General features: G+C 64.6%; 99 protein-coding genes, 7 tRNA genes and 1 pseudogene (1 of these 107 running past the window's edge). 32 read left to right on the plus strand and 75 right to left on the minus strand.

The features are described 5' to 3' along the window. Positions 1–736: 736 nt before the first annotated feature. From M3A49_RS02335 to M3A49_RS02370, 8 genes are all read right to left on the minus strand, one after another. The gene (locus M3A49_RS02335; RefSeq protein WP_266227346.1) at positions 737–1,045 is read right to left on the minus strand and encodes an HNH endonuclease; all 309 of its coding nucleotides are present in this window, start codon (positions 1,043–1,045) and stop codon (positions 737–739) included. 739 nt (positions 1,046–1,784) lie between these two features. Continuing rightward, positions 1,785–2,462 (minus strand): hypothetical protein, encoded by a 678-nt coding sequence (locus M3A49_RS02340; RefSeq protein ID WP_266227347.1) that lies wholly within the window; start codon positions 2,460–2,462, stop codon positions 1,785–1,787. Positions 2,463–3,013: 551 nt separating this feature from the next. Continuing rightward, on the minus strand, positions 3,014–3,196 hold the full coding sequence (locus M3A49_RS02345) for a hypothetical protein (RefSeq protein WP_266227348.1): 183 nt from the start codon (positions 3,194–3,196) through the stop codon (positions 3,014–3,016). 2 nt (positions 3,197–3,198) lie between these two features. Further along, a complete protein-coding gene (locus tag M3A49_RS02350; RefSeq protein WP_266227349.1) occupies positions 3,199–3,669 on the minus strand; it encodes a hypothetical protein in 471 nt (156 codons plus the stop codon). Between the two features lie 56 nt (positions 3,670–3,725). Continuing rightward, entirely contained in the window at positions 3,726–5,069 is a 1,344-nt protein-coding gene (locus M3A49_RS02355) for an HK97 family phage prohead protease (protein ID WP_266227350.1), read from the minus strand. A 1,532-nt stretch (positions 5,070–6,601) separates the two neighbouring features. Next, entirely contained in the window at positions 6,602–7,069 is a 468-nt protein-coding gene (locus tag M3A49_RS02360) for a hypothetical protein (protein WP_266227351.1), read from the minus strand. A 195-nt stretch (positions 7,070–7,264) separates the two neighbouring features. Further along, positions 7,265–8,857: an ABC-F family ATPase gene (locus tag M3A49_RS02365; protein WP_266227352.1), complete on the minus strand. Its 1,593-nt coding sequence runs from the start codon at positions 8,855–8,857 to the stop codon at positions 7,265–7,267. Positions 8,858–9,055: 198 nt separating this feature from the next. After that, complete coding sequence (locus M3A49_RS02370) at positions 9,056–9,955, minus strand: NAD(P)-dependent oxidoreductase (RefSeq protein WP_266227353.1); 900 nt, start codon at positions 9,953–9,955, stop codon at positions 9,056–9,058. A gap of 188 nt (positions 9,956–10,143) precedes the next feature. Between M3A49_RS02370 and M3A49_RS02375 the strand changes: the two genes are divergently transcribed. Next, complete coding sequence (locus tag M3A49_RS02375; protein WP_254352722.1) at positions 10,144–10,353, plus strand: dodecin; 210 nt, start codon at positions 10,144–10,146, stop codon at positions 10,351–10,353. A gap of 153 nt (positions 10,354–10,506) precedes the next feature. Here the strand turns inward: M3A49_RS02375 and M3A49_RS02380 are convergent, their stop codons facing one another. The 4 genes from M3A49_RS02380 to M3A49_RS02395 form a co-directional block, all read right to left on the minus strand. Next, the gene (locus M3A49_RS02380) at positions 10,507–11,592 is read right to left on the minus strand and encodes a BMP family ABC transporter substrate-binding protein (protein ID WP_266227354.1); all 1,086 of its coding nucleotides are present in this window, start codon (positions 11,590–11,592) and stop codon (positions 10,507–10,509) included. Between the two features lie 106 nt (positions 11,593–11,698). Beyond that, positions 11,699–12,628 (minus strand): ABC transporter permease, encoded by a 930-nt coding sequence (locus tag M3A49_RS02385; RefSeq protein ID WP_254352724.1) that lies wholly within the window; start codon positions 12,626–12,628, stop codon positions 11,699–11,701. Between the two features lie 37 nt (positions 12,629–12,665). Next, positions 12,666–13,772: an ABC transporter permease gene (locus M3A49_RS02390; protein ID WP_254352725.1), complete on the minus strand. Its 1,107-nt coding sequence runs from the start codon at positions 13,770–13,772 to the stop codon at positions 12,666–12,668. Between the two features lie 66 nt (positions 13,773–13,838). Beyond that, complete coding sequence (locus M3A49_RS02395) at positions 13,839–15,467, minus strand: ABC transporter ATP-binding protein (protein ID WP_266227355.1); 1,629 nt, start codon at positions 15,465–15,467, stop codon at positions 13,839–13,841. Between the two features lie 254 nt (positions 15,468–15,721). Between M3A49_RS02395 and M3A49_RS02400 the strand changes: the two genes are divergently transcribed. Further along, positions 15,722–16,654 (plus strand): LysR substrate-binding domain-containing protein, encoded by a 933-nt coding sequence (locus M3A49_RS02400; protein ID WP_254352727.1) that lies wholly within the window; start codon positions 15,722–15,724, stop codon positions 16,652–16,654. Positions 16,655–16,725: 71 nt separating this feature from the next. Here M3A49_RS02400 and M3A49_RS02405 read toward each other — a convergent pair whose 3' ends face one another. Beyond that, complete coding sequence (locus tag M3A49_RS02405; protein WP_266227356.1) at positions 16,726–18,135, minus strand: 8-oxoguanine deaminase; 1,410 nt, start codon at positions 18,133–18,135, stop codon at positions 16,726–16,728. Between the two features lie 579 nt (positions 18,136–18,714). Here M3A49_RS02405 and uraH point away from each other — a divergent pair. Both uraH and M3A49_RS02415 read left to right on the plus strand, forming a co-directional pair. After that, positions 18,715–19,068 carry a hydroxyisourate hydrolase gene (gene uraH, locus M3A49_RS02410; RefSeq protein ID WP_133186714.1) on the plus strand — a complete coding sequence of 118 codons (354 nt, stop codon included), beginning with the start codon at positions 18,715–18,717 and terminating at the stop codon, positions 19,066–19,068. Between the two features lie 214 nt (positions 19,069–19,282). Further along, positions 19,283–20,476: a urate hydroxylase PuuD gene (locus M3A49_RS02415; RefSeq protein ID WP_254352729.1), complete on the plus strand. Its 1,194-nt coding sequence runs from the start codon at positions 19,283–19,285 to the stop codon at positions 20,474–20,476. A gap of 394 nt (positions 20,477–20,870) precedes the next feature. Here M3A49_RS02415 and M3A49_RS02420 read toward each other — a convergent pair whose 3' ends face one another. The 12 genes and pseudogenes from M3A49_RS02420 to M3A49_RS02475 form a co-directional block, all read right to left on the minus strand. Further along, positions 20,871–21,395 carry an ureidoglycolate lyase gene (locus tag M3A49_RS02420; RefSeq protein WP_266227357.1) on the minus strand — a complete coding sequence of 175 codons (525 nt, stop codon included), beginning with the start codon at positions 21,393–21,395 and terminating at the stop codon, positions 20,871–20,873. Between the two features lie 18 nt (positions 21,396–21,413). Further along, positions 21,414–22,424, minus strand: coding sequence for an allantoicase (gene alc / locus M3A49_RS02425; protein WP_266227358.1), 1,011 nt, complete (start codon positions 22,422–22,424; stop codon positions 21,414–21,416). Between the two features lie 81 nt (positions 22,425–22,505). Then, positions 22,506–23,027, minus strand: coding sequence for a 2-oxo-4-hydroxy-4-carboxy-5-ureidoimidazoline decarboxylase (uraD, locus tag M3A49_RS02430; protein ID WP_266227359.1), 522 nt, complete (start codon positions 23,025–23,027; stop codon positions 22,506–22,508). Continuing rightward, complete coding sequence (gene puuE, locus M3A49_RS02435) at positions 23,024–23,983, minus strand: allantoinase PuuE (RefSeq protein WP_266227360.1); 960 nt, start codon at positions 23,981–23,983, stop codon at positions 23,024–23,026. The genes uraD and puuE overlap by 4 nt, the downstream gene beginning before the upstream one ends. A gap of 145 nt (positions 23,984–24,128) precedes the next feature. Continuing rightward, positions 24,129–25,030 (minus strand): annotated as a pseudogene (locus M3A49_RS02440) (aspartate/glutamate racemase family protein). Between the two features lie 37 nt (positions 25,031–25,067). Then, the gene (locus M3A49_RS02445) at positions 25,068–26,582 is read right to left on the minus strand and encodes an NCS1 family nucleobase:cation symporter-1 (protein WP_254337581.1); all 1,515 of its coding nucleotides are present in this window, start codon (positions 26,580–26,582) and stop codon (positions 25,068–25,070) included. Between the two features lie 299 nt (positions 26,583–26,881). Next, positions 26,882–27,604, minus strand: a complete 723-nt coding sequence (locus M3A49_RS02450; protein ID WP_266227362.1) for a GntR family transcriptional regulator — start codon at positions 27,602–27,604, stop codon at positions 26,882–26,884. 309 nt (positions 27,605–27,913) lie between these two features. Further along, a complete protein-coding gene (ldcA, locus tag M3A49_RS02455; RefSeq protein WP_266227363.1) occupies positions 27,914–28,840 on the minus strand; it encodes a muramoyltetrapeptide carboxypeptidase in 927 nt (308 codons plus the stop codon). 25 nt (positions 28,841–28,865) lie between these two features. Further along, positions 28,866–29,459, minus strand: a complete 594-nt coding sequence (tadA, locus tag M3A49_RS02460; protein ID WP_266227520.1) for a tRNA adenosine(34) deaminase TadA — start codon at positions 29,457–29,459, stop codon at positions 28,866–28,868. Positions 29,460–29,557: 98 nt separating this feature from the next. After that, positions 29,558–29,968: a DnaJ family domain-containing protein gene (locus M3A49_RS02465; protein ID WP_266227364.1), complete on the minus strand. Its 411-nt coding sequence runs from the start codon at positions 29,966–29,968 to the stop codon at positions 29,558–29,560. Positions 29,969–30,265: 297 nt separating this feature from the next. Further along, complete coding sequence (locus M3A49_RS02470) at positions 30,266–31,462, minus strand: amino acid aminotransferase (protein ID WP_266227365.1); 1,197 nt, start codon at positions 31,460–31,462, stop codon at positions 30,266–30,268. Positions 31,463–31,505: 43 nt separating this feature from the next. Continuing rightward, positions 31,506–32,900 carry an amino acid permease gene (locus tag M3A49_RS02475; RefSeq protein WP_266227366.1) on the minus strand — a complete coding sequence of 465 codons (1,395 nt, stop codon included), beginning with the start codon at positions 32,898–32,900 and terminating at the stop codon, positions 31,506–31,508. A gap of 254 nt (positions 32,901–33,154) precedes the next feature. On the opposite strand from M3A49_RS02475, the gene M3A49_RS02480 reads away from it, so the two are divergent. From M3A49_RS02480 to M3A49_RS02495, 4 genes are all read left to right on the plus strand, one after another. Beyond that, the gene (locus M3A49_RS02480) at positions 33,155–33,628 is read left to right on the plus strand and encodes an Lrp/AsnC family transcriptional regulator (RefSeq protein ID WP_028204035.1); all 474 of its coding nucleotides are present in this window, start codon (positions 33,155–33,157) and stop codon (positions 33,626–33,628) included. 209 nt (positions 33,629–33,837) lie between these two features. Then, positions 33,838–34,578 (plus strand): ATP-binding cassette domain-containing protein, encoded by a 741-nt coding sequence (locus M3A49_RS02485; RefSeq protein WP_254352740.1) that lies wholly within the window; start codon positions 33,838–33,840, stop codon positions 34,576–34,578. Between the two features lie 158 nt (positions 34,579–34,736). Further along, positions 34,737–35,732 carry an ABC transporter permease gene (locus tag M3A49_RS02490; protein ID WP_254352741.1) on the plus strand — a complete coding sequence of 332 codons (996 nt, stop codon included), beginning with the start codon at positions 34,737–34,739 and terminating at the stop codon, positions 35,730–35,732. Positions 35,733–35,917: 185 nt separating this feature from the next. Further along, positions 35,918–36,910: a sugar-binding protein gene (locus M3A49_RS02495; RefSeq protein ID WP_266227367.1), complete on the plus strand. Its 993-nt coding sequence runs from the start codon at positions 35,918–35,920 to the stop codon at positions 36,908–36,910. A gap of 64 nt (positions 36,911–36,974) precedes the next feature. Here M3A49_RS02495 and M3A49_RS02500 read toward each other — a convergent pair whose 3' ends face one another. The 4 genes from M3A49_RS02500 to guaB all read right to left on the minus strand — a co-directional run bounded on the left by M3A49_RS02500 (position 36,975) and on the right by guaB (position 41,352). After that, a complete protein-coding gene (locus tag M3A49_RS02500; protein WP_266227368.1) occupies positions 36,975–37,304 on the minus strand; it encodes a type II toxin-antitoxin system VapC family toxin in 330 nt (109 codons plus the stop codon). 89 nt (positions 37,305–37,393) lie between these two features. Next, the gene (guaA, locus tag M3A49_RS02505) at positions 37,394–38,977 is read right to left on the minus strand and encodes a glutamine-hydrolyzing GMP synthase (RefSeq protein WP_133181242.1); all 1,584 of its coding nucleotides are present in this window, start codon (positions 38,975–38,977) and stop codon (positions 37,394–37,396) included. Between the two features lie 179 nt (positions 38,978–39,156). Further along, positions 39,157–39,885 carry a hypothetical protein gene (locus M3A49_RS02510; RefSeq protein WP_266227369.1) on the minus strand — a complete coding sequence of 243 codons (729 nt, stop codon included), beginning with the start codon at positions 39,883–39,885 and terminating at the stop codon, positions 39,157–39,159. Positions 39,886–39,891: 6 nt separating this feature from the next. Continuing rightward, positions 39,892–41,352, minus strand: coding sequence for an IMP dehydrogenase (gene guaB / locus M3A49_RS02515; protein WP_069265633.1), 1,461 nt, complete (start codon positions 41,350–41,352; stop codon positions 39,892–39,894). Positions 41,353–41,621: 269 nt separating this feature from the next. Here guaB and M3A49_RS02520 point away from each other — a divergent pair, with 269 nt between their 5' ends. Continuing rightward, positions 41,622–42,674 carry a DMT family transporter gene (locus M3A49_RS02520; RefSeq protein ID WP_266227370.1) on the plus strand — a complete coding sequence of 351 codons (1,053 nt, stop codon included), beginning with the start codon at positions 41,622–41,624 and terminating at the stop codon, positions 42,672–42,674. Positions 42,675–42,770: 96 nt separating this feature from the next. Here the strand turns inward: M3A49_RS02520 and M3A49_RS02525 are convergent, their stop codons facing one another. Both M3A49_RS02525 and M3A49_RS02530 read right to left on the minus strand, forming a co-directional pair. Beyond that, positions 42,771–43,103 (minus strand): RnfH family protein, encoded by a 333-nt coding sequence (locus tag M3A49_RS02525; protein ID WP_266227371.1) that lies wholly within the window; start codon positions 43,101–43,103, stop codon positions 42,771–42,773. Beyond that, positions 43,100–43,537 (minus strand): type II toxin-antitoxin system RatA family toxin, encoded by a 438-nt coding sequence (locus tag M3A49_RS02530; protein WP_254352748.1) that lies wholly within the window; start codon positions 43,535–43,537, stop codon positions 43,100–43,102. Before M3A49_RS02530 ends, M3A49_RS02525 begins: the two co-directional genes overlap by 4 nt. A gap of 102 nt (positions 43,538–43,639) precedes the next feature. Here M3A49_RS02530 and smpB point away from each other — a divergent pair, with 102 nt between their 5' ends. After that, positions 43,640–44,086, plus strand: coding sequence for an SsrA-binding protein SmpB (smpB, locus tag M3A49_RS02535; protein WP_028204044.1), 447 nt, complete (start codon positions 43,640–43,642; stop codon positions 44,084–44,086). Positions 44,087–44,158: 72 nt separating this feature from the next. On the opposite strand, the gene M3A49_RS02540 is transcribed toward smpB, so the two are convergent. The 3 genes from M3A49_RS02540 to ppsA form a co-directional block, all read right to left on the minus strand. Continuing rightward, a complete protein-coding gene (locus M3A49_RS02540; RefSeq protein ID WP_254352749.1) occupies positions 44,159–45,118 on the minus strand; it encodes an SPFH domain-containing protein in 960 nt (319 codons plus the stop codon). 56 nt (positions 45,119–45,174) lie between these two features. Further along, entirely contained in the window at positions 45,175–45,660 is a 486-nt protein-coding gene (locus M3A49_RS02545; protein ID WP_266227372.1) for an NfeD family protein, read from the minus strand. 143 nt (positions 45,661–45,803) lie between these two features. Further along, the gene (gene ppsA, locus M3A49_RS02550) at positions 45,804–48,203 is read right to left on the minus strand and encodes a phosphoenolpyruvate synthase (RefSeq protein ID WP_266227373.1); all 2,400 of its coding nucleotides are present in this window, start codon (positions 48,201–48,203) and stop codon (positions 45,804–45,806) included. A gap of 400 nt (positions 48,204–48,603) precedes the next feature. On the opposite strand from ppsA, the gene M3A49_RS02555 reads away from it, so the two are divergent. Beyond that, positions 48,604–49,419 (plus strand): pyruvate, water dikinase regulatory protein, encoded by an 816-nt coding sequence (locus tag M3A49_RS02555; RefSeq protein WP_028204047.1) that lies wholly within the window; start codon positions 48,604–48,606, stop codon positions 49,417–49,419. Positions 49,420–49,482: 63 nt separating this feature from the next. Here M3A49_RS02555 and M3A49_RS02560 read toward each other — a convergent pair whose 3' ends face one another. The 16 genes from M3A49_RS02560 to rpsB form a co-directional block, all read right to left on the minus strand. Then, complete coding sequence (locus tag M3A49_RS02560; RefSeq protein ID WP_266227374.1) at positions 49,483–50,268, minus strand: TrmH family RNA methyltransferase; 786 nt, start codon at positions 50,266–50,268, stop codon at positions 49,483–49,485. A gap of 103 nt (positions 50,269–50,371) precedes the next feature. Then, positions 50,372–51,160 (minus strand): ribonuclease HII, encoded by a 789-nt coding sequence (gene rnhB, locus M3A49_RS02565; protein ID WP_254352753.1) that lies wholly within the window; start codon positions 51,158–51,160, stop codon positions 50,372–50,374. Further along, positions 51,157–52,326 (minus strand): lipid-A-disaccharide synthase, encoded by a 1,170-nt coding sequence (lpxB, locus tag M3A49_RS02570; RefSeq protein ID WP_266227375.1) that lies wholly within the window; start codon positions 52,324–52,326, stop codon positions 51,157–51,159. The genes rnhB and lpxB overlap by 4 nt, the downstream gene beginning before the upstream one ends. A 3-nt stretch (positions 52,327–52,329) precedes the next feature. Beyond that, entirely contained in the window at positions 52,330–53,118 is a 789-nt protein-coding gene (gene lpxA / locus M3A49_RS02575; protein ID WP_266227376.1) for an acyl-ACP--UDP-N-acetylglucosamine O-acyltransferase, read from the minus strand. Positions 53,119–53,196: 78 nt separating this feature from the next. Then, on the minus strand, positions 53,197–53,661 hold the full coding sequence (fabZ, locus tag M3A49_RS02580; RefSeq protein ID WP_028204052.1) for a 3-hydroxyacyl-ACP dehydratase FabZ: 465 nt from the start codon (positions 53,659–53,661) through the stop codon (positions 53,197–53,199). A 238-nt stretch (positions 53,662–53,899) separates the two neighbouring features. Continuing rightward, the gene (lpxD, locus tag M3A49_RS02585; protein WP_266227377.1) at positions 53,900–54,973 is read right to left on the minus strand and encodes a UDP-3-O-(3-hydroxymyristoyl)glucosamine N-acyltransferase; all 1,074 of its coding nucleotides are present in this window, start codon (positions 54,971–54,973) and stop codon (positions 53,900–53,902) included. 37 nt (positions 54,974–55,010) lie between these two features. Then, complete coding sequence (locus M3A49_RS02590) at positions 55,011–55,559, minus strand: OmpH family outer membrane protein (RefSeq protein ID WP_266227521.1); 549 nt, start codon at positions 55,557–55,559, stop codon at positions 55,011–55,013. A gap of 71 nt (positions 55,560–55,630) precedes the next feature. Beyond that, entirely contained in the window at positions 55,631–57,937 is a 2,307-nt protein-coding gene (bamA, locus tag M3A49_RS02595; protein WP_028204055.1) for an outer membrane protein assembly factor BamA, read from the minus strand. Between the two features lie 68 nt (positions 57,938–58,005). Beyond that, a complete protein-coding gene (rseP, locus tag M3A49_RS02600; RefSeq protein ID WP_266227378.1) occupies positions 58,006–59,394 on the minus strand; it encodes an RIP metalloprotease RseP in 1,389 nt (462 codons plus the stop codon). A 109-nt stretch (positions 59,395–59,503) separates the two neighbouring features. Beyond that, positions 59,504–60,685 carry a 1-deoxy-D-xylulose-5-phosphate reductoisomerase gene (locus M3A49_RS02605; RefSeq protein WP_266227379.1) on the minus strand — a complete coding sequence of 394 codons (1,182 nt, stop codon included), beginning with the start codon at positions 60,683–60,685 and terminating at the stop codon, positions 59,504–59,506. 37 nt (positions 60,686–60,722) lie between these two features. Then, complete coding sequence (locus M3A49_RS02610) at positions 60,723–61,532, minus strand: phosphatidate cytidylyltransferase (protein ID WP_028204058.1); 810 nt, start codon at positions 61,530–61,532, stop codon at positions 60,723–60,725. After that, positions 61,526–62,302 carry an isoprenyl transferase gene (locus M3A49_RS02615; protein WP_028204059.1) on the minus strand — a complete coding sequence of 259 codons (777 nt, stop codon included), beginning with the start codon at positions 62,300–62,302 and terminating at the stop codon, positions 61,526–61,528. The genes M3A49_RS02610 and M3A49_RS02615 overlap by 7 nt, the downstream gene beginning before the upstream one ends. A 73-nt stretch (positions 62,303–62,375) precedes the next feature. Next, positions 62,376–62,936 carry a ribosome recycling factor gene (gene frr, locus M3A49_RS02620; RefSeq protein ID WP_028204060.1) on the minus strand — a complete coding sequence of 187 codons (561 nt, stop codon included), beginning with the start codon at positions 62,934–62,936 and terminating at the stop codon, positions 62,376–62,378. Positions 62,937–63,028: 92 nt separating this feature from the next. Continuing rightward, positions 63,029–63,745: a UMP kinase gene (gene pyrH / locus M3A49_RS02625; protein WP_028204061.1), complete on the minus strand. Its 717-nt coding sequence runs from the start codon at positions 63,743–63,745 to the stop codon at positions 63,029–63,031. A gap of 267 nt (positions 63,746–64,012) precedes the next feature. Beyond that, complete coding sequence (gene tsf / locus M3A49_RS02630; protein WP_266227380.1) at positions 64,013–64,894, minus strand: translation elongation factor Ts; 882 nt, start codon at positions 64,892–64,894, stop codon at positions 64,013–64,015. A 210-nt stretch (positions 64,895–65,104) separates the two neighbouring features. Beyond that, positions 65,105–65,860, minus strand: a complete 756-nt coding sequence (gene rpsB / locus M3A49_RS02635) for a 30S ribosomal protein S2 (protein ID WP_254315250.1) — start codon at positions 65,858–65,860, stop codon at positions 65,105–65,107. 453 nt (positions 65,861–66,313) lie between these two features. Between rpsB and map the strand changes: the two genes are divergently transcribed. The 4 genes from map (at position 66,314) to M3A49_RS42490 (ending at position 72,125) form a co-directional block, all read left to right on the plus strand. Next, a complete protein-coding gene (gene map / locus M3A49_RS02640; RefSeq protein ID WP_254352759.1) occupies positions 66,314–67,135 on the plus strand; it encodes a type I methionyl aminopeptidase in 822 nt (273 codons plus the stop codon). Positions 67,136–67,404: 269 nt separating this feature from the next. Beyond that, positions 67,405–69,984, plus strand: a complete 2,580-nt coding sequence (locus M3A49_RS02645; protein ID WP_266227381.1) for a [protein-PII] uridylyltransferase — start codon at positions 67,405–67,407, stop codon at positions 69,982–69,984. A 351-nt stretch (positions 69,985–70,335) separates the two neighbouring features. Next, the gene (locus tag M3A49_RS42485; RefSeq protein WP_323182934.1) at positions 70,336–71,190 is read left to right on the plus strand and encodes a hypothetical protein; all 855 of its coding nucleotides are present in this window, start codon (positions 70,336–70,338) and stop codon (positions 71,188–71,190) included. Next, complete coding sequence (locus M3A49_RS42490; RefSeq protein ID WP_323182936.1) at positions 71,187–72,125, plus strand: pseudouridine synthase; 939 nt, start codon at positions 71,187–71,189, stop codon at positions 72,123–72,125. The genes M3A49_RS42485 and M3A49_RS42490 overlap by 4 nt, the downstream gene beginning before the upstream one ends. 87 nt (positions 72,126–72,212) lie before the next feature. On the opposite strand, the gene def is transcribed toward M3A49_RS42490, so the two are convergent. From def to M3A49_RS02675, 5 genes are all read right to left on the minus strand, one after another. Then, complete coding sequence (gene def, locus M3A49_RS02655) at positions 72,213–72,746, minus strand: peptide deformylase (protein ID WP_266227383.1); 534 nt, start codon at positions 72,744–72,746, stop codon at positions 72,213–72,215. Then, positions 72,743–74,812 carry an NAD-dependent DNA ligase LigA gene (ligA, locus tag M3A49_RS02660; protein ID WP_266227384.1) on the minus strand — a complete coding sequence of 690 codons (2,070 nt, stop codon included), beginning with the start codon at positions 74,810–74,812 and terminating at the stop codon, positions 72,743–72,745. The genes def and ligA overlap by 4 nt, the downstream gene beginning before the upstream one ends. 298 nt (positions 74,813–75,110) lie before the next feature. Next, the gene (locus tag M3A49_RS02665; RefSeq protein ID WP_266227385.1) at positions 75,111–76,394 is read right to left on the minus strand and encodes a cell division protein ZipA C-terminal FtsZ-binding domain-containing protein; all 1,284 of its coding nucleotides are present in this window, start codon (positions 76,392–76,394) and stop codon (positions 75,111–75,113) included. 144 nt (positions 76,395–76,538) lie between these two features. Then, positions 76,539–80,057, minus strand: a complete 3,519-nt coding sequence (gene smc, locus M3A49_RS02670; protein ID WP_266227386.1) for a chromosome segregation protein SMC — start codon at positions 80,055–80,057, stop codon at positions 76,539–76,541. 169 nt (positions 80,058–80,226) lie between these two features. Beyond that, positions 80,227–81,330, minus strand: coding sequence for a DMT family transporter (locus M3A49_RS02675; protein ID WP_266227387.1), 1,104 nt, complete (start codon positions 81,328–81,330; stop codon positions 80,227–80,229). A 312-nt stretch (positions 81,331–81,642) separates the two neighbouring features. Between M3A49_RS02675 and dapC the strand changes: the two genes are divergently transcribed. The 6 genes from dapC (at position 81,643) to cls (ending at position 87,954) form a co-directional block, all read left to right on the plus strand. Further along, positions 81,643–82,866 carry a succinyldiaminopimelate transaminase gene (dapC, locus tag M3A49_RS02680; RefSeq protein ID WP_266227388.1) on the plus strand — a complete coding sequence of 408 codons (1,224 nt, stop codon included), beginning with the start codon at positions 81,643–81,645 and terminating at the stop codon, positions 82,864–82,866. Between the two features lie 81 nt (positions 82,867–82,947). Continuing rightward, positions 82,948–83,775 (plus strand): 2,3,4,5-tetrahydropyridine-2,6-dicarboxylate N-succinyltransferase, encoded by an 828-nt coding sequence (gene dapD, locus M3A49_RS02685; protein ID WP_028204072.1) that lies wholly within the window; start codon positions 82,948–82,950, stop codon positions 83,773–83,775. Further along, a complete protein-coding gene (locus tag M3A49_RS02690) occupies positions 83,775–84,140 on the plus strand; it encodes an ArsC family reductase (RefSeq protein WP_254352768.1) in 366 nt (121 codons plus the stop codon). The genes dapD and M3A49_RS02690 overlap by 1 nt, the downstream gene beginning before the upstream one ends. 125 nt (positions 84,141–84,265) lie before the next feature. Next, positions 84,266–85,405 (plus strand): succinyl-diaminopimelate desuccinylase, encoded by a 1,140-nt coding sequence (gene dapE / locus M3A49_RS02695; RefSeq protein ID WP_266227389.1) that lies wholly within the window; start codon positions 84,266–84,268, stop codon positions 85,403–85,405. Positions 85,406–85,438: 33 nt separating this feature from the next. Continuing rightward, positions 85,439–86,335, plus strand: coding sequence for a 50S ribosomal protein L3 N(5)-glutamine methyltransferase (gene prmB / locus M3A49_RS02700; protein WP_254352770.1), 897 nt, complete (start codon positions 85,439–85,441; stop codon positions 86,333–86,335). 176 nt (positions 86,336–86,511) lie between these two features. Continuing rightward, positions 86,512–87,954 carry a cardiolipin synthase gene (gene cls / locus M3A49_RS02705; protein ID WP_266227390.1) on the plus strand — a complete coding sequence of 481 codons (1,443 nt, stop codon included), beginning with the start codon at positions 86,512–86,514 and terminating at the stop codon, positions 87,952–87,954. 24 nt (positions 87,955–87,978) lie between these two features. Here the strand turns inward: cls and M3A49_RS02710 are convergent, their stop codons facing one another. After that, positions 87,979–88,461 carry a glutathione peroxidase gene (locus M3A49_RS02710; RefSeq protein ID WP_266227391.1) on the minus strand — a complete coding sequence of 161 codons (483 nt, stop codon included), beginning with the start codon at positions 88,459–88,461 and terminating at the stop codon, positions 87,979–87,981. 190 nt (positions 88,462–88,651) lie between these two features. Here M3A49_RS02710 and M3A49_RS02715 point away from each other — a divergent pair, with 190 nt between their 5' ends. Both M3A49_RS02715 and M3A49_RS02720 read left to right on the plus strand, forming a co-directional pair. Then, positions 88,652–90,601 carry an ATP-binding cassette domain-containing protein gene (locus tag M3A49_RS02715; RefSeq protein ID WP_266227392.1) on the plus strand — a complete coding sequence of 650 codons (1,950 nt, stop codon included), beginning with the start codon at positions 88,652–88,654 and terminating at the stop codon, positions 90,599–90,601. Positions 90,602–90,667: 66 nt separating this feature from the next. Then, positions 90,668–91,915, plus strand: a complete 1,248-nt coding sequence (locus M3A49_RS02720; RefSeq protein ID WP_266227393.1) for a CaiB/BaiF CoA transferase family protein — start codon at positions 90,668–90,670, stop codon at positions 91,913–91,915. 68 nt (positions 91,916–91,983) lie between these two features. On the opposite strand, the gene M3A49_RS02725 is transcribed toward M3A49_RS02720, so the two are convergent. The 3 genes from M3A49_RS02725 to alr all read right to left on the minus strand — a co-directional run bounded on the left by M3A49_RS02725 (position 91,984) and on the right by alr (position 94,852). Next, entirely contained in the window at positions 91,984–92,247 is a 264-nt protein-coding gene (locus M3A49_RS02725; protein WP_254352775.1) for a DUF2866 domain-containing protein, read from the minus strand. Positions 92,248–92,388: 141 nt separating this feature from the next. Continuing rightward, positions 92,389–93,765 carry a DNA repair protein RadA gene (radA, locus tag M3A49_RS02730; RefSeq protein ID WP_266227522.1) on the minus strand — a complete coding sequence of 459 codons (1,377 nt, stop codon included), beginning with the start codon at positions 93,763–93,765 and terminating at the stop codon, positions 92,389–92,391. Between the two features lie 16 nt (positions 93,766–93,781). After that, the gene (gene alr / locus M3A49_RS02735; protein ID WP_266227394.1) at positions 93,782–94,852 is read right to left on the minus strand and encodes an alanine racemase; all 1,071 of its coding nucleotides are present in this window, start codon (positions 94,850–94,852) and stop codon (positions 93,782–93,784) included. A 220-nt stretch (positions 94,853–95,072) separates the two neighbouring features. Here alr and lplT point away from each other — a divergent pair, with 220 nt between their 5' ends. Further along, positions 95,073–96,383, plus strand: a complete 1,311-nt coding sequence (gene lplT / locus M3A49_RS02740; RefSeq protein ID WP_254352777.1) for a lysophospholipid transporter LplT — start codon at positions 95,073–95,075, stop codon at positions 96,381–96,383. Positions 96,384–96,500: 117 nt separating this feature from the next. Beyond that, entirely contained in the window at positions 96,501–97,307 is an 807-nt protein-coding gene (thiD, locus tag M3A49_RS02745; RefSeq protein WP_266227395.1) for a bifunctional hydroxymethylpyrimidine kinase/phosphomethylpyrimidine kinase, read from the plus strand. A 16-nt stretch (positions 97,308–97,323) separates the two neighbouring features. On the opposite strand, the gene M3A49_RS02750 is transcribed toward thiD, so the two are convergent. The 4 genes from M3A49_RS02750 to tsaB form a co-directional block, all read right to left on the minus strand. Then, the gene (locus tag M3A49_RS02750) at positions 97,324–98,283 is read right to left on the minus strand and encodes a DUF1853 family protein (protein ID WP_266227396.1); all 960 of its coding nucleotides are present in this window, start codon (positions 98,281–98,283) and stop codon (positions 97,324–97,326) included. Positions 98,284–98,366: 83 nt separating this feature from the next. Continuing rightward, complete coding sequence (locus M3A49_RS02755; protein ID WP_266227397.1) at positions 98,367–99,347, minus strand: uracil-DNA glycosylase; 981 nt, start codon at positions 99,345–99,347, stop codon at positions 98,367–98,369. Continuing rightward, a complete protein-coding gene (gene rimI / locus M3A49_RS02760) occupies positions 99,334–99,828 on the minus strand; it encodes a ribosomal protein S18-alanine N-acetyltransferase (protein ID WP_266227398.1) in 495 nt (164 codons plus the stop codon). The genes M3A49_RS02755 and rimI overlap by 14 nt, the downstream gene beginning before the upstream one ends. Beyond that, the gene (gene tsaB / locus M3A49_RS02765; protein WP_266227399.1) at positions 99,825–100,649 is read right to left on the minus strand and encodes a tRNA (adenosine(37)-N6)-threonylcarbamoyltransferase complex dimerization subunit type 1 TsaB; all 825 of its coding nucleotides are present in this window, start codon (positions 100,647–100,649) and stop codon (positions 99,825–99,827) included. The genes rimI and tsaB overlap by 4 nt, the downstream gene beginning before the upstream one ends. A 189-nt stretch (positions 100,650–100,838) precedes the next feature. Between tsaB and M3A49_RS02770 the strand changes: the two genes are divergently transcribed. The 3 genes from M3A49_RS02770 (at position 100,839) to aceA (ending at position 104,970) form a co-directional block, all read left to right on the plus strand. Then, positions 100,839–101,108, plus strand: coding sequence for an acyl-CoA-binding protein (locus M3A49_RS02770; RefSeq protein ID WP_028204087.1), 270 nt, complete (start codon positions 100,839–100,841; stop codon positions 101,106–101,108). 408 nt (positions 101,109–101,516) lie between these two features. Further along, positions 101,517–103,241, plus strand: coding sequence for a DEAD/DEAH box helicase (locus M3A49_RS02775; protein ID WP_266227400.1), 1,725 nt, complete (start codon positions 101,517–101,519; stop codon positions 103,239–103,241). Between the two features lie 421 nt (positions 103,242–103,662). After that, a complete protein-coding gene (gene aceA / locus M3A49_RS02780; protein WP_266227401.1) occupies positions 103,663–104,970 on the plus strand; it encodes an isocitrate lyase in 1,308 nt (435 codons plus the stop codon). A 245-nt stretch (positions 104,971–105,215) separates the two neighbouring features. On the opposite strand, the gene M3A49_RS02785 is transcribed toward aceA, so the two are convergent. Together M3A49_RS02785 and M3A49_RS02790 are read right to left on the minus strand one after the other, a co-directional pair. Beyond that, entirely contained in the window at positions 105,216–105,650 is a 435-nt protein-coding gene (locus M3A49_RS02785) for a universal stress protein (protein WP_028204090.1), read from the minus strand. A 189-nt stretch (positions 105,651–105,839) separates the two neighbouring features. Beyond that, positions 105,840–106,742 (minus strand): LysR family transcriptional regulator, encoded by a 903-nt coding sequence (locus tag M3A49_RS02790; RefSeq protein ID WP_254352784.1) that lies wholly within the window; start codon positions 106,740–106,742, stop codon positions 105,840–105,842. A 165-nt stretch (positions 106,743–106,907) separates the two neighbouring features. Here M3A49_RS02790 and M3A49_RS02795 point away from each other — a divergent pair, with 165 nt between their 5' ends. Continuing rightward, the gene (locus M3A49_RS02795; protein ID WP_266227402.1) at positions 106,908–107,681 is read left to right on the plus strand and encodes a haloacid dehalogenase type II; all 774 of its coding nucleotides are present in this window, start codon (positions 106,908–106,910) and stop codon (positions 107,679–107,681) included. Between the two features lie 67 nt (positions 107,682–107,748). Continuing rightward, positions 107,749–109,341: a malate synthase A gene (gene aceB, locus M3A49_RS02800; protein ID WP_266227403.1), complete on the plus strand. Its 1,593-nt coding sequence runs from the start codon at positions 107,749–107,751 to the stop codon at positions 109,339–109,341. A 94-nt stretch (positions 109,342–109,435) separates the two neighbouring features. On the opposite strand, the gene M3A49_RS02805 is transcribed toward aceB, so the two are convergent. Beyond that, entirely contained in the window at positions 109,436–109,843 is a 408-nt protein-coding gene (locus M3A49_RS02805) for a gamma-glutamylcyclotransferase family protein (protein ID WP_266227404.1), read from the minus strand. A gap of 186 nt (positions 109,844–110,029) precedes the next feature. On the opposite strand from M3A49_RS02805, the gene M3A49_RS02810 reads away from it, so the two are divergent. Beyond that, a complete protein-coding gene (locus M3A49_RS02810) occupies positions 110,030–110,935 on the plus strand; it encodes an AraC family transcriptional regulator (protein ID WP_416338910.1) in 906 nt (301 codons plus the stop codon). An 18-nt stretch (positions 110,936–110,953) separates the two neighbouring features. On the opposite strand, the gene M3A49_RS02815 is transcribed toward M3A49_RS02810, so the two are convergent. The 9 genes from M3A49_RS02815 to gltX all read right to left on the minus strand — a co-directional run bounded on the left by M3A49_RS02815 (position 110,954) and on the right by gltX (position 114,220). Then, complete coding sequence (locus M3A49_RS02815) at positions 110,954–111,418, minus strand: GNAT family N-acetyltransferase (RefSeq protein ID WP_028204095.1); 465 nt, start codon at positions 111,416–111,418, stop codon at positions 110,954–110,956. A 168-nt stretch (positions 111,419–111,586) separates the two neighbouring features. Then, positions 111,587–111,663: transfer RNA gene (locus M3A49_RS02820), tRNA-Asp, on the minus strand. Positions 111,664–111,743: 80 nt separating this feature from the next. Continuing rightward, positions 111,744–111,819: transfer RNA gene (locus tag M3A49_RS02825), tRNA-Glu, on the minus strand. Between the two features lie 82 nt (positions 111,820–111,901). Then, positions 111,902–111,978, minus strand: a tRNA-Asp gene (locus tag M3A49_RS02830). Between the two features lie 82 nt (positions 111,979–112,060). Further along, positions 112,061–112,136, minus strand: a tRNA-Glu gene (locus tag M3A49_RS02835). Between the two features lie 71 nt (positions 112,137–112,207). After that, a tRNA-Asp gene (locus M3A49_RS02840) sits at positions 112,208–112,284 on the minus strand. Positions 112,285–112,356: 72 nt separating this feature from the next. Beyond that, positions 112,357–112,432, minus strand: a tRNA-Glu gene (locus M3A49_RS02845). Positions 112,433–112,487: 55 nt separating this feature from the next. Next, positions 112,488–112,563, minus strand: a tRNA-Ala gene (locus tag M3A49_RS02850). A gap of 235 nt (positions 112,564–112,798) precedes the next feature. Beyond that, positions 112,799–114,220 carry a glutamate--tRNA ligase gene (gene gltX / locus M3A49_RS02855; RefSeq protein WP_266227406.1) on the minus strand — a complete coding sequence of 474 codons (1,422 nt, stop codon included), beginning with the start codon at positions 114,218–114,220 and terminating at the stop codon, positions 112,799–112,801. A 485-nt stretch (positions 114,221–114,705) separates the two neighbouring features. Between gltX and M3A49_RS02860 the strand changes: the two genes are divergently transcribed. Next, on the plus strand, positions 114,706–115,343 hold the 5' portion of the coding sequence (locus M3A49_RS02860) for a patatin-like phospholipase family protein (protein ID WP_266227407.1). Its footprint extends 307 nt past the window's final position; only the first 638 of its 945 coding nucleotides appear in the window; the start codon lies at positions 114,706–114,708; its stop codon lies beyond the right edge, outside the window.

Consider the following 115,343-nt stretch of genomic DNA (forward strand, 5'->3'; position numbering starts at 1 on the left):
GCACCTCGGGTGAGCGCCGGAAGTGCCGGGCGAAACTGGAGACTTGCAGCAGATAGGTCTTCTGGGTGTTGTCTGCAAGGTTGCGGATCTGCATGTCGTGCAGCATGCGTTGGCGCAGCGGAGTCATGACGAACCTCCTAGAAACAGTAGGTGGAATGCCCAACCGGGCGTCCACATACTGCTCCTGGCGACACCGCTCACCACCTCGCTGGGGCTCAGCGCCAGACAACCCTCCTCATGAAGCGTCAGCCATAGACCTGTGCCCACCTCCCCCTACCGCTTCAGCGGTTTAGTACAGGTACGCCTATGCTCAGCAATCTCCTCGTCTGTGAATTTCCTCTTGATAAACAGGTGAGGCCACATCTTGTAGTCCGGGTCCGCCACGAGCATACCCCGGCTTGCTGCATCCTTGATGAACGCCAGAGCGTCAAAATCCAACGTACCTCCTATGGTCGAAAAGTGGTGTTAAACACCAAAACTGACAGGCTGAAATCCTTGTCTGACGGGGCTTTCAGCGATTTTGCTATATTGATAGATACCATTCGATCGAACCGAGCAGATCAGACCTCAATGGACCACGTCTTGGTCAACCTATACGGACGCTCTTTCATGGTCGTATATGGATTGCATCTATAGAACCAATCAGCAGTATCCTTAGCTGCTCTACGACTATGGAACACAAGTGAGTTGAGCATAGGACTGTCACAACGTATCTTCCATCTAGTTACCTTGGTCATTACCAAGCACCGTCTACTGGCATACCATCAGGACCGAATGCACGTCTTACCTTATGACCTAAGTCTTGAGCGGTCTTAACCTTATGGCAATCAACGCATAGATACTGGAGGTTATCCATATCGTCTGTACCTCCATTCTCCAGTGCTTTAATGTGGTCTACTTCACCTGAAACAGTAGCAATACCGCACTTGCGACAACAGTAACCGTCACGCTCCTTAACACTAAGGTTGCGACGCTGTAGCGCCCTACCTTTAAGACGTTGGTGAGCGTTACCGCTAGCTCTATGGTTGGTGTATCGAGTGGTCAATGTGTAGTACTCCGATGTTTATAAGATGCGGGTCTATGGGGTTGACAGATGGACCGAGGGGCGGGTATGTCAAATTGCGGAGACCATTTGGCCGGTATCCGACAGGTTCCTCGTGTTTTATTGCTAAGTCCATAAAAACGTCAGAAACGCGCCTTAGCTCCTAAATCCGGCCGATATGGGCCATTCCTCAGCGTTGTGAGCGCGCGCGTGAGGCTAGGAGCCTCCGCAAGCCTAGTTAGCCACCTTCCCCTTGCCTAGGGTGCGCCATCGGCTCCTTGGTACAAACCGAGAGGCAAAATGAATGCTTTGGTAACCCATAGGCCCCGCCCATTCCTCACCATACCGACCCGTGCCATCTCAGCCGGGGTCTTGCAACGCCTGTTGGCCGGTTGATACGTACCATCCTGCTTACGCTCCCCAAAGCTCCCCGTGCGGTGTGCATCGAAGCCCCGCGAGGAGCGGAATCGCTCCCCACAGGACGGACACACGTTGTTATCGTTGGACTGGCGCACTGCTAAAGCCCTCGATACGCTTAAGCAGACCAGAGATAACCTCTTGCTCATATCGGTCCGCCTCCTCCGGGTTATCCTTAGCGAGCTTTTGGATAGACCGGTTAATGTCATACGCCGCAATGCTGGCCTTACGCATAGCCTCACCCAACTCGAACAGCTTACTTTTAATTCCTTTCATTCGTTATCCTATACGTTTATGATAGTGAGTGAAACGCCCGCCGTAGCGCTTAGCCCCGATTTGTTAGAGGCCCCACTAGCTCAGCAAGAGCGACCTCCCGGTTTGCTCTCTCCGAAGGGCTAAGCTCGTTCGGATTTTGCTTCATTAGAGCTAGGGATGCGGTCCGCTCAGCTACGAATCGTGTACGGCTCACAAGCCAGTCCTCAACGGGTAGCGACACCCTGTACTCGATCTTGGGGTTAGTGGAGATAGGAACAATAGTAATCTCGCTAAGTAGCTTCCCCTCTGTGTACATGAGGATATGCTCCCTAGGAATCTCCGCCTCTATCACTACCGGCTCAACGGCCCCGCCGCGACCATCAGGAAACGCGTGGTAACACGCAATGTCTCTATTCAGACTCCAGCACATACCCGTAGCCGCGCTCTGCCCTGCGGGTATCCCACGCGTTCCCCGGTACGCCTTAACGGTAAGTCCAATGCTGGCCGACACAGGAAACGCCGCATATCGGAACATCTCGCAAACAGTAGGGATACCGCCCGCCACTGCTATCACCAGGTCATGCCGCCTAATCCAGAAGTCCCGCAGCAAATACCGGAACGCTACTTGCGAAGCTTTTACGCGGTACATCTCAAGGAGAAGACTAGCAACCTCCTCATTCGATAGCCGGTTTGTAAGCGCGTAGAGGCTTGCGAAGTCGCCCGCCAGGGATCGGCCTAGGTATGCCATCGCCTCAGGGTTGATATTAGCTTGGCCCCACTCAATGATCCGCTTAGTGCGGGTACGCTTTCTGTTACTTATAGTAGTTCTCCTTATTTAATTTGCCAAATCAGTACACCCCGTAAATGAGAGTCCCCGTAATAGGATTTGGATAGCTAAGACCGGAGGTACTGGAGTACGACCAATACACTCCGTTAGCGTCAATCGTGATAATTGGTGGAGGGGTCTGGTTGGAGATATGCTTAAACATGAAATCCGGTTGGAATGACCAAAACGGCGTACCGTCCGCCATGCTAGCGAGCGCTTGGCCAGGCCCTTTACCATCAATACGCGCGACGCCCTTAATCCGCCCGCAACGCGTAGTCCCGTCTAACATGAGTTGGCCCACTGCATTCCAAACCTGCAACCCGGCGGCCATTAGCGAGCACGCCCCATCATTTCCCGCACCCGCTTAGACAGGTCGCGCCGGGAATGCTCCCGGTCGCGCCGCTGCTGGTATTTCCCGATCTCTCCCCGTGGCGTAAATAGTTGGGAGCGGCGGGTAGCCACCTTAGGGATACTCACTCAACCTCCGCGCCCTGCAACTGCATCCCGATTAGGCGGAGTTGGGCCATTGCCTTGATTTGGTCGTTGCGAGCAATAACGAGGCGCGCCAGTGCGTTATCCCGGTCCGCCTCCGCGATCAACTCCGTAAGGCTATGTTCGTCCTTACCGGCGAGGATGCCCTCGAAATCAAATTCCATTCTCACAGCTTGTACTCCGCTTTGAGCCGGTTAATCTCCGCCCGTGCTACCTCTGCGGCCTTGACTGTGGAAAGCTCGGCATTGAGGGGGCGGGCTGCCTCGGCGGCTACGTTGAATGCATGCTGAGCTTGTTCAACCTCGTGCATTTCAGCCATGCCCCCGAAGTAGCGCCGCTGCATCAATTCCCAATGTTTCGCCGCTGCCCCGCCCTTGGCCATAGCCTCCGAAACGAGCGGCTCAAGCTCCGCCACCGTGCGCAATCCCTCCGCCTTAGCTACGATTCCCTCATGACTCGCAATTTTCATGCGTGCGTTTTTAATGTGCAGTTCCCTCACCTCCTCAGGCGGCAACACACGCCCATTTGCATCCGTTACTGGAACATGGAAAACGAGCCGACCACCCGCCGCCATTAGTTCTTCAATGGTCTTAGGGGATGCGGGCTTGGTAAGCTTCTTTGCAATGTAGTTAAACATATTAGTATTCCTGATTAGTTTAGGCCGCGCTCCGGCGGCCCTAGGTTTAGTTGGAGTTAGATAGAAACCGCTACGGGGTTGGTCATGACCGCGTAGTCAAAGTATTTCGTTACCTTGAGGCCCACGCCGTTTTGCTGGAACAAGTGGTATACCTGCGCCTCCTCCGTACCCGGTGCGCTGCTCATCGTGATATCCGCCTCAGTGCTACGGTCGATGGCGCGCGGGCCGTCATATACAGCAACACGCTTTGCGTCAACCAACAGGAGCGTGCCGAATGGCATAGCCAGCGCGGGCAAGACCGGCAATTGGTAGTAGCGCCCGCCGTTAGGCCCAACCTCATTCTCTTGAGCGCTGCGCAGCGTAGCAAGGTACTCCGGATTTCCGATCCAACACGCCGTACGGCTATCGCCCGTAAACGCCTGGAACGCCGCATTAACGGTCGTCTTGGGTGTACCGGCCAGTGTGAGCAACTCGCCCGTAACAATCTCGTCCATGCCGTTGTTAGCGGCGTTCTCAAGGTTCGTATCCAGATAGCCCATAACCTCGTCAGTACCAAGCGCAACAAGCTCAGAATTGACTATCGTAATGAGGCCCACTTTGCGGAACGCCTCAAGCTTTACCTCCGTACTCGGAGCTTGCGCCGGGACGGGCGCGCCTTCCGCGACTTCCGGTGCAACAAGATTAGCCGGTTGCGTCAATGCTCGGACATTGGGAGGCAACTGCGGTGCGCCAAGATCGATAAGCTGAGCGATCACGCTACGCGTAACAACCGGTTGCAGCATCGTAACGCCCGACTGTTGCGACGGATAGAAAAGGTCCGGAGTGTTACCCGTAGTGGCCGGAGCAACGGCGGACTTAATCGCAGCCTCCATAGGCGACATAGCGAGGGCTTTACGGACTTGGTTGAGGCCAGCTTGATTCATATTGTTTCCTTGCGAGAAATTGAGAGATTTGTACGAGGTGATACGTGCGTCAGGATTGGCCGGTACGGCAACGAGGCTAAGCTCGTGTACGTCCGCCTTGCTAAACCGTGTACCGCCGTTAGGTAGCTTTTCCGACTTGCTAGGGCGGAAACCGATAGAGACGCCCTTGATAACGCCGCTCTTGACGCTATGCCAGGCCTCATCGGTCCTCTTCTTAACCGCGCCCTCCTCGTCTACCTTAGCGATACGCGCACGAAACGGGAGGCCCCTAGCAGTAGGCGTACCAAAGGCCACGGTACCGACAGGTTGAGCGTGGTCATGACCAAGTAACAACGGCACTTCTTTTTGAAACGTAAGTCCCATCGGGTCCACAATGTCATTTACACGGTCAACCGTGGGAGTGCTTGCGATACCCTCAATCTCTCGCTTCTCCTCTGAGATCGTCTTGACTACGATCTTTGAAAACAATTTTTCCATCTATTTCCTTATGATTAGAATTACTAATATAACTACACATAGGTTGCGGCTTTAGTGTCTACCGGCTAGCCCGTAAGGCACAAAGGCGGGCCGCCTACGTTGTACGCGTTAATCCTCTTTGATACTGCCTAGAAACTGTACGTGTTCGCTATCGAGAGGGTTAGGCTTAGCGGGTTCGGGAAAGCGGAACGCGTATGTAGCCTCGCCAATCTTGACGTGGTAGCGCATTGGTTGCGGGTCCGGTTTGCGCTTGCGTGTTAGCTTCTTGAGTAGCCGCCTCATTGCTTGGCCGTACGCGGGCTACTCTCTACGGCCTCGTTCATTGTGAGTTGCTCGGCATGCTCACGCAGAATCGCGCTAACTGTGGTTTCGCGGTCTACCGCGAGGTAACGCAACGCTTTATATGTATCAGCGTCAACACGTACAGCAACTACCTTGCTTGAACAAGGATTTCTCTCGGTCATAATAAATACTCCTATTTGTTTTCTTGACGAATGTTTACAGCAAAGAAACGACAACAGACCTCAGGGGCCTATTACCGTTTGGGATGATTGGTACTGCGGAGGGACTTCTCCTAGTGTGAGTGGCAACAATTGAGTTGCTCTCTCCTAGTCTATGCACCAACTTTCGTACGGTTGGCTTCTCCTAGTGTCCCGACCAACATTTGGGCGAGTGGGTCTCTCCTAGTGGGTCACCCAACATTTGACGCAACCAAAAGAAAACCCGGAGGGCCTATGCTGGCTTAGCTCCGGGTCTCTCCTAGTGTGCCCCCCAACATTTAGCCGGGTGAGTCTCTCCTAGTGGGTTGACCAACTTTGTAAACAGACGCTTACACGGCCCACGGGCCAACACCAATGCGCGTACCAGACGGTAGCGCAGAGGCCATAAGGCGCGCTGCGCCCTCGTGCTCGTTAGCGCAATGCCGAGCCGCTACCGTGACACGGGAGACTCCCCGGCTTTGTTTCGTGGCCGCTAGCGTCCCCTGAAACCCGTAATGCGTGAGCGTTGCCAATACTAGGCGGTGCGCCTTGTGTGCATTCATACCGGGGACGTCGATGTACAGCAGTTGCATGGTCTACCTCGTTAAGTGCGTAACCGTTGGATTTGTTCGCTAGGCAACTGCTCCCTGCGTGCTTCGCATGTTAAACGTAAAGATGACTATGTTTAATAGCCAGAGTCAGACAGAAAAGTTATGAAAATATTCGTCGTTATGACTATGAATATTCCGCGAGGGCCGCTAGAATGGGGACGGATTAAACGTACAGAGGGTTACGAAAATGCCTAGAGGTAGACCACAGAAAGCCCCGGCCCGCTCATTGAACGTCCGGGTAGAGGTGTCTGATTTAGATAAGCTCGCCCTACTCCAGACGATCACGGGGACGCCTACGGCGGAGGTAGTACGGGATGCGCTCAAGAGCTATATCAAGGCGCACGAGGGCAAGCTAAGGGAGGCTGGCGAGAAGTTGGCGAGCGGGAGCTATTGGGACAAGGAATAGCCGACCCGCCGTGCTTGGGGTTTGCCCCGCAAAACGTTACCAGTTACGCGCCATGCTCGGTGCGGTTGTCGGCTTCTGCGGTTCAACCGGGAATTCGCTCTTGCACCCGGTACAGCGGTACTTTCCGCTATATGTTCGGTTGGTTTGGAGGATGTGGATTTGCTTCAAACCGAAGCAGCTAGGGCAAGCGTAGTGCTCCGGTTCGCCTTTGAAGCGATACACGACCGCGCCCCCTGGTGTTTTCGACAACTCGTATTGCGCGGCCTTTGTCTGCCACGCCTCGACCTCTGCGAGTTGCGCCTTGAGATTTTTGTTTGCTTCCTGCAAGGAATACATTTCCTCGCGCATGTCGAACAGCGTGTCTTGCACGTCCCCTAGCTTGGCTTGCGCTTCATACACGCGGGCCTTTGCTTCCGCATCGATCTTGGCATCGATCAAGCCACCTACAAGCTCCCTAGCTGCCTTTATACCTTGCCAAGCGCCGGTAATCGCTGCGATGTCCAAGATTGCCTCCAAGTTGTAGTTGGGCGGCAATATTTTAGCTCGTGCCAATAGGCACAGGTGGAGCAAAGGTAACCCGGGGAACCACGGAGGGATTGGGAGTTGTACCCACCGGGACAACCAGTGGGTACAATCGGGTACATCAGGAATGGGTACAACAGTGGCGATTCATTTCGCGCTTCGATCAGCGATCGAAACTCATTGCAGTCCCTGGCTGGCCAGGAAGTCTTCGTAGTTGCCGCTGTAGTCCTTGACCGTGCCATCGGATTTCACCTCGATGATGCGGTTGGCGAGGCCGTTCACGAACTCGCGGTCGTGCGACACGAAAATGAGCGTGCCTTCGAACTTTTCGAGCGCGATCTGCAGCGACTCGATCGACTCCATGTCCATGTGGTTCGTGGGCTCGTCCATGAGCAGCACGTTGTGGCGGCCGAGCATCAGCTTGCCCCAGATCATGCGGCCCTTCTCGCCGCCCGACAGCACCTTGACCGACTTCCTGATGTCGTCCGCATTGAAGAGCAGACGGCCCAGCGTGCCGCGCACCGACTGCTCGTCGTCGCCTTCCTGGCGGTACTGGTCGATCCAGTCCATCAGCGTGACGTCGGCCGGGAACTCTTCGTACGTGTCCTGCGGCATGTAGCCCACGTTCGCGTTCTCCGCCCACTTCACCGAGCCGTTATCGACGGCCAGGTTGCCGAGCAGCGAGCGCAGCAGCGTGGTCTTGCCCGCGCCGTTCTCGCCGATGATCGCGATGCGCTCGCCCGGCTGCACGCTGATGCTGAGCTTGTTGAAGATGCGGCGCTCGTACGTCTTCGTGATCTCTTCCGCGACCACGACGATGTTGTGCAGCTTCTTCTCGAACTCGAAGCGGATGAACGGGTTCTGGCGCGACGAGGGCTTGAATTCCTCGATCTTGATCTTGTCGATCATCTTCAGACGGCTGGTGGCCTGGCGCGCCTTCGACTTGTTCGCCGAGAAGCGGCGCACGAAGTCCTGCAGATCGGCCACGCGCTCCTTCGCCTTGGCGTTGGCGTTGGCCTGACGCTCGCGCGCCTGCGCCGAAGCGAGCATGTAGTCGTCGTAGTTGCCCGGGTAGATCTTCAGCGTGCCGTAGTCCATGTCCGCCATGTGCGTGCAGACCTGGTTCAGGAAGTGTCGATCGTGGGAGATGATGATCATGGTCGAGTTGTACTCGTTCAGAACATCTTCCAGCCAGCGGATCGAGTTGATGTCGAGGTTGTTGGTCGGTTCGTCGAGCAGCAGCACGTCCGGCTTCGAGAACAGCGCCTGCGCGAGTAGCACGCGCAGCTTCCAGCCCGGCGCCACGCCGCTCATCGGCCCATTGTGGAAATCCGTGCCGATGCCGATGCCGAGCAGCAGTTCGCCCGCGCGCGCTTCGGCCGTGTAGCCGTCGTACTCGGCGAACTTCGCTTCGAGTTCGGCGGCATGCATGTAGTCGTCGTCGGTGGCGTCGGGGTTCGCGTAGATCGCGTCGCGCTCGGTCATCGCGGCCCACATTTCGGTATGGCCCATCATGACGACGTCGAGCACGCGCACGTCTTCGTACGCGAACTGGTCCTGGCGCAGCTTGCCCAGACGCACATTCGGCTCGAGCATGACGTTGCCCGAACTCTGCTCGAGATCCCCACCGAGGATCTTCATGAACGTGGATTTGCCGCAACCGTTCGCGCCGATCAGGCCATAGCGGTTGCCTTCGCCGAATTTGACCGAGATGTTCTCGAACAAGGGCTTCGGCCCGAATTGCATGGTGATGTTGGCGGTAGAGAGCACAGCGCGTCCCGGTAAGTAGATCGACGAAAAACCTGTAATTTTAGCAGGTTATGCCACTTCGCGCGCGAGTTCCAGCCGCGCGGACAGCTCTGCTGCGCGCAGCATGACACGGCAAGAAGTGAGCAATGTGAAGGCCGCCATGCACGCCGGTTACAACGGGGCCGCATCGCCTGCGAGACCTTCGCGTGGCCGATCCGCTCAGGCTTCGCCGGTGCGCGGCGTCTGCAGGACGTCGATGAAACCCGAAAAATCGGCCTGCGCGAGGCCCATGGCTGCCCCCAGACGCAGCAATTGCTGGACCGTGCCCGAGACGGGCATGGGCGTACCGGTCTGGGCGGCCGCTGCGGCGATCGTGTCCACGTCTTTCTGAAACGTCTTGAGCGCGCCGATGGATTCGAGCCCGTCTTGCGTCATGCGCGGCACGAACGTGCGCAGCAACGTCGAATCGGCCCAGCCGCCCGCGAGCGCTTCGGGCAGCTTGGCCGCGTCGATGCCGCTGCGCCGCGCGAGGCTCACCGCTTCGGCAATCGCGGCGACGGTGGCCGTGACGATGGCCTGGTTGCACAGCTTGGTGGTCTGGCCCGCGCCCACGCCACCCATATGGGTCACGCGCGCCGCGTAGGCGCCGAGGATCGGCGCAACGGCTTCCACGTCCGCCGCTATGCCGCCCGCCATGATCGCCAGTGTGCCGTTCTGCGCGCCCGCCACGCCGCCCGAAACCGGCGCGTCGACCCAGCCCACGCCGAATGCCGCCGCGCGCTCTGCGAGCCTGCGCGTCGCGTCGGGAGGAATGCTCGAATGATCGACGATGCGGCGCACGCGCACGCTCGCGCCGGGCGCACCGGCCAGGAGCCCGTGCTCGCCGAACACCACCTGCTCGACCGCCGCCGCATCGGCGACGCACAGCAACACCACGTCCGCCTCGCGCGCCAACTCGCCGGGCGTCGCGGCCACCTGCGCGCCGTCGGCGATCAGCGCCTCGGCCTTCGCCGGCGTGCGGTTCCACACGCGCACCGCGTGCCCGGCGTGCAGCAAATGACGGATCATCGGCGCGCCCATCAGCCCCGGTCCGCAAAAACCCAATACCTGCCCGTCCATCTCGTTCGTCTCCTGCCGGTCGCCGTTGCGCTTTCACGCCTGCAAACGGGCACGTCGAATGCCCGTTTTCGCGAGAGGCGCCATGATAACCGGCGCCGGGCTTCTCTCATCTTTGCCCTTGCGCCCCGGTCCGTTACCTATACTCGATTGACGCGCCGACGCCGCGCGACCCACGAGGAGACACTGTGATGAACGACCACGTCTACAAGCAGATCGAACTTACCGGCTCGTCCAAGGAGTCCAGCGACGACGCCATTCGTTGCGCCATCGCGCGGGCATCGAAGACGCTGCGCCACCTGCACTGGTTCGAGGTCGTGGAAACGCGCGGCCTGATCGAAAACGATCAGGTCTCGCACTGGCAGGTCACGATCAAGGTCGGTATACGCATCGACGACTGACGCGACGCTGCGTTGCGTTGGTGGCGAGAAAGTCAAACGGCTGCGCGCGCCTCGCAGGCTACACGCAGCCGTTTCACGTGCGGACGTCGAAATCGTACGAAGAATGCATTCGCACCCGCGCCGCGTAAGGCGGCGCGAGCGCCCGACTCATGCTTATTTTGGCAGCGAGCCGTCCACGCCTTCGACGTACCAGTTCAGGCGTTGCAGTTCCGGGTCGGTCAGCGTCTTGCCGGCCGCAATCTTGACTGCGCCCGTCTGATCCTTGATCGGGCCCGAGAAGACGTCCCACTTGCCGCTCGCGATCTGTTCGCGCTTCGCGGCGACGGCCTTTTGCGCGTCGGCCGAAAGCTCGGACGTGTTGACGTCGCCGAGATCGACGGCCTTTTGCGGAATGCCCCACCACACGGGGTCGTTCTTCCACTTGCCATCGAGCACCTGCTGGATCGCCGCGACGTAGTACACGCCCCAGTTCGCCTCGACCGAGCCCAGGTGCGCGTGCGGGCCGAACTTCTTCATGTTCGAATCCCAGCCGAACGCGTGGACTTTCTTCTCTTCGGCGGTGGCAAGCGTGGCGCTCGAATCGGTGTTTTGCAGCAGCACGTCGGCGCCCTGGCCGATCAGCGTTTCGGCGGCCTGCTTCTCCTTGCCCGGATCGAACCAGCTGTTGATCCAGATGACCTTGGTGTGCACCTTCGGATTCACCGAGCGCGCGCCGAGCGTGTACGCGTTAATGTTGCGCACGACCTCGGGAATCGGCACGGAGGCGACGAAACCGAGTGTGTTGGTCTTCGTCGCGTAACCCGCCGCGACGCCCGCGAGATAGGCGCCCTGATACATGCGCACGTCATAGGTGCCGAAGTTCGGCGCCTTCTTGTAGCCCGTTGCGTGCAGGAACACGGTGTCCGGGAAATCCTTTGCCACCTTGAGCTGGAAGTCCTGATAACCGAAGCTCGTGCCGAAGATGATCTTGTTGCCCTTGTTCGCGAGATCGCGGAACACGCGCTCCGAATCCGCCGATTCCGGCACGTTTTCCACGCGCGTGATCTTGATCTTGTTGCCGAACTTCTGCTCGGCGACTTTCGAGCCCTGATCGTGCGCGAAGGTCCAGCCGGCATCGCCCGGATTGCCGAGGTAGACGAACGCGACGCCCGGCGCATCGGCGGCGTGGGCCGCAGGCGCGAGGGCCGCCGCGCCGCACGTGGCGGCAACGGCGAAAGCGGTCAGGATGGTTTTTTTCATCGTGGTTCTCCTGTCGTGGATTGGGAACGGCGAGCGTTCAAGGCGTGTTGGTTAGCATTCCGGATAATTGGACCCACGTGGGCGGCCCCCGCCTAGGCGGCCCCACCTAGGCGGCCCCAAAGAACGGCTTGCCGAGCGAAGCCGGCGCGTTCAGGCGGATCGTGTTCGGGTTGCGCGAAATGAGCACGAGCACGACGATCGTCGCGACATACGGCAACATGGCCAGGAACTGCGTGGGCACCGGCACGCCCACGGCCTGCGCGTAGAACTGCGCGCCCGTGACCGCGCCAAAGAGCAGCGCGCCGATCAATAGGCGGCCCGGGCGCCACGTCGCGAACACGACCAGGGCGAGCGCGATCCAGCCACGCCCCGCCGTGATCTGCTCCTGCCACAAATGCAGTTGCACCACGGAGTAGTAGCTGCCCGCGAGGCCTGCCATTGCGCCGCCGAAGGCCGTTGCGCCATAGCGCACGCCGATCACGGGAAAGCCCACCGAATGCGCGACCTGCGGCGACTCGCCCACCGAGCGCAGCACGAGCCCGGCGCGCGTGCGATAGAGGAACCAGCCGACCACGGCGAACATGATGAACGCGAGGTAGTCGACAGGCGTGAGGCTAAAGAACGCCTGCCCGACCACGGGTAGTTGCGAGAGCCCCGGAATCGGCCAGGCGGCGATGGTCGCCGACGTGGCGGCCGAGGTATACGGCTTGCCGACATACGCCGAGAGCCCGACGCCGAAGATCGTGAGCGAGAGGCCCGTTGCGACCTGGTTGGCCAGCATCGTGAGCACGAGAAAGCCGAACAGCAAGGCCATGACGATTCCTGCGGCCATGCCCGCAACGAGGCCGACCCAGGGACTGCCAGTTATGGTCGTGACCGCGTAGCCCGTGACGGCGCCCATCAGCATCATGCCTTCGACGCCGAGGTTGAGCACGCCCGACTTCTCCGTGACGAGTTCGCCCACGCCCGCGAACAGCAGCGGAATGGCGGCGGTGACGGCGCTCGAGGCGAGCGAGCTGGCTTGCTGGATATCCATGTCGTGTGGCCCGTTTGATTGTTCTGGATTGCGCTGGTCAGTTCGCAACCGCGACCGGATGACGGCGGCGCACGCGATAGTTTACGAAGAGGTCCGCGCCGAGCAGGCAGAACAGCAGCAGCCCCTGGAACACGCCGGAAAGCGCCTGCGGCAATTGCAGCGATGTCTGCACGGCTTCGCCGCCCAGGTAGAGCAGCGCCATCAAGAGGCTTGCGAGCACGATGCCGACCGGGTGCAGACGCCCCACAAACACGACGATGATCGCCGTGAAGCCGTAGCCCGGCGACCACGTCGCCTGCAGCTGGCCGATGGGGCCGGCAATCTCGCCCATGCCCGCCAGGCCCGCGAGGCCGCCGGACAGCAGCAGCGAGGTCCAGATCGTCTTTTTCTCCGAAAAACCCGCATAGCGCGCCGCGAGCGGCGCGAGCCCGCCCACGCTCATGCGATAGCCTGCGAAGCTGCGGCGCATGAAGAGCCACACGAGCGGAATGGCCGCGAGCGTCAGGAAGATCGATGCGTTCACGCGCGTGCCGCGCAGCCAGTGGATGCGCCAGTCGCCGCCGAAGGTCGGAAAGAGCGCGTCGCCGCTGAACATTTCGGAGAGCGGAAAGTTCATGCCTTGCGGGTCGCGCCACGGACCGCTTACGAGCCAGATCAGCAGTTGCGTGGCGACGTAGGTGAGCATCAGGCTCGTGAGGATCTCGTTGGTGTTGAAGCGGCTCTTGAGCCACGCGGGAATCGCCGCCCACGCCATGCCGCCCAGCACGCCCGCGAACATCATCAGGAAGAGGATCCACCAGCCCGTGGCTTGATCGAAATGGATCGCCACGCCGCTCGCCGCGATGCCACCCAGCACCATCTGCCCTTCCGCGCCGATGTTCCACACGTTGGCGCGATATCCCGCCGCGAGACCGAGCGCGATCAGGCATAGCGGCGAAGCCTTGAGCAAGAGCTCGGACCAGCCGTTGATGCTCGAAAGCGGTTCGATGAAGAACGCGTGCATCGCCTGCAAGGGATCGCGGCCCACGAGGCCGAAGATCAGGAAGCCGATGGCGAGCGTGAGCAGCGCCGCAATCAGCGGCACGGCGATGCGCACCGTGCGCGACGGCGTCGTGCGGGCTTCGAGTCGGTACGGGAAGATCATGGTCGTGAAGTCGCTGGTCGGTCTCGGGTGGTCGATGTGCTTGCGCGTGTTGTTATGGGTCGCCTGTCACGCGTTCGCCACGGTCTGCGCGGGCGGCTCGCCGTCAGGCCTGCCGCCGCCATCTCCGCGGTCGGCGCGCTCGCCGAAGAGGCCCGCCATCCAGCGGCCGATTTCCTCGGCGTTCGTCTCGCCGGTCAAACGCGCCGGCGAAAGGCGTCCGCCCGCGAGCACGGCAATGCGGTCGCAGATGTCGAAAAGCTCTTCCAGTTCTTCCGAGATCACGAGTATCGCCACGCCGCGAGCCGAAAGATCGAGCAACTGCTGGCGAATGAATGCGGCCGCGCCCACGTCCACGCCCCAGGTGGGCTGCGCGACCACGAGCACCTTCGGCGCCTGGAGAATCTCGCGCCCCACGATGTACTTCTGCAGATTGCCGCCCGAGAGGCTTTGCGCGAGCGCGTCCGGACCGCCGCAGCGCACATCGAACGCGCCGATGCAGCGCTCGGCGAACGCGCGCATCGCGCCGGTCCTGAGCCAGCCCGAGCGCACCATGCCTTCGCGGTGTGCCGTGAGCAAGGCGTTTTCGGCAAGCGACATGGCCGGGACGGCACCGCGCCCCAGCCGCTCCTCCGGCACGAACGCGAAGCCGAGCTTGCGGCGCGCCCCGGCCGAAAGGCGTCCCGCGGGCTTGCCGCAAATCCTGACGGCATCGGCGCTCACTCCATGACGGGCCGCTTGCGCCTCGCCCGAGAGCGCGGCGAGCAATTCCGCCTGGCCGTTGCCCGAGACGCCGGCGATACCGAGTATCTCGCCCGCATGCACGCTGAACGAAACATCGTTGAGCGAGGTGCCGAACGGATCGTCGCTCGGCATCGACAGATGCTGCGCTTCGAGCAGCACGTCGCCGGGCGCGTGCGCGCGCCGCGTGTAGTCGGGCAGTTCGCGCCCAACCATCAACCGCGCGAGCGACGCATGCGTTTCTTCGCGCGGTATGACGCGGCCCGTGACCTTGCCGCCGCGCAGCACGGTGGCCGTGTCGCAAAGCGCCTGGATTTCGTCGAGCTTGTGGCTGATATAGAGAATGCTGCAGCCTTCGGAAGCCAGTCGCCGCAGCGTGCCGAACAGCTTGCGCACCGCTTGCGGCGTGAGCACCGAGGTCGGTTCGTCCATGATCAACAGACGCGGATTCTGCAGCAGGCAGCGCACGATCTCGACGCGCTGACGTTCGCCCACCGTGAGGCTATGCACATGGCGCTGCGGATCGACATCGAGGCCGTATTGCGCCGACACCTCGCGAATCCGCTTGCCGAGCGTTTTCAGGTCGAACGGTTCGTCGAGCGAGAGTGCGATGTTTTCGCCGACGGTAAGCGTTTCGAACAACGAAAAATGCTGGAACACCATGCCGATGCCGAGCTTGCGCGCCGCAGCCGGACTCGCAATTTCGACGGCCTGGCCTTCCCAGCGGATCTCGCCCGCGTCCGGCCGCACCGCGCCGTAGACGATCTTCATGAGCGTGCTCTTGCCCGCGCCGTTCTCGCCGAGCAAGGCGTGGATTTCGCCAGGCGCGACCGAGAGCGTGACATCGTCGTTCGCGCGCACCGCCGGGTACTGCTTCGTGATGCCGGCAAGCGCGAGGCGCGGCACACCACTGCCGTCTTGCGCACGCGATGCCTGACGTGAAGAAGAATCACCCATGGAGGTTCCGCCGATGTACGTTATTGCTGTCTGTTAACCGTTTGACGCTGGCCGCCGCGCGCCGCCGTGCGGGGGTGACGATACCTGTTAGCCCTGCGAAGGTCGAGCCGCCAAAAATCGCTGTTGCCTCGCTGCACGGGCGAAGCGGCGCGAGCCTCGGGGTAAGCCTTGCTTGACGCCACTTTTTGTCCATATTAAAAACGATATACTCCCAAGCCTCATCGATCAGCCAGAACATATAATTCGGAGAATTCATGAGTCAGCAACGCGAGGCGATCGACACGTACCTCTTGCGCGTCTTGCACACGCTTCTGATGGAGCGCAGCGTGACACGCGCGGCCGTCAAGCTCAATCAGTCCCAGCCCGCAATCAGCGCGGCGCTTCGGCGCCTGCGCGACATCACCGGCGACCCGCTCCTCGTGCGCGGCAAGTCCGGCATGGTGCCGACCGAGTACGGCCTGCGCCTGCTCGAACCCGTCCAGAACGCGCTGCGCGAGATCGAGCGCATCCGCTTCCAGCAGCACAATTTCGATCCGGCCACCTCCATCCGCTGCTATCGGATTGGCTGTCCTGACTATCTGAACGTCCTGTTCGTACCGACCGTGGTCGAGCGCTTTCGCCAGGCCGCGCCCAACGCCACGCTCGAATTTCACTCGCTCGGGCCTGCGTTCGACTACGAGCTCGCGCTCGAGGAAGGCAAGCTCGATATCGTCATCGGCAACTGGCCCGAGCCGCCCGAACAGCTGCATCTCTCGAACCTGTTCGTCGACCAGATCGTCTGCCTGATGAACAACGCGCACCCGTTCGCCAAGCGCGGCGGGCTCACGCTCGACCAGTATCTGAACGCGCCGCATCTCGCGCCCACGCCCTACTCCGTGGGCCAGCGCGGCGCCATCGACGTACATCTCGCGCGCGAGCGCCTCAAGCGCCACGTGGTCGTCACGCTGCCCTACTTCAATCTCGCGCCCTACGTGCTCGTGAAGTCGGACCTGGTCTTTACGACCACGCGCCTTTTCGCCGACCACTATGCGCGGTTCTTGCCGCTCACGGTCGTGCCCGCGCCGCTCGACTTCCCGCCGATGCAGTACTACCAGTTGTGGCACGAACGCTGTCATTACTCGGACGAAGTACGCTGGTTGCGCAGCCTCATCGCCGAAGCGACGAAAACGCTGATCGACAAGCCTTGAGTTGCACGGCCGCACGTTGCGGCGGCCGCTTGACCTGATCAACACACCTGAGCGTTGCGCGCTTGACTGCCTCAGCGCGCCATCTGCACGAGCTGTGCCGCGAGCCGGTTATGCCGCTCGATGACCGGCCCAAGCTCCACCGTCTGCAACACGCCCTCCTTCACGACCACGCGCCCGCCGATCACGCTCAGCGCGACCTGTGAGGGTGCGCAGAAGACGAGCGCGGCGACCGGGTCGTGCAGCGCGCCCGCGAAAAGCGGCTGGCGCAGGTCGAAGGCCACGAAGTCGGCCGCCATGCCGGGTGCGAGCGCGCCAATGTCGTCGCGGCCCAGCACCTGGGCGCCGCCGAGCGTCGCGATTTCGAGCGCCTCGCGCGCCGTCATGGCGTCCGGGCCGAAGCCCACGCGCGCGAGCAGCATGGCCTGGCGCGCCTCGGCCACCATCTGCGCGCCGTCGTTCGACGCCGAGCCATCCACGCCGAGGCCGACCGGCACGCCAGCGAGCCGCATCTTTTTCACGGGCGCGATGCCCGAGGCGAGCCGCATGTTCGAGCACGGGCAATGCGCGACGCCGGTGCCGGTCCGGCCGAACAAATCGATGCCGTGGTCGTCGAGCTGTACGCAGTGCGCATGCCACACGTCGCGGCCCACCCACCCGAGATCCTGTGCGTATTCGGCGGGCGTCATGCCGAACTTTTCGCGGCTGTAAGCAATGTCGTTGACGTTCTCGGCGAGATGCGTGTGCATCGACACGCCGTAATGCCGCGCGAGCACCGCCGATTCGCGCATCAGGTCGCGGCTCACCGAGAACGGCGAGCAGGGCGCCACAACGACGCGCAGCATCGCGTACCGGCCCTCGTCGTGATACGTCTCGATGAGGCGCTGTGTGTCGGCGAGAATCGCGTCCTCGCGCTCGACCACGGCATCGGGCGGCAAGCCGCCGTCTTTCTGGCCGACGCTCATGCTGCCGCGGCTCGCGTGAAAGCGCATGCCGATGTGTTGCGCAGCGCGAATGCTGTCGTCGAGGCGGCTGCCATTCGGATAGATGTACAGATGATCGCTGGACGTCGTGCAGCCCGAGAGCAGCAGCTCCGCCATCGCGGTGAGCGTGGAGACCTCGATCATCTCGGGCGTGAGGTTCGCCCATACCTTGTAGAGACTCGTGAGCCAGCCGAACAGTTCGGCATCCTGCGCGGCCGGCACGGCGCGCGTGAGGCTCTGGTACATGTGGTGGTGCGTATTGACGAGCCCCGGCGTCACTAGGTGGCCGCTGGCGTCGATCACCTCGTCTGCCGTGGCGGGCAATTCCGCCGTCGGGCCGACCGCGACGATGCGGTTGCCTTCGACGTAGAGGCCGCCGCCGCGAATCTCACGGCGCGCGCCATCCATCGTCACCAGCATGTCGGCGTTTTTCACCAGCAACGTCTTGCCAGGCTTTTGCGGGTCTTGCGGGTTTTGCCGCTGTGCGAGTGTGGGTTCCATCGTCCTTATTCGCTCCGTTGTCGTGCCGCCGCGAGCCTTGGCCCTTCCTTCGGACTCGCGCACGGCGTGTGAACCAGACGCCCTCGCCTCGCCGGCCGGACTCGCCGGTCGCCCAGGCGCCCGGTGCCGACGCGTCCCGACGAGGACGCCGCTGGCCCGGTTACCCGGCGTCCACCGCCGTCTTCGGGACGCGCAGCACGCGCTGCGCATGGCCTCTACGATCCGCAACCAAAATAGTCGTGGCAATTCGCGCCACTGCGATACCCACATTTACACCACGCATATAAAGGTCGATTTTTGGCGTCGCTACGATACAAACAAGGGTCGCCTGAATCCAGGGCGCAATGAGCGACAGGCACCCAGGGCTCACCCTCATGCGCGTAGCTTTATCTTTCCTATCGCTCGCGCGCGCCGGGTGCGATCGTTCTTAAAATGCGTTCACGGCGCTCGCTTCGATCCGCCGACGGGTATGTAGCCACTGACGTGGAGCCTCGATCCGCCGCAATGCATCATGCATGGGATCGGGGGCTGCCGCTGAAACCTCGCAATCGCACCAGGCACTCACAAGGAAAACTGCGAATGGGCAAGCTGACTACCCACGTGCTCGACACCGCGAACGGCCGTCCCGGCGCGGGCATCAAGGTCGAGCTCTTTGCGCTCTCGGGCGACGCGCGCCGCGCGCTCAAGACCGTCACCACCAATGACGACGGCCGCTGCGACGCGCCGCTGCTCGAGGGCGAAGCACTCGCCAAGGGCGAATACGAACTTGTGTTCCATGCCGGCGACTATTTCGCCGCTCTCGGCACGAAGGTGCCCGAGCCGCGCTTCGTCGACCGCGTGGTGTTGCGCTTCGGCATCGCCGACGCCGGTTCGCACTACCACGTGCCGCTACTCGTTTCGCCGTGGTCGTACAGCACCTATCGGGGCAGCTGAGCGGGCCCTGGGCGGCCACCGCAATACATTCTCATAGGGCATTCCGGGCGATCTTCTAGCCCGGGTCATCAAGCCCAAGGACATACGAACAACAACGGCAGCGCAGCAGCGCAAGGGTCGTCCAGCGGCACCGACGCTACGCAGCGCGCTCATACCCCGCAGTTAGCGCGTGCGTTCAGGCGCGCGCGCAATGCATCAGGACTGGAGACGTTTCATGGAAGGCTTTATTACCGATTGGCTGAACCTCGCGCTGCGCTGGTTCCACGTCATCGCGGCGATCGCCTGGATTGGCGAGTCGTTCTATTTCGTCGCGCTCGACAACAGCCTCAAACCGCCCACGGACCCGAACCAGCGCCGCCGCGGCGTGTTCGGCGAGCTGTGGCACGTGCACGGCGGCGGCTTCTACAACATGCAGAAGTACACCGTGGCGCCGCCTGAAATGCCCGACGACCTCCACTGGTCGAAGTGGCCGTCGTACACCACATGGCTGTCGGGCGCGTCGCTCTTCACGGTGCTCTACCTCATGGCGCCGAATACGTATCTCATCGACAAGAACGTGCTCGATATGGGCCCGGTCGTCGCGATCTTCTCGGCGCTCGGTTTCCTCGCCGCGGGCTGGATCGTCTATGACTCGCTGTGCCGCGTGCTCGGCACGAAGGACAAGCTGCTGGGCGTGTGCGTAGGCATCTATGTCGTGATCGCGGCCTACCTCGCGTGCCACATTTTCTCGGGCCGTGCTGCGTACCTCATCATGGGTGCGATGCTCGCGACGATCATGTCGGCCAACGTGTTCTTCGTCATCATCCCGGGCCAGCGCAAGATGGTCGCCGCGATGCTCAAGGGCGAAGTGCCGAATCCGATCTACGGCAAGCGCGGCAAACAGCGCTCGGTGCACAACACCTATTTCACGCTGCCCGTGGTGTTCGCGATGCTGTCGAACCACTACGCGATGACCTACGCCCACGCCTACAACTGGGCCGTGCTCGTCGTGATCATGCTGGCCGGCGCGCTGATTCGCCAGTTCTTCGTGATGCGTCATCGTGGTCAGCAGCTCTGGTATCTGCCGATCGGCGGCGTGGCACTGATGTTCGTCGCGCTAGTTTGGACGCTGCCGCGTCCGGTCGTGCCGCAGGCCGAAGCCGCGAACGCGCCGTCGCTGAGGGTTTCCGATATCCAGCCGATCCTGCAGCAACGCTGCGCATCCTGTCACTCGGCCCATCCGACGCTGATGGGTGCCGCACCCGCAGGCGTGATGTTCGATACGCCCGATGAGATTTCGCAGAACGCACAACGCCTGTATCAGCAGGCTGTGACGCTCAAGGCGATGCCGCTAGGCAACGTCACGCACATGACCGACGACGAGCGGCAGAAGATCGCGATGTGGTTCCAGGGCGGCGCGAAGCAATGACGGTAGCTGGCAGCGCGATTGGTTTGCATCGCGCTACGTGAGTTGCGACGGGAAGGACCCGAAGTGCGATGCGCTTCGGGTCCTTTCTCTTTTGGTACGGTTTCTTTGCTGAAGAGCTTGCGCGTTGGGCGGCGATGCGCAGGTGCGCATCACCCAGTCAGGCGCCCACCGAACGTATGGAACGTGTATGACGCGAGCCTCGCCAACTGGCCCGCTCGAAGCAATGAAGCATCGAGCGGCGCACACAGCCATGCATGACTCGCCAAGCTTTAACGCGCCCTGAGCAGCCGGCTCGACCTGGACCACCACCGTACTTCATCCGCCAGACGCAAAAAAGCCACGGTCTCGACCGTGGCTTTTCCAGCTGATACGGACTGCTGCGTAATTTCCTGAATCAGCGCGTCGCTGCCTTCATCGCGTCTTCTGTCAACCAAAATGACTCCGCCAGATCCTGCTCGTTGAGATTGAGCCCGTCTCCACCTCGATCGACGACGATGAAATCGCTCACCTCGCCCAACGCGATCAGCGGATGATGCCAAACGCCCTTCGCATAATTCACGCCCTGCCAGCCGCGCGAAACGAAAGCACGAATCTGCGTGACGTCCAGCTCGCCCGCCGGCGCGACCACCACCAGATACGGCTTGTCGTTGAGCGGCACGAACGCCTGGCTGCCCAGTGGATGCCGTTCGAGCATCTTCACTTCGAACGGCAGCTCCCGCGGCTGCCCGCGAAAAAGATTCACGAGCGTGCGGCCGCCCTGGTCGGTCACATCCACGTTCGCGAGATCGTGAAAGCGGATGGTCGTGCCCAGATTGATCGGAATCTGCTTCGCGCCCGCGAGCTCGATCACATCGCCGAAGGGTGCGAACGCCTCGGGCGTGAGCGGCTCGATGGTCAGCGTCGTCCTTGTTTCACTCATGATGGCCTCGTCAGCGTATCAGGCGAGCGTGCCCCAGAGGCGTACACGCGAAACGCCGCCGTCCGGGATGATGTTGAAGCGCACATGCGTAACCGGGCCGAGCGCCGCGAGCTCGCTTTCGTAGTAGTGCTGCTTGTCCATCTGCAGCTTCTGCTCGCCGAGCAGCACCGGCCAGAACATGGCCTGGGTCACGAGCGAACTGTCCGTGCCGCCCACCACGCGCGCGGCCTGGAACGAGCAGCGGTCGGGGTAGTTGCCCTTGAAGTGCGCCGTATCGACTTCGATCTTCTTGATGATGCCCGGCTGCGCGAGCGCGATGATCGCCCAGTCGTTGCCCGGTTCCCGGCGGCGGCGCGTTTCCCAGCCGTCGCCCATGTTCATACCGCGGCCCGGCATGAGCAGCGTGGAGGCCATGCCAAAGTGCTGGTTGTTCGCGCCAACGAGGTACGCGCCGTTTTCCATCGCGGCCAGGTCGAACATTTCGGTGCGGCTCGCGCCCGCCCAGTCCACCTGCGGCTGGCCGTACACGCGCAGACGCGCGATGCCGCCATCGGGATAGATATTCACGCGCAGGTGCGTGTACGGCTTGTCGCTGGACACTTCCACGTAATGGTGGCTATTGCCGTTCAACGACGTCGAGGGAACGATCTCCGTCCATTGTGTCGTGGCAGTGGGTGCGCCATCGGGCACATACGCGCCCTCCACCGATGCCGCCGGCGGGTAGTTGCCCGTGAAGTGGCTCGTGTCGATATCGAGGCCCTTGATGACGCCGGGGCGCGCGAACTTCACGATGCACCAGTCGTAGCCGGTCGTGCGCTTGCGGCGCGTTTCCCAGCCGTCCATCCACTTGCCGTGTTCGTCGTACTTGCCCGGAATAAAGACGGCCGGCTCCGGATTGAGCATGCGATCCTTCGGTGCGAAGAAGTCGTCGCTCGCCTCGAGCGCCTGCGCGCCCAGGCGCGGGTCCGCGAGATTCACGAAGCGGCGCGTGAAATCGGGGGCGTTGGGGTCGAGAGTCGGGAGTGCCATCGTTGTCTTCCTTCGTGTCTTTTCTGTAGATCAAAACGGCGCTGCACCCCCTCGCGAAAAGCCGGCGGGCGCATCGCCACGTTACGCGTCGATCAGCTCGTCCAGCCTGAAGCGCGCAATGCGGTAAATCTGGTCGAGGCTCGCGCGCAATTCATCGGTGCGGCTGTTGTTCACGCGCGCCTCGAAGTTGGCCATGATGCCGTGGCGGTCATAGCCGCGCACCGCGAGAATGAATGGGAATCCGAACTTCTCGCGATACGCGCCATTGAGCGCGAGCAGCTTGTCGAACTCTTCCTGCGTGCACTGGTTCAGACCCGCGCCGCTTTGCTCGCGCGTGGATTCGGCGGTCAGCTCGCCGCGCACGGCGGCCTTGCCCGCAAGCTCCGGGTGGGCGTTGATGAGCGCAAGCTGCTGCACCTCGCCCGAGGTTTCCACGGCCTGCGACATGGTGCGATGCAGCGCGTCGATGCTCGCAAACGGGCGCTGCTGCGCGGCCGCAGCGGCGACCCAGGGCGAGTGCTCGAAGATGCCTGAAAGCGCCGCCACGAAGGCGTCGACCGAGGCTTGATTCAGCTGTTCGAGGGTGTAGTGCATTGCCTTCATGCGGCGGCCCCGCGGTGGTCGTTCTGCTGCGGTTGATAGGGATGATGTTCGCGCCAGTGCCGCGCGATGTCCACGCGGCGCGTGACCCACACGTGCTCGTGCTTTTCGATGTGATCGAGAAAGCGCTGCAGCGCGCGAAAACGCCCAGGGCGCCCGAGCAGCCGGCAGTGCATGCCGATCGAGAGCATCTTCGGCGCTTCGTCGCCTTCCTCGTAGAGCACGTCGAATGCGTCGCGCAAATAGGTGAAGAAGTGATCCGCCGTGTTGAAGCCCTGGGGCGAAGCGAAGCGCATGTCGTTCGTGTCGAGCGTGTAAGGCACAATCAGTTGCGGCGCCGACTTGCCGCCTGTGACCTCGACGTCCATCCAGAACGGCAGGTCGTCGCCGTAGTAATCGGAGTCGTAGAGGAAGCCGCCATACTCGGCCACGAGGCGATGCGTGTTCGGGCTGTCGCGCCCCGTGTACCAGCCGAGCGGGCGCACACCCGTCACGCGCTCGATCGCTTCCATGCCGAGCTTAATATGCTCGGCCTCTTTGGCCGGCGAAACGTCCTGGTAGTGAATCCATCGATACCCGTGGCACGCGATCTCGTGACCCAGCTCGACGAACGCGCGCGCGACTTCGGGATGACGCTCGATCGCCATGCCCACGCCGAACACGGTGAGCGGCAAACCGCGCTTTTCGAATTCGCGCAGGATGCGCCACACGCCCGCGCGCGAGCCATATTCGTAGATCGACTCCATGCTCATATGGCGCGCGGGATACGCTGCGGCGCCCACGATTTCGGAGAGGAACTGCTCGGAGCCGGGGTCGCCGTGCAGCACGCAGTTTTCGCCGCCCTCTTCGTAGTTGAGCACGAACTGCACCGCGACGCGCGCCTGGCCGGGCCAGTTGGCCTGCACCGGATGCCGGCCATAACCGATCAGATCGCGGGGATATTGGGGATCGAGTGGCATGCTGGTCGAATCAATCGAATAGAGAGGATGAAACGAAATATCCGCGCAACGGCGAGGCGCCGTGAAGCGGCCGCCGGCGCTGCTTTGCGAGGCCTGGCGGACGGTCCGCGCAACCTGCTTACAGGACCGGACCAGTGTAGCGAAATCACCCGTACGCGCCCATACGCACGCTCAGATAGTACGGGTCAAGCGAGGTGTATGTGGCCGCCCGATTCGGCGTCACCCGGGCGGCCAGCTCGCTTTGCACGCGTTGCGCGTTTACCCGTAGCGCAGCGGCCGCACGGGCGGCGGCGTTTCCGTGACCGGGGTTGGATTTACCGGGCTGAATCGCGCGAATTCGCCGTCGTAACGCTTGGCGAGCGGCCGTGCGAAGTCGCCGCGCTTGGCGGTCGTGAGGCGCAGCGCGATGAGCGCCTCCACCCACTTCACGGCGGCCGTCACGCCGTCGACCACCGGCACGCCGAGTGCGTCCTCCACCTGCGCGCACAAGCTCGTCATGCCCGCGCAACCGAGCACGATCGCGTCCGCGCCATCTTCTTCGAGCGCGCGGCGGCACTCGTCGACAATCGCGCGGCGCGCGGCCGATCCCGGTTCATCGAGTTCGAGCACGGCCACGTCGATCGCGCGCACGTTGCGGCAAAAACGCGTCATGCCATAGCGCTCGGCAAGGTGCCAGGCCATGGCGCGTGTGCGCGAGAGCGTCGTCACGACGGAGAAGCCCGGCGCAAGCACGCTCGCCGCATGCATCGCGGCTTCCGCGATGCCCACGACGGGCCCGCGCGCCAACTCGCGCGCCGCGTAAAGGCCCGGGTCGCCAAAGCACGCGATCACGTAGCCGTCGAAGCCTTCGCGCTCGCCCGCCTCCACTTCGGTGAGCAGACCGGGCGTGGCGAGCGCCTCGTCGTAATAGCCTTCGATCGAGGGCGGGCCCATCGTCGGGCTCACCGCAACCACCTCCGTGCCCGGTGCGATCACGTCGCGAGCGCACTGCTCCATCGCGGAGGTCATACGCTGCGTGGTGTTCGGATTGATCAATTTGATGCGCATTTCGGTTCCTTCGTCGATGCCTGGCTTTGCGTGAAGCTCATGCGTTTGCGCGAGCGCGTTCGCCCATCGTGAGCGCGCGATAGAACAACGCGCTGAGCGCGGCGCCAATGAACCAGGTGAAGTTCGCCGCGCCGCCGAGCGAAGGCACCATCACGCAGAGAATCGCGATCACCGCTGCCGGCAGCAAAGCCGATACCGCGCGCCAGTTCACGCCGTTGCGATACCAGTACGCCCCCTTCGGCGACACCGAGTAGAGATCATCTACGGCAAGACGTCCGCGCTTCACGAGATAAAAATCGACGATCAGGACACCGTACAAAGGCCCGATGAAGGCGCCAAGCACGTCGAGCGTGTAGTGAATCACAGCCGGGTTGTTGAAGAGATTCCACGGCGTGATGAAGATCGAGGCCACGGCGGCGAGCATGCCACCCGCACGCCAGCTAATGAGCCGCGGCGCGACGTTGGAAAAATCGAACGCGGGCGAAACGAAGTTCGCGACGATGTTGATGCCGATGGTCGCAATCGTGAACGTGAGCGCGCCGAGAATCACAGCGGTCGGATGATCGATGCGGCTGACCGTTTCGACGGGATCAGTAATCAGTTCTCCGAACAGGGGGAGCGTAGCCGACGTCGTGATGACCGTGACGAGCGAGAATGCGAGAAAGTTGACCGGCAGCCCCCAGAAGTTGCCCTTATGAACGCTCTTGAGCGACTTGCCATAGCGCGAAAAGTCGCCGAAATTGAGCATCGGACCCGAGAAATACGACACCACGAGCGAGATCGCTGTGATCATCACGGGAATCACTTCGGTACCGTGATATTTCACCTGGCCAAGATTCAGGCCGATGTTGTGCCAGCCCGCGCGATACACCATGTAGCCCGCGAGCGCGAACATCACGACATAAACCGCCGGCCCCGCGAAGTCGATGAACTTCTTGATGGTCTCCATGCCGTTCCAGAACACGAACGCCTGAAGCACCCAGAGCGTCATGAAGCCGGCCCAGCCTATCGCGGAAAGCCCGAGCATGCCGTGCTTGTGCACGTCGGCGTAAGGCATGAGTTGCGGAACGAACTTGAGCACGACGATCACGAGCGCGCTCGAAGCGAGATAGGTCTGGATGCCGTACCACGCTACGGCGATGAGACCGCGAATCACGGCGGGAATGTTGGCGCCGAGCACGCCGAAGGTGCCGCGACACGCCACCGGGTACGGCACGCCGTGACGCTGGCTCGGCCGCGCGATCAGGTTGCAGAGCACATTGACGATGGAGATGCCGACGATCAGCGCGACGAGCACTTGCCAGCTCGTGAGGCCGAGCGCGAAGAGGCTCCCCGCGAACACATACCCGCCGACGCTATGCACGTCGGACATCCAGAACGCGAAGATGTTGTACGCGCCCCAGGTCTGCTCCTTGAGCGGTGCAAGGTCGTGGTTGTAGAGCCGCTCGCTGTAGCCGGCCGGCAAGCGCAGATTATCTGCGGACTCGCTGCTTTCGCCGGATTCGAAGTTGGGCACTGCCGGACTGCCAGGTGACGCGCTGAACTGAGCCATGATCCGCTCCTTGGATGGATATGCCGACGGAAAAAAGACGCCTGAACGCCTCGAAACGCGTGCGTACCGCCGCTGGACGCGGCCGCCGCGATATCCCCGAATGGTCTGGCCTTCGCAGGCACCGCGCCGGTCGCCGCTTGCGGGCGCCCTGTAACGCTGTGCTTGTTCGAGCCGTACGCATGCCCTGCATGCGCCCCACTCCATCCTTTTCAGCCGCGGCGGCCACCGTTCGGAGTGGTCCACCGCGCTTTACTGCAATCCTTTACTTCAATCCGTTCCAGTGCCGCGCCAGAAGCGCATCAGCGTGCAAGCGAGGTCGCCTCACGAGCGCTGAACACTTCCTGCAAGTCGACCGAAGCGCCAGCCGGCCGGTCGAGCATCCTGAGCTCGACACCCTGCAAATGGCGCACCATGAGGTCGACGGCGGCTTGCTCGTCGCCGGCCTCGAGCGCCGCGAGAATCGCCTCGTGATCGTCGAACGAACACGGACTGCGTCCCGGCGATTCGTAGAGCGCTGAAATCAGCGTCGAGCGCGCCACGAGCCCGCCCAGGCAATCGCACAGCACCGTATTGCCGGTGAGCGTGGCCAGCGACGTATGAAACTCGCCCGAAAGGCGGATCCACGTCGGAAAGTCGCGCCCCTCAAAGGCCTTGCGCTCGCGCCTGATCGTCTCGCCGATGGTCTTCAGCCGACGGCTGCTGTGCTGCGCGCTGCAGATGCGCCCCACCACTGCCAACTCGATGATCCGCCGCATCTCAAACACCTCGTGCACCTCCTGGAGCGACGGGCTTGCGACGAACGCGCCACGATTGGGCTCCAGATCCACGAGATGGTCCTTCGCGAGCAGCGCGAGCGCCTGGCGGATCGGGCCACGCTTCACGCCGAATACTTCGCACAACTGCGCTTCAGTCAACTTCGCGCCGGGCGGCAGCCGGTGCTCGAGAATCGCGGCGCGGATTCGCGCGGCGATTGCCTCGGGCTTCATGCCGGTTGCTTCGGCGTCGATATCGGTCTTTCGCATGGCTCGGGTCTCTATGGTGGGTATCCTAGGGTGGACATAAATATTGTCAACAATTTTGTGGGCGAACCTGGGGAAGATCCCCACCTGCGCGTCGGCTGCCACATGCCTCTTATCGGTGAAACGCGCTTTATTTCGGGGAATTTAGCACCTGCATGGTGATTCGTCGCCCCAATCCGGTCACATTTTTTGTCAACAATTTAGAGAAGAAGCGTTGACGTGAACATTGTCTGATGCCGTCCGGAATTGGCCGTTAGTTGCATAAGACTCCATGAAAAAAGCGCCCGGAAGCGCTTCTGTGCCAGTGCGAAATCAACCCAGATGCGGATACCCGCTCACGGTCAGCTCGAAACCATGTGCGGTGGTGGTCAGCTGCGCCGGCGCGCCCATCGGCAGCGTGACCATATCCGGAATATGGCCGAACGGCAGGCCCGTCACCACCGGAATGCCGACCACGGCACGCACCTGCTCGACCATTTCGCGCAGATCGAAGCCGTTGTCGTAATCGAACTGCTTGTGGCCGATGAAGTCGCCCAGCACCAGGGCTTGCTGGCGAGCAAGAATGCCGGTTAGATGCAGCTGATAAATCATGCGCTCGATGCGGAACGGCTGCTCGTTCACGTCTTCGACGAACAGGATGCCGCCCTCGACCGGCGGCAGGTAAGGCGTGCCGATCAACGAAGTCAGCACGGCCAGATTGCCGCCCCAGAGCGTGCCCGAAACATTCGTCGACTGGGCCTGCGGCGCATTCACCTTGAGCGTGTATTTCGGTTTCGAGAGCGCGTCCCAGAAATGATGCATCGTGAAGCTGCTGAGGCTCTCGGCGCCGAAGTCGCTGCAGAGCATCGGACCGCCGAATGTCGTGAGCCCGGCGCGCGCGAGCAGCGCAAGCTGAATGGCGGTGAAATCGCTATGCCCCACGAACGCAATGGGCTGATCCGTCAAACGCCGTTGCAGTCCGTCGTAATCGAGACCGTGCAGGATGCGCACCGCGCCGTAGCCCCCGCGCACCGCGAGTACGATGTCCGGCAGCTCGCGCGACGGGTCGGCGAGGCGATTAAGTTCGGCCGCGCGCTGGCCATCCGTGCCGGCAAAGCGCTGATAGCGCCGCTCGGTCGCCTGCACGCCGTCGACGTGATGGCCTTGCGCCCGCAACCGCGCAAGCGCGCGGTGCACCGCTTCCTGGTCATGCGGATAACCGGACGGTGCGATCAGTTCAATGGTGCGATGAATGGTCATGTCGAATTCGATTCAACCGTGAGATTCAACCCGCGGGTTCGGCCGGACCGGCACCGCCAGTCCCTTCCTGCGCTTGCTCAGCCTGTTCCAGAGCCGTGCGACGCGCTTCCCGGCTCGCACGCCGGCGATCGGCGAAGAACGCGCGCAGCGCCTCGCCGCACTCGTCCGCCAGCACGCCACCGGACACGCTCGTGTGATGATTCAGTTGCTCGTTGGCGAAGGCGTCGACGACGCTGCCGCACGCGCCGGTTTTCGGGTCATGCGCGCCGAACACCACACGTGCGATGCGCGCGTGCATGATCGCGCCGGCGCACATCAGGCACGGTTCAAGGGTCACATAGAGTTCGCAGCCGGGCAAGCGGTAGTTTCCCAGCGCGTGCGCGCCCGCGCGCAAGACCGCCATTTCGGCGTGCGCGGAGGGATCGTGCGCGCCGATCGGGTGATTGAAGCCCGAGGCGATCACTTCGTCACCGCGCACAAGCACCGCGCCCACGGGCACTTCACCGGCGGCGCGCGCCTCTTCGGCGGCGGCCTGCGCGAGGCGCATGAAATGCCGGTCGCGCTCGGAGACGGGATCGGGTTGGACGTCGGATTGAGGCGCGGCCGCGGACGCCGTCATGAGGGGATCGGCGGGAACCGATCTGGCAGGCAAACCGGCAGCCGGGTGCGCCTCTTCGTGTTCGCCGCCGGGGGCGTCTGGCTGGACGGGACTGCCCGTCACGCGGCCTCCGCCGGGAGCCCCGGGAGGCCGGGCTCGCCCGCTGCGCGTTCGGACAAACGCTCCGCGATGCGGCGGCGATATTCGTGCGGCACGACCATCGGTCCGCCGCGCAAGGATTCGAGCGCCATGTCGAGCGCCAGCATGCGCGCGCGCAGACGGCATTGCGCGGCCTTGTCGCCCACCGTGGCGAGCGCTTCATCGAGGTCGCGCAAGGCCCGCAGCTGTTCGACTGCGGGCGGCACGAAGCCCGCGTTCTTCAGGATGCGGTGGGCTATGCGCACTTCTTCGGGCACGAGCAGGTCGTCGTCGAGCGTCTGCGGCGCACCGGCGCCGGGCAGGTCGTCGAAGTCGCCGCGCGCGGCCGCGGCGGCAATCCGTTGTTCGACGAGGGCATCAAGCAATTTCATCAGCAATCCACTACGTTGCGGCTCACGCATTCTATCAGGGTGAGACCTGGAAGACCGTGCGCGGCTGGCATGTGTGCCATCTACCCCCTGCAGCTTGACAGACTGGCGGTTTATGCGGGATGAATCGGCATGGACGGCGAATCCTGCAATCGTCAGATGGCAGGCGGCGTTGCCGGTGGATGCGGCACCGGCGCGCAGTTCTGGGGCTAGATGCGAAAACGCCGCTGGTGTGTCCGGCTCATACCGGCACACCAGCGGCGCTAGAAGGATATCGGGGCACTCAGCCCCGCCCTTCCCTTAGTCCTTCATTACCTTGCCGACCGCGTCGACCACCACGCTCACGTTTTTCTCGTTCAGGCCTGCCACACACATGCGGCCCGAGCGCAGGACATACACGCCGAACTCCTCTTTCAGGCGCTCGACCTGCTTCTCGCTCAAGCCCGTGTACGTGAACATGCCGCGCTGCTTTACGTAGCGAGCGAGCGCCGCTTCGCTCGCATGCGCGCTCAGGCCGTCGTGAATCGCCACGCGCATGCGCGCAATGCGCTCGCCCATCGCCGTCAGCTCCTGCTCCCACGACGCCTTCAGTTCCGGCGTGCTCAAGACACGAGTGACGATCTTCGCGCCGTGAGTCGGCGGATTGCTGTAGTTCGCGCGCACCGAGCCCGTGAGCTGGCCGAGCACACGGTCGGCGGCCGCCGCATCTTCGCAGATCACGTGCAGGCCGCCGCAGCGTTCGCCGTAGAGCGAGAAGTTCTTCGAGAACGAATTCGCCACGAGCGCCGGCGCACCGCGGCGCGCAAGCTCGCGCACCGCGAACGCGTCATCCTCGAGGCCCGCGCCGAAGCCCTGATACGCCATATCGACGAACGGCAGCAGGTCGCGCTTTTGCAGCACGTCGATCAGTTGCTCCCATTGCGCGCGATCCAGATCGACGCCCGTCGGGTTATGGCAGCACGCGTGCAGCAGCACGACGCTCTTCGCCGGCAGCGCGTCGATGGCCGAGAGCATCGCTTCGAACTTCAGGCCGCCCGTCACCTCGTCGTAGTACGGGTACGTGTTCACCGTGAAGCCCGCGCGCTCGAAGATGAAACGATGGTTCTCCCACGTCGGATCGCTCACCCACACCTGGCTGGTCGCAAAGTAGCGCTTGATAAAATCGGCGCCCACCTTGAGCGCGCCCGAGCCGCCCAGCGTCTGCACGGTCGCGATGCGGCCGGCCGCGCGCGACGGGCAGTCGGCGCCGAACACCAGTGCCTGCACGGCGTCGCGATACTGCGCGAAACCGGCCATCGGCAGATACGGCTTCGGACCCGGCTCCTCGAGAATCGCCGCCTCGGCCGCGTGTACGGCCTTCATGACGGGCAGACGGCCTTCGTCGTCGAAGTAGATGCCAATGCTCAGATTGACCTTGTTCTGACGCGGGTCCTTCTGGAAGTTCTCGTTGAGCGAGAGGATCGGGTCGCCGGGGTAGGCATCGATGTGTTCGAACATGCTGTTTAACTCTCTGGACGAAATTCGGGACGAATATCAGCGCTTACGGAGCCGGCACGCCGCGTTCCAGCGCCGGCGCCGACTTGCGACACCACAGGCGGTAGGCGAGCCCAAGCACGCCCAGCCAGACCGGAATCAGGTACACGGAAATGCGCAGATCCGGAATCAGATACATTACAACGAGAATGCCGCCGAGGAACGCGAGACACACGTAATTCGTCAGCGGATAGCCGAGGCTGCGGAACGTGGTCGTCTGACCCGCGCGCGCCTTCTCGCGGCGGAACTTCAGGTGAATCAGGCTGATCATCGCCCAGTTGATGATGAGCGCGGACACGACGAGCCCCATCAGCAGTTCGAACGCCTTGCCCGGCATGAAATAGTTGATGATCACGCAAGCGGCCGTGACGAACGCCGACACGCCGAGCGCCGCCAGCGGAATGCCACGCCGGCTCACCTTGAGCAGCGCCTTCGGCGCATTGCCCTGCTGCGCGAGGCCGTAGAGCATGCGGCTGTTGCAGTACACGCCGCTGTTGTAGACCGAGAGCGCCGCCGTCAGCACGACGAGATTAAGCACGTCGGCCACGAGGTCGCTGTTCATCGCGTGGAAGATCAGCACGAAGGGGCTGCCGCCGGCCACGACCTTCTGCCACGGGTAGAGCGAGAGCAGCACGCCGAGCGCGCCGATGTAGAAAATCAGGATGCGGTAGATCACCTGATTCGTCGCGCGCGGAATGCTATGCGAGGGATCATCGGCCTCTGCCGCGGTGATGCCGACCAGCTCCAGCCCACCGAACGAGAACATCACGACCGCCATGGCCATGACGAGACCCGAGACGCCGTGCGGGAAGAAGCCGCCATTGCGCCAGAGGTTCGACACGCTCGCCTCGGGACCGGCCGAGCCCGAAAACAGCAGCCAGCCGCCGAAGGCGATCATGCCGACAATCGCGAGCACCTTGATGATGGCGAACCAGAATTCGAGCTCGCCGTACGACTTCACACTCGTGAGGTTGATGGCGTTGATGACCACGAAGAACACGAGCGCCGAGACCCACGTGGGCAAAGTCGGCCACCAGTAGTGCATGTAGATGCCGACCGCCGAAAGCTCGGCCATGCTCACGAGGATGTAGAGCACCCAGTAGTTCCAGCCGGAGAGAAAGCCCGCGAACGGGCCGAAATACTTGTCGGCGAAATAGCTGAACGAACCGGCGACGGGCTCGTCCACGACCATCTCTCCCAGTTGCCGCATGATGAAGAACGCAATGATGCCGGCGATGCCGTAGCCGAGCAGCACCGAAGGGCCGGCGGTCTGAATCGTCTGCGCAATGCCGAGGAACAGGCCCGTGCCGATCGCCCCGCCCAGCGCAATGAGCTGGATGTGGCGATTCTTGAGGCCGCGTTTTAGCTGGCCGCGATTTTCACGCGTGTCGTTTGAAACCATGTCTCTTCCTGTCTCCGACTTATCTGCGCGGGGCCAAAGCATCCGGGTGGGACGCCGGCTCCGCTTCACGAAATAAAATTGCGCGCACAACGTTCTGCGCGGGCGCGCTGCCAAGCTTGGGGGTATTGGCCGCCAGCCCGATCGGGTGCGCCCAGTGTATAGTTGGCGCGGAAAAATATGATTTCATCTCGTACGCAGGCAAACCCTGATTGATACAATTCCCTCTCGCCTTAAACCCATCTCACGCAAGATAAATGCAGAATCTCGCGCTCGATACGATCGACATGCGGCTTCTCGCCGCACTGCAGGAGCACGGCCGCGCTTCGAACCTCGAACTCGCGGCCGCGATCAAGCTCTCGCCCGCGCAGACACTCAGGCGTCACCGGCGGCTCGAGGAGCTCGGCGTGATCCGGCGCTACGAGACACGCCTCGACGCGCAGGCGCTCGGCTTCGGCGTGGTCGCCTTCATTCAGGTAACGATGGAGCGCGGGCACATGCGCGAGCTCATCAAGTTCAAGGAGCTCGTCGCGACGTTGCCGCAGGTGCAGGAGTGCTACTCCGTGACTGGCGATATCGACTACGTTCTGAAGGTGGTGGCGCGCGATCTCAAAGCGCTTTCCGAGTTCCTGCTCGATACGCTGATGCGCGCCCCCGGCGTGAACAGTGTGCAGTCGATCGTCTGCCTCGATGAACTCAAGGGGACGAGCGCGATGCCGCTGGAAGCCTGAGACAAGCGCGCCAGGTCCGCCTGGCGGGGTTTTTCGGCGAAAATGCAATTTTATCTCATCGGCGGCCTGCTAGCGGCGCAGCAGGACCGGCTGATGAAATAGTCTTGCTAAAAGGCCCATCGTGCTCTAAAAAACATGCTAGTTAGCATGTCTACTGGCCACCCTGGACACTGCAACGGGCGGCTTCACAAGCGCGAGCGCGACAGTCCATGAGTCTTCTTGAGCTCAGAGGCGTTTCCAGGCACTTCGGCGCTATTCAGGCGCTGACCGACGTGACGTTGAGCCTGGAACCCGGCCAGGTGGTCGGACTGATGGGCGACAACGGGGCCGGAAAATCCACGCTGGTAAAGGTCATCGCCGGCAACTTCCCGCCCTCCCATGGCGAAGTTCTCATCGACGGCAAGCCCGTTCATTTCGGCAGACCCGTGGACGCCCGCGCCAAGGGCATCGAGGTCGTGTATCAGGACCTCGCGCTCTGCGACAACCTCACGGCGGCGGCCAACGTCTTTCTCGGGCGCGAGCCGCGCATCGGCATATGGCCCTTTCGCGTGCTCGATCACGCGGCCATGTACCGGCGCGCCGCCGAGCTTTTCAAGGAACTGAAGTCCGAAACGCGCCCGCGCGATCTCGTCCGCCAGATGTCGGGCGGCCAGCGGCAGGCCGTGGCGATTGCGCGCACGCGACTGTCCGAGGCGCGGCTCGTGCTCATGGACGAACCCACCGCCGCGATCAGCGTGCGCCAGGTAGTGCAGGTGCTCGACCTCATCAAACGCCTGTCCGAACACGGTATTGCCGTCATTCTCATCAGTCACCGCATGCCTGACGTTTTCGAAGTCGCCCACCGCGTGGTCGTCATGCGGCGCGGGCGCATGGTTGCGGACAAGCAGATCGAAGCCTCTTCGCCGGAGGAAGTCACCGGCCTGATCACCGGAGCCATCGCCGCCGCCTGAAGATGCCCGCGCGCGATTGCGTTGCATGAGGCCGCACTAAGCGCTGAAGCGCCAAGTGCTGCCGACAGCTTTGCATGGGGCAGCACTAAGCGCTGAAGCGCTAAGTGCTGCCGACAGGAGACCCGAAATTGAACGATGCGCCGCAAAGGCCAAACCCGATGCCGACTTTGCTTGACGACCCCCAATCCGCGAAGACCCACACGCGCTGGAGCGGACTGCTCGCGAGCCAGGTGTTCTGGGTGGTGCTGGCGACGCTCGCTGCCTGCGTCCTGCTCTCGTTCGTTACCTCGACGTTCGCCACGCCGCAAAACCTCTTCAACGTCACGCGCAACTTCGCCTTCGTCGCCATTGTCGCGCTGGGGATGATGGCCATCATCGTCACGGGCGGGATCGACATTTCGGTCGGCTCGACGATTGGCCTGAGCGGCATCGTGCTTTCCGTCACGATGAACGCGGGCTACCCGATCTGGGCCGGCATCGGCCTCGGGCTGCTCACTGCGGGGCTGGTCGGCCTCATGAACGGCCTGCTCATCGCATATCTCAACATGCAGCCGTTCGTCGTGACGCTCGGCATGCTGAGCGTAGGCCGCAGCCTCGCGCTCGTGATCTCCGGAAGCCGGACCATCTTCGAATTCGGACCCGACGGGCACAAGCTCCTCGTGCTCGGCGGCGGCAAAACGCTCGGCGTGGCCAATCCCGTGTGGTTTCTGATTGTCCTCGGCGTGCTGTTCTGGTTCGCCTTCGCCTTCACGCGCTGGGGCCGCTATGTCTTCGCGGTCGGCGGCAACCGTCATGCGGCAAATCTCACGGGCGTGCCGGTGCGGCGGGTGATCTGCTCGGTGTATGTGCTGGGCGGCCTGATGGCAGGCGTCGCGGCCATTCTCGAAGTGGGCTGGCTCGGCGCGGTGACCACCGGCCTCGGCACCGGCGACGAACTCCGCGTGATCGCCGCCACGGTGATCGGCGGCACCAATCTCGCGGGCGGCGTGGGCAGCGCGTTCGGCACGATCGTCGGCGCCGCGCTCATCGAGGTGATCCGCAACAGCCTGATCCTGCTCGGCGTGGACTCGTTCTGGCAGGGCACGGTCGTGGGCGGCTTCATCATCATCGCCGTGCTGTTCAACCGGCTCGGCGGCGAGCGGCAAGAAGACTGAACGGATTTCAGGGAGGCGCGGCCGGACTGCACGCGGAACCGCCGGACGTGAGCCATCACAAGAAACGCGACTCGTTGCGCGAGGTTCCGCAGAAAGCCCAAGGCACGGGCGCGGGCTTTCCTTGCGATGACGAAAACTGTACGAGACACGCGCGCCGTACAACCGGCGCCGCACAGGAGGAAACCATGAAGAAAGCGTGGATGTATCTCGCTGCGATCGGGGGGCTCGCCATGCTGGCCTCTTCCGCCTACGCAGCCGACAAGACCCTCGCGCTGGTCGTGAAGGGCCTCGACAATCCGTACTTCGACCTCATGCACCAAGGCTGCGACCGGGCCAACAAGGAGCTCAGCAAACAGGGTTACAACTGCTACTACACCGGCCCCGCGACAGCCGCGGACGAAAGCGCCGAAGTGCAGATCGTCGACGACCTGCTGACCAAGGGCGTCGCGGCGATTGCGATTTCGCCGTCGAACGCGCCGGCCATTGCCGAAGTGATCCGCCGCCGCAACGCGAAGATCCCGATCATCACCGCGGACGCCGATCTGTTGCCGAAGGACCAGTCGTTGCGCAAGTCGTATGTGGGCACCGACAACTACGAGCTGGGCGTAAAGCTCGGCGAGCAGTTGAAGACGCTGATGCCCAAGGGCGGCAACATCTGCCTCGTGATGGGCAACCCCGCGGCCGAGAACATCAACCAGCGCGCCCAGGGCACGCGCGACGTGCTCTCGGGCAAGAAAGGCATCAAGAAGCTGGCGGGCGAAAACAACTGGCACGAGATCAGCGCCTGCCCGCTCTACGTGAACGACGACGCCGCGAAAGCGAACCAGATGATGCAGGACACGCTCACCGCGAACGCCAGCACGCTGCAGGCGTTCGTGTTCGAGGGCGGTTGGCCGCTCTTCGCACCCGAGGCGTACTCGCAGGTCGTCGCGCCGATCATGGACAAGATCAACAGCGGCCAGTTCGTGATCGTCTCAGCCGATACGCTCGGACCGGAGCTGCAGGCCCTCAAGGATCACAAGGTCAATGCGCTGGTCGGGCAGCGGCCTGAGGAAATGGGCTATCAGGCGGCGATGGTGATGCGCGACCTGGCGGAAGGGAAAACGGTGAAACCCATCGTTCACACGGGCCTCGACGTATGCACCTGGAAGAACGCGGATACGTGCCTGAAGCATTGAGCGCATCATTCTGCGCAAGCCGGGCCTTGGATAGCCCGGCTTGCGACGCTTGCCTTACCGTGCACTAGGCCTTGTACGGCACGCGGATGCCCGGCTCGTCGGCCGGAAAGTCCTTCGTGTTGCGCGACACTAGCAGCAGCGAGTGAACCTGAGCAGTCGCCCAGACGATCGCGTCGCGCAGACGCACCTTCTTGGTCCTGCGGATCGTGACGGCGCGGTCTGCAATGCGGTGGTCGAGGTCGAGCACATCGAACGATGCCAGCCAGCCGCGAATCGCCGCCTCGTCGTCCGGCTGCGCGCCGACCATGACCTCCATCCACGTGATCGTGCTGATCGCGCGATATTCGTAACGCGCCAGTTCCTTTTTCGCCTGAAGCCTGCCGCTGAGGTACAACCGGCACGCACCAGAAGCAAAGAAACCCGCGCCGGCACAATGTGCCGGACGCGGGTTTTTTGCATCGCCAGCAGGCTAGCGGGAGAACCTCACTCCCACTCGATCGTCGCGGGCGGCTTGCCCGAGATGTCGTACACCACACGGTTGATGCCGCGCACTTCATTGATGATGCGGTTCGACACGTGGCCCAGCAGTTCGTGCGGCAGGTGCGCCCAGTGCGCCGTCATGAAGTCGAGCGTCTGCACCGCGCGCAGCGCAACGACATACTCGTAGGTGCGGCCATCGCCCATCACGCCCACGCTCTTCACCGGCAGGAACACGGCGAACGCCTGGCTCGTGAGCTCGTACCACGACTTGCCGGTTTCCTTGTCGATCGTGTTGCGCAGCGTCTCGATGAAGATCGCATCGGCACGACGCAGCAGATCCGCAAAATCGCGCTTCACTTCGCCGAGAATGCGCACGCCAAGGCCCGGGCCCGGGAACGGATGGCGATAGACCATTTCGTGCGGCAGGCCGAGCTTCACGCCCAGTTCGCGCACTTCGTCCTTGAAGAGTTCGCGCAGCGGTTCGAGCAGCTTGAGGTTGAGCGTTTCCGGCAGGCCGCCCACGTTGTGGTGGCTCTTGATCGTGTGCGCGGCCTTCTTGCCCTTGCCTGCCGACTCGATGACGTCCGGATAGATCGTGCCTTGCGCGAGCCATTTGGCATCGGTGAGCTTGCCCGCTTCCGTCTGGAACACTTCGACGAACTCCGCGCCGATGATCTTGCGCTTCGCTTCCGGATCGGTCACGCCCGCGAGCTTCGACATGAACGCTTCGCTCGCGTCGACGTGGATCACCTTCACGCCGAGGTTGTCGGCGAACATCGACATCACCTGCTCGGCTTCGTTCAGACGCAGCAGGCCGTGATCGACGAACACGCAGGTCAACTGGTCGCCAATCGCACGATGCAGCAGCGCCGCCGCGACCGACGAATCCACGCCGCCCGAGAGGCCGAGAATCACGTGCTCGTTGCCCACCTGCTTGCGGATCGTCTCGACGGCTTCGTCGATGTAGTGGCCCATCTCCCAGTCGGCCTTCGCGCCGCAGATGCCGAGCACGAAGCGCTCGAGCATCGCGCGGCCCTGCACTGTGTGCGTGACTTCCGGGTGCCATTGCAGGCCGTAGAAGTGGCGCGCTTCGTCGGCCATGGCCGCGATCGGGCACGATTCCGTCGATGCCATCAGCTGGAAGCCCGCCGGCATTTCCGTGACCTTGTCGCCGTGGCTCATCCACACCTTGAGCATGCCGTGGCCTTCGCTCGTGCGGAAGTCTTCGATGCCTTCGAGGAAGCTCGTGTGGTTGCGCGCGCGCACTTCGGCGTAGCCGAATTCGCGCAGGTGCCCGCCGTCCACCTTACCGCCGAGCTGCTCGGCCATCGTCTGCATGCCGTAGCAAATGCCGAGAACCGGCACGCCCAGTTCGAAAACGGCTTGCGGCGCGCGCGGCGTGTCGGTGTCGGTGACCGAATTCGGGCCGCCGGAGAGGATGATGCCCTTCGGCGCGAATTCGCGCACGAACGCGTCGTCCACATCGTACGGATGGATTTCCGAATAAACGTGGGCTTCGCGCACGCGGCGAGCGATGAGCTGGGTGACTTGCGAGCCGAAGTCGAGGATCAGGATTTTGTCGTGCATGGCTGCGGACGAGACCTAAAAAAGAACGGATACATAAAGCCGCGCGACAGTTCAAACGCGCGCAGCGTGAATTCATCAGGACCGGAGCCCCGCGCTACGGCGGCACCGGGTGGCGCAAGTTCGGGTGTGCTTCGGGCGCACTGCGTCTGCTGTTTCGGAGGCCGGGTTTGCGCGCGGCCTCAGCCACGCAGCGGCGGCCTCGGTGCGTCGGCCGCTTCGTCGCGAGCCGCCTGGCGCGCCTCTTGAGCTTGCGCCGGGCTGGCAGGCGGCGGCGTAAGCGGCGACGGACGGGGCGTAACCGGCGGGACCGCCGCGGGCGTCACGGTCGGGACTTCGACCACGGGCTCGACCGGCGCTGCGGGCCGGTTCGGCTCACGCGCACCGCCCCACGCCGTTCGCGCAGGACCGGGCTTCGCGTACGTCACCGGCTCCTCCCGCCGCGCCTTGGCGGCCTTGCGAGCCTCGCGTGCTTCGCGCCGCTGCGCGGCGGCTTCGGCCGGCGTAGTTCTTTCGCGCTTGCGCACCAAACCCGCCAGCCGCGCACCGCCCAACCCCAGGACGATCAGCCAGACGCCCACCGCGCCAGCCACCAACTGGCCGAAGCCCGTGAGTTGCGGACTACGCACGCCGATCAGCCAGACCAGCATCAGCACGCCCGCAATCCAGTTGACGTGCCCCACGGTGCGGCCCACGGGCACCGTCATCTCCCCGTGGAAGGCCGCGCGCAGCGCGAGCCACGCGAAACCCAGCAGCACCAGACCGAAAGCCTGCCCAACGAGCGCCGGCTGCGTTTGCACCAGTTGCAACGCGTTGTAGACCAGGGTCCAGGGCGTGAGAACGAACAGCACGCCGAACCCCAGCAACGTCAACGCATCGACAATCAGCAGCACGCGCAGCAGCGGCTTCATCGAGGTTTAGTCCACGTGATAGTTGGGCGCTTCCTTCGTGATCTGCACGTCGTGCACGTGCGACTCGTGCAGGCCGGCGCCGGTAATCTGCACGAACTCCGCCTTCGCATGCAGGTCTTCGATCGTACGGCAGCCGCAGTAGCCCATCGAGGCGCGCACGCCGCCGATCAGCTGGAACAGGATGGCGTTGATGGGACCCTTGTAGGCGACACGGCCTTCGATGCCTTCCGGCACGAGCTTGTCGATGTTCGCCGAGTTGTCCTGGAAGTAGCGGTCTGCGGCGCCGTCCTTCATCGCGCCGACCGAGCCCATGCCGCGATACGACTTGTACTGGCGGCCCTGGTACAGGAACACGTCGCCCGGCGACTCTTCGGTGCCCGCGAACATGCTGCCCATCATCACGGCGTTCGCGCCGGCGGCCAGCGCCTTCGAAACGTCGCCCGAGTAGCGCACGCCGCCGTCGGCGATGCATGGCACGCCCGTGCCCTTGAGCGCTTCCGAGACATTGGAGATCGCGCTGATCTGCGGCACGCCCACGCCGGCCACGATACGCGTCGTGCAGATCGAGCCCGGACCGATGCCGACCTTCACGCCGTCCGCGCCGTACTCGACAAGCGCGCGCGCCGCGTCGGCCGTGGCGATGTTGCCGCCGATCACTTCGACATGCGGGAAGTTCTTCTTGACCCAGCGAACGCGCTCGAGCACGCCCTTGCTATGGCCGTGCGCCGTATCCACGACGATCACGTCCACGCCGGCTTGCACCAGCAGCTCGACGCGCTCTTCGTTGTCGGGACCGACGCCGACTGCCGCGCCCGCGCGCAGCTTGCCGTGCTCGTCCTTACAGGCAGCCGGGTGCTCGGTCTGCTTGGTGATGTCCTTGACGGTCATGAGACCGCGCAGCTCGAACGCGTCGTTTATGACCAGCACGCGCTCGAGGCGGTGGCTGTGCATGAGCGCCTTGGCTTCGACGAGCGGCGTGCCTTCCTTGACGGTGACGAGGCGCTCGCGCGGTGTCATGATCGAGCGCACCGGCTCATCCAGACGCGTTTCGAAACGCAGGTCGCGGTTCGTGACGATGCCGACGAGTTGCGCACCTTCCACGACCGGGAAACCCGAAATGCCATGCTGCTGCGAGAGCGCGATGACGTCGGCGACCTTCATTTGCGGCGGAACCGTGATCGGATCGCGCACGACGCCCGACTCGAAGCGCTTCACCTTCGCGACCTCGCGCGCCTGCTCGGCCGGCGTGAGGTTCTTGTGGACGATGCCGACGCCACCCTGCTGCGCCATGGCGATTGCCAGACGGCCTTCCGTGACGGTATCCATAGCGGCCGACACGAGCGGAATGTTCAGGGAGATATTGCGGGTCAGCCGGGTCTTCAGGCTGGTGTCGCGCGGGAGAACGTCGGAAAAGGCGGGGACGAGGAGCACGTCATCGAACGTGAGTGCTTTCTGGATCAGACGCATGGCAAATCCTATAGGCGCAAAAGCAGATTATACGCGATAGCGCCCTGGAAATCATCAGCGCTAACAGTAGCTTAGCGCCGTTTTCGGGATTATTTCCACGCTCCGGCCCTGCCGGCGAGAGCCGTGCGGGCGCGGCTCGCCTCCGACCCGAATATCGGGCGCACGATGCAGGATTGAACAAGACGGGTGCGCACGCCTCCAGTTATGCTTCGGGCCGTCCCGTCAAAACGGCCCGCCTGGGCCGCCCGAAGTTTCTGGAGGCAATCCAAATGCAGCGTGGTGTGTTGTACGGCGTGCTCGCCGGCGCGTTATGGGGAACGGTGTTCGTCGTACCCCGGCAACTGGCAGAGTTCTCGCCATTGCTCCTGAGCGCGGGCCGCTACGCGATGTATGGGCTCGTCTCGCTCGCCGCGCTCGTGCCCATGCTGCGCCGCGTCTGGCCGCGCATGACACGCGCCGATCTCGTCGCGCTCGTGAAACTCGCGCTCGTGGGCAACGTGCTTTATTACCTGTTTCTCGCAAGCGCGATTCATCTGGTGGGCATCGCGCCGGCCTCGCTGATCGTCGGCGTGCTGCCCGTCACAGTCACGCTGCTCGGCCGCCGCGACCATGGCGCCGTGCCGCTTTCGCGTCTGGCCTGGCCGCTTGCGATGATCGCGGCCGGCATCGTCTGCATCAACGTGGACGTGTTCACCGGCGCCAGCGAGGCAGGCGGTGCGAGCGTCTTCACGCGCATTGCGGGCATTGGCTGCGCCGTCGGCGCGCTCGTCTGCTGGACCTGGTTCGCGGTCGAGAACGCGCGTTATCTGCAGCGCAATGCGCATTTCAGCGGCAACGAGTGGTCGGTGCTCTGGGGCGTGGTCACGGGCGCGCTCGGCGGCCTGCTCTGGCTCGGTATCCTCGTCGTGCCGTCGCACTGGGTGCAGGAAACCGTGGCCGCCGGCCGCTGGACCACGTTCTGGCAGTTGAATCTGGTGCTCGCGATCGGCGCGTCATGGCTCGGCAACGGCCTCTGGAACGCGGCCGCCAAGCGCTTGCCGCTCACGCTCTCGGGCCAGATGATCGTGTTCGAGACGCTGTTCGCCCTGCTCTACGGCTTTATCTACGATCACCGGCTGCCGCGCGGGCTGGAAATCGCCGCGATCGTGCTGCTGGTGGCGGGCGTGAGCCGGTCGGTGCGTCAGCACTCGGGCGGCCCCGAAGATACCGCGCACGGCGACGGCATCGTGCCGGACGGCGATCTGCCGGGCATCGGCAACGAAAGCCGCCTCGCGCAACCCGACGCCGACGCGAAGCGAAACGGCCGCACGACCACCGCCTGAGCGCACCGGGCCGCAAGAAGCCGAATGGGCGAGACAGCGCAAGCTGTCCCGCCCATTACGTTTGTGCGGCAAATCCGTGGCAACCCGGCTCGAGCCCTAGCGCGAGTCCTTGGGCAACCACTTGCGCCCTTCGATCGAGCCTTCCTTGCGGGTCTTGTCGACACGGCGCTGGCGCGCCATCTTGGGATCGACGATCAGCGGCCGATAGATCTCCACGCGGTCGTGGTCGGCGAGCACAGTGTCGAGCGGCTTGAGCTTGCCGTACACGCCCACCTTGAGCTGCGCCAGATCGATCTCGGGATGGCGCGCGAGAATGCCGCTCGCATCAATGGCCTGCTGGACGGTCGCGCCCGCGGGCAGTTCGATGCTGATGAGCGTCTGCGCATCCGGCAGCGCGTAGCAGACGTCGATGGAGAGATTCGCGCTCATGGCTTGCCGTAGCGCTGGTCGGCGCGCTTCACAAAGGAGTCGACGAAGGTGTTCGCGATGTGATGGAACACTGGCCCGATGAGCTTCTCGAGAATGATGTTTGAAAACTCGTAATGCAGCGCAAACTCGATCTTGCAGGCGTCGGCGCGCAGCGGCGTGAAACGCCAGTAGCCCGTGAACTTGCGAAACGGGCCATCGGCGAATTCCATGTCGATGCGCTCGGGCCGCTTTTGCGAGTTGCGCGTGGCGAAGTGTTGCTTGATGCCCTTGAAGTTGATGTCGATCTTCGCCTCCATACCGCTGTCGTCCTGACGGCGAATCTCGATGCCGCCGCACCACGGCAGGAAGTTGGGATAGTCGGCGACGTCGGTGACGAGGTCGAACATTTGTTCCGCCGAATGGCGAATCAACACGGTTTTCTGGACATCCGCCATAAATTGCGCAATGCGTGGCTAGGGTGAAAGCGCTACGGGCTTTCGGAAGCCCGCTTTGCTAAAATCGCAATTTTAAACGAGTTGGGCCGATCCCATTTTCCTATGAGCATCATCGACAACAGAAAAGCGTTCTTCGATTACTTCATCGAAGAGCGCCACGAGGCTGGGCTCGTGCTGGAAGGATGGGAAGTCAAGGCCATGCGCGCCGGGCGAGCCAACATCAAGGAAAGCTACGTCATGATCAAGGACGGCGAGCTCTACCTGATCGGCACGCACATCAGCCCGCTGCCCGAGGCCTCGACGCACATCCAGCCCGATCCCACGCGCATCCGCAAACTGCTCCTGAAGCGCGAAGAAATCGACAAGCTGATCGGCAAAGTGGAGCAGCGCGGCTTCACGCTCGTGCCGCTGAACTTTCACTACAAGGGCGGCCGCGTGAAGTGCGAGATCGGCCTCGCCAAGGGCAAGAAGCTGCACGACAAGCGCGAAACCGAGAAGAAGCGCGACTGGGAGCGCGAAAAGGCGCGCCTGATGCGCTCGCCCACCTGATTCTTCCTCAAGCCTTCAGATGGAGAACGGGCCGCTCACGCAGCCCGCTGTCATGTTCGGCGGCCTGAGCGCTTATGCGCCCTTCGTCGCCCCAGCCCCGCTGATCTGCCCCTCGCGCAGGCCCGCCCGGTTCACGATCGTCAGCGCCGAAGCGATCATCGTGCTCAGGTCGCCCATGTTGCCCGGCACGATCAGCGTATTGCCCTGCTTCGCCAGATTGGCGAAGGCATTCACGTATTGTTCGGCGACCTTGAGATTGACGGCATCCATCCCGCCCTGCGCCTGGATCGAGTTGCCGACCTTCTGGATGGCCTGCGCGTTCGCCTCGGCCACCGCGAGAATGGCGGCCGCCTGACCCTGCGCCTGGTTGATCGCCGCCTGACGCTCGCCTTCCGACTTCTGGATCGCCGCCTCGCGCGCACCGGCGGCCAGGTTGATCTGTTCCTGCTTGCGGCCTTCCGAGGCCGCGATGAGTGCGCGCTTTTCCCGCTCGGCGGTGATCTGCGCCTGCATGGCGTGGAGGATTTCCTTCGGCGGCGTGAGATCCTTGATTTCGTAGCGCAACACCTTGACGCCCCAGTTCGATGCGGCTTCATCGAGCGCCGACACGACGCTATGGTTGATGAAGTCGCGTTCCTCGAAGGTCTTGTCGAGTTCGAGCTTGCCGATCACCGAGCGCAGCGTGGTCTGCGAAAGCTGCGTAATTGCGAACACGAAATTGCTCGAGCCGTACGACGCCTTCATCGGATCGGTCACCTGGAAGTACAGCACGCCATCCACCTGAAGCTGCGTGTTGTCGCGCGTGATGCAGACCTGGCTCGGCACGTCGAGCGGAATCTCCTTGAGCACGTGCTTGTAGGCCACGCGATCCACGAACGGCAGCACGATCGTCAACCCCGGCGTGAGCGTGGCGTGGTAGCGCCCAAGCCGTTCGAGCACCCAGGCATGCTGTTGCGGCACGATCTTGATGGTCTGCGCGATCAGCACGACGACGATCACGAGCAGAATCAGGCCGACGACTGGGACTTGCATACGGGACCTCCGTTCGCTTCTGTGTGGTGTGTTGGTGTGATTCTGAATTCGGCCCGTCACGCATGGCGTGCGTCGTCGCGAGCGGTGCCGGGCGCACTGGCTTCGCGCCGCTCGCGCTTGGCCGCGACGACGAGGCAACTGCCACGCACTGCCTTGATTTCATAGAGAGGCGCATCTTCGGGCTCGCCGGGCGCGAGTTCGACGTCCCATTCGGCGCCGCGATACATCGTGCGCGCGCGACCGTCGCGCCATGCGACGACAGCCAGTGTCGCGCCAATATCGAGGTTCACACCCGGATCGGTCGAGGCGTCGGTCATGCGCCGGCGGCGGCCAAAGCGCGAGCGCCGCAGCGTAACCACGGCCGCGAGCCCGACCACCGCCGCGACGATCAGCTGCACGTCGAGCGGCGCGCCAAGCTCATAGCTGAGCGCGCCGGCGAGCAAGCCGAGCGCGATCATCAAGAGGTAAAACGTGCCGGTCATCAGCTCGGCGACGATGAGCACGCCAGCGGCAATCCACCAGAACAATCCATGCGGACCCACGACGACCTCCCAAAGTAAAACACCCCGGATAGACCGGGGTGTTATAGCACGAAGCTGACACTTTTTTCCGCACCGTGCAACGACGCACGGGAAGCTGCATCATGCTCCGCATGTGCCGAAGACTTACGCCCCCGGCACCGCGCTTACTTCGACTGCGACTTCGCCAGCTGCTGCCACGTCTCGACAACCGAATCCGGGTTCAGCGAGATCGAAGCGATGCCCTCTTCCGCGAGCCACTGTGCGAAGTCCGGGTGGTCGGAGGGGCCCTGACCGCAGATGCCGACATACTTGTTCAGACGGCGGCAGGTTTCGATCGCGCGCTTGAGCATGAACTTGACAGCCGGATCGCGCTCGTCGAAGTCGACGGCCAGCAGTTCCATGCCCGAGTCCCGGTCGAGGCCGAGCGTGAGCTGCGTGAGGTCGTTCGAGCCGATCGAGAAGCCGTCGAAGTACTGCAGGAACTCTTCGGCGAGAATGGCGTTCGACGGCACTTCGCACATCATGATCAGCTTGAGGTCGTTCACGCCGCGCTTCAGGCCGAACTTCTCGAGCAGGCCGACCACGCGCTCCGCCTGCTTGAGCGTACGCACGAACGGCACCATGATCTCGACGTTCGCGAGACCCATTTCTTCACGCACCCGCTTGAGCGCCAGGCACTCCATTTCGAACGCCTGCGCGAAGTCCTCGGCGATGTAACGCGACGCGCCGCGGAAACCCAGCATCGGGTTTTCTTCGTCCGGCTCGTAGCGCGAACCGCCGATCAGCTTCTTGTACTCGTTCGACTTGAAGTCCGACAGACGCACGATCACGGGCTTCGGATAGAACGCCGCCGCGATCGTGGCGATGCCTTCCGTGAGCTTGTCGACGTAGAACGCGCGCGGCGAGGCGTGGCCGCGTGCCACGCTTTCCACGGCCTTCTTCAGGTCCGCGTCGACATTCGGGTACTCGAGAATCGCCTTCGGGTGCACGCCGATGTTGTTGTTGATGATGAACTCGAGACGCGCGAGGCCAACACCCGCATTCGGCAGTTGCGAGAAGTCGAACGCGAGCTGCGGATTGCCCACGTTCATCATGATCTTGACCGGAATGGCCGGCAGATCGCCACGCTGCACTTCGCTGACTTCGGTTTCCAGCAGACCGTCGTAGATGCGGCCTTCGTCGCCTTCCGCGCACGAAACCGTCACGAGCGCGCCGTCCTTCAGCACGTCGGTCGCGTCGCCGCAGCCCACCACGGCCGGCACGCCCAGCTCACGCGCGATGATCGCCGCGTGGCAGGTACGGCCGCCACGGTTCGTGACGATCGCCGAAGCGCGCTTCATCACCGGCTCCCAGTTCGGGTCGGTCATGTCGGCGACGAGCACGTCGCCCGGCTGCACGCGTTCCATTTCGGACGGATCGTGAATCACCTTCACGCGGCCCGCGCCGATCTTCTGGCCGATCGCGCGGCCCGTTGCGAGCACCTGCGACTGGCCCTTGAGCTTGAAGCGCTGCTCGACCTTGCCGGCGGCCTGGCTCTTCACGGTCTCAGGACGCGCCTGGAGAATGAAGATCTTGCCGTCGAGGCCGTCCTTGCCCCACTCGATGTCCATCGGGCGCTGGTAATGCTTCTCGATGATGACGGCGTACCTGGCCAGCTCGATCACGTCTTCGTCGGTGATCGAGAAGCGGTTGCGCTGTTCGTGCGAGACGTCGACCGTCTTCACGCGGCCCGGCTCGCCCGGCTGCGTGAATTCCATCTTGATGAGCTTCGAGCCGATCGAGCGGCGGATGATCGGCGCCTTGCCTTGAGCGAGCGTGGTCTTGAAGACGTAGAACTCGTCCGGATTCACGGCGCCCTGCACGACCGTTTCGCCAAGGCCGTAGCTCGACGTAATGAAGACGGCGTCCTTGAAGCCCGATTCCGTGTCCAGCGTGAACATCACGCCTGCGGCGCCGCGGTCCGAACGGACCATGCGCTGCACGCCAGCCGACAGCGCGACTTCGGCGTGGGTAAAGCCCTTGTGGACGCGATAGGAAATGGCGCGGTCGTTGTAGAGCGACGCGAACACGTGCTTGAGGCGATCGAGCACGTCTTCGATGCCCACCACGTTGAGGTAGCTTTCCTGCTGACCGGCAAACGACGCGTCGGGCAAGTCTTCCGCCGTTGCCGACGAACGCACGGCGAACGAGAGCTCAGACGGCGAACCGTTCTGCAGCGTCTCGAAACCGGCGCGGATTTCCGCTTCGAGTTTCGGCTGCAGCGGCGCATCGATGATCCATTGACGGATCTCCTTGCCCGCTTCGGCCAGCGCCTTCACGTCGTCGACGTCGAACGTCTCCAGACGAGCGGCGATCCGTTCGGTCAGGTTGTTATGTTTCAGGAAGTCGCGGAAGGCGAGCGCGGTCGTCGCGAAGCCCGTGGGCACCCGCACGCCTGCCTCAGCCAACTGGCTGATCATCTCGCCGAGCGAGGCGTTCTTGCCGCCCACGATCTCGACATCGGTCATCCGCAACTGCTCGAAAGGCACTACATACGCCTGATCCTTGGCAACGGTGTTAGTCATACAAGCCCCTAAGTGTGAAAAAAATTCACGATTGCGCAAGTGGGCTCGAACGCGGTCCGCCATTGGAAGCGGATTCGCGTCTTGCGCAACCTGTTGGAGAAGCAATCGCTCACGGGGCGCGAACGAATTTCCATTCAATGGAAAAGCACGAAGATGCGCGCGAATCCATGGAGTTAGATGGAATCGCTGCAAATTGACACCAGAATGCACCGCGATAGGCGGCTGTTTGGCGCGGTTGCACTGCAATTGCTTATCCAACAGGTTGCCGTTATTCTACCGTGCCGACTCTGGAATTTGTGCCAGGCGGCGAGAATTGCCCCTCGGTCCCGCCGGACGGGGCTTTCCGGGCGCCCAAGCCTGTCCCGAGCGGCCCTGCAGCTCACGTACCCAGCCTCAACCGATGCCGCCTACCGTATTCATCGTCTCCGACGGTACCGGGATCACTGCCGAAACTTTCGCGCATTCGATCCTGTCGCAGTTCGACCAGAAATTCCGCCTCGTGCGCGTGCCCTTCGTCGATTCGTCCGAAAAGGCCTACTCGACCGCCGAGAAGATCAACGAAGCCGCCGTGCAGGAAGGGCGCCGCCCCATCGTGTTCACCACGCTCGTGGACAGCAACTCGAACGAGATCGTCAAGCGCGCGAATGCGCTCGTGATGGACATGTTCCAGACCTTCGTGGAGCCGCTCGAGCAGGAACTGGAGCTCAAGTCGAGCCACGCCATGGGCCGCGGCCACCAGAACGCCGACACCGACGAATACAAGAACCGTATCGAGGCGATCAACTTCTCGCTCGCGCACGACGACGGCCAGTCCGACCGCAATCTCGCCGACGCCGACGTGATCCTCGTGGGCGTGTCGCGCAGCGGCAAGACGCCGACGAGCCTGTATCTCGCGATGCAGTACGGTGTGAAGGCCGCGAACTACCCGCTCATCCCGGACGATTTCGAGCGCGGCAAGCTGCCGAACGCGTTGCTGTCGCATCGCACGAAGATATTCGGCCTCTCGATCGATCCACAGCGCCTGACCGAGATCCGCAACGAGCGGCGCCCAGGCAGCAAGTACGCCGCGCTGGAAAATTGCCGCTACGAGGTCAACGAAGCCGAAGCGATGATGCGGCGCGAAGGCATCAAGTGGCTCTCGTCGACGCACAAGTCGATCGAGGAAATCGCCACCACGATCCTGCAGGAAATCCGCATCGACAAGCCGTCGTATTGAAACGGCGCGCCTGAAACGAAAAAGCCCGCATCACGCGGGCTTTTTCGTTCGTGGGGGCGAACGTCAACGTAGGTGCCGCTGCTGCCGGCATTGCTCGAACACGCACACGGCCGCCGCTGCCGCGACGTTGAGCGACTCCATGCCGCCCGGCTGCGGAATCGTCACGCGCAGCGCGGCCGCGTCGCGCCATACCTGCGAGACGCCCGCCCCTTCGTTGCCGAACACCCACGCGACCTGACCCGTGAGATCGGCCTCGTCGATCGCCTGCGCGCCATGCGAATCGGTGATGACGACCGGCACGCCGAGCATCCCGACGAGCGCTTCGGCCTCCACGTTCTCGTAGACCTGCAAGAGGAAATGCGCACCCATCGCCGAGCGCAGCACCTTCGACGACCACACATAGGCCGTGCCCGGCGTGCAGAACACCTTGTCGATGCCCGCCGCCGCCGCGCTGCGCAGGATCGAGCCGACGTTGCCGGCGTCCTGCAGTCCGTCGAGCACGAGGCAAGTCGAGCCGACACGCTCGGGCAACTGCGCTTCAGGCATATCGACGAGCAGCAGCAGCCCCACGCCGTGCACGACGTTCGAGAGCTGCCCGAAGAGTGCATCGGGCAGTGTGATCACGCGGCGCTCGTCCACGCGGGCGACGATCGCCTGCGCTTCTTCATGCGCGAGCGCGCCTTCGGTCACGACGCAGTATTCGGGCTGCGTGCCGCCGCCGAGCCACGCGCTCGCGAGATGGAAGCCTTCGAGCAGGGCCTGATGACTGCGCCGCTGTTGATGCGTCGAGCCGGCGAGCGCCTTCAGGCGCTTGTAGAGCGGATTGTCGCGCGAGGTAATGGCTTTCACGGGCGGCTCTGGCGTGTCAAATGAGGATAGGGAGATAGAAAAACGGCGGCGCCGGCACTACGCGAAACGGCGCCGGCTCGCGCGAGACGCCGTCAGCGGCGGCTCAAGGCAGCGGCGCGAAGGCGTCGTCTGCTTCGAGGCCGGCGGCGTCGCTGACCACCGTCAAAGCACCGGTCAGGACGATGCCGTGTAGCGCATAGGCCTCGCGCACGGGCGCGAACGAGCGCCGGTGATGCTCGCACGGACCATGCACGCGCAACGCTTCGAGGTGCTGCGGCGTGCCGTAGCCTGCATGGGCGTCGAAACCGTAGTGCGGGTGGACTTGGTGCAGATCGACCAGCATGCGGTCGCGCGTGACCTTGGCGATGATCGACGCCGCCGAAATGCTCGGCACCAGCGCGTCGCCGCCGATCACCGCCTCGCCGCGCACCGGCATCACCGGGCAGCGATTGCCGTCTATCTTCGCGAGCGTCGGCACGATGCTCAAGCCTTCGACTGCACGCCGCATCGCCAGCATCGTCGCGTGCAGGATGTTGAGCGTGTCGATTTCCTCGACGCTCGCCGACGCGACGCACCACGCGAGCGAGCGTTCGACGATGCGCTCGTAGAGCGTTTCGCGCGCCTGCGCCGTCAGCATCTTCGAATCGTTGAGCCCGCGAATCGGCCGGGCCGGATCGAGAATCACGGCCGCTGCGACCACCGGCCCGGCGAGCGGCCCGCGGCCGGCCTCATCCACGCCGCAGATCACGTCGTCCGGCGATTCGAACAGCAGTCCGGCCTGCCGCGCCGCCTTGCGACGCGCGGCGAGCTTCAGCGCCGCCTGCGACGGCGGCTTTTTCACCGCCGGCGCTGTCGTACGCCTGGTCGTGCGCTTGATCGTGTCCTCGCTCATGCGCGCCCCTTTCGGCCTTCGACGATGCGCGCGACCACCTCGGCCGCGCGCTCCGCGGTGTTCTGGCGCAGGGTCAGATGCATCTGCGTGAACACCTCGGTCAGCGTGCGCCGGTTTGCCTCGTCCTGCAACTGCGTGAGCGTCGCGTCGGCAAGCGCCTCTGGCGTGGCGAAATGCTGCAGGATTTCCGGCACGACGAAGCGGCCCGCGAGAATGTTCGGCAGGCCCACGTAAGGCAGATAAGCCTGGCGGCGCATGATCTGCCCCGTGAGCCAGGGCACCTTGTAGGAGATGACCATCGGCTTCTTGAGCAGCGCCGCTTCGAGCGTGACCGTGCCGCTCTTCACGAGGATCGCGTCGGCGGCCGTCATGGCGAGTTGCGACTGGCCGTCGATGATCGTGAGCGCGAGGCCCTGATGCGCGTTCGCGAGTTCCCGCAGTTGCGCGTGGATAGCCGGTGTTGCCGCCGGCATCACGAAGCGCAGCGCCGGCTCGCGACGCTGCATGATCTGCATCGCGTCGAAGAAGGTCGGGCCGATCAGGTTGATTTCCGAGCGGCGGCTGCCCGGCAGCACCGCGATCACCGGGCCGCTTTCCGGCATGCCCAGCGTGCGGCGCGCGCCGGTCAGGTCCGGTTCGAGCGGAATCTCGTCGGCGAGCGGATGACCCACGTACGATGCCGCCACCCCGGACTTCTCGAGGAGCGCCGTTTCGAACGGAAACACGCAAAGCATGTGATCCACGGCCTTCTGGATCTTCTTGATACGCCCGCCACGCCACGCCCAGATCGACGGGCAGACGAAGTGGATCGTCGGAATGCCCGCATCGCGCAGCGCGTGCTCGAGGCCGAAGTTGAAGTCAGGCGCGTCCACGCCGATGAACGCGTCCGGCGGTTCGGCCAGCAGCTGATGCTTGAGCTCGTTGCGGATGCGCAGAATCTCGGGGATGTGCCGCAACGCCTCGACGTAGCCGCGCACCGAGAGCTTTTCCATCGGCCAGTGCGCGTCGAAGCCAGCGGCCATCATGCGCGGACCACCGATTCCGTAGTACTGCGTAGTGTCGGGCAAGCGGGCTTTGAGACCCGCGAGCAGTGACGACGCAAGCAGGTCGCCGGACGGCTCGCCGGCGACCATCGCAAGGCGCAGCGGACGCGTTTGCAGCGCCATCGATCAGCGAATGATGCCGCGTTGCGACTGCTCGACGAAGTCGAGCAGCGCCTTCACGTGCACGTCGCCGTCGCCGCCCGCCTGCGCGAGGTCGGCGAGCTGCACCTTCGCCTCTTCGAGCGAGAGCCCGTTCTTGTAGAGCGTGCGATACGCCGAGCGCAGCGCGGAAATCGCGTCAGCCGAAAAGCCGCGACGGCGCAGACCTTCGACGTTGATGCCGTGCGGCACCGCCTTGTTGCCGGCGGCGATCACGAACGGCGGCACGTCCTGCACGAGCGCCGAGGCGCCGCCGACCATCGAATGCGCGCCGATGCGCACGAACTGGTGCACGCCGGTCATGCCACCGACGATCGCGTGGTCTTCGACGAACACGTGGCCCGCGAGCTGCGCGTTGCTCGACATGATGACGTTGTCGCCCAGACGGCAGTCGTGGCCCACGTGCACGTAGGCCATGATCCAGTTGTCGTCGCCGATGATCGTGACGCCGGTGTCCTGCACCGTGCCCGTATGCAGCGTCGTGAACTCGCGGATGGTGTTGCGGCTGCCAATCACGAGCTTCGTGGGCTCGCCCTTGTACTTCATGTCCTGCGGACGGCCGCCGATCGACGCGTAGTGGCCGATCGTGTTGTCTTCGCCAATCGTCGTGTGGCCTTCGAGCACGCTATGCGAACCGACCTTCGTGCGCGCACCGATGGTGACGTTCGCACCGATGACCGCGAACGGCCCGATTTCGACCGACTCGTCGATCTGCGCGCCCGACTCGACGACCGCAGTGGGATGGATCCTGCTCATTCGTCCTCGCTCTCCGATTCTGTTTCCGTGCGCCGGCGCCTCGAGGTCAAGGCGCGCTGCGGCATGCGGCGGCGCTTCTTATTGCGCCGCGTCCATTTTCTTGACGGTGCACATGAGTTCCGCCTCGCAGGCCACAGAGCCTTCCACTTCGGCCACCGCCTTGAACTTCCAGATGCCGCGCATGTAGCGCTCGAACGTCACGTTGAGGATGAGCTGGTCACCCGGCTCGACCACGCGCTTGAAGCGCGCCCCGTCGATGCCCACGAAGTAGTACAGCGTATTCTCGAAGTCCTGCTCTTCCTCCGAGAACGTGAGCAGCGCGGCGGTTTGCGCCAGCGCCTCGAGAATCATCACGCCGGGCATGACCGGACGCTGCGGGAAGTGTCCCGTGAAAAAGGGCTCGTTGACCGTCACGTTCTTCAACGCCTTGATGCTCTTGTGCGGCTCCAGCTCGATGACCCGGTCCACCATCAGGAACGGATAGCGGTGCGGCAGCAGCGTGAGAATCTTGTGGATGTCGAAGTTGAGTTTTTCGATGTTCATGGTGGTTCTGCTCACGCAGGAATTGCGCGTGTGACTTTCGATTTCGATATTCGAGGCGTCTGACCAAACACGCCCGCGCTGACGCGAAGTATGCGCCACGCCCGGGCTCCCGTGCATGCGTATTGCCCCGGGCGGGTAGCCCCGGGCGGGTAGCCCCGGCGGGGAGCTTTGCTCGTCCGCGACGCAAAGCGGCGCGCCGCTCCCGCGACACGCCGCCCGCTACCTCGATACTGCTTTCTTATTCGCCCGGCGGCTTCTGGGCGACCGCCGCCTCGAGCGCCTTGATACGGTCGCGCAGCTTGTCGATGTTACGCAACAGCGCGGCGCTCTTGTTCCAGTCGGCGTGATCGACCGCGGGGAAAGCGCTCGTGTAGATGCCAGCCTTCGGCAACGACTTCGAGACACCCGACTTCGCCGTGACGATCACGTAGTCGCCCAGCGTGACGTGCCCCGCGATGCCCACTGCACCGCCGATCATGCAATGGCGTCCGATCGTCGTGCTGCCCGCAATGCCAGCGCAGCCCGCGATGACCGTGTACGCGCCGATCTTGCAGTTGTGGCCGATCTGCACGAGGTTGTCGATCTTCACGCAGTCTTCGATGATCGTATCGGCCATCGCGCCGCGGTCGATCGTGGTGTTCGCGCCGATCTCGACGTCCGGCCCGATGGCCACGCCGCCCACCTGCGGAATCTTGACCCAGCTACCCGTGCGCGCGTCGCCCTCACCCGTGAAATCGGGGGCGAAACCAAAGCCGTCCGAGCCGATCACGGCGCCGGCATGCACGATGGCGCGCGCGCCAAGCTTGCAGCTGTGATAGACGGTCACGCCCGGATACAGGTGCGAGCCCTCGCCCACCTGCGTGCCGCGGCCGATGAAGACGTTCGCGTCGAGCCGCACGTTTTCCCCGATCACCGCGCCTGCTTCGACCGTGACGTTCGGGCCGATCACCGCGCTCGCGGCAATCTGCGCCTTCGCGTCGACGTGGGCGCTGGCGTGGATGCCCGGCTGCGCCTTCGGCGCGGCGAGGTCGATATACGCCTGCGCGACACGCGCGAAGTAAGCATACGGATTCGGTGTGACGATGAAGTTGCGTCCTTCGCGCGATGCGAGCTTCTCGAGGTCGCCCGGGCTGATGAGCACCGCGCCCGCGCCGGTCGTCTCGACCTGCGCGAGATACTTCGGATTGGCGAGGAACGCGAGCTGTTGCGGACCGGCCTGGTCGAGCGGCGCCAGCGAACTGACGCGTTGCGTCGCATCGCCCACCACCTCGCCGCCGAACCGCCCGACGATGTCCTCAAGCGTAAATGCCATGCGCGTGCTGCTCCTGCCTTAGTTGCTTTTCGTTGCCTTAGTTGCTGCTACTGCCGCCCGTGCTATTCGCTGCGAGTGCCTTCAGCACCTGGTCGGTAATGTCGATGCGCGGGCTCACGTACACCGCTTCCTGCACGATCAGGTCGTAATGCTGCTGCTCGGCGATCTGCTTGATCACCTTGTTCGCCCGGTCGAGCACCGCGGCCAGTTCCTCATTGCGGCGCTGGTTCAGGTCTTCGCGGAATTCGCGTTGCTTGCGCTGAAAGTCGCTGTCGAGCGCAGACAGGTCGCGCTGCTTCGATGCGCGATCGGTCGGCGACATCGACGGGCCGTTCTTGTCGAGCGAATCGGACATCGACTTCAGGCGCTGCGCCATGTCCTGCAGATCCTTGTCGCGCTTGGCGAACTCGGCTTCGAGCTTGGTCTGCGCGGCCTTCGCGGGAACGGATTCGCGCAGGATGCGATCGGAGTTCACCGCCGCGATCCTGGCTTCCTGCGCCTGCGCCACGCCCATGCCAAAACCGAGGAGCGCCAGCGACACGGTCATCGCCCCGATCGTCCGTCTGGAAAACATACCCGTTAGCAAAGTCATCCTCTCGTTTCCTGGATTCCGGCGCCGCGCGCTGCGCGCGCAACGAACGCCGGGCAAAACATACGTCAGAATGCCGTCCCGATCTGGAACTGGAACTTCTGGTACTGGTCGCCTTCGTGCTTGGTAACCGGGAAGCCCAGGCTCAGCTTGAGCGGACCGATCGGCGAAATCCACGCGAGACCGAAGCCGTAGCTGTAACGCAAGCCATTGGCGCCAATACTGTTGCCTTCCGTGCCCCAGACGTTACCACCATCGACGAACGTGAAGACGCGCAGCGTCCGGTCATAGCCCGTGCCCGGCAGCGGGAAGGTCAACTCGATGTTGCCGACCAGCATCTTCGAACCGCCGATCGGGTCGTTCGTCGTCTTGTCGCGCGGACCCAGCGAACTCGGCTCGTAGCCACGCACCGAACCGATACCACCGGCGTAGTAGTTCTTGAAGATCGGGTACGGCTTGCCGCTGAGGCCATTACCGTAGCCGCCCTGGAAGTTCAAGCCCAGCACGAAGCCACGCGCGAACGAGTAGTAGTACTGCGCCTGGATGTCGGCCTTGTAGTATTGCGTGCCGCCAACCGGCGTGCCGTACTCGGCATTCGCCTGCGTGAAGTAGCCCTTGCTCGGCACGAGCGCGCTGTCACGCGCGTCGCGCGACCAGCCCACCGTGAGCGGCACATTGTTCGACACGCGGCCAAACTGGTTCACGTAGTCGATATAGCTCTGCGGCGTGTTCGAGTCGACGTCGAGCGTGTCCTGCTCGAAGCCCGCGCCGAAGTAGACCGTGTCGACTTCCGAGAACGGGATGCCGAACTTGAGGTCGCCGCCCATCGTGATGATGCGGAAGCTCGAATCGGTCGAGTAGTACAGCGGCTGGTACGTGCGGTAGTAGACGTCGGTAATGCGCTTGATGCCGTCCACCGTGAAGTACGGGTCCACCTGCGTGAGTGCCAGCGTGCGGTACGTCTTCGCGGTGTTCACGTTCAGCGAGAGCGAGGTGCCCGAACCGAACACGTTGTCCTGCGACACGCCCGCCGACAGCACCACCTTGTCCGTGGACGAGAAGCCCGCACCCAGCGTGATCGCGCCGGTCGGCTTTTCGGCGACCTTCACGTTCACGTCCACCTGGTCGGCCGTGCCTTCCACGGGCACCGTGGTCACGTCGACGTCGGTGAAGTAGCCCAGACGGTTGATGCGGTCCTTCGAGAGCGCGAGGCGGTTCGAATCGAACCACGAGCTTTCGAGCTGGCGCATTTCGCGGCGCACGACTTCGTCGCGGGTACGCGTGTTGCCCACCACGTTGATGCGGCGCACGTACACACGGCGGCTCGGATCGACCTGCAGCGTGAGGTTGACCGTGTGATTCGCCTGATCGATCTGCGGCAGCGCGTTGACGGTCGCGAACGCGTAACCGTACTCGCCGAGCTTGTCGACGATGGCCTTGGTCGTTGCCTGCAGCTTTTCGGCCGAGAAGGTATCGCCCGGCTTGATCTTGATGAGTTTCTTGAGCTCGGCCTCGCGGTCGAGCAGGTTGCCCGACAGCTGGATGCCCGATACCTTGTACGGCTCACCTTCGTGAATGCCGATGGTGAGGTACATGTCCTTCTTGTCGGGCGAGATCGAGACCTGCGTTGAGTCGATGTTGAACTCGAGGTAGCCGTGGTTCAGGTAGTACGAGCGCACGTTCTCGAGGTCGCCCGTGAGCTTTTCCTTCGAGTAGAGGTCGTTCTTCGTGTACCACGAGAACCAGTTCGGCGTGGACAGCTGCATCTCCGCAAGGAGCGTGCCGCTGCTGTACGTCTTGTTGCCGATGAAGTTGATCTGGCGGATCTTCGCGCTCGGACCTTCAACGACCGAAAACAGCAGACCGACGCGATTGCGGTCGATCGGCGTAACCGTGGTCGTGACCTCGGCGGCGTAGAAGCCGCGCGTGAGGTACTGGCGCTTGAGCTCCTGCTCGGCCTTGTCGACGAGCGCCTTGTCGTAGTAGCGGCCTTGCGAGAGGCCGACCGCGCGCAGCGCCTTCGTGAGGTTGTCCTTGTCGAATTCCTTGATGCCCGCGAAGTCGATCGTGCCGATGGCCGGGCGCTCCTGCACCTGCACCACCACGACGCCGCCTTCGGTGGCGATCTTCACGTCGTTGAAGAAGCCCGTCGCATAGAGTGCGCGGATGGCCTCGGACGCCTTGTCGTCGGTGAACGTGTCGCCCTGCTTGATCGGCAGGTAGGCGAACACCGTGCCCGGCTCGACGCGTTGCAGCCCTTCGATGCGGATGTCCTGAACCACGAAAGGCGTCGTTGCTGCGTGGGCAACGAGTCCATGTGCGGCGATCGCCGCGGCCGCAACCGTTTTTGGAACCAAGCGATGAGGTCTAAACAACGTGCTTCCCCAATTATGTATAGCTGCATCAGGTCAGGCGGCACGCCCACGGACGCCGCCAGACATCTTTAAAAATGGATTAACCGAGCCAGATCGTTGAACAACGCGATCGCCGACAGTGCGACGATGCAGGCAAGTCCCGCGCGCTGCAGTACGAGCTGCCAGCGGTCCGAGACGGCTTTGCCCGTTACGGCTTCAACCGCATAATATAACAGATGCCCCCCGTCCAATACCGGAATTGGGAGCAGATTCAATACGCCGAGGCTGATGCTCACGAGCGCGAGGAACGACAGGAACGCTGAAGGACCGAGTCTCGCGCTCTTGCCGGCATAGTCGGCAATCGTCACCGGGCCCGACAGATTCTTCAGCGATGCTTCGCCCGTGATCATGCGGCCGAACATCCGCAGCGAATACACGGCGATGTCCCAAGTGCGATACGCACCGAGCCGCACGCTCTCGAGCGGCCCATAGCGCACGTCCACGGAAGGCGCCTGCGCCGAGAGCGCCGCACCGATTCGACCCACTTCTTCGCCCGTTTGCGCGTCGCGTTGCAGCGCGGGCGTGACCATGAGCGCGAGCGTTTGCTGCGCGTGCGGGGCAGCGTCGCCGCGCGCGACCGTGAGCCGCACAGGCTTGCCCGCACGCGCCTTCACGTACGCGATGAAAGTGCTTGCGCTGTCCACGGGCCGGCCGTCGACGGCGCGCAGTTGATCGCCCGCTTGCAGCCCGGCATGTTGCGCCGCACTACCCGCCTCCACGGCCGCCACCTTGAGCGTGTTGCCGCCCGCCTCGAGGCCGAGCTTCGCCAGGAAGTCGTCGTCGAGATCCTTGCTGGTCAGTTGCGAGAGATCGAGCGGGAAATCGTAGGTGCCTTCGCCATCGCGCGCGGCAAGGACGACACGGCCCTGGTCGAACGCCGTGGCAAGCAGTTTCCAGCGCAGGTCAGACCACGAACGCACGGGCTCGGTGCGGCTGCCGTTTGCATCGCTCACCGAAAGAATCATTTCGCCGCCCTGGAAGCCGGCACGAGCTGCCGCCGATTGCGCGGGCGGCGCTGCGACAATGGCCTTCTGCTCGGTCACCCCGCTCGCGTACACCACGGAAAAGAGCACGACGGCCAGCACGAAATTGGCGATCGGCCCCGCCGCGACGATCGCGATGCGCTTGCCGACCGACTGGCGGTTGAACGCGTGCGGCAAATCGCTCGCGGGAATCTGCTCGGGCGACTCGCGTTCGTCGAGCATCTTCACGTAACCGCCGAGCGGCAGCGCCGCGATGGTCCACTCGGTGCCGCTCGTCTTGCTGACCCACTGCACGAGCGGCCGGCCAAAGCCGATCGAGAAACGCAGGACCTTCACGCCGCACAGGCGCGCGACGCTGTAGTGCCCGTATTCGTGCACGACGACCAGCACGCCGATCGCCACGACGAATGCGACCAGTTCGGTAAGCAGGTTCATGAGCGCCTCCTGGGCTGGAAGCAGCGCACCGGTGCGGGAGCGGCCCCGAGGTCAGGCTCGCGTGCCTGAGGGGCCGCCAGGGCCCTTCCGCAAGCCCCTCGCTGACCTGTCAGGCCGGCACCGGCAGGCTGTCGATGATGGTGTGAGCCGCGCGGCGGGCGGCCGCGTCGGCTTCGAGCACGACTTCGAGACTCGACGCGTTGCGGTTCTCGAGCGCGTTAAGTACGGCATCCACCGTCTGGGCGATGGCCATGAAGCCGATGCGCCGGTTCAAAAATGCTTCCACCGCAACTTCGTTCGCCGCGTTGAGCGCCGCGCTCGCCACGCCGCCGGCGCCCAATGCCTGCATCGCGAGTGCGAGACATGGAAAGCGCGCGTAGTCGGGCTTTTCGAACGTGAGCGTCGCGATTTGCGCGAGATCGAGTTGCGCGACGCCGGAATCGACACGATCCGGATACGCCAGCGCGTGCGCGATCGGCGTGCGCATGTCGGGGTTGCCTAGTTGCGCGAGCACCGAACCGTCGGCGTACGAAACCATCGAGTGGATCACGCTCTGCGGGTGGATCAGCACGTCGATGCGCTCGCCCGGCAGGTCGAACAGATAATGCGCCTCGATCACTTCGAGGCCCTTGTTCATCATCGTGGCCGAATCGACCGAGATCTTGCGGCCCATCGACCAGTTCGGGTGCTTGCAGGCCTCGTCGGGCGTCACGTTCACGAGCGTCGAGGGCTCGCGGGTGCGGAACGGGCCGCCCGAAGCGGTCAGGATGATCTTCGTGACGCCCTCGCGCTGCGCGTTTTCGCGCGGGAAGCACTGGAACACGGCGTTGTGCTCGCTGTCGAGCGGCAGCAGCACGGCGCCGCTGTCGCACACGGCATCGATGAAGATGTCGCCCGACATCACGAGCGCTTCCTTGTTGGCGAGCAGGATCTGCTTGCCGGCCTTCGCCGCTGCGAGCGTGGGCGCGAGACCCGCCGCGCCGACAATGGCCGCGACCACGGTGCCGCAGCCATCGCTCTTCGAGACTTCGACGAGCGCCTGCGGCCCATAGGTCACGACGGTCTTCGAGCCGGCCGCGCGCAGCTTGCGCTCGACCTGTGCGGCGGTGTCGGCGTCGCCGACCACGGCCACCTCGGGGGCGAAGCGCAGGCATTGTTCGACGAGCTTCTCGCCGTTGCGATGCGCGGTGAGCGCATAGACCGAGAAGCGTTGCGGATGACGCGCGACGACGTCGAGCGTGCTGTCTCCAATCGAGCCCGTGGAACCGAGCAGTGTGAGTCGTTTTTGCATATTCAAATCTCTAGCCGAGCGTCCTGGCCAAGCCCCTTTAGCCGAGCAGCAACATGGCAAGCGGCAGCACGGGCAGCAGCGCGTCGATGCGGTCGAGGACTCCGCCGTGGCCCGGCAGGAGGCCGCTCGAATCCTTCACGCCAGCCTGGCGCTTCAGCATCGACTCGAACAGATCGCCGATCACGCTGAACGCGACCAGCACGGTAAGTACAAAAAGCGCACGGCCGAGCCCGATCTGGGCGGCTAGCGCGGAATACAGCGTGGGTTCGAACGCGTGCAGCGCGATCGCCGCGCCCGACACCACCATCACGGCGGCCCAGCCGCCCACGGCGCCCTCCCAGGTCTTGCCGGGGCTGATCGAAAGCGCAAGCTTATGCTTTCCGAATGCCTTACCTGCAAAGTATGCGCCGATATCGGCCAGCCAGACCACGAGCAACAGGGACAAAACGAACGCCACGCCGGCCGTGCGCGCGGCAACGAGGGCGTGCCAGCAGGCCGCGAAAACGACGAGCCCGGCGGCCAGCAGGAAGCCGCGCCAGGCGCCCGCCGCGAGCACCGGCTTGCGCAGCAGCACGTAAGGGCCGGCGATGATCCAGAACACGCCCGCCGCCTGAAAGAGCGGCCGGGGCGCCGGCAGGCGCGTACTGAGCGCCACGGCGGCCGCCGCGATCACGGCGTAGACGATCGAGCCGGTCGCGCCCGCCTTCAGGAGGCGCGCCCACTCCCACGCGGCGAACACGACCACGACGCCGATCAGCGCGCCGAACGCCGCCACCGGCGCGAACAGCGTGACCGGCAGGAAGACTGCCAGCAGGACGAGCGCCGTAATGACGCGGGTCTTCAGCATGAAAGGGAATCGGCGTTCTGGGCGACGACCTGCGCGCTCGTGCGGCCGAAGCGGCGCTCGCGCTCGGCATACGACGCAATGGCGCGGCTGAGCGCTTCGGCGTCGAAATCCGGCCAGAACGTGTCGGTGAAATAGAACTCGGCGTAGGCGAGTTGCCAGAGCAGGAAGTTGCTCACTCGCTGCTCGCCGCCCGTGCGGATGAAGAGATCCGGCTCGGGCGCGTAGGCCATTGCCAGATGCTGGGACAGCGTGTCTTCGGTGACGGGAACCGCCTGGCCCGTGGCCGCGGCTTCCTCGACCAGCTTGCGCGTGGCCTGCAGGATATCCCAGCGGCCGCCGTAGTTGGCGGCGATCGTGAGCGTGAGACGGGTGTTGCGCGCGGTTTTGGTTTCCGCGCGGCGAATCAGGTCCTGGATGCGCTCATTGAACATCGACAGGTCGCCGACCACGCGCAGGCGGATGCCGTTCGCGTGCAGGCGCGCCACCTCGCGCTCGAGCGCGGTGACGAAAAGGCGCATGAGGAACGACACTTCGTCGGTCGGGCGGCGCCAGTTCTCGGAACTGAAGGCGAAGAGCGTCACGTATTCGACGCCGCGCTCCACGCACGACTCGACGACCGAACGCACGGCGTCGACGCCGCGCGTGTGGCCCGCGACGCGCGGCAGGCGCCGCTGGGTCGCCCAACGGCCATTGCCGTCCATGATGATCGCGATGTGGCGCGGCACGGCCGCCACGTCGGGCACGCGAACGGTTGAGCTGGTATAGGTCATGGCCGTCGGACTGTAACTGCGATAAAAAAAGGGAAGCCGCCGGAAATCTGGCGAATCTGGAAGGCCTGAGGCCTCAGACCGTCATGATCTCGGCTTCCTTCGTCTGGACGAGCTTGTCGATCTCGGTCACGAAGCGGTCAGTCAGCTTCTGGACTTCGTCGCCGCCACGGCGCTCGTCGTCTTCGGAAATTTCCTTGTCCTTCACGAGCTTCTTGAGTTGCTCGTTGGCGTCGCGACGCAGGTTGCGCACGGCGACCTTCGCCGTTTCACCTTCGTTCTTGACGACCTTCGTGAGCTCCTTGCGGCGCTCTTCGGTGAGCGCGGGCATCGGCACGCGGATAAGGTCGCCGTGCGTGGCCGGGTTCAGGCCGAGATCCGACTCGCGGATCGCCTTTTCGATGACCGGCACCATCTTCTTTTCCCAAGCCTGCACGCCGATCGTGCGCGCGTCGACGAGCGTGAGGTTCGCGACCTGCGAGATGGGCACGGGCGAACCGTAGTAGTCGACCTGGATGTGGTCGAGCAGACCGGTATGGGCGCGGCCCGTTCGGATTTTTGCCAGATCGCTCTTGAACGCGTCGATCGAGCGCTGCATTTTCTGCTCGGCGCCCTTTTTGATGTCAGCCACAGCCATTTTGATACCTCCGAACCTTCATAACGGAACGAGCCCGCCAGCGCGCTGATGGGCGGCGCGGCCCGTGTTCGAACCTCTCGTGAGACGAGAGTTTACACGTGGACGAGCGTACCTTCGTCTTCGCCCAGAACGATGCGCTTGAGCGCACCCGGCTTGACGATGGAAAAAACCCGGATCGGCAGCTTCTGGTCGCGGCACAGCGCGAACGCGGTGGCGTCCATCACCTGCAGGTTGCGGCCAATTGCCTCATCGAAGCTGATCGTCGAGTAGCGCGTGGCGGTCGGGTCCTTCTTCGGATCGGCCGAGTAGACGCCATCGACCTTGGTGGCCTTCAGCACGACTTCGGCGCCGACTTCCGAGCCGCGCAGCGCAGCAGCCGTGTCGGTGGTGAAGAACGGGTTGCCCGTGCCGGCGGCGAAGATCACGACCTTGCCTTCTTCGAGCTGGCGAATCGCGCGGGGGCGGATGTACGGCTCAACGACCTGATCCATGCGCAGCGCCGACTGCACGCGCGCCTCGATGCCCGCGTGACGCATGGCGTCCTGCAGCGCGAGCGCGTTCATCATCGTGGCCAGCATGCCCATGTAATCGGCCGTTGCGCGGTCCATACCGGCCGCGCCGCCCGCGACGCCGCGGAAAATGTTGCCGCCGCCGATCACGACTGCGAGTTGGGTGCCCAGACGCACCACCTCGGCCACGTCTGCCACCATACGTTCGATCGTGGCGCGATTGATGCCGAAGGCATCATCGCCCATCAGGGCTTCGCCGGAAAGTTTGAGCAGGACGCGTTTATAGGCGGGTGTGGGCATGGAGGTATCCAGGATCGCGCGCAAAGGGCAATAACTTGAAACTGTAGGGGTGAAATACGGCTTCGGGCAAGCGCCGCCAGAAATAGCGAAGATTTCCGACGCCGCGCACGGCGGGGGACTACCATGCGCGTCGCCGCTACGCTGCCCGCCACGGCGGATTGCTCCGCCCCGGCTTACAACTCAGCAAACTACGGTGCTAACTGCGGTACTGCAACAACTGCGGTCGCCGCCTGCCGTGCAGGGCGCGGCAGGCGGGCTTACCGGTCTTTATTGCTGCTTTGCAGCAGCGACTTGCGCAGCCACTTCGGCAGCGAAGTCGTCCTGGCGCTTCTCGATGCCTTCGCCCACCACGAAGAGGGCGAACTTCTGCACCGTCGTGCCAGCAGCCTTGAGCATCTGCTCGATCGTCTGCTTGTCGTTCTTAACGAACGGCTGGTTCAGCAGCGAGACTTCCTTCAGGTACTTCTGGACCGAACCTTCGACCATCTTCGCGACGATCTCAGCCGGCTTGCCCGATTCGGCGGCCTTCTGCTCGGCGATGCTGCGCTCCTTGGCGATCAGGTCGGCCGGCACGTCGTCCGACGACAGCGAGACCGGCTTCATCGCGGCGATGTGCATCGCGACGTCCTTGCCCACTTGCTCTTGCGCACCTGTGTACTCGACCAGCACGCCGATGCGCGTGCCGTGCAGGTATGCAGCCAGCTGGTTGGCGGTTTCGAAACGCGCGAAGCGGCGGATCGAGAGGTTTTCGCCGATCTTGCCGACCAGTGCGAGGCGCACTGCGTCGACCGTCGAGCCGTCCAGCGGCAGCGCCGACAGAGCGGCGACGTCAGCCGGGTTTTGCGTGGCGACGAGTTCAGCGATCTTCTTCGAGAAGCCGATGAAGTCATCGTTCTTCGAAACGAAGTCGGTTTCGCAGTTCAGTTCGACGATCGCGCCAGCGCCGCTACCGATGAACGACGAGATCACGCCTTCGGCCGTGACGCGCGAAGCGGCCTTGCTGGCCTTGTTGCCGAGCTTCACGCGCAGCAATTCTTCGGCACGCGCGAGGTCGCCGTCGGCTTCCGTCAGCGCCTTCTTGCATTCCATCATCGGCGCATCGGTCTTCGCGCGCAGTTCTGCCACCATGCTTGCGGTAATTGCCGCCATCATTCGCTCCTTGAGTCTGTCTGGTACACGCCGCCCGCCTTTCGACGCGGCCGGCAGAAATTCGTTTCCGTTTGAGCCTGCGGTGAAACGCTTTTTTACAGCTGCTTCTACAGGGCTACGGTGCCGCGCATATGTCGCGGCGACGAAAGTCGCGGCTTAAAAAAAAGGGGCCTATGGAAAGCCCCCTTTTCTTGCCGGACACGGGGCAGCTTACGCCTCCGAATTGACCTCGACGAACTCGTCGTCGCCGTCGTTGCCGCGCGCCGCTGCAACCACTTCGTTGACCGCGTTGGCGCGGCCTTCGAGGATCGCGTCAGCCACGCCTTGCGTGTAGAGCGCAACGGCCTTGCTCGCGTCGTCGTTGCCCGGGATCACGTAATCGATGCCTTCCGGCGAGTGGTTCGTATCGACCACGGCGATCACGGGGATGCCCAGCTTGTTCGCTTCCGTCACGGCAATCTTGTGATAGCCGACGTCGACCACGAAGATCGCGTCCGGAATGCCGCCCATATCCTTCACGCCGCCGATCGACTTTTGCAGCTTGGCGATTTCGCGTTCGAACAGGAGCGCTTCCTTCTTGCTCATCTTCTCGAGCTCGCCCGCTTCCACGGCTGCTTCCATGTCCTTCAGGCGCTTGATCGAAACCTTCAGCGTCTTGAAGTTGGTCAGCATGCCGCCGAGCCAGCGTGCGTTCACGAACGGCATGCCAGCGCGTTGCGCTTCCTGGGCGATCGTGTCGCGCGATTGACGCTTCGTGCCGACGAACAGGATCGTGCCGCGGTTCGCTGCCAGCTGACGCACGTACTTCAGTGCGTCGTTGTACATCGGCAGCGTCTTTTCGAGGTTGATGATGTGAATCTTGTTGCGATGACCGAAGATGAAGGGGGCCATCTTCGGGTTCCAGAAGCGCGTTTGGTGACCGAAGTGGACACCGGCTTCCAGCATTTGGCGCATGGTAACTGCCATGTTGCAATTCTCCGCTAGGGTTTGGGTCTGAAGCCGGCTGCCGTATCGGTGCGCCCTCCCGTTTCCGGAGATCGACGCGCCCGACACCCTGGGTGCGCCGGCTTGCGAGTGTGCTGCCTGAAGAAGATGCTTCCGAATGTTCTTCGCGCACCCGCCAAAATCCGTCTTTGGCAAAGCGCTCCGCGGCAACGGCGGATCCAGCCGCCCCCGCAGGTACTCTTTGTACTTGCGTATTTCTTTCGAACGTGAATTCGAAAGATATGGGAAGCGACTTAGCCGAAGAGTATAGCACGCAGACTGCCCTTTACTCAAGACAGCTATTACCCGCGGAATACGGCGCCATCCATGGCGCATGCAGCGCGCGCCGGATCGCGACCCGCCATTTCAAAAGCCAGCGATCACTGGCATTAGGTGCGATAATTCAATATTCGACTGCATTTTCGGGCGCAAACCATGGCCATTTCGATCAAGAACGAACAAGACATCGCGCAAATGCGCGTCGCCTGCCGACTGGCGAGCGAGGTGCTCGATTACATCACGCCGTTCGTCACTGCGGGCGTGACGACGGGTGAGCTCGACCGCCTGTGCCACGAATACATGACCGATGTGCAGGGCACAGTGCCCGCGCCGCTGAACTATCAGCCGCCGGGCTACCCGCCCTACCCGAAGGCGATCTGTACTTCCGTGAACGACGTGATCTGTCACGGTATTCCGGGCGACAAGGCGCTGAAGAACGGCGACGCGCTCAATATCGACATCACCGTCATCAAGGAAGGCTATTTCGGCGACACGAGCCGCATGTTCATCGTCGGCGAAGGCTCGATCCTCGCGAAGCGCCTCGTGCAGACCACCTATGAATGCATGTGGCTCGGCATCGACCAGGTGCGTCCCGGCGGCCATCTGGGCGACATCGGCCATGCCATTCAGCGCTACGCCGAAAGCCAGGGCTACAGCGTGGTGCGCGAATACTGCGGCCACGGCATCGGCACGGTGTTCCACGAAGACCCGCAGGTCCTGCACTACGGCCGGCCGGGCACCGGCATCGAACTCGTGCCCGGCATGATCTTCACCGTCGAGCCGATGATCAACGCCGGCCGCCGCGACATTCGCACCATGCCCGACCAGTGGACCGTCAAGACGAAGGACCGCAGCCTCTCGGCACAGTGGGAGCACACGGTACTCGTGACCGAAACGGGCTACGAGGTCCTGACGGTCTCGGCGGGTACGCCCGCCAAGCCGGCCATCGTCGCGCAGATGGCGGGCACAGCGGCCTGACCGCCGGAAAAAGTGCCGGAAAGCGCTTCCTGGCGCGATCCGGCGCAAAATGGATATGCTCGTAGAGAACGGCCCGCGCCCCGGGCCAGCACGCCCAACGCGAGCGAGGCACGACATGCGGACGCCGCCCGGCACCCGCAGCACGATGGGGCCGCCTGCAAAGCAGCCGACGCATTAACCGACGAAGCAACGCGGCCAGCCGCCATCGCGAGGCCTGCCGCGCGCACGACCAGCCGCCCGCCCAACCACGCCAGACACGACCCGAGCCCATGAGTGTTCCCGCTGTCGCCGTTCCCGATACGTCGTCGCTGAAGTCCGACTACAAGGCCGCCAAGGCCCAGTTGCTCGAGCGTTTCAAGACCGCGACCAATGTCGACTCGTTGATGCGCGCCCTCGCCCGCACCACCGACGACACCTTGCGCAGCGCCTGGAACCTGTGCGAGCTGCCGGCCACGCTGGCGCTTGTGGCGGTCGGCGGCTTCGGGCGCGGCGAGCTTGCGCCCTGGTCCGACGTCGACATCCTCGTCCTGCTGCCGGACGACGAGCCGCTCGCGCCGCTCGAAGAACGCATCGAGCGTTTTATCGGCCTTGCGTGGGATCTCGGACTCGATATCGGCAGCAGCGTGCGCAGCGTCTCGCAATGCCTCGAAGAAGCCGCCAACGACGTGACCGTACGCACGTCGCTCCTCGAGGCGCGCCGCATCACGGGCAGCGCGACGCTGTTCGGCGACTTCGCGCAGCGCTATCGCGACGCCATGGACCCGCGTGCGTTCTTCCAGGCGAAAGTGCTCGAAATGCGCCAGCGCCACGCGCGCTTCCAGGACACGCCCTATTCGCTCGAACCCAACGTCAAGGAAAGCCCCGGCGGCCTGCGCGACCTGCAGCTGATCCTCTGGATCACCGAGGCCGCCGCCTTCGGCAGCAGCTGGAAGGAGCTGGACCAGCGCGGCCTCATCACCGGGCGCGAGGCGCGCGAACTGCGCCGCAACGAGGCATTTCTCAAGGCGTTGCGCGCGCGCCTGCATGTGATCGCGGGCCGCCGCCAGGACATCCTCGTGTTCGACCTGCAGACGGCCGTGGCCGAAAGCTTCGGCTACAAGGCCAGCAGCGCGCGGCGCGCGAGCGAGCAGCTCATGCGCCGCTACTACTGGGCCGCGAAGGCGGTCACGCAGTTGTCCACCATCCTGATCCAGAACATCGAGGCGCAGCTCTTTCCGAGCACAAGTGGCATCACGCGCACGCTCTCTGAGCACTTCGTCGAGAAGCAGGGAATGCTGGAAATCGTCAGTGACGACGTGTTCGAACGCGAGCCGCACGCGATTCTCGAAGCGTTCCTGCTCTACGAGCAGGTGCCCGGCGTGAAGGGCTTGTCGGCGCGCACGCTGCGCGCGCTCTACAACGCGCGCGAGACCATGGACCTGCGCTGGCGCCGCGACCCGGAGAACCGCCGGCTCTTCATGGAGATCCTCAAGCAGCCGGCCGGCATCACGCACGCCATGCGGCTCATGAACCAGACGAGCGTGCTCGGGCGCTATCTATTGAATTTCCGCCGCATCGTCGGGCAGATGCAGCACGACCTCTATCACGTCTATACGGTCGATCAGCACATCCTGATGGTGCTGCGCAATATGCGCCGCTTCGCCGTGGCCGAGCATGCGCACGAGTATCCGTTCTGCAGCCAGCTCATCGCCAACTTCGAGCGGCCCTGGGTGCTTTACGTCGCGGCGCTGTTCCACGACATCGCCAAGGGCCGCGGCGGCGACCACTCGCAGCTCGGCATGGCCGACGCGCGGCGCTTTTGCCGCGAGCACGACATCACGGGCGACGACGCGGACCTGGTCGTCTGGCTCGTGCAGCAGCACCTCATGATGAGCCAGGTTGCCCAGAAGCAGGACATCACCGACCCCGAGGTCGTCAAGCGCTTCGCCGAACTCGTTGGCACGGAACGGCGTCTTTCGGCGCTCTACCTGCTGACGGTCGCCGACATTCGCGGCACGAGCCCGAAGGTCTGGAACAACTGGAAAGGCAAGCTGCTTGAAGACCTCTACCGCTCGACGCTCGCCGTGCTCGGTGGCGCCAAGCCTGACGCGCACTCGGAGCTCAAGACGCGCCAGGAGCTGGCGCTCGCGCTGCTGCGTCTCGAGACCGTGCCGGAGCACGCCCACCGCGCGCTCTGGGAGAAGCTCGACGTTGGCTACTTCCTGCGCCACGACGCCGCCGATATCGCCTGGCAAACGCGCGTGCTCTATCGCCACGTCGAGGCGCCGGAGCCGGTCGTGCGCGCGCGCCCGTCGCCGATCGGCGAGGCGCTGCAGGTGCTCGTCTACGCACAGGACCGCCCCGACCTGTTCGCGACGATGTGCGCGTACTTCGACCGCAGCGGCCTTTCCGTGCTCGACGCGCGCGTGAGCACCACACGCCACGGCTACGCGCTCGATAACTTCATCGTCGCCCACACCGAGGGCGACGTGCATTATCGCGATATCGCGAACCTCGTCGAGCAGGAACTCGCGGCGCGCCTGAAGGCGACGGGCAATGCACTGCCCGAGCCGTCGAAGGGCCGTCTCTCGCGCCTGTCGCGCACCTTCCCGGTGACGCCGCGCGTCGACCTGCGGGCCGACGAGCGCGGCCAATACTACATCCTGTCCGTGTCGGCGAACGACCGGCCGGGCCTCCTCTATTCCATCGCGCGCGTGCTCGCGGAGCATCATGTCGGCGTCCATGCGGCGCGGATCAATACGCTCGGCGAACGGGTGGAAGACGTGTTTCTGCTCGACGGTTCGGGACTCTCCGACAACCGCCAGCAGATTCACGTCGAAACCGAATTGCTGCGCGCGATCGCAGTGTGAATGACCCAAGCGAAATACCCAGATCCATGCGAGCCAAACTGACAGCCAAACATCCGCGCCCGACCACTCCGGAACGCGCCCCCGTCCGCCGCGGCAGTACAACCGCGCGTAAGCCGGTACGACCGGCCGAGGCGCGACCGGCGGACGCCAGGCCGGCATCGGCTGCGAAGACTTCCGCTGGGAAGCGTGCCCGCACCTCGGCCGGCCGCGCCACGCCTCGCACCGGCGATACGCGTCCGGGCGAGCGCCCGGCGCGACCCGCTCGCGAAGGCGGGTTCGGCGACGAGCGCCGCCCGGCCCGTCGCTCCGGCGATGAGGCACGTGGATTTGCGCGCGGCCGTAACGAAGGTGATGAGCGCCGTTTCACGCGTCGCCCCGAAGGCGATGACCGTCGCCCGCCGCGTAGCCGCGAAGAAGGCAGCGCACGCCCCTTCGCGCGCCGCACTGAGGGTGATGACCGTCGCCCGCCTCGCAGCCGCGACGAAGGTGGCGCACGCTCCTTCGCGCGCCGCCCGGAAGGTGACGATCGCCGCCCGCCTCGCAGCCGCGAAGAAGGTGGCGAGCGTCGCTTCGAACGACGCGCCGAAGGCGATGATCGCCGCCCCGCGCGTGGCCGCGACGAAGGCGGTGCACGCCCCTTCACGCGCCGTGCCGAAGGCGACGACCGACGCCCGCCCCGCAGCCGCGACGAAGGTGGCGAGCGTCGCTTCGAACGACGCACCGAAGGCGATGATCGCCGCCCGCAGCGTAGCCGCGAAGAAGGTGGCGACCGACGCTTCGCGCGCCGCCCCGAAGGCGACGACCGACGCCCGCCTCGCAGCCGTGACGAAGGTGGTGCACGCCCCTTCGCGCGCCGCGCCGAGGGCGATGACCGCCGCCCACCGCGCAGCCGCGAAGAAGGTGGCGCACGCCCCTTCGCGCGTCGCCCCGAAGGCGATGACCGCCGCCCGCCGCGTAGCCGTGAGGAAGGCGGTGCACGCCCCTTCGCGCGCCGCGCCGAGGGCGACGACCGTCGCCCGCCGCGTAGCCGCGAGGAAGGTGGCGAGCGTCGCTTCGAACGGCGCAGCGAAGGCGACGATCGCCGTCCGCCGCGCGGCCGCGGCGAAGGCAGCGAGGGACGCTTCGCCCGCCGCACGAACAGTGACGACCGCCGCCCCACGCGCGCCGGCGACGAGGGCACGGAGCGCCGTTTCGCGCGCCCGGTGAAAGCCACCTCGCGCGATGACCGCGAAGGCGCCGCGCCGCGTGCACGCCGCAGCGCCGACGAAGGCGGTGGCGGCCGCAAGATCGCCAGCCCTGTCAAATCCGCCGGTAAGCCCCCGCGCCGCACCGATGACGGCGAATCCGCACCGCGCCGCACACCGCGGGAAGAAGTCGATGGCGACAACACCCTGCGCCTGTCCAAGCGCATGTCCGAACTGGGCCTGTGCTCGCGCCGCGAAGCCGACGAATGGATCGAAAAGGGCTGGGTGTATGTGGACGGCGAAGTCGTCGACACGCTAGGCGCCAAGGTCACACCGAATCAGCGCATCGAAGTCGATCCGGCCGCGCTCGCGGCACAGGCGCGCCAGGTGACGATCCTGCTGCACAAGCCCGTGGGCTATGTGTCGGGCCAGGCCGAGGACGGCTATGAGCCCGCCGCCACGCTCGTCACCGGCGAGAACCATTGGGACGGCGACCACTCGGGTATCCGCTTCTCGGCGAAGCATCTGCGCACGCTCGCGCCGGCTGGCCGGCTCGACATCGACTCGACCGGCCTGCTCGTGCTGACCCAGGACGGTCGCGTGGCCAAGCAGTTGATCGGCGAGAGTTCGGACATCGACAAGGAATACCTCGTGCGCGTCACCTACAACGACATCGAGACCGAAATCGACCAGCACTTCCCGCCCGAGTTGCTCGCGCAGTTGCGCCACGGCCTGTCGCTCGACGACGTGCCGCTCAAGCCCGCGCAGGTGAGCTGGCAAAACGGCGAGCAGTTGCGTTTCGTGCTGCGCGAGGGCAAGAAGCGCCAGATCCGCCGCATGTGCGAACTGGTCGGCCTGAAGGTCGTGGGCCTCAAGCGTGTGCGCATGGGCCGCGTGCTGCTTGGCGCGCTGCCGCAAGGCCAATGGCGCTATCTGGCCGCCGACGAAGCGTTCTAACGCCACGTCGGGCCACATCGGCGCCCGACGCCGCGCCGAATGAGAACGGGAGCCATCTGGCTCCCGTTTTTCTTGATGCTTCGATCGTCAGTCGTCGCTGTTCGGGTCGAGTTCCGGAAACAGAACCTCGGTAAAGCCGAACTTCGAGAAGTCGGTAATGCGCATGGGGTACAGCTTGCCGATGAGGTGATCGCATTCGTGCTGGACGACCCGCGCGTGAAAGCCCTCGGCCACACGCTCGATGGGCGTGCCGTACTGATCGAAGCCGTCATAGCGGATCATCGAATAGCGGCTCACGGCGCCGCGCATGCCCGGCACCGAAAGACACCCCTCCCAGCCCTCTTCCATGTCGTGCGACAGCGGATGGATGACCGGGTTGATGAGCACCGTTTGCGGCACGGCCGGCGCCTCGGGATAGCGCTCGTTCTGTTCGAAACCGAAGATCACCACCTGCAAGTCGACGCCGATCTGCGGGGCGGCGAGTCCGGCGCCGTTCGCCGCGTGCATGGTGTCGAACATATCGGCAATGAGTTCGTGCAACTCGGGCGTATCGAAGTGATCGACCGGCCTCGCAATGCCAAGCAGGCGCGGATCGCCCATTCTGAGAATTTCGCGAATCATGTCGTTTGCCCCTCCAGGAGCTTGCGCATTCCTTCTTCGTCGAGCACCGGCACGCCGAGTTCCTCGGCTTTTGCGAGCTTGCTGCCCGCATCGGCGCCCGCCACCACGTAATCGGTCTTCTTCGACACCGAGCCGGCGACCTTCGCACCGGCTGCTTCCAGCATCTCCTTCGCCTCGTCGCGCGCGAGCGTGGGCAGCGTGCCGGTGAGCACCACCGTCTTGCCGGCCAGCACACCCACCGGCGCCTTCGGCGCGGGCGGGCCTTCCGCCCATGTTACTTTGCCCGGTGCGCGCAGTTGCTCGATCACCGTGCGGTTATGCTCCTCCGCAAAAAACTCGTGTATCGCGAGCGCGACGATAGGGCCCACATCGTTGACTTCGAGCAATTCTTCGACCGACGCGCTCATGATCGGATCGAGCGAGCCAAAGTGCTTCGCAAGATCCTTGGCCGTCGATTCGCCCACGTGCCGGATACCGAGCGCGTAGACGAAGCGCGCAAGCGTCGTGGCCTTGGCCTTCTCGAGCGAGTCGAGCAGGTTCTGCGCCGACTTGTCCGCCATGCGCTCGAGCTGCGCGAGCGTGCCGAAGCCGAGATTGAACAGATCGGCGGGCGTGCGCACGAGGTTCTGGTCGACCAGTTGGTCGATGATCTTCTCGCCCAGGCCGTCGATATCGAGCGCGCGGCGCTGGGCGAAGTGCCAGAGCGCCTGCTTGCGCTGGGCCGGACAGAACAGGCCACCCGTGCAGCGGGCGATTGCCTCGTCGGGCAGACGCTCGATGCGCGATCCGCAGACCGGGCATTCGGTCGGCATCACGAACTCGTGGGCATCGGCCGGACGGCGGTCCATGAGCGCACTGACCACCTCGGGAATCACGTCGCCGGCGCGCCGCACGATCACCGTGTCGCCGATGCGGATGTCCTTGCGCCGCACTTCGTCTTCGTTGTGCAGCGTGGCGTTGGTCACTGTCGCGCCGCCGACGAACACCGGCTCGAGCCGCGCCACCGGCGTAATCGCGCCCGTGCGGCCCACCTGAACGTCGATGGCCAGCAGCTTCGTGAGCGCCTCCTGGGCCGGGAACTTGTGCGCGAGCGCGAAGCGCGGCGCACGCGAGACGAAGCCGAGCGCGTCCTGCTCGTCGCGGCGGTTCACCTTGTAGACCACGCCGTCAATGTCGTACGGCAGGCCGTCGCGCTTCTCGCCCACGGCGCGGAAGAATTCCAGGAGACCTTGCGCGCCCTTCACAACCGCTCGCTCGGCATTGACCGGCAGGCCCATTTCCGCGTACCAGTCGAGCAGTTCGCTATGGGTGGCCGGCATCGGCTCGCCCTCGAGCACGCCAATGCCGTAAGCGAAAAACGACAGCGGCCGCTGCGCCGTGATTTTCGGATCGAGCTGGCGCAGACTGCCCGCCGCCGCGTTGCGCGGGTTCGCGAATTCCTTGTGCCCGGCGTCGCGCTGACGCTGGTTCATACGTTCGAAGTCGCGGCGGAACATCAGCACCTCGCCGCGCACGTCGAGCACCTTCGGCACGCGCTTGCCCTTCAGGCGCAATGGCAGCGAGCGGATCGTGCGCACGTTCTCCGTGACGTTCTCGCCGGTCGCGCCGTCGCCGCGCGTGGAGGCCTGGACGAACACGCCGTCGACATAGCGCAGCGAGATGGCGAGGCCGTCGAACTTCAGTTCAGCGGCGTATTCGACCTCGACGATTCCGGCGCCCTCGATCTTGCCGAGCGCATCGGCCACGCGCTTGTCGAACGCGACAATGTCCTCGTCGGCAAAGCCGTTGTTGAGCGACAGCATCGGCACGTCGTGGACCACGGGCTCGAAGCCCCCGGCGACTTCGCCACCCACGCGCTGAGTGGGCGAATCGGGCGTGATGAGGTCGGGATGCTCGGCCTCGATCTGCTGAAGTTCGCCGAACAGCTTGTCGTATTCCGCGTCGGGCAGCTCTGGCTGGTCGAGCACGTAGTAGGCGTGATTCGCACGCTCGAGTTCGGCGCGCAACCACACCGCGCGCTGCGCAGCGGTGGCTTCTTCGGGAGGACGGGCGGGAGTACGGACCATGCCTTGGGCAACTCGCTGTTGGAAGAGATTTCGGACGTCAGATTATCTCAGGAAGCGGCGCGTGTCGCATCGACCGAACGGCCATCTTCGTGCGCCGCCGAACGGGCCTCGCCAGCGTCCTGGCCGAATGGCTAACGCTGCGTCCGTCCCATTGACGCGCGAGTCCAGCGAGGCGAACCTGAGTGCACCGCAACACGCGTGCCGACGCCCACGCGCCGCGCCGCCTGCGCGCAAAAAAAAAGCGCGGCGCCCTTACGGCGTCGCGCCTTGTCTGTTGGCCGCTTGCCGGCCTGCGGCGTTACTGGCTGAACAGTCGCCGCGTGGCCGGCGAGCCGGCCGGAATGCCGGCCTGCTCCAGCTTCGCGTAAAGCGTCATGAGCTGCTTGTCGATCGACTGCAGCACCGATTCCGGCAGCGGCCGGCGCTGGTCGTCGACCACGCGGCCGCCAATGCGCTCCGCAAGCGACTTCGCGTAGTCGCACATCAGTCGGAACGGCAGGATGTCTTCGTCGGCCACGGGCACGTCGAGGATCAGCGTGATCAGCTCGCCGCCCTTGTACGTGAGGTCGTCGCGCAGGAAGTTGGTGTCGCCGAACTGCAGCATGAAAACGGGGCTCTGCTTCGCGTCGAGCTTCACGAAGCGCGTGCCGTCGCGCGAAAGCAGCAAGCCGTCCTGCGCGGCCACGGCCTGCACGTAGTTTGCCGACCACGGCGCGCCATCCGACATCACGTTGACGGAAAGCTGTGCGTCGCATTGCGCCGCGAAGCCGTCCAGCTCGCGCGCCATGGCGACCGTCTCCATCATGTCCGGAAACTCAGGCGCGGCGTCGAGCGCGTCGGCAAACTGCTGCACGCCGGTCACGAATTCCGAGAACTCGAGTTCGTTGAGCGGACCGTTGCGATTCGCGAGTTGCGCAGCCGCGCGCAGTTCTTCGTAGCGCACACCGCTCTGGAGCAACTCCCAGCCGTCGCCCCCGTCGGGTTTGCCTTCGATGTGAACCGGCTTGCTGCCCGCGCGGCGCAGCCGCTGCGCCAACGGAATCACCCGCTCGCCCGCCACCGGCGCGCCAAGCCGGATCGGCACGATGCAGTCGATGCGACGGTCGACCACGGCGGGCGGCGCCGAAGAGATCGTCGTGGCGGCCGGCATGACTGGTTCGATGCGCCCGGCTTCGTCCGCGTCGTCCTTTGCGGGTTGCGGGGCAGCCGCACTCGCAGCCGGCGCCTTGTCGCCCCCCTCGTCCGCAGCGGATTCAGCCTCCGGAAAGCCGTTGGGTGTCGTCGTTTCCGCCTGGATGTCGGCCGGCGTGTCGAGTGGCGCCGCGGTCCCGAAACCCGGCTCCACTCGCCCGGCTTCCGTGCTGCCCGCGAGCGACGGCTCGCGGCGCGACGGAGCATGCGCCGGTTCGATGAACGGGCTCGGCTCCTGGAACTCGTCGCGCTGCGGCGCTTCGACCGCCTCTTCGGGCATCGGGCGCGGCATGCGCCGGCGCACCCTCGCGCCCTGCCATGCGTTGTACACCACCACGCCCCCGACTACCACGGCGCCCGCGCCGATCAACCCGAGAGTCAACTCATCCATGCATGCTCCATCAGCAATTCTTATTCGACGGCGCGCGCATTCTGTGCGCCGTTTCTGTGGCAAGCGCATTGCGCGCGGCGGCTGCCTAACCGATGGCGCCGCCGGCCGCGCATCGCGCGCCGTCCGTTAGACCGTATAAATCGATTAGACCGTATTCTGGGCGAAACCCGCCGCAGTTTCCATGTCGACCGCGACGATGCGCGAAACGCCCTGCTCCTGCATCGTCACGCCAATGAGCTGCTGCGCCATCTCCATGGCGATCTTGTTGTGCGAAATGAACAGGAACTGTGTTTTGTCCGACATCGCGCGAACAAGGTTCGCGAAGCGCTCGGTGTTCGCGTCGTCGAGCGGCGCGTCCACTTCGTCGAGCAAACAGAACGGCGCCGGGTTGAGCTGGAACATCGCGAACACGAGGGCCGTGGCCGTGAGTGCTTTCTCGCCGCCGGAGAGCAGGTGAATCGTCGAATTCTTCTTCCCGGGCGGTTGCGCCATCACCTGCACGCCGGCGTCGAGAATCTCGTCGCCGGTCATGATGAGCTTCGCCTGACCACCACCGAACAGGCGCGGGAACAGCTCGCCGAAATGACGGTTCACTTCGTCGAACGTGCCCTGCAGCAGCGTGCGCGTTTCCTGGTCGATCTTGCGGATCGCGTCTTCGAGCGTTTCGATCGCGCTCGTGAGGTCGGCCGACTGCGCGTCGAGGAAGGTCTTGCGCTCCTTCGCCGCGGCCAGCTCGTCGAGCGCGGCCATGTTCACGGGCCCAAGCGCCGTGATCGCGTTGTTGATGCGCGTGACCTCGCCTTGCAGATACGACGGCTTCATATCGGCCGTGAGCTTTTCCTGCAGCGCGGCCTCGTCGACGCCCGCGGCCTGCAGCTGCTCGACGAACTGCTCGCCGTTCAGGCGCGCGGCCTGCTCCTTCAGCTGAAGTTCGGTGATGCGGTCGCGCAACGGCTGCAGCGCGCGTTCCGCGGCGAGGCGCGTTTCGTCGGCGGCGCGTAGCCTGGCGCTCAGGTCGTCGAGTTCGGCGCGCGCGGCGCGCAGCGTGTCTTCCTTCTGCGCGCGAATTTCCAGCGCGTCCTGCAGGCCCGTGTGCGCGGTCTGCTCGTTGATCGTTTCCAGTTCGGCGCGCGCGTCTTCGAGCGACGCGGCCACGCGTTCGCTCTGGTCGTGCGCGACCTGAATGTTGCGCTTCAACTCTTCGATGCGGTTCGCCATGTTGCGCGCGGCAAAGCGCGCGTCGGCCGCCGCGCGTTCGAGGTCGCGCGCCTCGTTGCGAGCCGCGCCGAGTTCCTCGTCGAGCGCCTCGAAGGCGAGCTGGTTGTCCTCGAAGCGGGCCTGCAGTTCGGCGAGTTCCACATCGTGGCGCTCGAAGTTCGCTTCCGACTCCGCGCGCAACGCGCGCTGCTCTTCGATCTGCGTGCGAATCTCGTCGAGCTCTTCGCGGATCTGCGTACTGCGCGCCGTGTAGCGCTCATGCGCCTGGGTCAGCTTGAGCACATCCATTTGCAGCGCGTGCACGCGCTGGGTCGCGCGCTCGGCCTGCTGGCGCACATCCGTGAGCACCTGGGCCGCCTGTGTGTGCGCCGCTTCCGCGCGCACGACAGCCGTGCGTGCCTCGTCGGCGAGCAGCGTCTGGGCGCGCACCTGGCGCTCGAGATTCTCGATTTCCTGCTGACGCGCGAGCATGCCGGCCTGCTCGGTGTCGGCGGCGTACAGCTGCACACCCACGCGCGTCACCATATGACCGGCCTTCACGACGAACGCGCCGCTGCCGGGCAATTGCGCGCGCTGGGCGAGCGCCTCGGCGAGATCGCCCGCGACGTAGGTCGAGCCGAGCCATTCGGTGAGCACCGCGCGCAAGCCCGCATCGTCGATCCGCACGAGCGAGAGCAGCGGCGTGAGGCCCGCGGCCGCAGCAGGAGCCTGACCCGCGGCCGGCGGCGAATAGAACGCGAGCTTCGCAGGCGGAGCGTCGCTCGCGAATGCCTTCACCCAGTCGAGGTTCGACACCTCGAGCGCGGCGAGCCGCTCGCGCAGCACCGATTCGAGCGCCGTTTCCCAACCCGCTTCGACGTGCAGCTTCTTCCACAGCCGCGGCAACGCGCCCAGTTCGTGACGTTCGAGCCACGGCTGGATCTTGCCTTCCGTCTGTACGTTTTCCTGCAACTGCTTGAGTGCAGCGAGGCGGGCTTCGAACTGGTGGATCTGTGCGTTTTCCGCCTGCACGCGCTCGTGCGCGGCGCGGCGTTCCGCGTCGAGGCGCGGCACCGTTTCCTGCGCGTCGGCCAGGCGCGCCTGCGCTTCGTGCAGGACTTCCTCCTGCTCGGCCAGCTGCATGCGCAGCTCTTCGAGCTGGGCTTCGTCCGGCGCGTCGAGGCCGCCTTCTTCCGACTTCAGACGCTCGTGGCGCTGCTGAAGCTGCTGGAGCATCTGGTCGGCGTTGCGCTGATGCGCGGCTTCGAGCTTGATGGCCTGCTCGGTGCGCGCGATGCCCGCGCGCTCGTCGTTCAGATGCGCCTGCGCGTCGCGCCAGCGGTTTTCGAGCGCGGGCAGCGCTTCCTGCTTCGCCGCCGCATCTTCCTCGGCCAGCGCTGCCTTTTCCTCGGCGATCGCCAGTTGTTCTTCGGCGTCTTCGATATCGTCCTGCGCCTTCTGCGCCTGGACCTGCCATTGCTCGCGCTGCGCGGTGAGCGCGGCGATCTGCGCCTGCACGCGATTGCGCGACTCAACGATGAACTTGATCTCGGCCTCGAGGCGGCTCACCTCGGCGTTCGCTTCGTAAAGCGAGCCCTGCGCGCCCTGCATGGCGTCGCTTGCCGAGTAGTGGGCCACGCGCAGCGTTTCGAGCTGCGCTTCCACTTCGCGCAGCTGCGCGGTGTGGCGCTCCAGGTCGATCTGCGCCTGCTCGATCGCGCGCTGCTGGCGTTGCTGCTCGCCCGCTGCCTCGTTCTTGCGCAGGAGCCACAGGAGGCGCTGCTTTTCCTCGCCCTCGGACTGCAGCTCGCGGTATTTCGTGGCAACGACCGCCTGGCCCTCGAGCTTTTCGAGGTTGCTGGACAGCTCGCGCACGATGTCCTCGACGCGCGTGAGGTTCTCGCGCGTGTCGTGCAGACGATTCTCGGTCTCGCGCCGGCGTTCCTTGTATTTCGAAACGCCCGCGGCTTCTTCGAGGAACACGCGCAGCTCTTCGGGCTTCGCCTCGATGATCCGCGCGATCATGCCCTGCCCGATGATCGCGTAGGCGCGCGGGCCGAGGCCCGTCCCCAGGAAAATGTCCTGGATATCGCGCCGGCGAGCCGGCAGGTTGTTGATGTAGTAGCTCGACGTGCCGTCGCGCGTGAGCACGCGCTTCACGGCGATCTCGGCATACTGGCCCCACTGCCCGGCGGCGCGGCCATCCGCGTTGTCGAACACCAGTTCGACGCTCGCGCGGCTGCCCGGCTTGCGCGCGGTGGAACCGTTGAAGATGACGTCCTGCATCGACTCGCCGCGCAGCTCGGACGCCCGGGATTCACCCAGCACCCAGCGCACCGCGTCGATGATGTTGGATTTCCCACAGCCGTTTGGCCCGACCACCCCGACGAGTTGGCCCGGAACCTGGAAATGCGTGGGATCGACGAATGATTTGAAGCCAGCGAGTTTAATCGAAGTCAGACGCACGGCGATATCGCTGTTGGAATAGTGGTGAACGGGACCGCCCGTGCCGTACGTCGCTTGCCGCCGCGCATCCGGTATCGATCGCGCGACGGCGGAGTGCGCACTGGGCAGCCGCCACGGCTCGCCGTACGAACGCGCATGCGCGCGTGCGGCCGGCGGGAATCAGCGGCAATCATACCATCGCACGCGCGCCATTCCGCGCGCGGGAAGGCCCTGGCCCCGTGCCGCCGCCTACGCTGCCATCGCCGTTACCGCCGCCGTTGCCATCGTCGCCGCCGGGGCCGTTGCTGTCGGCGTCGTCCGCGTCATCGGTGCGGCTGGCGTCGGCGTGGGTCATGACGCTCGCGTCGGCGCTCGCGTGCGCGCCGCCCTTGCGCGCGTCCTGCTGCCGGTGCACCCAGCTCGACAGCAGGGAAGCAAGCACGATGCACGCACCGCCAGCCCATTCGCGCGGGCCCGGCGTCTCACCGGCGAAGAGCCACGACGTGAGCGCCGTCACGACGATCTCGAACAGCATGATGATCGAGGCACGGTTCGCCGGCACGCGGGCAAGCCCGTACTGCACGAGCATGTTGTTGCTGCCGAGCACGACGCCGAGCGCGAGCACGAGCAGCACGACGCGTGCGAGATGCTCGCCCGCCGGCGCGGCCGACATCGGCTCGAAACACGAGGTCAGCGCGCCGAACAGCGCCGCGCCCGCGAAGATCACGGCGGTGCGCATCTCCGGCTTCATGTGCGGCAGCACGCGGCTCGTCTTCACGACGAGCACGTTGCTCATCGCGAAACCCATGCCGCCGATAAGACCCGCCCATTCGGCCGCGTTGGCGGGCAGCGGCACACCGAGCTGCGGCGACCAGAGCATCAGCACCGCACCCAGCAGCGAAAGCGCCGAAAGCGCGCCGCCCGCCCAGTTCAGGCGCTCGTGCAGGATGAAGTGCGCGAAAATCGCCGTCCACGCCGGGGTCAGATAGAAGAGCAGCAGCACGCGCATCACTTCGCCGTGGATCGCGCCCCACACGAAACCGACGTTCGTCACGCCCGCGGCGAGTCCGAGCATCGGCAGCACCCAGTGCCAGCGCACGGTCGCGAGCGAACGCCAGCGCAGCACCAGCACGAAGAGGCAGCCGGCCGCGCTCGTCGCAGCGCTGGAAGCCGTTCCGGTGAGCCCCGCGGCCGCCAGCATGCGCAGCGGATACCAGACAAAACCCCAGACGGACGCGCCAACCATGATGGCAAGCGTCGGCCAGGCGGCGCGCAAGCCCGTGCTCTGGCTCATTGCTTGGGCTTCCCTTGTCGTGGCCGCGCGTTCGCAGCACGCGCGTCGTCATTCGAAAATTTCATGCTTTTCCTTTATTTCGTTGCCCGGCAAGCACGGGCGGCGCCAGGGCGGGATCGGACCGGCGCCCGCAGCAGCAGCAGCGCCACGCTATAATCGACCGCTTGCAGCCGCAGGGCCGCGCCGCGCATCCGCGGCCGCGCATCCGCGTTTTTCGCCCAGCGCGGTGCAACTGGCTCGCCGGCCCGCAGTGGCCACTCCGATCCTGCGCGCCACGCCATCCGTCTTTCGCCCACGCCTGTCCAGCCCAAAGTGAATCCGCTACTCGACACCCTTCAGTCCTATCCCTTCGAAAAGCTGCGCGTGCTCTTCAAGGACGTCACGCCGAACGCCGACCTGCGCCACATCAGCTTCGGGATCGGCGAGCCGAAACACCCCACTCCGGCGCTGATCCGCGACGCCATCGTCGCTTCGCTCGACGGCCTTTCGTCGTACCCGGCCACGGCGGGCACCCCGGCGCTGCGCGAGTCGATTGCAAACTGGGTGAAGGCGCGCTATGGGCTGCCGGCCATCGATGCGAACACGGAAATCCTGCCCGTCTCGGGCTCGCGCGAGGCGCTGTTCGCGCTAGCGCAGGCCGTGATCGACCCGACAGCGGGCGTGAAAGACCCGGCAAAGCGGGCGATCGTACTCTGCCCGAACCCTTTCTACCAGATCTACGAAGGCGCCGCGCTGCTGGGCGGCGGCGAGCCGTACTTCGTGAACAGCGATCCGGCCCGCAACTTCGCCTGCGATTATTCGCAGGTTCCCGAAGAAGTCTGGGCCCGCACGCAGCTGCTGTACGTGTGCTCGCCGGGCAATCCCACGGGTGCCGTGTTCACGCTCGACGACTGGCGCGAGCTGTTCGCGCTCTCCGACCGCTACGGCTTCGTGATCGCCTCGGACGAGTGCTACTCGGAAATCTACTTCGACGAAGCCACGCCGCCGCTCGGCGGTCTCGAAGCGGCGCACAAGCTGGGCCGCGGCTTCGAGCGCCTCGTGATGCTGTCGAGCCTGTCGAAGCGCTCGAACGCGCCGGGCATGCGCTCGGGCTTCGTGGCCGGGGACGCCGCCATCCTCAAGCAGTTCCTGCTGTACCGCACCTATCACGGCTCGGCCATGTCGCCCGTGTGGCAGTCCGCCAGCATCGCGGCCTGGTGCGACGAGGCGCACGTGCGCGAAAACCGCGCGAAATACGTGCGGAAGTTCTCGACCGTCACGCCGATGCTCGCCGACGTGCTCGACGTGAAATTGCCCGACGCCGCGTTCTATCTGTGGGCCAACGTCGCGCGCACCGGCCTCACGGACACCGCGTTCGCCCAGCGTCTCTACGCCGACTATAATGTGACGGTTCTGCCCGGCTCGTTCCTCGCGCGCGAGGCGCATGGCACGAATCCGGGTAAAGACTTCGTGCGCATGGCGCTCGTCGCCGACGTCGAGGAGTGCATCGAGGGCGCGCAGCGCATCGTCGAGTTCTGCCGCTCGCTCAAACCGTAAAGCCTTTGCGTGCGCGCCGGGGTCCTGCACCTCGCGGCGCGCAACACCGCTTTCAACCATCAATCTCACGAAATCACCACCATGTCGCAACAACTTCAGCAGATCATCGACACCGCCTGGGAAAACCGCGCCGACTTCTCGCCCAAGTCGGCCCCGAACGACGTGCGCGAAGCCGTCGCCCACGTCATCGCCGAGCTGGACAAAGGCGCGCTGCGCTGCGCCGAGAAGAAGGACGGCGACTGGGTCGTCAACCAATGGGTGAAGAAGGCCGTGCTGCTGTCGTTCCGCCTGGAAGACAACGCACCGATGCCCGCCGGCGGCTACAGCCAGTTCTACGACAAGGTGCCCTCGAAGTTCGCCAATTACACGGCCGAAGACTTCGCCGCGGGCGGCTTCCGCGTCGTGCCGCCGGCCATCGCGCGCCGCGGCTCGTTCATCGCGAAGAACGTCGTGCTGATGCCGTCGTACACCAACATCGGCGCGTATGTCGATGAAGGCACGATGGTCGATACGTGGGCCACGGTCGGTTCGTGCGCGCAGATCGGCAAGAACGTGCACCTCTCGGGCGGCGTCGGCATCGGCGGCGTGCTGGAGCCGCTGCAGGCCAACCCGGTCATCATCGAAGACAACTGCTTCATCGGCGCGCGCTCGGAAGTCGTGGAAGGCGTGATCGTCGAAGAGAACTCGGTCATCTCGATGGGCGTGTACCTCGGCCAGTCGACCAAGATTTACGACCGCGAAACCGGCGAAGTTTCGTATGGCCGCATTCCGGCGGGCTCGGTCGTGGTCGCGGGCAACCTGCCCTCGAAGGACGGCTCGCACAGCCTGTACTGCGCCGTGATCGTCAAGAAGGTCGACGCGAAAACACGCGCGAAGGTCGGCCTGAACGAGCTGCTGCGAGGCGACTGATGGCGAAGTCCGCCAAGACCGTTGTCTACGGCATTCCGAACTGCGACACCGTGAAGAAGGCCCGTGTGTGGCTCGAAGAGCACGGCGTCGAGTTCGAGTTTCACGACTTCAAGAAGGCGGGCGTCTCGAATGCGCTCGTCCAGGACTGGCTCAAGGACGTCTCGCTCGATCAGCTGATCAACAAGCGCGGCACGACCTGGCGCGGCCTGTCGGACGTGCACAAGGCCGAAGCCGACACGACCACCGGCGCGATCGCGCTGATGATCCACAAGCCGTCGATCATCAAGCGGCCCGTCGTTGTGGTGAACGGCCGCGTGAAGACGCTCGGCTTTTCCGCCGACCAGTATGCGGAGCTGTTCGCTTGAGCGCCGCATGAGACCGGTGCGCCTGAACGGCTCCATGGCAAGTCGGGCGCGCACGGTCATGACAAGTTGTTGCCGGCCCCTGCTCCATCAGCGGCGCCGGCATTTTTATTGAAAGTGGTCTTTTTATGTCCGCCACCCTCGCCCTTACCGAATCCCTGATCGCGCGCGCGTCCGTCACGCCCGACGACCAGCACTGCCAGCGCATCATGACCGAACGCCTCAGCGCGCTCGGCTTCGCGTGCGAAACGATCGAATCCAACGGCGTGACCAACCTGTGGGCCGTCAAGCGCGGCACCGCAGGCGCGCAAGGCTCGCTGCTCGCCTTCGCGGGCCACACCGACGTCGTGCCCACCGGCCCCATCGAGCAATGGAGTTCGCCGCCGTTCCAGCCCTCGCATCGCGACGGCATTCTCTATGGCCGCGGCGCCGCCGATATGAAGACTTCGCTCGCGGCCTTCGTGGTGGCGAGCGAAGAGTTCGTGGCGGCGCATCCGCAGCATCGCGGCGCCATCGCGTTCCTCATCACGAGCGACGAAGAAGGCCCGGCCACCGATGGCACCGTGAAGGTCGTCGAGGCGCTGCAGGCGCGCGGCGAGAAAATGGATTACTGCATCGTGGGCGAGCCGACTTCGACGCATACGCTCGGCGACTGCGTGAAAAACGGCCGCCGCGGCTCGATGTCGGGCAAGCTCGTCGTGAAGGGTGTGCAGGGGCATATCGCCTATCCGCATCTCGCGAAGAACCCGGTGCACCTGCTGGCGCCCGCGCTCGCCGAACTCGTCGCCGAAAAGTGGGACGACGGCAACGAGTACTTCCCGCCCACCACGTGGCAGGTGTCGAACCTGCACAGCGGCACCGGCGCGAGCAACGTGATTCCGGGCCACGCCGATGTGATGTTCAACTTCCGCTTCTCGACCGCGAGCACGGTGGAAGGCCTGCAACAGCGCGTGCACGCGATCCTCGACAAGCACGGCCTCGAATACGACCTGCACTGGAGCGTGAGCGGCCTGCCCTTCCTGACGCCGCGCGGCGCGCTCTCGGACGCGCTCGGAAAAGCGATCCACGACGAAACCGGCGTCACGACCGAACTGTCGACCACGGGGGGCACGTCCGATGGCCGCTTCATCGCGCGTATGTGCGAGCAGGTGGTGGAGTTCGGGCCGCCGAACGCCAGCATCCACAAGATCGATGAGCATATCGAAGTGAAATTCATCGATCCGCTCAAGAACGTCTATCGCCGCGTGCTCGAACAGCTGATCGCCTGACCGGCCAACCGAACACGCTCTGGAGTCCAGAACATGACCCATCCGCTCGCTGCTACCTTCGCCACCGTTCGCGACCTGCTGCGCTACGGTGTCTCGCGCTTTTCGGCCGCGCAACTCGCGTTCGGCCACGGCTCGAACAACGCCTACGACGAAGCCGCGTACCTGATCCTGCACACGCTGCACTTGCCGCTCGACCTGCTCGACCCATTTCTCGACGCGCGCCTCACGAGCGAGGAAATCGACACGGTGCTCGGCGTGATCGAGCGCCGCGCGACCGATCGCGTACCCGCCGCTTACATCACGCAGGAAGCGTGGATGCACGGCCTGCGCTTCTACGTGGATGAGCGCGTCATCGTGCCGCGCTCGTTCATTGGCGAGCTGCTCGCAGACGGCCTGCAGCCCTACGTGGAAGATCCCGAGCAGGTCGGCGCGGTGCTGGAGCTCTGCACCGGCTCGGCCAGCCTGGCGATTCTTGCGGCGCACGCGTTCCCGAATGCCGACATCGACGCCGTCGATCTGTCCGCGCCCGCCCTCGAAGTCGCGCGGCGCAACGTGCACGAACACGATCTCGACGAGCGCATCGCCCTCTTCGAAGGCGACCTTTACGCGCCGCTGCCCGAGCGCCGCTACGACGTGATCATCACGAACCCGCCGTACGTGAACGCCGACTCGATGCAGGCGCTGCCGCCCGAGTACCGTCACGAGCCGGAAATCGCGCTCGCGGGCGGCGCGGACGGCATGGACATCGTGCGCCGCATCATCAAGGACGCACGCAACTGGCTCACCGACGACGGTGTGCTGGTGGTCGAGATCGGCAACGAGCGCGAGAACGTGGAAGCGGCGTTCGGCGGCCTCGATCTCGTCTGGCTCTCGACGAGCGGCGGCGACGATCAGGTTTTCCTGATTCAGGCCTGCGACCTGCCGGTTTGAGCGTCCTGCCCGTCTTGTCCGGGCGAGCCGCGGCGCCCGTGCGCCGTGTCTCGCTGCTTGCAGGATCGGGACGATCGCCGTCGCCGCAGCGGGTTCGGTAAGATTGAGCCCTCCGGCCGTGCGCTTCCCGGCGTGGGCCGGTCCTGCGTCCGGCTGAAGGAGCGTCCCACGCATTTATGCGATTCGACTGGTCACACCTCGGCACGCTGCTCGCGATCATCCATCTGCTCGGACTGATCGCAGCGTGCCACGCCATCCTCAACACGCGCACCTCGCAAGGCGCGATTGCCTGGGCCGTCTCGCTCGCGACGATGCCCTACCTCACGCTCGTCCCGTATCTCTTTCTCGGCCGCAGCAAGTTCGCGGGCTATGCGGACGCGAGGCGCCTGCGCAACGAAACCTTGCGCTCACGCGCCCACGCGCCCGAATGGGACAAACTCGTCTCCACGGGCGAATGGCCTGCCGACGAACTGGGCGTGCGCGTGATCCGCACGTTCGCGCGCCTGGGCGGGATGCCGCTCGTGCCGGGCAACGCGGTGCGCACGCTCGTGAATGGCGAAGCGACCTTCTCCGCCATTTTCGATGCGATCGAGCAAGCCCGGCACTACGTGATCGTGCAGTTCTTCATCGTGCGAGCCGACGCGCTCGGCGACATGCTCAAGGACGTGCTGCTCGACTGCAGCAGACGCGGCGTGCGCGTGTACTTCCTGTACGACAGCATCGGCTCGTTCGACCTGCCCGCCAGCTACGTGCACGAGTTGCAGGACGGCGGCGTGGAAGTGCACCCGTTCTCCACGAAGCGCCACTTCGTGAATCGCTTCCAGCTCAATTTCCGCAACCACCGCAAGATCGTCGTGGTGGACGGCCAGCACGCGTTCGTGGGCGGCCACAACGTGGGTATCGAATACCTGGGCGCGAACGCGCGCCTCTCTCCGTGGCGCGATACGCATATCGAACTGCGCGGACCGGCGGTCGCCAACGTGCAGTTCGCCTTCACCGAGGACTGGTACTGGGCCACCCAGCAGCTTCCCGGCTGCGAGGCGCCCACCGTCGTGCCGCGGGACGGCGACGACATGTACTGCCTCGTCTTGCCCACGGGGCCGGCGGACCGCCAGGAGACCTGCTCGCTCTTCTTCGTCGAGGCGATCAACGCCGCGAAAAAACGCCTCTGGATCACGACGCCCTACCTCGTGCCCGACGAAGCCGTGTTTTCGGCCCTGCGCCTCGCAGCGCTGCGCGGCGTGGACGTGCGCATCATGATCCCGAGCCGGCGCGACCATTACGTGGTCTTCGAGGCATCGATGCTGTACGCCTTCGACGCGGTGCGCGCGGGCATCCGCATCTTTCGCTACAAGCCCGGTTTTTTGCACCAGAAGGTCGTGCTGATCGACGACGTGGCTGCGGCCATCGGCAGCGCGAATCTGGATAACCGGTCGTTTCGCCTGAACTTCGAGATCATGGTGCTGACCGTGCATCGCGGCTTCGCGGCCGAAGTCGAAGCGATGCTGCTGCGCGACTTCGAACAGGCGTTCGAGATCGATCGCAGCGAGTATCGCGACGCGCCCGCGTGGCGCAAGATCACGATGCATCTCGCGCGGCTCTTCGCGCCGATTCTCTAGCGCGCCTGTGCCGCCCGGCTGCGCTCAGAGCTGCTTTTCGATGTCCGCTGCGATGGCCTCGGGTTTCGTCATGGGCGCATAGCGCTTCACCACGCCGCCGTTGCGGTCGACCAGAAACTTCGTGAAATTCCACTTGATGCCTCCCAGCCCGAGCAGCCCCGGCGCCTCGCCCGTGAGCCAGCGATACAGCGGATGCGCGTTCGCCCCGTTCACGTCGATCTTTTCGAACATCGGGAACGCGACGCCGTAGTTCTTCTCGCAGAAGCTGCCGATCTGCGCGGCGTCGCCGGGTTCCTGCTTGCCGAACTGGTTGCACGGAAAGCCGAGCACCGCAAGCCCGCGCGCGGCGTACTGGTCGTGGAGCTTTTGCAGGCCCGCGTACTGCGGCGTGAATCCGCACTCGCTCGCGGTATTGACGATCAGGAGCACCTTGCCCGTGTAGCGCTCGAGGCTCACCGGCTCGCCGCCGCCGAGCGGTTGCGCCGAAAACGAATAGATCGATGTCATCTGGCTCTCCCGTGGAAAAGCGCCAGTCTACGTGAGAAAGCGGGCAATTAGCACTCGACCAGACGGCTAGCCGTTCGGTCAATGCCGGCCGGAGCGCGGCGCAGGCTGCGCGCACCGGTCTACGCGCCCCGGTCTGCGCGTCCCGGTCTAAAATAGCGCCTTCCTTCGTTTTCTTCCCGCCGACGCCGTCGTGATCCGCTTCAACCAATTCAGTCTTGCCCGCGGCACCAAGCCGCTTTTCGAACAGACGTCGTTCACGCTGAACCCCGGCGAAAAGGTCGGTCTCATCGGCGCAAACGGCGCGGGCAAATCGACCCTGTTCGCCGTGCTGCGCGGCGAGCTGCACGCCGACGCCGGCGACTTCTCGCTGCCGCCGTCCTGGCGCATCGCGCACGTCGCGCAGGAAACCCCGGCCGTCGACCGCACCGCGCTCGACTACGCGCTGGACGGCGACGCCGCGCTGCGCGAAATCGAGGCCCGCATCGCCGCGGCTTCGGCGGCGCACGATGGCGCGGCCGAAGCCGAAGCGCACGGCGCCTTCGCCGACGCCGATGGCTACACTGCCCCCGCGCGAGCCGAAGCGCTGCTGCTCGGCCTCGGCTTCACGCTCGAGCAAACGCGCCAGAGCGTCTCGAGTTTCTCGGGCGGCTGGCGCATGCGCCTGAACCTCGCGCAGGCGCTCATGTGCCGCTCCGACCTGCTGCTGCTCGACGAGCCCACGAACCACCTGGATCTGGACGCGATCGTCTGGCTCGAAGACTGGCTGCACCGCTATCCCGGCACGCTCGTCGTGATCTCGCACGACCGCGAATTCCTCGACTCGATCTGCAACGTCACGCTGCATCTGGAGAACCAGCAGATCAAGCGTTACGGCGGCAATTACTCGCAGTTCGAGATCCTGCGTGCGCAACAACTGGCGCTGCAGCAAAGTGCGTATGAAAAGCAGCAGCGCACCGTTGCCCACCTGCAAAGCTTCATCGACCGCTTCAAGGCCAAGGCCACCAAGGCGCGCCAGGCGCAAAGCCGCGTGAAGGCGCTGGAAAAGATGGAGCTGATCGCACCGGCGCACGCCAGCTCGCCGTTCACGTTCGAATTCCGCACGCCCGACTCCGCGCCCAACCCCATGCTCGTAATGGAAGACGTGCGCTGCGGCTATCGGGCCGAGGACGGCAGCGAAACGCCCATCGTCGAGCGCGTCACGCTCTCGATCCAGAACGGCCAGCGCATCGGCCTGCTCGGTGCGAACGGCCAGGGCAAGTCCACGCTCATCAAGACGCTCGCGGGCACGCTCGCGGCGCTCTCCGGCGAGCTGCGCACGGGCAAGGGCCTGCAAATCGGCTATTTCGCGCAGCACCAGCTCGAAACGTTGCGCCCGGACGACTCGCCGCTCCAGCATCTCGCGCGTCTCGCGCCCGACACGCGCGAGCAGGAACTGCGCGACTTCCTCGGCGGCTTCAATTTCCCCGGCGAAATGGCCGCGGCGCCCATTGCCCCGTTCTCGGGCGGCGAGAAGGCGCGCCTCGCGCTCGCGCTCATCATCTGGCAAAAGCCCAACCTGCTGCTGCTCGACGAGCCAACCAACCACCTCGACCTCGAAACGCGCTACGCGCTGACCATGGCGCTCGCGCAGTTCGAAGGCACGCTGATCCTCGTTTCGCACGACCGGCATTTGCTGCGCGCCACGACCGATCAGTTCATGTTGGTGGCGAAGCACCGTCTGCAGCCGTTCGACGGCGACCTTGACGACTACCGCGACTGGCTGCTGCAACACGCGGCCGAGCAACGCGCGGCGCTCAAGGAGGCCGCTTCCGGCACGGCGAACGCGGAAAACGGCGCAAGTGCCGCCGATGGCGTCAATCGCAAGGAACAGCGCCGCCAGGAAGCGGAGCAGCGCCAGAAGGTTGCGCACCTGAAGAAGCCGTTACAGGCGAAAATCGGCAAAATCGAAAAGGAAATGGATGCGCTCAACGGCGAAAAGAGCACGCTCGACGCCTTCGTCGCCGACCCGGCGAGCTACGAGCCGGAGCAGAAGAGCCGTCTGACCGAAGCGATTCGCCGCCAGGCCGAAGTCGCCTCGCGCCTCGATACGCTCGAAGCCGAATGGCTCGATGCGCACGAGGAACTCGAGCAGATCGGCTAGCGCAGCGCTGAGTCACCATCGCGCCATTAGGCGCTTTCGCCAGGTATGTTCGCCAGGGAGTCACGAGTGTCGTCACCCGCCGCATTGCAGGGCCTTCGCGTACTGGATCTGACCCGCCTTCTGCCCGGGCCCGTGGCCACCTTGCGGCTCGCGGAAATGGGCGCCGATGTCCTGAAAATCGAGCCGCCCGGTGCGGGCGACGCGGCACGCGTGATGATGCAAAGCGCAGTGGACGAAGTGGCCGCGCGCCCCGGCGCGTTCTATCGTCTCGTCAATCGCGGCAAGCGCGAAACGCGAGTCGATTTGAAGACCGAGAGCGGCCGCTCAGTGTTGTTCGCGCTCGCACGCGACGCCGATGTCCTCGTCGAAAGTTTCCGGCCCGGTGTAATGGACCGCCTCGGCGTAGGCTACGAGGCCTTGCACAAGGTCAATCCGAAACTCGTCTACTGCGCGATCACGGGCTACGGCACGACCGGCCCTTTCGCCGGCCATCCGGGCCATGACATCAACTACGTCGCCTATTCGGGCGTGCTCGACCAATTGGCCACGCGCGACAGCGTGCCGGTGCTGCCCAATTTTCAGATTGCCGACCTGCTTGGCGGCGCACTCAGCGCGGTCACCCAGATTCTCGCCGCGCTCTGGCATGTGGCGCGCGGCGGCGAGGGCCGTTTCGTCGATGTTTCGATGGCGCACGCGAGTTACGCGCACAACGTGGTCGCCCAGGTCGCGCTGGCCAACGACGACGCCGCGGCGCTGCAGCCAGGCGGCGGTCTGCTCAACGGCGGCGTGCCCTGCTACAACCTCTATCGCACGCAAGACGGGCGCTGGCTCGCCGTCGGCGCGCTCGAACTGAAGTTCTGGCAGACGCTGTGCCACGCCATCGGCCGCGACGACTGGACCGAGCGCCACTGGAGTCTCGGTCAGGCGATCGGCGGCGCGGATGCCGCCGCGCTCACGCGCGAGTTGGCGGCCATCATCGAGTCGGAGTCGCTGCAGACCTGGATCGACCGTCTGGAGGCGATCGACACCTGTGTTTCGCCTGTCCTCACGCCGGGCGAGGCTTCGCGCCATCCCCTCTTCAATGCCGAAGTGCTGCAAGCCATGATGGACGAAATGGCCGCGAGGCAAACGCAGCAGGCCGCGCCCGGTATGCAGGCGGCGCCTTTTCAGCCAGGCGCTCAGCCGCAAGGCACGCACTCCGCCCAACCTGCCCGGCCGGTCCAACCCGGCCAACCTGCGCAGCCCGGCCAGGGCACCGACACGTCGGGCGCGCCAGGCGGCAAAAAGCCCTTCACTTACGGCCCCTGGGGCTAGCCCTCTCCGTATCCCGCATCACCCGCGAGCACAATGAAAAAAGGGCGCTTCGCAGCGCCCATTTTTGTTTAGCGTCGCGGCAGCGTTTGCCGCGGCGTCCGTTCGTCGTCGTACATCACGTACTTGCGGCCTTCCACGTGGTGCGCAATGGTGCTGCGCACCTCGGCCGCCGTCACGTCTTCCGCCACGACGCGGCGCGAAATGCGCCCGTCGCCATCGATCCACTCGACGATGCGGCACGTACTGCCCCATGGTTGCATGAGCGGCTCGGACACCCGGCAGCCGCGCACGACGATCGAACGACCGCCGAAGGACGTATCAGTCTGTTTCAAGTCGCTATCCTTTCCGCTCGACACGGGTTGAACATCGCGCCAAGGATAGGGAAATCGCGGTCTGAAATGGTTACAGCCGGAACCAGGGTTGTTACTAATCATTACGCGCCAGTACAAGCCATCCGCACGCGCGCGGCGTGCTCAATCCAGCTCGCGCACCCGGTCGATTGCTTCCTCGAGGCGCTCCACCGCAATCACCTGTAAACCTTCGATCGGCTGTTTCGGCGCATTGGCGCGGGGAATCAGGGCGCATGAAAAACCCAGCTTCGCCGCTTCCTTCAGACGATCCTGGCCGCGCGGCGAGGGTCGGATCTCGCCCGCGAGGCCGACTTCGCCAAAAACGATCAGACCCTTGGGCAACGCCTTGTTACGCATCGAAGAGTGAATGGCGAGCAGCACGGCGAGATCGGCGGCGGGCTCCGTGATCTTCACGCCGCCCACGGCGTTGAGGAACACGTCCTGATCGAAGCACGCGATACCGGCATGGCGATGCAGCACCGCCAGCAGCATGGCAAGCCGGTTCTGTTCGAGGCCGACGGCCAGGCGCCGCGGATTCGGCACGTGCGCCGTGTCGACGAGCGCCTGCACCTCGACGAGCAGCGGCCGCGAGCCTTCCTGGGTCACGAGCACGCAGGAGCCCGGCACGCTCTGCTCATGCTGCGAGAGAAAGAGCGCCGAAGGGTTCGCCACGCCGCGCAACCCCTTCTCGGTCATCGCGAACACACCCAGTTCGTTGACCGCGCCGAAGCGGTTTTTGAACGCGCGCACGAGCCGGAACGACGAATGCGTGTCGCCTTCGAAATACAGCACGGTGTCGACGATGTGCTCGAGCACCCGCGGCCCCGCGAGGTTGCCCTCCTTCGTCACGTGGCCGACCATGATGATCGCCGTGCCCGACTGCTTGGCGATGCGCGTGAGCTGCGCCGCGCACTCGCGCACCTGCGCAACCGAGCCGGGCGCGGAAGTCAGCGCTTCGGAGTAGATCGTCTGGATCGAGTCGATGACCGCGACGTCGGGCTTCTCGGCCTCGATCGTCGCCTGGATCTTTTCGAGCTGGATCTCGGCAAGCAACTGCAGTTCGCTCGCCATAGAGCCGGGATCGAGGAGCGCCAATCGTTGCGCGCGCAACGCGATCTGCGCCGCCGATTCTTCGCCGCTTACATAAAGTGCGCGACGCTCGGCCGCGATTTGCGCGAGCGACTGCAGCAGCAGTGTCGATTTGCCGATCCCGGGGTCACCGCCGATCAGCACCACGCCGCCCGCCACGAGGCCGCCGCCCAGCACGCGGTCGAACTCGCCCACGCCGGTCGTGAAGCGCGGCACGTCGGACGCCTCGATATCGGCGAGACGCCGCACCGGAGCGCTCTTCGCGAGCGACTGGAAACGGTGAGAGCTCGCCGTTTCGGCAACGCCTTCCACCAGCGTGTTCCACGCGCCGCACGCGGGGCACTGGCCCTGCCACTTGGGCGCCTGCCCGCCGCATTCGGTGCATGTATACAGTGTCTTGACCTTCGCCATGCTCTTTGCCATGGCGTTATTCGGCCCGCACGGGAACACGCGGCGCAACGGCGCACATCAGCTCGTAGCCGATCGTGCCGCAGGCTTTCGCGACGTCGTCGATGGGCAGATTGTTGCCCCACAGCTCCACGCGTGCGCCCACGCCCGCGCTGTGCACTGGCGTGAGGTCGACGGTGAGCATGTCCATCGAGACGCGGCCCACCACATGCGTGAGCACGCCGTCGACGATCACAGGCGTGCCTTCGGGCGCGACGCGCGGATAGCCGTCGGCATAACCGCACGCCACCACGCCGATGCGCATGGGCTTGCGCGCCGTGAAGACCGAACCGTAGCCAACGGTCTGCCCTTCGGCGACGTGCTGCGTGGCGATGAGTTCGGACGCGAGCGTCATGGCCGGCTGCAGGCCCGTACCTTCAAGCGCCGAGGCGAAGCCCGAAGGCGAAGCGCCATAAAGAATGATGCCGGGGCGCACCCAGTCGAAGTGCGTCGAAGGATGCCAGAGCGTGGCGGCCGAATTGGCGAGACTGCGCGCGCCAGCAATGCCTTGCGCGCCGCGCTCGAACGTTGCCATCTGCTCGCCGACGCCGCGCGGCGTGTCGGCGTCCGCGAAGTGCGTCATCAGCGTGATCTGGCCGATGCCGGCACAGGCACGCGCACGCTCCCATGCGGCGCGGTACTTCTCCGGCGTGTAGCCGAGCCGGTTCATACCGCTATTCATCTTGAGCTGGACGTTGACCGGCTTCGACAGACGCGCCATTTCGAGCATGCGCATCTGCTCGTCGCTGTGCACGACGGTCGTGAGGCTGTAGCGGTCGATCACGTCGATGTCGGTCGGCCGGAAAAAACCTTCGAGCAGCAGGATCGGCCCGGCCCAGCCGAGTTCGCGCAGCTTCGCGGCCTCCTCGAGGTCGAGTAGGCCGAAACCGTCGGTTGCGCGCAGGCCGGGAAACGCGCGCGCAAGCCCGTGCCCGTAGGCGTTGGCCTTCACCACGGCCCAGATTTTCGACTTTGGCGCGTACTTGCGGACGACGGCGAGGTTATTGGCGAGTGCGGCGGTGTGGATCGTTGCTGAGAGGGGGCGCGGCATGGGAGATTTTTTCGCAAAGACGCTTTCGAATCAGGAGCTTACAGGGTGTTTTCAGCACCCGACAGGCCCGCCTGACGGGCGCTCAAGGATTGTGCTAGTCCGAGTGCACCTATTTTCGTGATATAAAGCCCTGCGCACAACCCATTTCGAACGTAATAAGCCCGGATGCCTCCCACCCGTCCGGGGCGGACGGACCGCAGCGAGGAAAGCATCGCATCAGATGAAAAAAGGCTTTTACACCATCATGGCCGCGCAGTTTTTTTCGTCGTTGGCCGACAATGCGCTCCTGATCGCTGCAATTGCACTGCTGAAAGATCTCCACGCCCCGAACTGGATGACGCCGCTGCTCAAGCTGTTCTTCGTCCTCTCCTACGTCGTTCTTGCCGCCTTCGTCGGCGCCTTCGCAGATTCCCGCCCCAAGGGCCGCGTGATGTTCATCACGAACACGATCAAGGTCGTGGGCTGCGCCCTGATGCTGGCCGGCACCCACCCCTTGTTTGCCTATGGCGTAGTGGGTTTCGGCGCGGCGGCTTATTCGCCCGCCAAGTATGGCATCCTGACCGAGTTGCTGCCGCCTGAGCGCCTCGTCGCCGCCAACGGCTGGATCGAGGGCACGACAGTCGGCTCGATCATCCTCGGCACCGTGCTCGGCGGCGCGTTGATCAGCCCCCACATCGCCTCGCATGTGCTGCGCCACACGCCCGCCGCGATCAGCACGCCCGCCGAAGCCGCGATGGTCGTCATCATGGTGATTTACGTGATCGCCGCCCTCTTCAATCTGCGCATTCCCGACACCGGCGCGCGCTACCCGCGCCAGCAACACGGTGTCATCCGCCTCATCACCGATTTCGCCGACTGCTTCAACACGCTCTGGGGCGACAAGCTCGGCCAGATCTCGCTCGCGGTCACGACGCTCTTCTGGGGTGCCGGAGCGACGCTGCAATTCATCGTGCTCAAGTGGGCCGAGGTCTCGCTCGGCATGTCGCTCTCCGAAGGCGCCGTGCTCCAGGCCGTGGTGGCCGTGGGCGTGGCGGCTGGCGCCATGATCGCGGCCGCGCGCGTGCCGCTCAAGAAGTCGCTCTCGGTGTTGCCGGTCGGCATCATCATGGGTCTTGCGGTCATGCTCATGGCGTTCTACACGCGCCATCTCTTTCCGCCGCATTGGGGCCTGCATATTGGCCACATGCGCATTCCCGGCTACCTGATTTTTGCGTATCTCTTCCTCATGGTCGTGGGCGGCCTTTCGGGCTTCTTCGTGGTGCCGATGAACGCGCTGCTCCAGCACCGCGGGCACGTGCTGCTCTCCGCCGGCCACTCCATCGCCGTGCAGAACTTCAACGAGAACCTCTCGGTGCTCGTGATGCTGTGCCTCTACGCCGTGCTCGTCTGGCTCGACGTGCCGGTGACGATCGTGATCGTGCTGTTCGGCACGTTCGTCTGTCTGATGATGTGGCTCGTGATGCGCCGCCACCAGGCGAATCAACGCTCGTTCGACTCGGTCGCGCTGATCGGCGAAAATCACAGGCATTGATGGGCGCGCCTGTGGGCACACCGTGCGTGCCGCCACGTCTGCTGAATCGATCCTTCCCTGCGCACGCGCGGCACGTCTTGTCGACCCGGCCGCGCGCGACGCGCACCTGACGCTGCCATGACTTCACCGATTTCCAACGTTCTCACGATCGCCGGCTCCGACTCGGGCGGCGGTGCGGGCATTCAGGCCGACCTCAAGGCGTTCTCCGCGCTCGGCGCGTACGGCGCGAGCGTCATCACGGCGCTCACCGCGCAGAACACACGCGGCGTCACCGCAATCCACGCGCCCGACGCGGGTTTCGTCACCGCGCAGCTCGACGCCGTATTCGACGACATCCGCATCGACGCCGTGAAGATCGGCATGCTCGCCAACGCGGAGATCGTGCGCGCCGTCGCCGACGCGCTGCGCCGCCATCAGCCGCCGCGCGTCGTGCTCGACACCGTAATGATCTCGAAGAGCAATCACGCCCTGCTCGCGCCCGAAGCGGTCGCCGCGCTGCGCGAGGAGTTGCTGCCGCTAGCGGGCGTCGTCACGCCGAATCTGCCGGAAGCCGCGGCGCTGCTCGGCGTGTCGCCCGCCGCAGATGAAGCCGCGATGGTCGAGCAAGGCGAAGCGCTGCGCGCGCTCGGTGCACAGGCGGTGCTGATGAAAGGCGGGCATCTGGGCAGCGCAGACAGCCCCGACTGGCTCATCGAAGCCGGCGGCACGCTGCGCCTGGGCGGCCCGCGCGTGCCGGTCACGAATACACACGGCACGGGCTGCACGCTTTCTTCCGCCATTGCCGCACTGTGGCCGCAGCGCGGAGCGCTCGCACCGGCCGTTGGCGAAGCCAAGCAGTATCTGACGGCGGCGCTGGAGGCCAGTGATCGACTCGACGTCGGTCATGGCGTCGGACCCGTGCATCACTTCTGGCGCTGGTGGTGAGCGTGCTTTCGCGCGCTTATTGACGTGCAAATGCCGCGGCGCGCGCAGGCCAGTCGTCGGGAACGATGAAGCCGCGCGACTGTTCTCGGTAGCCGCCTGTGGTGTCGGCCGTGAATGCCGCGATCAGTACGGGGTCGTCTGGCCGGGCTAGCGCGTCGGCTAATGCATTGGGGTCGACGCAGGGCGCAGCCGCCAGCCTGCGCGGCGCGAGCCACGCGAGCCTCGGCAACACGCTCCAGCCATCTGCCGCCTGGTCCCGGGCGAAAGCCGGCCAGTCCGCACGCGTCACCCACCAGCCGCGCCCATGATCGGCGGCCAGCTCGGGGGCGTCTTGCACCCGTGACGGCGCCGCCTCTCCCGCCCGGTAGAAAAGCCAGCCTTTCACGAACATCTGCGCGAGCCACTGGCCTTCGTAACCCAGCGAGGCGAATTCTTCGCGCGCGCTCAAACGCAGTTGACGGTCGCGCAGATGCGTGAGTTTCAGATCAAAGCGATCGCGCAGATTCGGCCCGACGAATTCGGCGAGCGATGCACGGGCGTCTTCGCCCGGTCCCGCGTGCAGGTAGCACTTCACCGCCAGCTCCCAATGCAGGCGCTCTCCGGCACGCGTGCGCACGAGAAAATCGCACTCGCCGAGCGTGAGCCCCGCACGCCGCAGCGGCACGTTCTGCGCGACGAGCTGCGCCGCGGGTCCATGCGCGAGAAACCATCCCAGCAAGTTTTCGGCATAGCGGCCAAGGCGATGTGTCGGCGCGGCCAGGAGCGCTTCGTGCAGACGCGCCGGATTGCGATCGAGTTGCGCGAGCCAGTCACGCGTGGCGCGCGCTTCATCGGCATCGGCGCACCACTGCGCCAGCGGCGCGAGCGGTGGTTGCGCACGCAACAGATCGGCGCTGAAGAGCAGCCACGCGAGATCGCGCACGGCCGGATCGGCGAGGCGGTCGATTACCTCGTGGTTCGCGCCAGTACCGGGCACGCGCTCTGACCCAGCATCATCCTGCGGCCCGCCGTCGCCCCCGGCGCATTGGGCACCGGACACGTCCGCGGGCCGCGCGGCGCTCATCGCTCGCCGCCGGAGGCCGCGCGCCAGGTGTCGCGCGCGAGACAGAGGTCGGTCCAGGCCTTCGCCTTGTCGTGCAGGCTGCGCAGCAGATAAGCGGGGTGATAGGTGACGATGACGGGCACGCCCTCGTACTCGTGGACGCGTCCGCGCAGCGACGCGATGCTGCCATCGGTCTTGAGCAGGCTCTGCGCCGCGAAACGTCCGAGCGCGACGATGATCTTCGGCTTCACGAGCGCCACCTGACGCTGCAGATACGGCTCGCAGCGCGCGACCTCGTCGGGTTCCGGATTGCGGTTGCCAGGCGGGCGGCACTTGATAACGTTCGCGATATAGACGTTCTCACCCCGTGCGAGCGAGAGCGCCCGCAGCATGTTGTCGAGCAGCTTGCCGGCCTGGCCAACGAAGGGCTCGCCCTGGCGGTCCTCGTTCTCGCCGGGCGCCTCGCCGATCAGCATCCAGTCGGCCTCGCGGTCGCCTACGCCGAACACGGTGTTGGTGCGCTTCTCGCACAGGCGGCAGTGCGTGCACGAGGCCACGCGTTCGGCGAGCGCGTCCCAGTCGAGCGTCGCGACATCGTTGCGCGGTGCGCCGTCAGCCTGAGCGTGCTCGGCGTCGTGTGGCAGAACCGGCTGGGCCACAGTGTCGAACCAGGCGAAATCTTCGTCGGTGAGGGGCGGCGGTTCGTCGGATGAATGCGCTGCGGGCTTCGACGGCGAAGCGGCGCGCGCAACGGGCGGCGGCGGTTGCGCGCGCTCCGGGGCGGCCGGTTGTGCTTCGGCTGGCTGCGGCGCGGCGACCGTATGCGTCGTTTGCATCACCGGCGCTTCGGCTTCGGCTTCGGCGCGCGTCAGCGCGGACGACGGCGCAACGGCCTCATCTTCGCGAAACGCTTCGAGCGGCGCTGCACCCCGCGCGCCTTTGCGCACCCAGCGCGGCGCGAGCCCAAGCTCCTCCAGCGCGATCTCATCGAGCGACATCCGCGCCCTCCCCTGCAAAAGAAAAACGCATCACGAGTGCGTCCTCGCGGCTGTGATGCCGGGCCGGATAGTAGTTTTTGCGGCGGCCGATCGTGACGAAGCCGAACTGTTCGTACAGCCGGATTGCCCGGTGATTCGAAGGCCGAACTTCGAGCAGCAAGCCTTCGAGAGCCTGCGTGCGCGCAATACGCACCGCTTCGCGCAGCATGGCGAGCCCCGCGCCCGCCCCCTGCGCCTGAGGCGCGACGCACAGATTCAGCAGATGCATCTCGTCGACCACCGGCATCAGCACGCAATAGCCAAGCAGCGTGCCGGTGACGTGGCGCATGCACAGCCCGTAGTAGCCATTGCGCAGCGAGTCCTCGAAGTTGCCGCGCGACCACGGAAACTCATACGCGGAACGCTCGATGATCGCGACTTCGTCCAGGTCGCTTTCGGTCATCGGCGACAAGTAGCGGTCGGTCATGAGCACGCCGCTCATTGCGCACTCTCGCCGCCTGCGCCCGCGCCACCCGCGCCACCATGGGAGGCGGCCTTCGCGGCAAGGCGCTCGGCCGTGGTCTGCGCGACCTTGTTGCGCACGTATTCGGGCGCGGCCTGGTCGGCCGGTTGCGTACGGCCCGCGCGAAACGCGCGCAACGCCGCGTGCGCCAGCGGCAACGCGTGCGGCAGCGCCTCGGCGTCGATCGTGCGCGCGGCGGCGGCAGCTGTCAGGCGCGCACCGAACGCGGCGGCGGCGTTGCCCGCCAGCGTGAACGGCGCATCGGGCGCGGCGATATGCTCCGGCGAGTCGAGCGATGCGGCCTGCAGCGTGCGCCAGTCGCCAGTTGCGGCGTCCCACGCGTAGTCTGCCCAGTAGGCTTCGTCCATGCGCGCGTCGAGCGCGGCCAGCACGCGGGTCGCGGCGGGATCGCGCAGCCGCGCGCTCTCCGCGCACACGAGCAGCGTGCCCACGGGCACCACCGGGATATCGAGGCCGAACGCGAGCCCCTGCGCCACGCCCGTCGCCGTGCGCAGCCCCGTGAAGGAGCCCGGGCCCGCGCCGAACGCGATCGCGTCGCAGTCGGCGAGCGTGAGGCCGGCTTCGTCGAACAATTCGCCAATGGCCGGCAGGAGTCGCGTGCTGGAGACAGCGCCCGTGGCCTCGTGGCGCACCCAGACGCTGACTTCCGAGCGCGATGCGAGGGCGGTCTCGCCGCCAGTGGAGGGAGAACGATCTGCGCCGCCAGGGGCGACGCGAAGCAGCGCGACCGAGCAAAATTCGGTCGAAGTATCGAGGGCAAGCAGCACAGTTTCGGTCATGAGCGCTATTGTAATGCCCCGCCCCCCGCACGGGCCCAGGGCTCTCGCCAACTGGCGCAGGCGCAGGCGTCATGGCCTCGTTTGACTCACCCGTGCCCGGCGAGAGTGGAGGAATCGCTCCAGCTTTTCAGGGGTTTGCGCTGCTACCATCGGCGCGCTGACCTGAACCACTATGCGGAGGAAACAACCATGAGCGACGTGAACACGCAGTTCGCCCAAGCCCAGCAAGACGTGCAGCAACTGCCGGAGCGTCCCGGCAATCTGACGCTGCTGCGCCTCTATGCACTCTTCAAGCAGGCCACCGAAGGCGACGTGCACGGCGACAAGCCCGGCTTCACCGATATCGTCGGCAAGTACAAGTACGAAGCGTGGGCCGCGCTGCAAGGCACGGCGCAGGAAACGGCCCGGCAGCAATATGTGGAATTGGTCGAATCGCTCAAGAGCGGCGCCACCAGCTGACCCGGCGCAACTATCGCGCGTGACGAGTTGAGGCGCCCCGCCTGCTGCGTCACGCCGCCGCGCCTGTTTCACTCGCGGTGCGTCGCTCTGGCGCGCCGCAACAAAACAAGATATACTGCGTGCTGCGTTGCGCTCCGGTCGCTCGTTCGATCAGCACAACGCCTCGTAGCGTTAAGCTCCAATCCAGTTTAGAACCTGTCCCCCCCTGCCATGGCCCTGTTTTTCGGGCCGTCAATATCAGGCTGGCGGCTGGCCAATCCCGGCCTGAGCCGCACCCAAAACAGCTTCTAACGAAAAATCCGCCATTGTGGGCGGATTGCCCCCGTTTTTCGATTTGTTCGCAAAATCCGACGACTTGGGTATGCCGATTGGCGCCGACGTTCTATTTCCTGTGTAACAAGGATTTTCATGACTTCGAGCAATACCCAAAGCCCCCTGGACGCAATCGCCGATCAGGCCCTCGGTCATTCCGCCGCCGCCGCCGCTTCCGCTGAAGCCCCCGCGCAGGCCGCTGAAGCCACCGACGGCTCGGCGTTCGCGGCACTCGGTCTGTCGCCGGAGATCGTCTCCGGGCTGATCGCAGCGGGCTACAAGGCCCCGACGCCCGTGCAGGAACGCGCCATTCCTGCCGCCATCGCCGGCCGCGACCTGCTGGTCTCGAGCCCGACCGGCTCGGGCAAGACCGCAGCCTTTATGCTGCCCGCTATCGAGCGCTTCGCGCAGATCCAGAAGACCCTGGCTGCCCAGCCGCGCGAGCCGCGCCCGCAAGGCGCGAACGGCCAGCAAGGCGATCGCCGCCAGCGCCGTCCGCAACCGGTGGCACGCCCCGGTCTGCTCGTCCTCACGCCCACGCGTGAACTCGCGATGCAGGTGACCACGGCCGCTTCGACGTACGGCAAGCACCTGCGCCGTCTGCGCACGGTCAGCATTCTCGGCGGTGTGGCTTACGGCCAGCAGCTGATGCTGCTCGCGAAGAACCCCGAGATTCTCGTGGCGACCCCGGGCCGTCTGCTCGATCACCTCGAGCGCGGCCGCATCGATCTGTCCGAACTCAAGATGCTCGTGCTCGACGAAGCCGACCGCATGCTCGACATGGGCTTCATCGACGACATCGACACGATCGTCGCCGCTACGCCCGAAACGCGTCAGACGATGCTGTTCTCGGCCACGCTCGACGGCAAGATCGCTTCGATCACAGGCCGTCTGCTGAAGGACCCGGAGCGCATTGAGATCGTGCGCAAGGTCGAGGCAGCCTCGAACATCGCGCAAACCGTGCACTACGTGGACGACCGCGATCACAAGGATCGCCTGCTCGACCATCTGCTGCGTGACGAAAGCCTCGATCAGGCTGTCGTGTTCACGGCCACGAAGATGGACGCCGACCAACTGGCCGGCAAGCTCGCCGACGCTGGCTTCGAAAGCGCCGCACTGCACGGCGATCTGCCGCAAGGCGCGCGCAACCGCACGATCCGTGCGCTGCGCGAGCGTCGCGTGCGCGTGCTCGTCGCGACCGACGTCGCGGCGCGCGGCATCGACATCCCCGGCATCACGCACGTCTTCAACTATGACCTGCCGAAGTTCGCCGAAGACTACGTGCACCGTATCGGCCGTACCGGCCGTGCTGGCCGCTCGGGCACCGCGGTGAGCCTCGTGCATCATGCCGAGCAAGGCGCCCTCAAGCGCATCGAGCGCTTCGTGCGCTCGCCGCTGCCGGTGAACGTTGTGGAAGGCTTCGAGCCGCGCAAGGCACCGCCGGCGAACCGTGGCTTTGGCGGCCGTGGCCGTCCGGGCGGCGGCAACGGCGGTGGCCGTCGCTTTGGTAACGGTGGTGGCAACGGCAAGCCGGGTGGCTACGGCGCCCGCGGCGGCCAAAGTGGCAACGGCGGCGGCGATCGCAACGGCAACAGCTGGGGCAACAAGCCGGAAGGCTCGCGCGGCGGCTACGGTGCCCGTGAAGGCGGCTACAACTCGGGTTCGCGTGAAGGCGGCTTCGGCGGCGGCTCGCGCGGCGGCGAAGGCAACCGCGGCGGCTACGGCCAGCAACGCGAAGGCTACGGCCGTTCGCGCGAAGGCGGTGGCGGTTACGGCGCACGCCGCAACGACGGCCCGCGTGGCGCACGTCGCGACAGCTAAATAGTTCAAAACGGCGCGCGGGGCGGCCTTCATGCCGCCCCGCCGCCGCAGCGAAATGCTCAGGACCGGTGCTCAGGCACCGGTCTTTTTTTATCTCCGCGTGGATTTCACGATACGAAAAATTTTTTTGCTTCGTAAAAAATCGTGCTGCGTGGCACAAAGGGATCGATTGCAAGATGGAAAATAGCATTTCACATCACAAAATAAATTACACAAAGCATTGATTTTATTTAAATAAAAAACCTGGAAAAAGCCCATTACCTGCCTGTTGCCGGTCAGTCGATTTGCCTAGACTCTTATATAAGAGTTCACGAATCGAAACCGCCGAATCCAAGACCCCGGCAAGTTCGTTTCGTGACATTCCGCGGTTCAGCCGTTTCGTTTCAGCGATCCACCTATCAGGCAAACGAAGGAGCACACCATGTCGACTCGTCAACAGCAAGCTCAGCAACTCCAACAGCAATGGGAAACCGATCCGCGCTGGAAGGGCATCAAGCGCAACTACACGGCTGAAGACGTGGTGCGCCTGCGCGGCTCGATCCAGCCCGAGCACACGCTCGCGAAGCACGGCGCTGAAAAGCTCTGGAAAGGCGTGAACACCGAGCCGTTCATCAACGCACTGGGTGCGCTCACGGGCAACCAGGCCATGCAGCAAGTGAAGGCCGGTCTCAAGGCGATCTATCTCTCGGGCTGGCAGGTCGCGGGCGACGCCAACCTCGCCGGCGAAATGTACCCGGACCAGTCGCTCTACCCGGCCAACTCGGTGCCGCAGGTGGTCAAGCGCATCAACAACACGCTCACGCGCGCCGACCAGATCCAGTGGTCCGAAGGCAAGAACCCGGGCGACGAGGGCTACACCGACTTCTTCCAGCCGATCGTGGCCGACGCTGAAGCCGGCTTCGGCGGCGTGCTCAACGCGTTCGAACTGATGAAGGCGATGATCGAAGCGGGCGCGGCCGGCGTGCATTTCGAAGACCAGCTCGCCTCGGTGAAGAAGTGCGGCCACATGGGCGGCAAGGTGCTCGTGCCGACGCGCGAGAACGTCGCCAAGCTCACGGCCGCGCGTCTGGCCGCCGACGTCTGCGGCGTGCCCACCGTGCTGCTCGCCCGCACCGACGCAGAAGCCGCCGACCTCGTGACCTCGGACATCGACGACAACGACCGCCCGTTCCTCACCGGCGAGCGCACCGTGGAAGGTTTCTTCCGCACGAAGAACGGCCTCGAGCAGGCCATCTCGCGCGGTCTCGCCTACGCGCCGTACGCCGACATGATCTGGTGCGAAACGGGCAAGCCGGATCTGGAGTTCGCGAAGAAGTTCGCCGAAGCGATCCACAAGCGGTTCCCGGGCAAGCTGCTCTCGTACAACTGCTCGCCGTCGTTCAACTGGAAGAAGAACCTCGACGACGCGACGATCGCCAGGTTCCAGCGCGAACTGGGCGCGATGGGCTACAAATTCCAGTTCATCACGCTCGCGGGCTTCCACTCGCTCAACTACTCGATGTTCAACCTTGCGCACGGCTATGCGCGCCAGAACATGAGCGCGTTCGTGGAACTCCAGCAGGCCGAGTTCGCCGCCGCCGAGAAGGGCTTCACCGCCGTGAAGCATCAGCGCGAAGTGGGCACCGGCTACTTCGACGCCGTGACGCAGACGGTCGAGCGCGAAGCGTCGACTACGGCGCTGCACGGCTCGACGGAAGACGAGCAGTTCTTCGACAAGAAGGTGGCGTAAGACCACCGGCAGCAGCGGCGGCGCAAGCCGTCGCGCTCGAACAGGCAGCCGGCACGCGTACCTTGGCGGGGCGCGCCGGCTGCCTGCCGACGCGGCCCAGGCACGTGCCGCCGGGCGTTCAGGGAGGAAGCGGTAGAGGACACAGGCCGCGCGTGCTGGACAGAATCCGGCCCGCGGCTCGCCCAGCCAACGCAGCGGGCGAGCGTGGCCTTGTGCTTCATCGCGAATCTGCAGGAAAGCGCCAGCTAGCGATACACGATCACCGGAATCTTCGTATGGGTGAGCACGCGCTGCGTCTCGCTGCCGATCAGCAGGCTGCCGAGCCCGCGACGCCCGTGCGAGGCCATGAAGATGACGTCGCAGCCGCCCGCTTCGGCGGCTTCGATGATGCCGAGATATGGCGATGGATGCACGCTCGTCCGACTGTCGCAGATCACGCCCGCGTTGCGTGCCGCCGCCTCGATTTCGTCCAGATGCACTCGCGCCTCTCGCTCACTGCGCGTCTGGAAGTCGCCGGGCGGCTCGATCACCACATCGGCGTAAGGCGAGTACGGATATTGCGGCAGGCACGCGTAGGCCGTGACGCGTGCGCCCACGGTACGCGCGAGGTCGATCGCGCCGTCGATCGCCTTTTTCGACAGTTCCGAACCGTCCGTCGGTACGAGGATGTGTTTGAACATGGCGCCCTCCGTGGTCTATCGGATTACGGGCAAGGCTAGGGTCACAGTCAAGGGTCGAAGCGCGGGCAAAAACTCAGCCGGCGTCTCGCGCGGGCGAGCGCCTGGCCCTCAGGTCGATTGTAGTGCGCGAAGAATCGCTGCAAGCCGTGCGTGCGGGTCATCCCGGATATCGGAAACACGCACTGCGCCCTATCCCCAGTAACCGGGTTGACCGTAGGTATGCTTGAGATAGTCGAGAAAGAGGCGCACGCGCAGCGGCAGATGGCGGCGCTGCGGAAACACCGCGTGAATGCCGATGGGCGGCGCGGCGAACGCGTCGAGCACGGTGACGAGCCGGCCCGCCGCGATGTCCTCGCCGACTTCCCACCACGAGCGCCACGCCAGACCGTGGCCCGCCAGACACCACTCATGCAGCACGGCGCCGTCCGAGCATTCCATCGTGCCCGCCACGCGGATCGACACCACTTTGCCGTCCTGCTGGAACGCCCAGCCGCGCTGCTGGTTCAGACTCGCGCCGAAGGCGAGGCAGTTATGGCGTGCGAGGTCGGCGGGCGTTTCGGGCTCGCCGCGGCGCGACAGATACGCCGGCGCAGCCACGCACACGCGCCGGTTCTCACCGAGCTTGAGCGACACGAGGGACGAATCGGGCAATTCGCCGAGGCGAACGGCGCAGTCGAAGCCTTCGTTCACGAGATCGACGAGCCGATCCGAAAGATCGAGCGCGATGCTCACGTCCGGATGCGCGACCGTGAAATCGGGCACGAGCGGCGCGACATGGCGACGCCCAAAGCCTGCCGGCGCGGACACGCGCAGGTGCCCGCTCGCTTTCACGCCACCCTCGGACACACTCGCCTCGGCGTTCTGCATGTCGTGAATGATGCGCTGGCAGTCCTCGAGGAACGCCGATCCTTCGAACGTGAGCGTGATGCGCCGCGTGGTGCGCACGAGCAGCTTCACGCCGAGGCGCTCTTCGAGCGCATCGATGCGCCGGCCGATGATGGCGGGCGCCACGCCCTCGGCCTGGGCAGCGGCGGAAAGGCTGCCCTTGGCGGCCACGGTGACGAAGGTCTCGATCTGTTTGAAGCGGTCCATCGGTGGACACTGCGCGCACTGGGCGACAGAAACAGAGGAAAAGAGAAGGTAGGCCGACAGATTAGGTGGGTAAAAGTAAAAGATCAAGTGATCAATCCCGCCTTTTTCAGTGATACGACTCATGAATACAATCGACCTCGACCTCTGAAGACGGAGTGCAAGGCTATGTCGGCCACAACGACACCCACCTCAACACGATTTCCCAAGGCAGTGATCTTCGACGCGTACGGCACGCTTTTCGACGTGCATTCGGTCGTCGCCGCCGCCGAGCAGATGTTCCCCGGGCAGGGCGAAGCGCTCTCGCATCTCTGGCGCCTGAAGCAGATCGAGTACACGCAGCTGCGCACACTCTCCGACCCGGCCGGCGCGCGCTACCGCCCGTTCTGGGACATCACGCTCGACGCGCTGCGCTACGCCGCGCGCCGCCTGAACCTGTCGCTCACGGGCGCGGGCGAAAAGCGTCTCATGGACGAATACGCTTGCCTCTCGGCATTCCCCGACGTGCTGCCCGTGCTGCGCCGCCTGCGTGAGCCACGCGAAGACGGCACACGCATGGGCCTTGCGATCCTCTCGAACGGCAACCCGCAGATGCTCGACATCGCGGTGAAGAGCGCCGGCATGAGCAGCCTCTTCGACCACGTGCTTTCGGTCGACGCGGTGCGTGCCTACAAGCCGGCCGCCGCCGCGTATTCGCTCGGCATCGCCGCTTTCGACGCCGCGCCACGCGAGCTGGTGTTCGTGTCGTCGAACGGCTGGGACGCCGCGGGCGCCGGCTGGTTCGGCTACACCACGTTCTGGATCAACCGCCAGCGACTACCCGCCGAAGAACTCGGCGTGGCGCCGCATGGCACTGGCGGCGGCATGGCAGAACTCGCCGCTTTTCTCGAAACCGCTGCGCCCGAGCGGCAAAGCCGCCCTCGCCCCAGCCCGGGCGCGTGACGGACAGCCGCTCGCCGCAGCCACAACAACCACACATTCACAATCTGACCGACCAAGGAGCAAGCAAATGGCGAACACATTGCAACTGCCGCAAGGCATGCAGATCACGGCTGACATCCAGCCCGGCTTCGAAACGATCCTCACGCCCGAAGCGCTCGAACTTGTCGCGAAGCTGCACCGCGCGTTCGAGCCCCGCCGTCAGGAACTGCTGAAGGCACGCGTCGAGCGCACGAAGCGCCTCGATGCCGGCGAGCGCCCCGACTTTCTTGCCGACACGAAATCGATCCGCGAAGGCGACTGGAAGATCGCCGCGCTGCCGAAGGATCTCGAATGCCGCCGCGTGGAAATCACGGGCCCGGTCGAGCGCAAGATGATCATCAACGCGCTGAACTCGGGGGCGGACGCGTACATGACCGACTTCGAGGATTCGAACTCGCCGAACTGGGAAAACCAGATCGTCGGCCAGCTCAACCTGAAGGACGCAGTGCGCCGCACGATTTCGCTCGAACAGAACGGCAAGACCTACCAGCTCAACGACAAGACCGCCACGCTGATCGTGCGTCCGCGCGGCTGGCACCTCGACGAAAAGCACGTGACGGTGGACGGTCAGCGTGTGTCGGGCGGCGTCTTCGACTTCGCGCTCTATCTCTTCCACAACGCGAAGGAACTGATCTCGCGCGGCAGCGGCCCGTACTTCTACCTGCCGAAGATGGAAAGCCACCTCGAAGCGCGTCTGTGGAACGACATCTTCGTCGCAGCGCAGGAAGGCGTGGGAATCCCGCGCGGCACGATCCGCGCGACGGTGCTGGTCGAGACGATCCTCGCCGCGTTCGAGATGGACGAAATCCTCTATGAACTGCGCGAGCACAGCTCGGGTCTGAACGCCGGCCGCTGGGACTACATCTTCTCGGCGATCAAGAAGTTCAAGAACGACAAGGACTTCTGTCTTGCCGACCGCGCGCAGATCACGATGACGGTGCCGTTCATGCGCGCCTACGCGCTCGAACTGCTCAAGACCTGCCATAAGCGCAACGCACCGGCTATCGGCGGGATGAGCGCGCTCATCCCGATCAAGAACGACGCGGCCGCCAACGAGAAGGCCATGGGCGGCGTGCGTTCGGACAAGGCGCGTGACGCAACGGATGGCTACGACGGCGGCTGGGTTGCGCACCCGGGCCTCGTGCCCATCGCGATGGAAGAGTTCGTGAAGGTGCTCGGCGACAAGCCGAACCAGATCGGCAAGCAGCGCGCCGATGTGAACGTCGCGGGCAAGGATCTGCTCGACTTCCGTCCGGAGGCGCCGATCACCGAAACGGGCCTGCGCAACAATATCAACGTAGGCATCCACTACCTCGGCTCGTGGCTCGCGGGCAATGGCTGCGTGCCGATCCACAACCTGATGGAAGACGCCGCGACCGCCGAAATCTCGCGCTCGCAGGTGTGGCAGTGGATCCGCTCGCCCAAGGGCAAGCTCGAAGACGGCCGCAAGGTCACGGCCGAACTCGTGCGCGAACTGATCCCGCAGGAGCTGGACAAGGTGAAGGCCTCGGTCGGCGGCGACACGAAGCCGTACGAGCGCGCCGCGCAGATCTTCGAGCAGATGTCGACGTCGGAAAACTTCGTCGAGTTCCTGACGCTGCCGCTGTACGAAGAGATCTGATCGCTCGGTATATCTAACGACTAGCCGATGCAAAAGGCCCGGCGGGTGTGAGCCCGCCGGGCCTTCGTGTTTTCATGCGCCGCGTCTCGAACGATCAGCGCGCGCGCCGATGCGCGACCCAGTCGCCGCCTGCGATCTCGGGGCGTCCTGCAATAGCGGCGGATGCAACCGGATAGTAGAGGCAAGCGATGCGTTCGCCCTGCACCTCGATATCCACTTCCTGCGAAACGAACAGATTGTCGACGCCTGGATAAACCTGCTCGATTTCGTCGAGCACGGCGAGGAGCGCGTCGTCGATTTCGTAGACGTCGCCAACGACCGTCGATTGCGCATCGGCCCACCCGGCCACCATCCCAGGATAGCTGCCGAAGTCGAAGAGCCGGCCGGCGAGCGTGGTGAGACCGAGGTGGCGCGGGCGCGCGATCGCGTTGCGATCCGCCGCGAGGTTGATGTCGTTGATCTCGCCCGCGCGCAGCGTGCCGTAGACGAACACGTATTTCATGGCTTTTCTCTCCTTCAGGGCGGCTCGCGCCACACGAGCACGCTGTCGATTCGCCCTCATTCTGCCCGGCCATCAATGCGTGCGGCCCAGGCCTTGGAGCGCGAGACGTCTACAATGGGTGCATCAATCGCCAAACTCGTCGCCAAAGTCGTCGCCAAACCCGCCGAACCCGCCACCCTGCCCGTCATGCCCGAGGATCTGCCCCACTTCGCATCCAGCGACGCACGCAACGAGGCGCAGCCGCACGCCGAACTCGTCGATATTCCGCCCGAGTTCGCGCCGACACCCACGCATCCCATCCGCGTGCGCTCGCGGCCCATGCCGGCCGGTGTGTGCATCGCGCAGCACACGCATGCGTGGGCGCAACTCGCCTACTCGTCGCGCGGCGTGCTGCGCATGGCGACGCCCGGCACGACGTGGATGGTGCCGCCCTCGCGCGCGATCTGGGTGCCGCCACACATCACACACGAAGTGGCGATCGTCGAGGACGCGTTCCTGCGCACGCTCTACGTAGACGAATCGGTGATTCCGCCCGGCCTCGACGCGTGCCGCGTGGTCGAAGTCTCCGGCCTCCTGCGCGAGACGATCGCTGCCCTCGACGAGCGCGGCATTCCCACCGCACGCGAGCGCCTGCTCGGCGCGCTGGCTCTCGACGAGATCACGCGCTCGGCGCCGCTGCCGCTCGCCGTGCCGATGCCCGAGGAAAAGCGCCTGCGCGCGCTGTGCGAAGCGCTGATCGCCGACCCGGCGGGACCCGGCTCGCTCGAATACTGGGCCGCACAGGTGGGCGCGAGCACGCGCACGATCGCGCGGCTCTTTCGTCAGGAACTCGGGGTGAGCTTTTCGCAGTGGCGCCAGCAGGCGATTCTCGCGCGCGCGATCCCGCTGCTCAATCAGGGACGCCCGATGGCCGTCGTGGCGCAGGAACTCGGCTACCAGAGCCAGAGTGCGTTTTCGGCGATGTTTCGCCGCGCCTTCGGCGAGAGCCCGCGCGCCTTCATCGCGCGCGGCACGGGCGATCGCGACGAGGATGAACCGGAAGATTCCGTGGCCGCCGCGCGCGATGACCATCGCGACGACAACGCGCGTTGAGTGGGAGATCGGCCAGGTTCAGACAAGCCGCGTCATGTGGCGAATCGAGCCGAGGCGCGCAAGCCTCGGACCCGCCACGCGATAACCCATGCGCAGATAGAGCCGTGCTGCGGGGTTATCGACGAACACGCGCAGTTGCAACTCGCGCAGGCCGCGCTCGCGGGCCCATTGGTGCGAGATATCGAGCAGGAACGTGCCGGCGCCATTGCCGCGATATCCCTGGGCGATCTGCACGTCGCGAATGTGCAGCGAGTCGCCCTCCTGCGTCACGCGCAGCACGCCGATTGCTTCGCCGTCGAGTTCGAGGATGAAGTTCTCCGACTCGCGATAGCTCGCCAGAAAGAGATCACCGCGCCAGACGAGGTGATGCCGCAGATAGTAGCCACCCATGTTGTTGCGCGTGAGCGTCTCCGCGAACTCGAAATCGTCCATGGTGGCGCGGCGCAGCTGAAACGGCGACGGAATGTCGTTCGGTGCGAACATGTCGGCAAGCGGGCAAACGAAGTTTCGACAACGCTACGATAACGCGCGGCCGCCGGCAATCGCAGATTGTCCGTACGGCCAACGAATTGAAGGATGGGGAATGGAAGGCAGGAGAAACGTCTGGGGAAAAAGAAAAAGCCCGTTGGACGTATCCAACGGGCTTCGTTCTGGCGGAGCGGACGGGACTCGAACCCGCGACCCCCGGCGTGACAGGCCGGTATTCTAACCGACTGAACTACCGCTCCAGCTTGCTGCTCACCGGCGGGCGTCGGTCGATTCCCGCTGGCGGCGTCGCCATACTGCTCTTTGGCGCCGCATTTTGATTTGGCGTCCCCTAGGGGATTCGAACCCCTGTACTCACCGTGAAAGGGTGATGTCCTAGGCCTCTAGACGAAGGGGACAACACAGGCATAAGCGCAGGCTTACGCCTCGGAACTGCAGCAGTTCGCAATTGCCGAAGCAACTGCAGAACGGCTTTGATTCTGGCGGAGCGGACGGGACTCGAACCCGCGACCCCCGGCGTGACAGGCCGGTATTCTAACCAACTGAACTACCGCTCCAGATTGCTGCTCACATCGGCGGGCGTCGGTCGATTCCCGCTGGCGGCGTCGCCATACTGCTCTTTGGCGCCGCATTTTGATTTGGCGTCCCCTAGGGGATTCGAACCCCTGTACTCACCGTGAAAGGGTGATGTCCTAGGCCTCTAGACGAAGGGGACAACACGGGCTTGCGCCTGTAATCGTCACTTTAACTAAAAAGCCCGCTCACAGTTTCTGAACGGGCTCGATCTGGCGGAGCGGACGGGACTCGAACCCGCGACCCCCGGCGTGACAGGCCGGTATTCTAACCAACTGAACTACCGCTCCAGTTCGACATAGTCAGATGGATGGTTTATTTCCACCTGATACCTCGCCAATCTCATTGACGACGCACATGTCTGGCGTCCCCTAGGGGATTCGAACCCCTGTACTCACCGTGAAAGGGTGATGTCCTAGGCCTCTAGACGAAGGGGACATGATCTTTTCAGATAATGCCTTTACCACACTCTACTGCTTACTGCGCGTTCTGTTGGTGGAGGTAAGCGGGATCGAACCGCTGACCTCTTGCATGCCATGCAAGCGCTCTCCCAGCTGAGCTATACCCCCTTGCAGAACAGAAGCGAGATTTTAAACATCAATTTCGCTTTCGTCAAGAGCTTTTGAATCGTTTTCTGAAGCGCTTCGAGGTTTCCTTGAAACATCGTTGCCCGATTCTGCGGCTCTTTGCGTGAGATTCGCTGCTTATCTGCGGCTATCTCGCGCTCCGTATTCAACGGAGCCCGAATACTACAAGAACTGCCGCGCGGGCGCTAGGGTCCGGGCGAAAAATTCTTCAAAAATTTTACTTTGCAGCCGAAATACCCTTCTCGATTCGACTCACCACCGCATCGCGGCCGAACAGCACGAGCACCGCGTCGACCGACGGCGTATGCGTGGTACCCGCCACGAGCAGGCGGGCCGGCATCGCGAGCTGCGGCATCTTGAGCTTGTGCGTGGCGAGCGTGGCCTTGAGCGCGGCCGAGACGCCCTCCTTCGTCCACTCCGCGCCCTTGAGCGCGGCGGCGAGATCGGCGAGCGCGGGGCGCACGGCTTCCGTGATGTGCTGGGCGAGCGCTTCGGCTTCCGGCTGCGGCTCGCGGTAGAACATCATCGCGCTCTCGGCGATCTCCTTGATCGTGTTCGCACGGTCCTTGAAAAGCGCGACCACGCCTTCGAGCGACGGGCCCTTGGCGAGCGCGGCTTCGTCCACGCCGAGCGCGGCGAAGAACGGCTTCGAGAGCTCGGCGAGGCGCGCGCTGTCCACTTCCTTCAGGTAGTGGTTGTTGAGCCAGTTGAGCTTGTTGTGGTCGTACTGCGCGGGCGACTTACCCAGGTGCTCGAGATCGAACCACTCCACGAACTGCTCGCACGTGAACACTTCGGCGTCGCCGTGCGACCAGCCCAGGCGCGCGAGATAGTTGAGCACCGCTTCCGGCAGATAGCCTGCGTCGCGATAGCCCATCACGCTCATCGCGCCGTGGCGCTTGCTCATCTTTTCGCCCTGCTCGTTGAGCACCGTAGGCAGATGCGCGTAGACCGGCGGCTCGGCGCCGAGCGCGCGCAGGATGTTGATCTGGCGCGGCGTGTTGTTCACGTGGTCGTCGCCGCGAATCACATGCGTGATCTTCATGTCGACGTCGTCCACGACTACGCAGAAGTTGTAGGTCGGTGTGCCGTCCGGGCGCGCGATCACGAGGTCGTCGAGCTCTTCGTTCGAGATCTCCACGCGGCCCTTGACGGCGTCGTCCCATGCCACCACGCCCGTGAGCGGGTTACGGAAGCGCAGCACCGGCTGCACGCCCTCGGGCGGCGTGGGCAGCACCTTGCCCGGCTCCGGGCGCCACGTGCCGTCGTAGCGCGGCTTCTCGCCTGCGGCGCGCTGGCGCTCGCGCAGCGCGTCCAGCTCTTCGGTCGACATGTAGCACGGGTACACGAGGCCCTGCTCCTGCATCTGCTTGAGCACTTCGCGATAACGGTCCATGCGCTGCATCTGGTAGAACGGACCTTCGTCGAAATTCAGGCCGAGCCACTCCATGCCTTCGAGGATCGCATCGACCGATTCCGACGTCGAACGCTCGAGGTCGGTGTCTTCGATCCGCAGCACGAAGACACCCTTGTTGTGACGCGCGAACGCCCACGGGTAAAGCGCGGAACGGATGTTGCCGAGGTGGATGAAGCCGGTCGGGCTCGGCGCGAAGCGGGTACGGACGACAGAGGTAGTCATGGGCGATTACTCGAAGGCGATGCCATCCAGAGCGCGGCGCCAGCGATAAAAGCAGCGACGGCGGCGGATGGCCAGGGTTCGCGGCGCGTTCGGCCCGCGCGGCTAGCGCGAGAGCGCCGGGGCGCGCGCAGCCTCGCGCACACGAACGGGAATCCGGAAAATTAGAGACCGGATTATACCCGCCATGCACCGCTTCGGCCTGGGGGCGAGGCCCGCAGCGCATGCGGGCGCCCCGCTTCTCTCCTGCCAACGTCCGCGCGCCCGCAAGCCGTCGAGCGCGCTGTCATCTGGCGTCACATCGCGGACACATCGCGTTACATGCACGCCTGCTAAACCGGCCGCGCTTTGCCTTATGATGTCGGCGCGCCGCCATTACGATGCGGCGTCGCGCGCGCAAATACAGATACTCGGCCGCCCGCGCGAGCAGACCGGGGTACCGCGCCGTTCCTTGCCGGACACGCCCGCGGACCGCATGGAGAACCTTCTTGAAGCAGTCATCGCCCTCGTTGAGCCGCCGGCACTTTTCGCTTGCGGCCGCCTCCACCGTCCTTGCCGCGTGCACGACCGCGGGCACGCAGACCGCCAGCGTCCCGCCGCCCGTCACCACCGCGCCCCCGCCGCCCGTCGCGAGGCCGACGCGCCCGATTCGCGTGGGCCTCGCGCTCGGCGGCGGCGCGGCGCGCGGCTTCGCGCATATCGGCGTGATCAAGGCGCTCGAGGCGCGCAACGTGCAAGTCGACTTCGTGGTCGGCACGAGCGCAGGCTCGGTCGTCGCGGCGCTTTACGCCTCGGGCATGAACGGTTTCGCGCTCAACAAGCTCGCGCTGACGATGGACGAAGCCTCGATCAGCGACTGGGCGATGCCGTTTCGCACGCGCGGCCTCCTGCAGGGCGTGGCGCTCCAGAACTATCTGAACACCACGCTGCACGACCGGCCCATCGAGAAGATGGCGAAGCCGCTCGGCGTCGTCTCGACCGACCTGCGCACGGGCCAGCCCATCCTGTTCCAGCGCGGCAATACGGGCATTGCCGTGCGCGCGTCGTGCAGCATTCCGTCGATTTTCGAGCCCGTGAAGATTGCGGGCCACGAATACGTGGATGGCGGCCTCGTGAGCCCCGTGCC

Source organism: Paraburkholderia sp. CNPSo 3076, assembly GCF_026343935.1.
Lineage (GTDB): Bacteria > Pseudomonadota > Gammaproteobacteria > Burkholderiales > Burkholderiaceae > Paraburkholderia > Paraburkholderia nodosa.

Excerpts from the sequence above, each read along its gene's own strand:
- prmB (WP_254352770.1), top strand. The coding sequence starts at position 85,439 with ATGACCCATCCGCTCGCTGCTACCTTCGCCACCGTTCGCGACCTGCTG.
- M3A49_RS02495 (WP_266227367.1), top strand. The coding sequence starts at position 35,918 with ATGAAGAAAGCGTGGATGTATCTCGCTGCGATCGGGGGGCTCGCCATG.
- lpxD (WP_266227377.1), bottom strand. The coding sequence starts at position 54,973 with ATGGCATTTACGCTTGAGGACATCGTCGGGCGGTTCGGCGGCGAGGTG.
- M3A49_RS02690 (WP_254352768.1), top strand. The coding sequence starts at position 83,775 with ATGGCGAAGTCCGCCAAGACCGTTGTCTACGGCATTCCGAACTGCGAC.
- M3A49_RS02555 (WP_028204047.1), top strand. The coding sequence starts at position 48,604 with ATGCCGCCTACCGTATTCATCGTCTCCGACGGTACCGGGATCACTGCC.
- M3A49_RS02465 (WP_266227364.1), bottom strand. The coding sequence starts at position 29,968 with ATGAAATTGCTTGATGCCCTCGTCGAACAACGGATTGCCGCCGCGGCC.
- M3A49_RS02385 (WP_254352724.1), bottom strand. The coding sequence starts at position 12,628 with ATGGATATCCAGCAAGCCAGCTCGCTCGCCTCGAGCGCCGTCACCGCC.
- M3A49_RS02350 (WP_266227349.1), bottom strand. The coding sequence starts at position 3,669 with ATGTTTAACTACATTGCAAAGAAGCTTACCAAGCCCGCATCCCCTAAG.
- M3A49_RS02615 (WP_028204059.1), bottom strand. The coding sequence starts at position 62,302 with ATGACCTATACCAGCTCAACCGTTCGCGTGCCCGACGTGGCGGCCGTG.
- rpsB (WP_254315250.1), bottom strand. The coding sequence starts at position 65,860 with ATGGCAGTTACCATGCGCCAAATGCTGGAAGCCGGTGTCCACTTCGGT.
- M3A49_RS02810 (WP_416338910.1), top strand. The coding sequence starts at position 110,030 with ATGCCCGAGGATCTGCCCCACTTCGCATCCAGCGACGCACGCAACGAG.
- map (WP_254352759.1), top strand. The coding sequence starts at position 66,314 with ATGGCCATTTCGATCAAGAACGAACAAGACATCGCGCAAATGCGCGTC.
- alr (WP_266227394.1), bottom strand. The coding sequence starts at position 94,852 with ATGCCGCGCCCCCTCTCAGCAACGATCCACACCGCCGCACTCGCCAAT.
- rimI (WP_266227398.1), bottom strand. The coding sequence starts at position 99,828 with ATGAGCGGCGTGCTCATGACCGACCGCTACTTGTCGCCGATGACCGAA.
- M3A49_RS02795 (WP_266227402.1), top strand. The coding sequence starts at position 106,908 with ATGTCGGCCACAACGACACCCACCTCAACACGATTTCCCAAGGCAGTG.
- rseP (WP_266227378.1), bottom strand. The coding sequence starts at position 59,394 with ATGAACCTGCTTACCGAACTGGTCGCATTCGTCGTGGCGATCGGCGTG.
- M3A49_RS02485 (WP_254352740.1), top strand. The coding sequence starts at position 33,838 with ATGAGTCTTCTTGAGCTCAGAGGCGTTTCCAGGCACTTCGGCGCTATT.
- M3A49_RS02675 (WP_266227387.1), bottom strand. The coding sequence starts at position 81,330 with ATGAGCCAGAGCACGGGCTTGCGCGCCGCCTGGCCGACGCTTGCCATC.
- M3A49_RS02340 (WP_266227347.1), bottom strand. The coding sequence starts at position 2,462 with ATGGCATACCTAGGCCGATCCCTGGCGGGCGACTTCGCAAGCCTCTAC.
- M3A49_RS02475 (WP_266227366.1), bottom strand. The coding sequence starts at position 32,900 with ATGGTTTCAAACGACACGCGTGAAAATCGCGGCCAGCTAAAACGCGGC.
- M3A49_RS02645 (WP_266227381.1), top strand. The coding sequence starts at position 67,405 with ATGAGTGTTCCCGCTGTCGCCGTTCCCGATACGTCGTCGCTGAAGTCC.
- M3A49_RS02530 (WP_254352748.1), bottom strand. The coding sequence starts at position 43,537 with ATGGCGGATGTCCAGAAAACCGTGTTGATTCGCCATTCGGCGGAACAA.
- M3A49_RS02405 (WP_266227356.1), bottom strand. The coding sequence starts at position 18,135 with ATGGAACCCACACTCGCACAGCGGCAAAACCCGCAAGACCCGCAAAAG.
- M3A49_RS02770 (WP_028204087.1), top strand. The coding sequence starts at position 100,839 with ATGAGCGACGTGAACACGCAGTTCGCCCAAGCCCAGCAAGACGTGCAG.
- lpxB (WP_266227375.1), bottom strand. The coding sequence starts at position 52,326 with ATGGCGCTGCAAACGCGTCCGCTGCGCCTTGCGATGGTCGCCGGCGAG.
- radA (WP_266227522.1), bottom strand. The coding sequence starts at position 93,765 with ATGGCGAAGGTCAAGACACTGTATACATGCACCGAATGCGGCGGGCAG.
- aceB (WP_266227403.1), top strand. The coding sequence starts at position 107,749 with ATGGCGAACACATTGCAACTGCCGCAAGGCATGCAGATCACGGCTGAC.
- uraD (WP_266227359.1), bottom strand. The coding sequence starts at position 23,027 with ATGAAGGCAATGCACTACACCCTCGAACAGCTGAATCAAGCCTCGGTC.
- M3A49_RS02470 (WP_266227365.1), bottom strand. The coding sequence starts at position 31,462 with ATGTTCGAACACATCGATGCCTACCCCGGCGACCCGATCCTCTCGCTC.
- aceA (WP_266227401.1), top strand. The coding sequence starts at position 103,663 with ATGTCGACTCGTCAACAGCAAGCTCAGCAACTCCAACAGCAATGGGAA.
- M3A49_RS02525 (WP_266227371.1), bottom strand. The coding sequence starts at position 43,103 with ATGAGCGCGAATCTCTCCATCGACGTCTGCTACGCGCTGCCGGATGCG.
- guaA (WP_133181242.1), bottom strand. The coding sequence starts at position 38,977 with ATGCACGACAAAATCCTGATCCTCGACTTCGGCTCGCAAGTCACCCAG.
- M3A49_RS02480 (WP_028204035.1), top strand. The coding sequence starts at position 33,155 with ATGCAGAATCTCGCGCTCGATACGATCGACATGCGGCTTCTCGCCGCA.
- ligA (WP_266227384.1), bottom strand. The coding sequence starts at position 74,812 with ATGGTCCGTACTCCCGCCCGTCCTCCCGAAGAAGCCACCGCTGCGCAG.
- M3A49_RS02400 (WP_254352727.1), top strand. The coding sequence starts at position 15,722 with ATGAGTCAGCAACGCGAGGCGATCGACACGTACCTCTTGCGCGTCTTG.
- puuE (WP_266227360.1), bottom strand. The coding sequence starts at position 23,983 with ATGCCACTCGATCCCCAATATCCCCGCGATCTGATCGGTTATGGCCGG.
- dapE (WP_266227389.1), top strand. The coding sequence starts at position 84,266 with ATGTCCGCCACCCTCGCCCTTACCGAATCCCTGATCGCGCGCGCGTCC.
- M3A49_RS02415 (WP_254352729.1), top strand. The coding sequence starts at position 19,283 with ATGGAAGGCTTTATTACCGATTGGCTGAACCTCGCGCTGCGCTGGTTC.
- guaB (WP_069265633.1), bottom strand. The coding sequence starts at position 41,352 with ATGCGTCTGATCCAGAAAGCACTCACGTTCGATGACGTGCTCCTCGTC.
- smpB (WP_028204044.1), top strand. The coding sequence starts at position 43,640 with ATGAGCATCATCGACAACAGAAAAGCGTTCTTCGATTACTTCATCGAA.
- thiD (WP_266227395.1), top strand. The coding sequence starts at position 96,501 with ATGACTTCACCGATTTCCAACGTTCTCACGATCGCCGGCTCCGACTCG.
- ldcA (WP_266227363.1), bottom strand. The coding sequence starts at position 28,840 with ATGACCATTCATCGCACCATTGAACTGATCGCACCGTCCGGTTATCCG.
- M3A49_RS02790 (WP_254352784.1), bottom strand. The coding sequence starts at position 106,742 with ATGGACCGCTTCAAACAGATCGAGACCTTCGTCACCGTGGCCGCCAAG.
- M3A49_RS02520 (WP_266227370.1), top strand. The coding sequence starts at position 41,622 with ATGCAGCGTGGTGTGTTGTACGGCGTGCTCGCCGGCGCGTTATGGGGA.
- M3A49_RS02370 (WP_266227353.1), bottom strand. The coding sequence starts at position 9,955 with ATGGACGGGCAGGTATTGGGTTTTTGCGGACCGGGGCTGATGGGCGCG.
- uraH (WP_133186714.1), top strand. The coding sequence starts at position 18,715 with ATGGGCAAGCTGACTACCCACGTGCTCGACACCGCGAACGGCCGTCCC.
- alc (WP_266227358.1), bottom strand. The coding sequence starts at position 22,424 with ATGGCACTCCCGACTCTCGACCCCAACGCCCCCGATTTCACGCGCCGC.
- lpxA (WP_266227376.1), bottom strand. The coding sequence starts at position 53,118 with ATGAGCAGGATCCATCCCACTGCGGTCGTCGAGTCGGGCGCGCAGATC.
- M3A49_RS02450 (WP_266227362.1), bottom strand. The coding sequence starts at position 27,604 with ATGCGAAAGACCGATATCGACGCCGAAGCAACCGGCATGAAGCCCGAG.
- rnhB (WP_254352753.1), bottom strand. The coding sequence starts at position 51,160 with ATGAGCGAGGACACGATCAAGCGCACGACCAGGCGTACGACAGCGCCG.
- lplT (WP_254352777.1), top strand. The coding sequence starts at position 95,073 with ATGAAAAAAGGCTTTTACACCATCATGGCCGCGCAGTTTTTTTCGTCG.
- M3A49_RS42485 (WP_323182934.1), top strand. The coding sequence starts at position 70,336 with ATGAGCGCCGTTTCACGCGTCGCCCCGAAGGCGATGACCGTCGCCCGC.
- dapD (WP_028204072.1), top strand. The coding sequence starts at position 82,948 with ATGTCGCAACAACTTCAGCAGATCATCGACACCGCCTGGGAAAACCGC.
- pyrH (WP_028204061.1), bottom strand. The coding sequence starts at position 63,745 with ATGCCCACACCCGCCTATAAACGCGTCCTGCTCAAACTTTCCGGCGAA.
- tsf (WP_266227380.1), bottom strand. The coding sequence starts at position 64,894 with ATGGCGGCAATTACCGCAAGCATGGTGGCAGAACTGCGCGCGAAGACC.
- M3A49_RS02510 (WP_266227369.1), bottom strand. The coding sequence starts at position 39,885 with ATGAAGCCGCTGCTGCGCGTGCTGCTGATTGTCGATGCGTTGACGTTG.
- M3A49_RS02785 (WP_028204090.1), bottom strand. The coding sequence starts at position 105,650 with ATGTTCAAACACATCCTCGTACCGACGGACGGTTCGGAACTGTCGAAA.
- M3A49_RS02420 (WP_266227357.1), bottom strand. The coding sequence starts at position 21,395 with ATGAGTGAAACAAGGACGACGCTGACCATCGAGCCGCTCACGCCCGAG.
- M3A49_RS02710 (WP_266227391.1), bottom strand. The coding sequence starts at position 88,461 with ATGACATCGATCTATTCGTTTTCGGCGCAACCGCTCGGCGGCGGCGAG.
- M3A49_RS02390 (WP_254352725.1), bottom strand. The coding sequence starts at position 13,772 with ATGATCTTCCCGTACCGACTCGAAGCCCGCACGACGCCGTCGCGCACG.
- M3A49_RS02540 (WP_254352749.1), bottom strand. The coding sequence starts at position 45,118 with ATGCAAGTCCCAGTCGTCGGCCTGATTCTGCTCGTGATCGTCGTCGTG.
- M3A49_RS02815 (WP_028204095.1), bottom strand. The coding sequence starts at position 111,418 with ATGTTCGCACCGAACGACATTCCGTCGCCGTTTCAGCTGCGCCGCGCC.
- M3A49_RS02610 (WP_028204058.1), bottom strand. The coding sequence starts at position 61,532 with ATGCTGAAGACCCGCGTCATTACGGCGCTCGTCCTGCTGGCAGTCTTC.
- def (WP_266227383.1), bottom strand. The coding sequence starts at position 72,746 with ATGATTCGCGAAATTCTCAGAATGGGCGATCCGCGCCTGCTTGGCATT.
- frr (WP_028204060.1), bottom strand. The coding sequence starts at position 62,936 with ATGGCTGTGGCTGACATCAAAAAGGGCGCCGAGCAGAAAATGCAGCGC.
- tsaB (WP_266227399.1), bottom strand. The coding sequence starts at position 100,649 with ATGACCGAAACTGTGCTGCTTGCCCTCGATACTTCGACCGAATTTTGC.
- M3A49_RS02605 (WP_266227379.1), bottom strand. The coding sequence starts at position 60,685 with ATGCAAAAACGACTCACACTGCTCGGTTCCACGGGCTCGATTGGAGAC.
- M3A49_RS02375 (WP_254352722.1), top strand. The coding sequence starts at position 10,144 with ATGAACGACCACGTCTACAAGCAGATCGAACTTACCGGCTCGTCCAAG.
- M3A49_RS02380 (WP_266227354.1), bottom strand. The coding sequence starts at position 11,592 with ATGAAAAAAACCATCCTGACCGCTTTCGCCGTTGCCGCCACGTGCGGC.
- M3A49_RS02345 (WP_266227348.1), bottom strand. The coding sequence starts at position 3,196 with ATGGAATTTGATTTCGAGGGCATCCTCGCCGGTAAGGACGAACATAGC.
- M3A49_RS02755 (WP_266227397.1), bottom strand. The coding sequence starts at position 99,347 with ATGTCGCTCGATGAGATCGCGCTGGAGGAGCTTGGGCTCGCGCCGCGC.
- M3A49_RS02490 (WP_254352741.1), top strand. The coding sequence starts at position 34,737 with ATGCCGACTTTGCTTGACGACCCCCAATCCGCGAAGACCCACACGCGC.
- cls (WP_266227390.1), top strand. The coding sequence starts at position 86,512 with ATGCGATTCGACTGGTCACACCTCGGCACGCTGCTCGCGATCATCCAT.
- M3A49_RS02445 (WP_254337581.1), bottom strand. The coding sequence starts at position 26,582 with ATGGCTCAGTTCAGCGCGTCACCTGGCAGTCCGGCAGTGCCCAACTTC.
- gltX (WP_266227406.1), bottom strand. The coding sequence starts at position 114,220 with ATGACTACCTCTGTCGTCCGTACCCGCTTCGCGCCGAGCCCGACCGGC.
- M3A49_RS02395 (WP_266227355.1), bottom strand. The coding sequence starts at position 15,467 with ATGGGTGATTCTTCTTCACGTCAGGCATCGCGTGCGCAAGACGGCAGT.
- M3A49_RS02355 (WP_266227350.1), bottom strand. The coding sequence starts at position 5,069 with ATGGAAAAATTGTTTTCAAAGATCGTAGTCAAGACGATCTCAGAGGAG.
- fabZ (WP_028204052.1), bottom strand. The coding sequence starts at position 53,661 with ATGAACATCGAAAAACTCAACTTCGACATCCACAAGATTCTCACGCTG.
- M3A49_RS02775 (WP_266227400.1), top strand. The coding sequence starts at position 101,517 with ATGACTTCGAGCAATACCCAAAGCCCCCTGGACGCAATCGCCGATCAG.
- ppsA (WP_266227373.1), bottom strand. The coding sequence starts at position 48,203 with ATGACTAACACCGTTGCCAAGGATCAGGCGTATGTAGTGCCTTTCGAG.
- M3A49_RS02665 (WP_266227385.1), bottom strand. The coding sequence starts at position 76,394 with ATGGATGAGTTGACTCTCGGGTTGATCGGCGCGGGCGCCGTGGTAGTC.
- M3A49_RS02805 (WP_266227404.1), bottom strand. The coding sequence starts at position 109,843 with ATGAAATACGTGTTCGTCTACGGCACGCTGCGCGCGGGCGAGATCAAC.
- tadA (WP_266227520.1), bottom strand. The coding sequence starts at position 29,459 with ATGACGGCGTCCGCGGCCGCGCCTCAATCCGACGTCCAACCCGATCCC.